Origin of the sequence: Variovorax atrisoli 110B (genome assembly GCF_000382045.1) — a bacterium.
GTDB classification, from domain to species: Bacteria; Pseudomonadota; Gammaproteobacteria; order Burkholderiales; family Burkholderiaceae_C; genus Variovorax; species Variovorax atrisoli.
In genome coordinates this window covers 54636-165627 of sequence record NZ_KB907462.1, presented here as the reverse complement: position 1 = coordinate 165627, position 110992 = coordinate 54636, and the positions used below count along the sequence as shown (strand labels likewise).

Annotated in this window: 113 protein-coding genes and 2 pseudogenes (2 of these 115 only partly in view); 55 read left to right on the top strand and 60 right to left on the bottom strand. The window is 68.1% G+C overall.

Going from position 1 to position 110992, the window contains the following annotated elements; genetic code table 11:
- The 3 genes from leuC to G369_RS0128460 form a co-directional block, all read right to left on the bottom strand.
- Positions 1–27, bottom strand: partial view of a 3-isopropylmalate dehydratase large subunit gene (leuC, locus tag G369_RS0128470; RefSeq protein WP_019657471.1) — the 5' portion only. It extends 1374 nt beyond the left edge of the window; only the first 27 of its 1401 coding nucleotides appear in the window; it begins with the start codon at positions 25–27; the stop codon falls past the left edge of the window.
- Positions 27–917 (bottom strand): isocitrate lyase/PEP mutase family protein, encoded by an 891-nt coding sequence (locus G369_RS36520; RefSeq protein WP_019657470.1) that lies wholly within the window; start codon positions 915–917, stop codon positions 27–29. Before G369_RS36520 ends, leuC begins: the two co-directional genes overlap by 1 nt.
- Positions 918–1767: 850 nt before the next feature.
- Positions 1768–2769 (bottom strand): LysR family transcriptional regulator, encoded by a 1002-nt coding sequence (locus G369_RS0128460; protein WP_019657469.1) that lies wholly within the window; start codon positions 2767–2769, stop codon positions 1768–1770.
- Positions 2770–2962: 193 nt separating this feature from the next.
- Here G369_RS0128460 and G369_RS0128455 point away from each other — a divergent pair, with 193 nt between their 5' ends.
- A complete protein-coding gene (locus tag G369_RS0128455) occupies positions 2963–3712 on the top strand; it encodes a glucose 1-dehydrogenase (RefSeq protein ID WP_019657468.1) in 750 nt (249 codons plus the stop codon).
- A 69-nt stretch (positions 3713–3781) separates the two neighbouring features.
- Here G369_RS0128455 and G369_RS0128450 read toward each other — a convergent pair whose 3' ends face one another.
- Both G369_RS0128450 and G369_RS36515 read right to left on the bottom strand, forming a co-directional pair.
- Positions 3782–4162 carry a hypothetical protein gene (locus G369_RS0128450; RefSeq protein WP_019657467.1) on the bottom strand — a complete coding sequence of 127 codons (381 nt, stop codon included), beginning with the start codon at positions 4160–4162 and terminating at the stop codon, positions 3782–3784.
- A gap of 203 nt (positions 4163–4365) precedes the next feature.
- Positions 4366–4653, bottom strand: a complete 288-nt coding sequence (locus G369_RS36515) for a hypothetical protein (RefSeq protein ID WP_019657466.1) — start codon at positions 4651–4653, stop codon at positions 4366–4368.
- 176 nt (positions 4654–4829) lie between these two features.
- Here G369_RS36515 and G369_RS0128440 point away from each other — a divergent pair, with 176 nt between their 5' ends.
- Positions 4830–5201 carry a response regulator gene (locus G369_RS0128440; protein WP_019657465.1) on the top strand — a complete coding sequence of 124 codons (372 nt, stop codon included), beginning with the start codon at positions 4830–4832 and terminating at the stop codon, positions 5199–5201.
- A 69-nt stretch (positions 5202–5270) separates the two neighbouring features.
- Here G369_RS0128440 and G369_RS0128435 read toward each other — a convergent pair whose 3' ends face one another.
- Genes G369_RS0128435 through G369_RS0128420 form a run of 4 tightly spaced genes read right to left on the bottom strand, consistent with a single transcriptional unit; the run spans position 5271 to position 10610 of the window.
- Entirely contained in the window at positions 5271–7046 is a 1776-nt protein-coding gene (locus G369_RS0128435) for a carboxylesterase/lipase family protein (RefSeq protein ID WP_026346712.1), read from the bottom strand.
- The gene (locus G369_RS0128430) at positions 7046–8023 is read right to left on the bottom strand and encodes a Bug family tripartite tricarboxylate transporter substrate binding protein (protein ID WP_020723330.1); all 978 of its coding nucleotides are present in this window, start codon (positions 8021–8023) and stop codon (positions 7046–7048) included. Before G369_RS0128430 ends, G369_RS0128435 begins: the two co-directional genes overlap by 1 nt.
- Before the next feature lie 37 nt (positions 8024–8060).
- Positions 8061–9347, bottom strand: coding sequence for a DUF1254 domain-containing protein (locus G369_RS0128425; protein WP_019657462.1), 1287 nt, complete (start codon positions 9345–9347; stop codon positions 8061–8063).
- Positions 9348–9383: 36 nt separating this feature from the next.
- Positions 9384–10610 carry a CaiB/BaiF CoA transferase family protein gene (locus G369_RS0128420; RefSeq protein WP_019657461.1) on the bottom strand — a complete coding sequence of 409 codons (1227 nt, stop codon included), beginning with the start codon at positions 10608–10610 and terminating at the stop codon, positions 9384–9386.
- A 91-nt stretch (positions 10611–10701) separates the two neighbouring features.
- On the opposite strand from G369_RS0128420, the gene G369_RS0128415 reads away from it, so the two are divergent.
- The 5 genes from G369_RS0128415 to G369_RS0128395 all read left to right on the top strand — a co-directional run bounded on the left by G369_RS0128415 (position 10702) and on the right by G369_RS0128395 (position 14472).
- Positions 10702–11664, top strand: a complete 963-nt coding sequence (locus G369_RS0128415) for a LysR family transcriptional regulator (RefSeq protein ID WP_019657460.1) — start codon at positions 10702–10704, stop codon at positions 11662–11664.
- A gap of 268 nt (positions 11665–11932) precedes the next feature.
- Positions 11933–12832, top strand: a complete 900-nt coding sequence (locus G369_RS36510) for an AraC family transcriptional regulator (protein ID WP_165924543.1) — start codon at positions 11933–11935, stop codon at positions 12830–12832.
- Positions 12829–13599, top strand: coding sequence for an AzlC family ABC transporter permease (locus G369_RS36505; RefSeq protein ID WP_020723329.1), 771 nt, complete (start codon positions 12829–12831; stop codon positions 13597–13599). Before G369_RS36510 ends, G369_RS36505 begins: the two co-directional genes overlap by 4 nt.
- Complete coding sequence (locus tag G369_RS0128400) at positions 13596–13919, top strand: AzlD family protein (protein ID WP_019657457.1); 324 nt, start codon at positions 13596–13598, stop codon at positions 13917–13919. The genes G369_RS36505 and G369_RS0128400 overlap by 4 nt, the downstream gene beginning before the upstream one ends.
- A 64-nt stretch (positions 13920–13983) precedes the next feature.
- Complete coding sequence (locus G369_RS0128395; protein ID WP_019657456.1) at positions 13984–14472, top strand: aminoacyl-tRNA deacylase; 489 nt, start codon at positions 13984–13986, stop codon at positions 14470–14472.
- 45 nt (positions 14473–14517) lie between these two features.
- Here G369_RS0128395 and G369_RS0128390 read toward each other — a convergent pair whose 3' ends face one another.
- From G369_RS0128390 to G369_RS0128375, 4 genes are all read right to left on the bottom strand, one after another.
- Positions 14518–15270, bottom strand: a complete 753-nt coding sequence (locus G369_RS0128390; RefSeq protein WP_026346711.1) for an IclR family transcriptional regulator — start codon at positions 15268–15270, stop codon at positions 14518–14520.
- 357 nt (positions 15271–15627) lie between these two features.
- A complete protein-coding gene (gene groL, locus G369_RS0128385) occupies positions 15628–17250 on the bottom strand; it encodes a chaperonin GroEL (protein WP_019657454.1) in 1623 nt (540 codons plus the stop codon).
- Between the two features lie 55 nt (positions 17251–17305).
- Entirely contained in the window at positions 17306–17626 is a 321-nt protein-coding gene (locus G369_RS0128380; RefSeq protein WP_019657453.1) for a co-chaperone GroES, read from the bottom strand.
- Between the two features lie 166 nt (positions 17627–17792).
- On the bottom strand, positions 17793–18449 hold the full coding sequence (locus G369_RS0128375) for a hypothetical protein (protein ID WP_019657452.1): 657 nt from the start codon (positions 18447–18449) through the stop codon (positions 17793–17795).
- Between the two features lie 201 nt (positions 18450–18650).
- On the opposite strand from G369_RS0128375, the gene G369_RS0128370 reads away from it, so the two are divergent.
- Both G369_RS0128370 and G369_RS0128365 read left to right on the top strand, forming a co-directional pair.
- The gene (locus tag G369_RS0128370; protein WP_019657451.1) at positions 18651–19730 is read left to right on the top strand and encodes a glycosyltransferase family 4 protein; all 1080 of its coding nucleotides are present in this window, start codon (positions 18651–18653) and stop codon (positions 19728–19730) included.
- 2 nt (positions 19731–19732) lie between these two features.
- A complete protein-coding gene (locus tag G369_RS0128365; RefSeq protein WP_440870405.1) occupies positions 19733–21880 on the top strand; it encodes an amylo-alpha-1,6-glucosidase in 2148 nt (715 codons plus the stop codon).
- A 430-nt stretch (positions 21881–22310) separates the two neighbouring features.
- Here G369_RS0128365 and G369_RS37260 read toward each other — a convergent pair.
- The 4 genes and pseudogenes from G369_RS37260 to galE all read right to left on the bottom strand — a co-directional run bounded on the left by G369_RS37260 (position 22311) and on the right by galE (position 25625).
- Positions 22311–22723: pseudogene (locus tag G369_RS37260) on the bottom strand (BLUF domain-containing protein).
- A gap of 74 nt (positions 22724–22797) precedes the next feature.
- Positions 22798–23659: pseudogene (locus G369_RS36495) on the bottom strand (ZIP family metal transporter).
- 117 nt (positions 23660–23776) lie between these two features.
- Positions 23777–24274 (bottom strand): YciE/YciF ferroxidase family protein, encoded by a 498-nt coding sequence (locus G369_RS0128345; RefSeq protein ID WP_019657448.1) that lies wholly within the window; start codon positions 24272–24274, stop codon positions 23777–23779.
- Between the two features lie 319 nt (positions 24275–24593).
- Positions 24594–25625 (bottom strand): UDP-glucose 4-epimerase GalE, encoded by a 1032-nt coding sequence (gene galE, locus G369_RS36490; protein WP_020723327.1) that lies wholly within the window; start codon positions 25623–25625, stop codon positions 24594–24596.
- Between galE and G369_RS36485 the strand changes: the two genes are divergently transcribed.
- Together G369_RS36485 and G369_RS0128330 are read left to right on the top strand one after the other, a co-directional pair.
- Positions 25624–29634 carry an FAD-dependent oxidoreductase gene (locus tag G369_RS36485; RefSeq protein ID WP_244164396.1) on the top strand — a complete coding sequence of 1337 codons (4011 nt, stop codon included), beginning with the start codon at positions 25624–25626 and terminating at the stop codon, positions 29632–29634. The genes galE and G369_RS36485 overlap by 2 nt on opposite strands.
- Positions 29635–29672: 38 nt before the next feature.
- Positions 29673–31409 carry an ABC transporter ATP-binding protein gene (locus tag G369_RS0128330; RefSeq protein WP_244164395.1) on the top strand — a complete coding sequence of 579 codons (1737 nt, stop codon included), beginning with the start codon at positions 29673–29675 and terminating at the stop codon, positions 31407–31409.
- Between the two features lie 13 nt (positions 31410–31422).
- Here G369_RS0128330 and G369_RS36480 read toward each other — a convergent pair whose 3' ends face one another.
- The 3 genes from G369_RS36480 to G369_RS38785 are packed head-to-tail and all read right to left on the bottom strand — an operon-like array spanning position 31423 to position 33758.
- The gene (locus G369_RS36480) at positions 31423–32004 is read right to left on the bottom strand and encodes a hypothetical protein (protein WP_019657444.1); all 582 of its coding nucleotides are present in this window, start codon (positions 32002–32004) and stop codon (positions 31423–31425) included.
- 54 nt (positions 32005–32058) lie between these two features.
- A complete protein-coding gene (locus tag G369_RS0128320) occupies positions 32059–33213 on the bottom strand; it encodes a zinc-dependent alcohol dehydrogenase (protein ID WP_019657443.1) in 1155 nt (384 codons plus the stop codon).
- Positions 33201–33758 (bottom strand): hypothetical protein, encoded by a 558-nt coding sequence (locus G369_RS38785; RefSeq protein WP_157773806.1) that lies wholly within the window; start codon positions 33756–33758, stop codon positions 33201–33203. The genes G369_RS0128320 and G369_RS38785 overlap by 13 nt, the downstream gene beginning before the upstream one ends.
- A 289-nt stretch (positions 33759–34047) precedes the next feature.
- On the opposite strand from G369_RS38785, the gene G369_RS0128315 reads away from it, so the two are divergent.
- Together G369_RS0128315 and G369_RS0128310 are read left to right on the top strand one after the other, a co-directional pair.
- Positions 34048–34992 (top strand): manganese catalase family protein, encoded by a 945-nt coding sequence (locus tag G369_RS0128315; RefSeq protein ID WP_019657442.1) that lies wholly within the window; start codon positions 34048–34050, stop codon positions 34990–34992.
- A 209-nt stretch (positions 34993–35201) separates the two neighbouring features.
- Positions 35202–35483, top strand: a complete 282-nt coding sequence (locus tag G369_RS0128310) for a hypothetical protein (protein ID WP_019657441.1) — start codon at positions 35202–35204, stop codon at positions 35481–35483.
- Between the two features lie 66 nt (positions 35484–35549).
- Here the strand turns inward: G369_RS0128310 and G369_RS0128305 are convergent, their stop codons facing one another.
- Complete coding sequence (locus G369_RS0128305) at positions 35550–35915, bottom strand: chorismate mutase family protein (RefSeq protein WP_020723324.1); 366 nt, start codon at positions 35913–35915, stop codon at positions 35550–35552.
- Between the two features lie 11 nt (positions 35916–35926).
- On the bottom strand, positions 35927–36937 hold the full coding sequence (locus tag G369_RS0128300; RefSeq protein ID WP_051127658.1) for a Bug family tripartite tricarboxylate transporter substrate binding protein: 1011 nt from the start codon (positions 36935–36937) through the stop codon (positions 35927–35929).
- A gap of 709 nt (positions 36938–37646) precedes the next feature.
- Here G369_RS0128300 and G369_RS0128295 point away from each other — a divergent pair.
- The 8 genes from G369_RS0128295 to G369_RS0128265 all read left to right on the top strand — a co-directional run bounded on the left by G369_RS0128295 (position 37647) and on the right by G369_RS0128265 (position 45221).
- Entirely contained in the window at positions 37647–38699 is a 1053-nt protein-coding gene (locus G369_RS0128295; RefSeq protein WP_244164392.1) for a ThuA domain-containing protein, read from the top strand.
- Positions 38700–38815: 116 nt separating this feature from the next.
- Positions 38816–41044 carry an outer membrane protein assembly factor BamB family protein gene (locus G369_RS0128290; protein ID WP_038116099.1) on the top strand — a complete coding sequence of 743 codons (2229 nt, stop codon included), beginning with the start codon at positions 38816–38818 and terminating at the stop codon, positions 41042–41044.
- A 39-nt stretch (positions 41045–41083) separates the two neighbouring features.
- Positions 41084–41158, top strand: a complete 75-nt coding sequence (pqqA, locus tag G369_RS39850; RefSeq protein ID WP_019657501.1) for a pyrroloquinoline quinone precursor peptide PqqA — start codon at positions 41084–41086, stop codon at positions 41156–41158.
- A 52-nt stretch (positions 41159–41210) separates the two neighbouring features.
- A complete protein-coding gene (gene pqqB, locus G369_RS0128285) occupies positions 41211–42131 on the top strand; it encodes a pyrroloquinoline quinone biosynthesis protein PqqB (protein WP_019657437.1) in 921 nt (306 codons plus the stop codon).
- A gap of 4 nt (positions 42132–42135) precedes the next feature.
- On the top strand, positions 42136–42885 hold the full coding sequence (gene pqqC / locus G369_RS0128280) for a pyrroloquinoline-quinone synthase PqqC (RefSeq protein WP_019657436.1): 750 nt from the start codon (positions 42136–42138) through the stop codon (positions 42883–42885).
- Positions 42882–43151 (top strand): pyrroloquinoline quinone biosynthesis peptide chaperone PqqD, encoded by a 270-nt coding sequence (gene pqqD / locus G369_RS0128275; RefSeq protein WP_019657435.1) that lies wholly within the window; start codon positions 42882–42884, stop codon positions 43149–43151. The genes pqqC and pqqD overlap by 4 nt, the downstream gene beginning before the upstream one ends.
- Positions 43129–44295, top strand: coding sequence for a pyrroloquinoline quinone biosynthesis protein PqqE (pqqE, locus tag G369_RS0128270; protein WP_019657434.1), 1167 nt, complete (start codon positions 43129–43131; stop codon positions 44293–44295). The genes pqqD and pqqE overlap by 23 nt, the downstream gene beginning before the upstream one ends.
- Positions 44292–45221 carry an alpha/beta fold hydrolase gene (locus G369_RS0128265; protein ID WP_019657433.1) on the top strand — a complete coding sequence of 310 codons (930 nt, stop codon included), beginning with the start codon at positions 44292–44294 and terminating at the stop codon, positions 45219–45221. Before pqqE ends, G369_RS0128265 begins: the two co-directional genes overlap by 4 nt.
- On the opposite strand, the gene G369_RS0128260 is transcribed toward G369_RS0128265, so the two are convergent.
- The 5 genes from G369_RS0128260 to G369_RS0128240 all read right to left on the bottom strand — a co-directional run bounded on the left by G369_RS0128260 (position 45202) and on the right by G369_RS0128240 (position 50045).
- Positions 45202–46638 (bottom strand): ELWxxDGT repeat protein, encoded by a 1437-nt coding sequence (locus G369_RS0128260; protein WP_026346708.1) that lies wholly within the window; start codon positions 46636–46638, stop codon positions 45202–45204. The two genes, G369_RS0128265 and G369_RS0128260, sit on opposite strands and share 20 nt — an antisense overlap.
- A 1-nt stretch (position 46639) precedes the next feature.
- Complete coding sequence (locus G369_RS0128255; protein ID WP_019657431.1) at positions 46640–47920, bottom strand: TRAP transporter large permease subunit; 1281 nt, start codon at positions 47918–47920, stop codon at positions 46640–46642.
- The gene (locus tag G369_RS0128250; RefSeq protein WP_019657430.1) at positions 47917–48498 is read right to left on the bottom strand and encodes a TRAP transporter small permease; all 582 of its coding nucleotides are present in this window, start codon (positions 48496–48498) and stop codon (positions 47917–47919) included. The genes G369_RS0128255 and G369_RS0128250 overlap by 4 nt, the downstream gene beginning before the upstream one ends.
- A gap of 72 nt (positions 48499–48570) precedes the next feature.
- Entirely contained in the window at positions 48571–49014 is a 444-nt protein-coding gene (locus G369_RS0128245; protein ID WP_026346707.1) for a type II 3-dehydroquinate dehydratase, read from the bottom strand.
- Positions 49015–49037: 23 nt separating this feature from the next.
- Complete coding sequence (locus tag G369_RS0128240) at positions 49038–50045, bottom strand: TRAP transporter substrate-binding protein (protein ID WP_019657428.1); 1008 nt, start codon at positions 50043–50045, stop codon at positions 49038–49040.
- A 162-nt stretch (positions 50046–50207) separates the two neighbouring features.
- On the opposite strand from G369_RS0128240, the gene G369_RS0128235 reads away from it, so the two are divergent.
- Positions 50208–50990: an IclR family transcriptional regulator gene (locus tag G369_RS0128235; RefSeq protein WP_019657427.1), complete on the top strand. Its 783-nt coding sequence runs from the start codon at positions 50208–50210 to the stop codon at positions 50988–50990.
- Between the two features lie 211 nt (positions 50991–51201).
- Positions 51202–51567, top strand: coding sequence for a DUF1016 N-terminal domain-containing protein (locus G369_RS36475; protein ID WP_019657426.1), 366 nt, complete (start codon positions 51202–51204; stop codon positions 51565–51567).
- Between the two features lie 13 nt (positions 51568–51580).
- On the opposite strand, the gene aroQ is transcribed toward G369_RS36475, so the two are convergent.
- The 6 genes from aroQ to G369_RS0128200 are packed head-to-tail and all read right to left on the bottom strand — an operon-like array spanning position 51581 to position 55916.
- Entirely contained in the window at positions 51581–52024 is a 444-nt protein-coding gene (gene aroQ, locus G369_RS0128225) for a type II 3-dehydroquinate dehydratase (protein WP_019657425.1), read from the bottom strand.
- A gap of 24 nt (positions 52025–52048) precedes the next feature.
- On the bottom strand, positions 52049–52870 hold the full coding sequence (gene aroE / locus G369_RS0128220) for a shikimate dehydrogenase (protein WP_019657424.1): 822 nt from the start codon (positions 52868–52870) through the stop codon (positions 52049–52051).
- A 13-nt stretch (positions 52871–52883) separates the two neighbouring features.
- On the bottom strand, positions 52884–54113 hold the full coding sequence (locus G369_RS0128215) for a CaiB/BaiF CoA transferase family protein (protein ID WP_019657423.1): 1230 nt from the start codon (positions 54111–54113) through the stop codon (positions 52884–52886).
- On the bottom strand, positions 54110–54571 hold the full coding sequence (locus G369_RS0128210) for a MaoC family dehydratase (protein WP_019657422.1): 462 nt from the start codon (positions 54569–54571) through the stop codon (positions 54110–54112). The genes G369_RS0128215 and G369_RS0128210 overlap by 4 nt, the downstream gene beginning before the upstream one ends.
- Before the next feature lie 26 nt (positions 54572–54597).
- Entirely contained in the window at positions 54598–54990 is a 393-nt protein-coding gene (locus G369_RS0128205; protein ID WP_019657421.1) for a VOC family protein, read from the bottom strand.
- Positions 54987–55916, bottom strand: coding sequence for a ketopantoate reductase family protein (locus G369_RS0128200; protein ID WP_019657420.1), 930 nt, complete (start codon positions 55914–55916; stop codon positions 54987–54989). The genes G369_RS0128205 and G369_RS0128200 overlap by 4 nt, the downstream gene beginning before the upstream one ends.
- Positions 55917–56018: 102 nt before the next feature.
- Between G369_RS0128200 and G369_RS0128195 the strand changes: the two genes are divergently transcribed.
- Positions 56019–56975 (top strand): LysR family transcriptional regulator, encoded by a 957-nt coding sequence (locus G369_RS0128195; protein WP_019657419.1) that lies wholly within the window; start codon positions 56019–56021, stop codon positions 56973–56975.
- Between the two features lie 71 nt (positions 56976–57046).
- On the opposite strand, the gene G369_RS0128190 is transcribed toward G369_RS0128195, so the two are convergent.
- From G369_RS0128190 to G369_RS0128170, 4 genes are read right to left on the bottom strand one after another with little or no spacing between them, the layout of a single operon-like run.
- Complete coding sequence (locus tag G369_RS0128190) at positions 57047–58219, bottom strand: acyltransferase family protein (RefSeq protein ID WP_019657418.1); 1173 nt, start codon at positions 58217–58219, stop codon at positions 57047–57049.
- Entirely contained in the window at positions 58216–59037 is an 822-nt protein-coding gene (gene blaOXA / locus G369_RS0128185; RefSeq protein ID WP_026346706.1) for a class D beta-lactamase, read from the bottom strand. Before blaOXA ends, G369_RS0128190 begins: the two co-directional genes overlap by 4 nt.
- Before the next feature lie 50 nt (positions 59038–59087).
- On the bottom strand, positions 59088–60857 hold the full coding sequence (locus G369_RS37255; protein ID WP_019657416.1) for a M56 family metallopeptidase: 1770 nt from the start codon (positions 60855–60857) through the stop codon (positions 59088–59090).
- On the bottom strand, positions 60854–61237 hold the full coding sequence (locus tag G369_RS0128170; protein ID WP_019657415.1) for a BlaI/MecI/CopY family transcriptional regulator: 384 nt from the start codon (positions 61235–61237) through the stop codon (positions 60854–60856). Before G369_RS0128170 ends, G369_RS37255 begins: the two co-directional genes overlap by 4 nt.
- 170 nt (positions 61238–61407) lie before the next feature.
- On the opposite strand from G369_RS0128170, the gene G369_RS0128165 reads away from it, so the two are divergent.
- A complete protein-coding gene (locus tag G369_RS0128165; protein WP_019657414.1) occupies positions 61408–61953 on the top strand; it encodes a PM0630 family protein in 546 nt (181 codons plus the stop codon).
- A gap of 42 nt (positions 61954–61995) precedes the next feature.
- Here the strand turns inward: G369_RS0128165 and G369_RS0128160 are convergent, their stop codons facing one another.
- The 3 genes from G369_RS0128160 to G369_RS0128150 form a co-directional block, all read right to left on the bottom strand.
- Positions 61996–62778 carry a citryl-CoA lyase gene (locus G369_RS0128160; RefSeq protein WP_020723321.1) on the bottom strand — a complete coding sequence of 261 codons (783 nt, stop codon included), beginning with the start codon at positions 62776–62778 and terminating at the stop codon, positions 61996–61998.
- An 11-nt stretch (positions 62779–62789) separates the two neighbouring features.
- Positions 62790–64343 (bottom strand): class I adenylate-forming enzyme family protein, encoded by a 1554-nt coding sequence (locus tag G369_RS0128155; protein ID WP_019657412.1) that lies wholly within the window; start codon positions 64341–64343, stop codon positions 62790–62792.
- Between the two features lie 61 nt (positions 64344–64404).
- Positions 64405–65394, bottom strand: coding sequence for a tripartite tricarboxylate transporter substrate binding protein (locus tag G369_RS0128150; protein WP_019657411.1), 990 nt, complete (start codon positions 65392–65394; stop codon positions 64405–64407).
- 188 nt (positions 65395–65582) lie between these two features.
- Here G369_RS0128150 and G369_RS0128145 point away from each other — a divergent pair, with 188 nt between their 5' ends.
- Positions 65583–66419, top strand: coding sequence for an IclR family transcriptional regulator (locus tag G369_RS0128145; protein ID WP_019657410.1), 837 nt, complete (start codon positions 65583–65585; stop codon positions 66417–66419).
- A 38-nt stretch (positions 66420–66457) separates the two neighbouring features.
- Here G369_RS0128145 and G369_RS0128140 read toward each other — a convergent pair whose 3' ends face one another.
- Entirely contained in the window at positions 66458–66670 is a 213-nt protein-coding gene (locus tag G369_RS0128140; RefSeq protein WP_019657409.1) for a hypothetical protein, read from the bottom strand.
- Positions 66671–67139: 469 nt separating this feature from the next.
- Between G369_RS0128140 and G369_RS38780 the strand changes: the two genes are divergently transcribed.
- Positions 67140–67640, top strand: a complete 501-nt coding sequence (locus G369_RS38780; RefSeq protein WP_026346705.1) for a TcpQ domain-containing protein — start codon at positions 67140–67142, stop codon at positions 67638–67640.
- A 409-nt stretch (positions 67641–68049) separates the two neighbouring features.
- On the opposite strand, the gene G369_RS0128130 is transcribed toward G369_RS38780, so the two are convergent.
- On the bottom strand, positions 68050–68844 hold the full coding sequence (locus G369_RS0128130; protein ID WP_019657407.1) for a phosphodiesterase: 795 nt from the start codon (positions 68842–68844) through the stop codon (positions 68050–68052).
- A 179-nt stretch (positions 68845–69023) separates the two neighbouring features.
- Positions 69024–70397, bottom strand: coding sequence for a replication initiation protein (locus G369_RS0128125; protein WP_019657406.1), 1374 nt, complete (start codon positions 70395–70397; stop codon positions 69024–69026).
- Between the two features lie 550 nt (positions 70398–70947).
- On the opposite strand from G369_RS0128125, the gene G369_RS0128120 reads away from it, so the two are divergent.
- From G369_RS0128120 to G369_RS0128095, 6 genes are all read left to right on the top strand, one after another.
- Positions 70948–72198 (top strand): AAA family ATPase, encoded by a 1251-nt coding sequence (locus tag G369_RS0128120; protein WP_026346703.1) that lies wholly within the window; start codon positions 70948–70950, stop codon positions 72196–72198.
- A gap of 336 nt (positions 72199–72534) precedes the next feature.
- Positions 72535–73620 (top strand): ParB/RepB/Spo0J family partition protein, encoded by a 1086-nt coding sequence (locus G369_RS0128115; protein WP_026346702.1) that lies wholly within the window; start codon positions 72535–72537, stop codon positions 73618–73620.
- 1439 nt (positions 73621–75059) lie between these two features.
- Complete coding sequence (locus G369_RS0128110; RefSeq protein WP_019657403.1) at positions 75060–75323, top strand: hypothetical protein; 264 nt, start codon at positions 75060–75062, stop codon at positions 75321–75323.
- Positions 75320–77179 (top strand): site-specific integrase, encoded by a 1860-nt coding sequence (locus G369_RS0128105; protein WP_019657402.1) that lies wholly within the window; start codon positions 75320–75322, stop codon positions 77177–77179. The genes G369_RS0128110 and G369_RS0128105 overlap by 4 nt, the downstream gene beginning before the upstream one ends.
- Before the next feature lie 259 nt (positions 77180–77438).
- Complete coding sequence (locus G369_RS38775) at positions 77439–77591, top strand: hypothetical protein (RefSeq protein WP_019657401.1); 153 nt, start codon at positions 77439–77441, stop codon at positions 77589–77591.
- A 263-nt stretch (positions 77592–77854) separates the two neighbouring features.
- Entirely contained in the window at positions 77855–78829 is a 975-nt protein-coding gene (locus G369_RS0128095) for a hypothetical protein (RefSeq protein WP_019657400.1), read from the top strand.
- Positions 78830–78873: 44 nt separating this feature from the next.
- Here G369_RS0128095 and G369_RS39740 read toward each other — a convergent pair whose 3' ends face one another.
- Positions 78874–79005, bottom strand: coding sequence for a hypothetical protein (locus G369_RS39740; protein WP_019657399.1), 132 nt, complete (start codon positions 79003–79005; stop codon positions 78874–78876).
- 56 nt (positions 79006–79061) lie between these two features.
- The gene (locus G369_RS0128085) at positions 79062–79505 is read right to left on the bottom strand and encodes a universal stress protein (protein WP_019657398.1); all 444 of its coding nucleotides are present in this window, start codon (positions 79503–79505) and stop codon (positions 79062–79064) included.
- Between the two features lie 103 nt (positions 79506–79608).
- On the opposite strand from G369_RS0128085, the gene G369_RS0128080 reads away from it, so the two are divergent.
- From G369_RS0128080 to G369_RS0128030, 11 genes are all read left to right on the top strand, one after another.
- Positions 79609–81954, top strand: coding sequence for a heavy metal translocating P-type ATPase (locus G369_RS0128080; protein ID WP_019657397.1), 2346 nt, complete (start codon positions 79609–79611; stop codon positions 81952–81954).
- The gene (gene ccoS, locus G369_RS0128075; protein WP_019657396.1) at positions 81954–82091 is read left to right on the top strand and encodes a cbb3-type cytochrome oxidase assembly protein CcoS; all 138 of its coding nucleotides are present in this window, start codon (positions 81954–81956) and stop codon (positions 82089–82091) included. Before G369_RS0128080 ends, ccoS begins: the two co-directional genes overlap by 1 nt.
- Before the next feature lie 65 nt (positions 82092–82156).
- Positions 82157–83596 carry a cytochrome-c oxidase, cbb3-type subunit I gene (gene ccoN / locus G369_RS0128070; RefSeq protein WP_019657395.1) on the top strand — a complete coding sequence of 480 codons (1440 nt, stop codon included), beginning with the start codon at positions 82157–82159 and terminating at the stop codon, positions 83594–83596.
- Between the two features lie 9 nt (positions 83597–83605).
- Positions 83606–84235, top strand: a complete 630-nt coding sequence (gene ccoO / locus G369_RS0128065; RefSeq protein ID WP_019657394.1) for a cytochrome-c oxidase, cbb3-type subunit II — start codon at positions 83606–83608, stop codon at positions 84233–84235.
- A 24-nt stretch (positions 84236–84259) separates the two neighbouring features.
- The gene (locus tag G369_RS0128060) at positions 84260–84400 is read left to right on the top strand and encodes a cbb3-type cytochrome oxidase subunit 3 (RefSeq protein ID WP_019657393.1); all 141 of its coding nucleotides are present in this window, start codon (positions 84260–84262) and stop codon (positions 84398–84400) included.
- Between the two features lie 13 nt (positions 84401–84413).
- Positions 84414–85331 carry a cytochrome-c oxidase, cbb3-type subunit III gene (gene ccoP, locus G369_RS0128055; protein ID WP_019657392.1) on the top strand — a complete coding sequence of 306 codons (918 nt, stop codon included), beginning with the start codon at positions 84414–84416 and terminating at the stop codon, positions 85329–85331.
- Positions 85332–85346: 15 nt separating this feature from the next.
- A complete protein-coding gene (ccoG, locus tag G369_RS0128050; RefSeq protein WP_019657391.1) occupies positions 85347–86768 on the top strand; it encodes a cytochrome c oxidase accessory protein CcoG in 1422 nt (473 codons plus the stop codon).
- Positions 86769–86802: 34 nt separating this feature from the next.
- Entirely contained in the window at positions 86803–87093 is a 291-nt protein-coding gene (locus tag G369_RS0128045; RefSeq protein WP_020723318.1) for a FixH family protein, read from the top strand.
- Positions 87090–87365 carry a hypothetical protein gene (locus G369_RS0128040; protein ID WP_019657389.1) on the top strand — a complete coding sequence of 92 codons (276 nt, stop codon included), beginning with the start codon at positions 87090–87092 and terminating at the stop codon, positions 87363–87365. Before G369_RS0128045 ends, G369_RS0128040 begins: the two co-directional genes overlap by 4 nt.
- Entirely contained in the window at positions 87362–88786 is a 1425-nt protein-coding gene (gene hemN / locus G369_RS0128035) for an oxygen-independent coproporphyrinogen III oxidase (protein ID WP_019657388.1), read from the top strand. Before G369_RS0128040 ends, hemN begins: the two co-directional genes overlap by 4 nt.
- 2 nt (positions 88787–88788) lie before the next feature.
- Complete coding sequence (locus tag G369_RS0128030; RefSeq protein WP_019657387.1) at positions 88789–89490, top strand: sulfite exporter TauE/SafE family protein; 702 nt, start codon at positions 88789–88791, stop codon at positions 89488–89490.
- Here the strand turns inward: G369_RS0128030 and G369_RS36460 are convergent.
- Together G369_RS36460 and G369_RS0128015 are read right to left on the bottom strand one after the other, a co-directional pair.
- A complete protein-coding gene (locus G369_RS36460) occupies positions 89459–89737 on the bottom strand; it encodes a hypothetical protein (RefSeq protein WP_157773805.1) in 279 nt (92 codons plus the stop codon). The two genes, G369_RS0128030 and G369_RS36460, sit on opposite strands and share 32 nt — an antisense overlap.
- A gap of 169 nt (positions 89738–89906) precedes the next feature.
- Entirely contained in the window at positions 89907–90110 is a 204-nt protein-coding gene (locus G369_RS0128015) for a YgaP family membrane protein (RefSeq protein WP_019657384.1), read from the bottom strand.
- Between the two features lie 184 nt (positions 90111–90294).
- Between G369_RS0128015 and G369_RS0128010 the strand changes: the two genes are divergently transcribed.
- Both G369_RS0128010 and G369_RS0128005 read left to right on the top strand, forming a co-directional pair.
- Positions 90295–91119, top strand: coding sequence for a universal stress protein (locus tag G369_RS0128010; RefSeq protein ID WP_019657383.1), 825 nt, complete (start codon positions 90295–90297; stop codon positions 91117–91119).
- A gap of 7 nt (positions 91120–91126) precedes the next feature.
- On the top strand, positions 91127–92479 hold the full coding sequence (locus G369_RS0128005; RefSeq protein WP_019657382.1) for an MBL fold metallo-hydrolase RNA specificity domain-containing protein: 1353 nt from the start codon (positions 91127–91129) through the stop codon (positions 92477–92479).
- 24 nt (positions 92480–92503) lie between these two features.
- Here the strand turns inward: G369_RS0128005 and G369_RS0128000 are convergent, their stop codons facing one another.
- From G369_RS0128000 to G369_RS0127985, 4 genes are all read right to left on the bottom strand, one after another.
- On the bottom strand, positions 92504–93493 hold the full coding sequence (locus tag G369_RS0128000; protein WP_026346698.1) for a zinc-dependent alcohol dehydrogenase family protein: 990 nt from the start codon (positions 93491–93493) through the stop codon (positions 92504–92506).
- A 99-nt stretch (positions 93494–93592) separates the two neighbouring features.
- Entirely contained in the window at positions 93593–94312 is a 720-nt protein-coding gene (gene phbB, locus G369_RS0127995) for an acetoacetyl-CoA reductase (RefSeq protein WP_019657380.1), read from the bottom strand.
- A 1-nt stretch (position 94313) separates the two neighbouring features.
- A complete protein-coding gene (locus tag G369_RS0127990) occupies positions 94314–94967 on the bottom strand; it encodes a BON domain-containing protein (protein ID WP_019657379.1) in 654 nt (217 codons plus the stop codon).
- Positions 94968–95102: 135 nt separating this feature from the next.
- Positions 95103–95606 carry a Rossmann-fold NAD(P)-binding domain-containing protein gene (locus tag G369_RS0127985; protein WP_019657378.1) on the bottom strand — a complete coding sequence of 168 codons (504 nt, stop codon included), beginning with the start codon at positions 95604–95606 and terminating at the stop codon, positions 95103–95105.
- A 234-nt stretch (positions 95607–95840) separates the two neighbouring features.
- Here G369_RS0127985 and G369_RS0127980 point away from each other — a divergent pair, with 234 nt between their 5' ends.
- A complete protein-coding gene (locus G369_RS0127980) occupies positions 95841–96611 on the top strand; it encodes a Crp/Fnr family transcriptional regulator (RefSeq protein ID WP_038116025.1) in 771 nt (256 codons plus the stop codon).
- Between the two features lie 45 nt (positions 96612–96656).
- On the opposite strand, the gene G369_RS0127975 is transcribed toward G369_RS0127980, so the two are convergent.
- The 3 genes from G369_RS0127975 to G369_RS0127965 form a co-directional block, all read right to left on the bottom strand.
- The gene (locus tag G369_RS0127975) at positions 96657–98774 is read right to left on the bottom strand and encodes a PAS domain S-box protein (RefSeq protein ID WP_019657376.1); all 2118 of its coding nucleotides are present in this window, start codon (positions 98772–98774) and stop codon (positions 96657–96659) included.
- The gene (locus G369_RS0127970; protein ID WP_019657375.1) at positions 98767–99495 is read right to left on the bottom strand and encodes a winged helix-turn-helix domain-containing protein; all 729 of its coding nucleotides are present in this window, start codon (positions 99493–99495) and stop codon (positions 98767–98769) included. The genes G369_RS0127975 and G369_RS0127970 overlap by 8 nt, the downstream gene beginning before the upstream one ends.
- A 131-nt stretch (positions 99496–99626) precedes the next feature.
- Positions 99627–102017 (bottom strand): phosphoketolase family protein, encoded by a 2391-nt coding sequence (locus tag G369_RS0127965; protein WP_020723317.1) that lies wholly within the window; start codon positions 102015–102017, stop codon positions 99627–99629.
- 188 nt (positions 102018–102205) lie between these two features.
- Here G369_RS0127965 and G369_RS0127960 point away from each other — a divergent pair, with 188 nt between their 5' ends.
- Both G369_RS0127960 and G369_RS0127955 read left to right on the top strand, forming a co-directional pair.
- Positions 102206–102592 carry a hypothetical protein gene (locus G369_RS0127960; RefSeq protein WP_019657373.1) on the top strand — a complete coding sequence of 129 codons (387 nt, stop codon included), beginning with the start codon at positions 102206–102208 and terminating at the stop codon, positions 102590–102592.
- On the top strand, positions 102589–103449 hold the full coding sequence (locus tag G369_RS0127955) for a universal stress protein (protein ID WP_019657372.1): 861 nt from the start codon (positions 102589–102591) through the stop codon (positions 103447–103449). The genes G369_RS0127960 and G369_RS0127955 overlap by 4 nt, the downstream gene beginning before the upstream one ends.
- A gap of 76 nt (positions 103450–103525) precedes the next feature.
- On the opposite strand, the gene G369_RS0127950 is transcribed toward G369_RS0127955, so the two are convergent.
- Genes G369_RS0127950 through G369_RS0127940 form a run of 3 tightly spaced genes read right to left on the bottom strand, consistent with a single transcriptional unit; the run spans position 103526 to position 104920 of the window.
- Positions 103526–103747: a BON domain-containing protein gene (locus tag G369_RS0127950; RefSeq protein WP_019657371.1), complete on the bottom strand. Its 222-nt coding sequence runs from the start codon at positions 103745–103747 to the stop codon at positions 103526–103528.
- A gap of 31 nt (positions 103748–103778) precedes the next feature.
- Positions 103779–104414 carry a hypothetical protein gene (locus tag G369_RS0127945; protein ID WP_020723316.1) on the bottom strand — a complete coding sequence of 212 codons (636 nt, stop codon included), beginning with the start codon at positions 104412–104414 and terminating at the stop codon, positions 103779–103781.
- Positions 104415–104458: 44 nt separating this feature from the next.
- The gene (locus tag G369_RS0127940) at positions 104459–104920 is read right to left on the bottom strand and encodes a universal stress protein (protein ID WP_019657369.1); all 462 of its coding nucleotides are present in this window, start codon (positions 104918–104920) and stop codon (positions 104459–104461) included.
- Positions 104921–105152: 232 nt separating this feature from the next.
- On the opposite strand from G369_RS0127940, the gene G369_RS36455 reads away from it, so the two are divergent.
- The 5 genes from G369_RS36455 to G369_RS0127915 all read left to right on the top strand — a co-directional run bounded on the left by G369_RS36455 (position 105153) and on the right by G369_RS0127915 (position 109374).
- Positions 105153–105629, top strand: a complete 477-nt coding sequence (locus G369_RS36455) for a universal stress protein (RefSeq protein WP_019657368.1) — start codon at positions 105153–105155, stop codon at positions 105627–105629.
- Positions 105610–106902 carry an efflux RND transporter periplasmic adaptor subunit gene (locus tag G369_RS0127930; RefSeq protein ID WP_019657367.1) on the top strand — a complete coding sequence of 431 codons (1293 nt, stop codon included), beginning with the start codon at positions 105610–105612 and terminating at the stop codon, positions 106900–106902. Before G369_RS36455 ends, G369_RS0127930 begins: the two co-directional genes overlap by 20 nt.
- Positions 106903–106914: 12 nt before the next feature.
- Complete coding sequence (locus tag G369_RS0127925) at positions 106915–108141, top strand: ABC transporter permease (RefSeq protein WP_019657366.1); 1227 nt, start codon at positions 106915–106917, stop codon at positions 108139–108141.
- Positions 108134–108817 carry an ABC transporter ATP-binding protein gene (locus G369_RS0127920; protein ID WP_019657365.1) on the top strand — a complete coding sequence of 228 codons (684 nt, stop codon included), beginning with the start codon at positions 108134–108136 and terminating at the stop codon, positions 108815–108817. The genes G369_RS0127925 and G369_RS0127920 overlap by 8 nt, the downstream gene beginning before the upstream one ends.
- A gap of 101 nt (positions 108818–108918) precedes the next feature.
- Positions 108919–109374, top strand: a complete 456-nt coding sequence (locus G369_RS0127915) for a universal stress protein (RefSeq protein WP_019657364.1) — start codon at positions 108919–108921, stop codon at positions 109372–109374.
- 2 nt (positions 109375–109376) lie between these two features.
- Here G369_RS0127915 and G369_RS0127910 read toward each other — a convergent pair whose 3' ends face one another.
- From G369_RS0127910 to G369_RS0127900, 3 genes are read right to left on the bottom strand one after another with little or no spacing between them, the layout of a single operon-like run.
- A complete protein-coding gene (locus G369_RS0127910) occupies positions 109377–109799 on the bottom strand; it encodes a YeeE/YedE family protein (RefSeq protein ID WP_019657363.1) in 423 nt (140 codons plus the stop codon).
- A gap of 10 nt (positions 109800–109809) precedes the next feature.
- Positions 109810–110244 (bottom strand): YeeE/YedE family protein, encoded by a 435-nt coding sequence (locus G369_RS0127905; RefSeq protein WP_020723315.1) that lies wholly within the window; start codon positions 110242–110244, stop codon positions 109810–109812.
- Positions 110244–110567, bottom strand: a complete 324-nt coding sequence (locus G369_RS0127900; protein ID WP_019657361.1) for an ArsR/SmtB family transcription factor — start codon at positions 110565–110567, stop codon at positions 110244–110246. The genes G369_RS0127905 and G369_RS0127900 overlap by 1 nt, the downstream gene beginning before the upstream one ends.
- Before the next feature lie 67 nt (positions 110568–110634).
- On the opposite strand from G369_RS0127900, the gene G369_RS0127895 reads away from it, so the two are divergent.
- Positions 110635–110992 carry the start of an MBL fold metallo-hydrolase gene (locus G369_RS0127895; RefSeq protein ID WP_019657360.1) on the top strand. 536 nt of this gene lie beyond the right edge of the window, so the window shows 358 of its 894 coding nt (coding positions 1–358); its start codon is at positions 110635–110637; its stop codon lies beyond the right edge, outside the window.

Genomic DNA, 110992 nt, shown 5'->3' with positions numbered 1-110992 from the left:
CTTGTCGAAAAGAGTCCGCCCGGCCATCACGCGGTGCCTCCGGCGCAGCCGAGCACGCCCACGGCAGGCGCGGAGGGATCGATCGCTCCCGCGCCGGCATTGAAGCGACGGCGCAAGGCATCCCAGTCGTCTGCACCAAAGCGCCGGAACGTTTCCGCGACGGCGGCGGCGACCGGCGGCACGACGCGCGTGGACTTGAGTGCAGCAAGTGCGGCGTCCCCGGCTTCGATGGCAGCGCTCAGCAGCAGGCCCGGCACGATCGCGAGCTTGTAGCCCATCGCTTCCGCAACCGACACGTCGAGCACCGGCGTGCGTCCGCCTCCGACGATGTTGAGAAGACATGCACCGCGCACCCGCCGCGGCACCAGTTCGACCTCCTCGTTCGTCTGCGGCGCCTCGACGAATGCGATGTCGGCACCGACGTCGATGGCCGCATTCGCACGGTCGATGGCCTCGTCCAGGCCCAGCATGGCGCGCGCATCGGTACGGGCGATGATCAGGAACTCGTTGGAGCGGCGCGCCTCGACGGCAGCGCGGATCTTCGAGACGAACTCGTCGCGCGTGACCACTTCCTTGCCTTCGAGGTGACCGCATCGCTTGGGCGACACCTGGTCCTCGATGTGGACCGCCGCGACGCCTCGCGACTCGTACTCGCGCACGGTGCGCGTGATGTTCAGTTCATTGCCGTAGCCCGTGTCGGCATCGGCGATCACCGGGACATCGACCGACCGCGCCATCACACCGGCGTTGTCGGCCATCTCCGTTTGCGTCAGCAGGCCGAAGTCCGGAAAGCCGCGGGCCATCGCCGTGCCTGCCCCAGTCATGTAGACCGCGGGAAACCCGGCCTGGGCAACCAGCCTGGCTCCGATGCCGTCATAGGCGCCGGGCGCCACGACCATGCCCGGCTGAGAGATCAAGTCTCTCAGCGATCGTCGATGCTCGAAAAGAGAATTTGTCATAATGTCATCATATTCTAATAACAACAGGACGTCGCCAACAAGAACCCTGCCCCGGGTGATTACCCTCGGTAATTTCGTCCGGCCAGCGTTCCAAGGGGCCTCAGCGAAGTGGAGGAGCCGTTCATGCCGCGATCGAGGTCGGACTGCGTGGCCGCGACCCGTCCCGCCGCGGGACTGATCGCCATCGTGGGCACCGCATGCCCGCCATACCTTGCAGGCGCTTCGTCAGTGCTCTTGTTCGAGCGTCCACAAGGAGTTCCGTGCGCAGATTGCTTCGGGCTGCCCGGGGACGACGCCCGCAGCCCCAGGAAGCGGGCGCGTCTGCCGACGTGGCGTCGCCTGATACAATGGCGGCTCGCTCACACCTGTTGAGCGTTGCCTGGCCAGGCAAGCCGAATCTCACGGCAGCGCGTCGAAGTCACTACGACGAGAAAAACAACAATGACTTCATGCAAAAGAATTTGCCGTAGCGTGGACCGCGTAAGAGTTCACGACCACATTCCCGAAGCCGCCCTCGAGGCGGCTTTTTCATGCGTGAGCCGCCGCCCCGAGCAGGAGTGCTGCAGCCATGACCCAGTCTTGCCCGCTTTCCTGAGACCGTCGGCTCGGGCGCGCCCTGCCCCGCGAATCGACCTAACGGGTGAATCGATCAGCTCAACAGGCTTGCATCCGTCGGCGCCTTGAGAAAGGTCACCGCGAACGCGGCCCGCTCGAAGCCTCCATCACTCGCCGTTGGCGCATGACAGTTCGAGAACCCGAGCGCGGCAGGCAGCACACAGGCGGTGAAAGCTCTGTATGCGCACTCGGATCACTGGACCGGACGCTGGCCAGCGCCCGTCACGTGCCGCGTGCGTGCCCCCGAGGAAGAGGCGGAGGACGAGGATGCCGTATCGGCAAGGGACCTTGCGCCCTTCAGCCGCGAAGGAAAAACCTCGACCACCCAATCGATGAAGACCCGCAGCCGATGGGTGACATGCCGGGTCTGCGGGTAGACGACATGGAAGGGATAGGGCGCCGGTCGCCAGGGTTTCAGGATCTCCACCAGCGAGCCGTCGCGCAGCGACGCATCGGCCGCATAGGTGAATGTCTGCACGATCCCCAGACCGGCCACGCAGGCGGCCAGGTGTGCGTTGCTTTCGTTGACGCCCATGCGATGCTCGACCTTGATCTCGATCTTCTCGCCGGCGCGCTCGAAGCGAAACGGCATGGCACGGCCCGTCTGGCTGGACACATAGCTCACCAGGCGGTGGCCGTTCTTGAGCTCTTCCGGGTAGGCGGGCGTGCCGAACTGCTTGAGATAGCTTCGCGTGGCGCAGGTGATGAGCTCTGCATTGCCCAGGTGCCGGGCCACGAGCGATGAACTGTCCAGCGGGCCGCCGCGGATCACGCAGTCGACGTTGTCGCCGATCAGGTCCACCGGGCGGTCGGACACGCCCAGGTCGATGCGGATGTCGGGATAGCGCGCCACGAAATCCGGCAGCAGCGGAATGAGCACGTCGCGCGCGGTGGAGCCGCCGACGTCGATGCGCAGATGGCCGCGCGGCCTGCCTCGGGCGAGATTGAACGAGGCATCGATGTCCTCGAGGTCGCGCAGGATGCGCGTGCACTTGGCGTGGTAGTCCTGGCCTTCGGGCGTCACCGTCACGCGGCGGGTCGTGCGCTGCAGCAGTGACACCCCGAGATGGGCCTCCAGCTCGCGCACCAGCTTGCTCACCGTGGCGATGGGCATGTCGAGTGAGTCGGCTGCGCGCGTGAACCCGCCGGCTTCCACCACGCGGGCGAAGGCGCGCATCGCCAGCAGTTGGTCCATGGGCACTCCTTGCTGCGGAACAAGCCCTCGATTATCCATGTACATGGATAGTCATTCCATTCCGCGCCCTTTTTCATTCAATGAGCGAAGCCTACATTTCCTCCATGCCCCAGCGAAGAGCCGCTGCAGAAGTGCAGCGGAACGTCGCGAGACATCGATTCCATCCTCATCCATTCACGAAACGGAGCACACCATGAACAAGCAACTCGAAGGCAAGATCGCCCTCGTCACCGGCGGCAGCAGCGGCATCGGCCTCGGTGCCGCGAAGGAACTCGCGGCGCAGGGCGCGCGCGTCTTCATCACCGGCCGTCGCCAGCAGGAACTGGACGCGGCGGTCGAACAGATCGGCTCCTCGGCCACGGCGCTGCGCGCCGACGCATCGGTGCTGTCGGACCTCGATGCCGTCTATGCCCACATCGCGAAGACAGCCGGGCGGCTGGACATCCTTTTCGCCAATGCCGGCGGCGGCGACATGATGCCGCTGGGCGCGATCACCAAAGAGCACTTCGACCGCATCTTCGGCACCAACGTGCGGGGCGTGCTGTTCACGGTGCAGAAGGCGCTGCCCTTGCTGAGCAACGGGGCCTCGGTGATCCTCACCTCTTCCACCACCTCCATCCAGGGCACGGCCAGCTTCAGCGTCTACAGCGCGAGCAAGGCGGCGGTGCGCAACTTTGCACGCTCCTGGGCCCTGGACCTCAAGGACCGCGGCATCCGCGTGAACGCCGTGAGTCCCGGCCCGGTCCGCACGCCCGGCCTGGGCGGCCTCGTGCCCGAGGAGGCGCGCCAGGGGCTCTTCGACCACCTGGCATCACAGGTGCCACTGGGCCGCCTGGGCGAGCCTGGCGAGATCGGCAAGGCCGTCACCTTCCTCGCTTCCGACGCCGCGAGCTTCGTCAACGGCATCGAGCTGTTCGTCGACGGCGGCATGGCGCAGGTCTGAGGCGGCCCTGGCACCCGGAGTGTCCCAGGGCGAACGCGTACGCGCCGTCGGCATTGGCGCGACGCCCGCCTAACTCGCGCTGAAGATGTCTGCGAACGCCTGGAAATCCCAGCGGCCGTCGTTGTGCGTGTAGACGGCCGTGAACTCGTTGTTCACGCCCCGGGACCAGAAGTGCAGCCCGAGGCGTCCTCGATAGAGGATGACCTGTGCCAGGTCGGCATCGATCTCGCCGAGTGCGTCGACCATCGCATCGATGTGCGGCAACACGGCCTCCAGCGTGGGCATGACCGCGCGCTCCAACTCTTCTCGATCAACGGCATACACCTGAACCGTGACCTCGTTCTCCGATCCGCGAAAGAGATCGGCGTTGAATTCCCGGCGCCCCTCGGAGTCGGGCTCGTCATCGGCTGGGTGGAAGCCCTGCTGGCGAAGTTCGGCGAGATAGTCCATCGGTGATCGCAGAGTTTGTACATGGAGTGATCCCCGAGGACGTTACCGCAGTTCTCCCGGGACCGAGTAGGTCGGCTGCGACGTGTCGAAAGATGAGAAGTGGGCGCGGTCGAGAAACGACGTGCATTCGTGCTTCATGCCGAGCTCAGGGCACATCTGGAGCCCGTGCCGCGCACCGCAGGGGCACAGCGGCTCGCGAGGCGCTACGCGGTGGAACGCCTGGACAGCTCTTCGCGCAATGTCTCGTTCACCTTCTGGAGGTCGGCCGCGGATTCACTGAGCTGCTTCTCGAGCTGCTCGGTCCGCTCGACGGCCCTGTCGACTTCCGGTGTCAGCGTTTCCTTGGGAATGTCGCTGTTGAGCACCGCGTGCACCACGGCCAGTTCTTCTGCAACTTCCTGAACGGCATCTGTCGCCTGCGTGTTTTCTTGCAGGGCCTTCTGGATTCGCGAAGGATCTTCCTGCGCAGGCTTGGAGGTCTGGGATGTCATGCGGCTCCTCGGCGTTCAACACTCCCTGATCCTATTCAAAAGAGGCCGAAGGTAAAGACGGGCAGGCCAAGTCGCGACGACGGCCTACACGCCATGTGAGACTTATAGGTACCAATTGCGGGCAGTCAGTCCTATTGATGCCCACAACCTCATCTGCGCTTCCCCGCGCCACCGTGATGCCGCTTTCCACCGTGCTCGTCGAGGACAGCATCACGATCAGGGAAAACCTGATCCCCGCCTTGGAAGAGCTCGCGGACGCCGAGGTCGTCGGCGTTGCCGAAACCGCGACCGAAGCCGTCGCGCTTCTGGAAGACCTGGGCGATGCCTGGCAGTTGGCGGTGGTCGACCTGTTCCTGCGGGAGGGATCCGGCCTGACGGTGCTGCGAGCAGGTCAGGACCGCCGTCCGCACCAGCGCATGGTGGTTCTCACGAACTACCCGACGCCTGAGATGCGACGCCGGTGCGCGGAGTTGCGCGCCGACGCATTGTTCGACAAGTCCAGGGAGCTGGATCTGTTCTTCGATTGGTGCAAAGGCATTGCGCCCTGAAAGACCGATCGCCGGCCGCCACGCAAATCCCGCCGGCCGAGCGCCAGTCGATCTCGAGGGTCCGCGTCTTCACGGCGTGCGCACGGAGATCACCTTCCGCATCGGCCCCGCATCGAAGACCAGCCGCGACGGCCACGCCGGCCAAACCACGCCCAGGGCCGGATCGTCCGGTCTGCCCTGGCGGGCGAAGGCGCCGAGGCTGCGCATCATCGCGTCCGAGAGCGCGAGCCGGCCCGGCGCGTTGGCACGCGTGAACGCGAAGCGTGCATACAGCGACGGGCCGAAATTGCCGAACACGAAGGGCAGATCGAAAGTGTGGGCGGCGCCGAAGATCCGGTCGAAGGGCGCTGGCAACTCGTCCCACTCGAACTCGTAGGCCCACACGGCCTCCTGCCGCGTGCGCAATGCATTGAGCATGTCGTCGCGGATGGCTGCGAACCAGAGACGATCGAGCTGCGCGGCGCGTGCGTCGAAGCCGGTGGCCGGGGTGTCCACCGGCAGGAAGGCCGCGGGAATCCATTGGGCCACCGTGGTCTGCGGTGGGGCCTCCGGGTCGTAGCGCCATGCAAGGGAGAACACCTGCGCGTCGCTCAGCAGCCGGCCGCTGCGGCCACCCAGGTCAGCGCTCAGCGCGAAGAGTTGGGGAAACAGCTTGGTTTCGTCGCGCGTGTGGCCGGCGAGCACGGGCACCCGCAGGTAACGGCGTTCGCGCACGGCGGCGATCGGGTCGGAGGCCAGCACCCAGCCGTCGGGGATCGGGTTGGAGGCGGCCATGCCGCGAGCGGTCAGGCGCGTGCGCACCACCTCGAGCAAAGCATCCGGCGCAAGCGTGCGCAGCCATTCCGCCGTGGATGCGGCGCCTTCGGCGGCAACAAGGCGACGCGCCTGTGCTTCGTCGGCCGCGCGACCAGCGGCGACCAGCGCATTGAGCACCAGGGCCTCGCCGCGCGCGGCCCACACGGGCGCGGGCAGCACGGCGGGGATGCCGCCACGCGGCAAGGTTGCCGCCGTCGACAGGCCGCCGCTCATCGCCACGACGCGATGAAACAGCGGCTGCGGGCGCGCCGCCACCATCGGGGAAGTCAACAGCGCATAGACATTCACCGCGCCGGCCGATTGCCCCATGAGCGTGACGCGGTTCGGGTCGCCGCCGAATGCCGCGACGTTGCCGGCCACGAATTCGAGCGCCTTGGCGATGTCCAGCAGCGCGAAGTTGCCCGAGTCTTCGTCGCGCCGGCCGGTCTTGAGGGCTGCAGCATCGAGGAAGCCGAAGATGCCCAGGCGGTAGTTGACCGAGATCACGACGGCGTCCTCGTGGCGCGCGAGTTCCGCGCCGTCGTACACCGGGTCGGCCGTGTAGCCGGTGATGTTGCTGCCGCCGTGCACGAACACGATCACCGGCCGCGGCGCGGTGGCGCGCGACGCGGGCGTCCAGATGTTGAGATACAGGCAGTCCTCCGAGCCGACCGTGCGGCCCAGGGCAGTGCCGACGGTTTCGTCGTAGCGGTTGTTCAAGCCCGGGCCGTAGAGCCGCTGCGTCTGCACGCAGGCCGGCGCGAAGGCGGTCGCGCGCCTTGCGGCGGTCCAGGGCTGCGGATCCTGCGGCGCACGCCAGCGCAAAGCACCGACCGGCGGCTGCGCATAAGGCACGCCCTTCCAGCTCCAGGTGCCGTTCGCGGCCGCGTCGTCGAGCCCGATGACCGGCCCGTAGCTCGTCAGCCGACGCAGTCCGCCGCCGTCTCCCGGCGCAATGGCCGCGCATCCGCAAAGCAGCCCCGACGCCAGCAGGACGATCAGGCCGGCAAGCCTGGCCGGCCCGCCGGCGATGCGAAACAGCGTGCGCATCATTCGGCCGTGATGTGGGCGGCTTCGATGATCTGCGCCCACTTGCGCGTCTCGCCAGCCATGAAGGCGGTGAATTCCGCAGGGCTGCTGCCACGCAACTGCAGGCCCACGGCCTCGGCCTTGCGCCGCACGTCGGCATCGGCCAGGGCGGCCCGGAGATCCGCGCTCAGGCGACCGATCACGTCGGCCGGCGTGCCCGCGGGCGCGAGCAGGCCATACCAGCCATAACCCACCACGTTCGCCAGGCCTTGTTCGCGCAAGGTCGGCGCGTCGGGGTAAAGCTGCGTGCGTTCCTCGTTGGCCACACCCAGCACGCGCAGCTTGCCGGCCTGGATGTGGGGCACGGCGGTGGAGATGGCCGTCAGCGTGCCGTCGATGCGGCCGGCCAGCAGTTCGGTGTAGGCGGGCGCATCACCGCGGTACTGCACCACGATGCCCTTCACGCCGGCCGCGCGCAGCAGCAGCTCGGCGGTGAGATGCGGCGCCGAGCCGGCGCCGGGGGAGCCGAAGGTCGCGCCCTTGGGGTTTTCCTTGGCGTAGCGGATGAATTCGGCCAGCGTCTTGTACGGCGCCTGCGCGTTGACGACGAGGAACAGCGGCGCGATGGCGGTACTGCCGATCGCGGCGAAGCTCTTGTGCACGTCGTAGGGCAGGTCCTTGTAGAGCGCCTCGCCGATGGCGATCGGCGCGGCCGCGTGCAGCAGCGTGTAGCCGTCGGGCGCTGCCTTGGCCACGTAGTCGTTGGCAATGCGCGTGCCCGCGCCGGCCTTGTTCTCGACCACGATACCCTGGCCCAGGCGGCGCGAGAGGTAGTCGCCGAGCACGCGCGTGAGGATGTCGTTCGACCCGCCGGCGCCGTATGGCGAGACCATGCGGATCGGCCGCTGCGGCCAGGGCTGCGCGAGCGAAGGCACGCTCCAGGGAAGTGCGAGCCCGGCGGCAGCCGAGGCGAGCACGTGTCGGCGTTGGATGGCCATGGTGGTTGTCTCCGTCGTTGTTGTGGGTGGCAGGGACTCAGAGCGCGCGGATCGGGGGGTAGTCGAACCGCAGCGCGAGATGATCGGCTCCGGGCTGGTACAGCCGCAGCACGACATAGAACGGCTCGCCGGCCGGCGCCGGCAGCCAGTTCACGCCGGGGCCCGGATCGTCGGCCTGCAGCCGGATGGCCAGGCCGCCGTCCGGCTCGTGGCGCAGGCCCGGCGTGCGGTCGCCGATAGAGTAGCGGTCGATGGGGTTGGCCACGAACAGGCAGTCGCTGCGCCGGTACATCGTGAGCGACCAGAACGCATCCACCTGCGGGCCGCGCCCTGGCGCGAAGCGCAGTTCGTAGCGGCGCCCGCCATGCAGCACGTGGCCGTCGGCGCCCACCTCGGCCGTGGGGTACATGGCTTCTTCCACGCCGAGCGCACCGATGAAGTTGCGGGCGATGCGTGCGCGCGTGAGGTGGTCGTCACCCCAGTGCGTACGCACCATCACCGGGATGGCCCAGCCGCCGCCCAGGTCGTGTGGCTGGCCCGCATGGCGCAGTCGCTCGTACACCGCGGGCAGGGCCGCCTCCAACATCGCGGTCGGTGGCGGCCAGTCGAGCGATTCGCCCGCCGGCGGCGGATTGCGGCGCAGCGCCTCGTCCACCACCGCGCGGAAACGCGATGGCTCCGGAACGCGCGTGTCCAGGCCGTCGATCCAGGTGTCGACGCGCATCGCCGCGTCGCTGCCGTCCGGACGCACGATGCGCAAGGCGGCCTGGCTCGCGCGCACGCGCTGCGCGTCGGCACCGTCGTCCTCCACCAGGAGGCGGCCGATCAGCCAGACGTCGCTGCCGCCCGCCGCGACCTTGTGCGTGATGCCTTGCGGCACCTCGCCATGCCAGCCCGGCGCATGCACCAGCGTGCGCTGCGGCCGGTTGCCGGTGGTGCGACGCCCGACGTATGCGAAGGGGTTGGTCCAGGCGTCGAGCAGGCCCAGCGTCCAGTAGCGCTCACCCATCTCGGGCGACTCGACGACCACCGGGCCATCGGACAGGTCGAGCCAGGCGTTGCTGTAGACCGTGTCGTTGTTGGGGCTCACGACCTCCTTGTCCTGGGGTCCGAGACGGCGGTGCGTATGGGTGAACTGGTTGACCCAGCGCATGCGCGAGTCCCGCTCGGGCGCCGCAAAGCCCAGGACAGGATGCCGGCGCGCGGTGGTGGCCGCCCGCATGCGCATCATCTCGTAGAGCGGCAAGGTCTGGATCACTGCGGCTTCGGTCGCGGTTTGCGCGTCGGCGGCCGAGTCGATGGCCGCATCGGTATGCATGGTCATGGATTTCTCAAACGGTCGAAGGGAGCGCAGCCGCGCTCAGGCCACGGCGCCGATGCCGTGCAGCCGCGCGATCTCGTCGGCGTCGAAGCCCAGCGCCCCGAGCACGCGGTCGGTGTCCGCGCCACAGGCAGGTGCCGCGGACGGCGTCGGCCGCGGTGCGTGGCCGAGCGTGTAGGGCAGCGCGAGCGAGGCATAGCGGCTGCCGTCGGGCGCCACGGCGTCGACCAGCATGCCGCTGGCCTGCACGTCGGCGCTGTCGAGCACCTGGCGGTAGCTGCGCACGGCGCCGACCACGATCTGGTTGCGGCTGAGCAGCGCCACGCACTCCTCGCTGGTGAAGGAAGACAGGCACTCGCGCAGCACGCCGCGCAGCGCCTCGCGGTGCTGCACGCGCAATGCGTTGGTACGAAAGCGCGGATCGCTTGCCAGCGCCTCGCGGCCCATCACGCGGCAAAAGCGTGCCCAGTGCTCATCCGCGTACGCCGACAGCACGATGTGACCGTCGCGCGTCGGCACGACCTCGGCCGCGGGTGCGTTGTGCGGCTGCCCGTCGCCGATGCGGGTGGGCTCGGGCGCGCCACCGAGGTAGTCGCACCAGGTGGTGGCCTGCAGGTGCATCGCCACTTCGAGCAGCGAGGTGCGCACGGTCTCGCCGCGGCCGGTGCGTGCACGCGCATACAGGGCCGCCAGCACGGCCTGCGCACCCAGGTGGGCCGCCGCCGCATCGATGACGGGAACGCCCACCTTCTGCGGCAGGCGGTCGGGCTCGCCGGTCAGCGACATCAACCCGCTCTCGGCCTGCGCCGCGATGTCGTAGCCGGGCCGCAGGGCCGAAGGCCCCTGAGTGCCGAAGCCAGAGATCGACAGGAAGACGATCTGCGGAAAGCGCGCGCGCACCGTGTCCGGTCCGAGCCCCAGTGTCTCGATGGCGCCCGGGCGCAGGTTCTGGATGACGACGTCGCTGGCCTCGATGAGACGCCAGGCGACGGCCAGGCCGGCCTCGCTCTTGAGGTCCAGCGCTATCGAGCGCTTGCCCCGGCTGTAGGCGCGGATCATCGACTCGCCATAGCGGCCGATGTGCCTGGCCTGGTCGCCTGCGAGCGGCTCGACCTTGATCACTTCGGCGCCGAGCTCGGCCAGCACCATGGCCGCACCCGGACCGGCGATGTACTGCCCCAGGTCGAGGACGCGCACACCTTCGAGCGGAGCCGCGGGGCGGTGGACCTCCGTGCTCGTGCCTGTCTCTTTGTTCGTGGAATTCATCGTGCGGACCTTATCGGCCTGGGCGATTCTTGAAAATTCGATAATCGTGAGGGAGTGATCACGAATCGAAATCGCCAACCGGAGACCTCCCATGGACAGCAAGACCGACCATCTGGTGCGCAAGCTGCGGTTGCGCCACCTGGAACTGCTCGTCGCGCTGTCGGAAACGGCCACGATGCGCGGCGCCTCCGCGCGGCTTCACCTGAGCCAGCCGGCGATCAGCAAGATGCTCGGCGAGATCGAGTCCTGCTTCGGTGCGAGGCTGTTCGAGCGCAGCCACCAGGGCATCCATGCCAACGCCCTTGGGGCCGGCGCAGTCTTCCACGCCCGCGCGGTGCTCAACCAGCTCGAGCGCGCCACCGAAGACGTGGAGGCCATGCAGAGCGGCGCGTTGGCCATGCTGCGCATCGGCGCGCCCTCGGTCACGGCGACCGTGCCCGCCGCCGTGGCGGCCCTGCGCCGGCAGATGCCCGGGGTGTCGGTGCAGCTGCGCGAGGGCCGCGTGCAGGAACTCATCCAGCGGCTGCTCGAAGGCGAACTCGATGGCGTCTTCGGCGCCGTGACGCCCGAGCTGCTGGCCGGAGACACCGCGCGCCTGCTGGAGCCGGTGGTGATGCTCAAGGACGAGCTCTGCGTGCTGACTGCGAACGCCAACAAGCTCCATCGCCGCGGACGGCTGCGGTGGGCGGACCTGCAGGCGGCGGCATGGATGGTGCCGCCGAAGGAAACGCTCGTCCGGCAGGCCTTCATGACCGCCTTTCTCGACGACGGCGTGACGCCGCCCGTGCCGGTCATCGAGGCCATCTCCTCGGTGACCATCGGCACGCTGCTGCGCCACGATCCCACCCTGGTGTGCGTGGTGCGCCGGGAGCACGCGAGCGATGAACTCGCACGCGGCGGGGTGCGCCGCCTCAACGTGACGCCGAAGATGCCACTGCCCTCCTTCGGTCTTTTCTTCCGCCGGGACGGCCTTCAGAGAAGCGCCGCGATGCTCGCGTTCGTCGAGGCGGTGCGGCAGGCCAGCGCGCGCCGGGCAGCCTCGGACGAACGCTGAGGCTGGGCGGGCGACCCGGCAGCGAGAAGCCTCGCCGGAGCATCGGCGATCGCCGCGAGCGGCGAGATCGATGGCGGCTGGCGGGGGACTTCCAAGAGTTCTTCTCCGTGAGGGGCCATCCGATTGGGCGCGCTTCCTTCTTCGCCACTGCGCTGCCGCGCGAGAACCGGCGGGCGAGCGTTGCGAGTCTCGACTATCGGGCCCTATGCCGGATAGGCGTGTCAATTTTCTTCAAGACAGGCGTTTACTGCACTGCAAGAATGGCTTCATGCGAGAAGACGCACATCCTGAAGAAAAAGCGGCGACGGGAGCCGCCAGCCGCGGAGTGCGCGAAGCGGCCGGGGATGAGGCGCGCTTCTTCACGTCCGGGTGCATGAGCGGCGAGGAACGAGTGGACTGCCTGACCGCGACCTTCAGAAAGCATCGGTATGCCCTGCATGCACACGAGACCTTCGTGATCGGGGCCATCACCTCGGGCTGCGGCACCCTGTGGCTCCGGGGCACGCGACACCGCGCCGGCCCGGGGGACCTGACACTGCTGAACCCCGAGGATGTGCACGACGGGGTGCCTCACGACGCCGGGGGCTACAGCTATCGGGTGACCTACCCTTCGGTGCCGCTCGTGCGACGCCTCGCGGCCGAGATCACGGGCCACGATGTCCAGCCGCATTTCCGAAGCCGCGTGACCCGGGATCCTGGCGCTGCCGTCCGCCTGGTGGCAGCGCACCTGGCCCTGGAGAACTCCGGCTGGTCGATGGGCACGGAAGAAGCGCTGCTGCTGGCCTACGCCTGCTGCCTCGAGCGGCATGCCGAGCGCTTCCGCCCCGAGACCCTGCGAGGGCGGGAGCAACGGCGGGTGTCCAGGATCAAGTCGATGCTGGACGACCAGGCCATGTCGAACGACGTGGCCCTGGCCGACCTCGCCGGCGAAGTCGGCGTGAGCCGGTTCCACCTGATCCGCATCTTTCGCAACGAAGCAGGGACCACGCCGCATGCCTACCTGGTCGGCCGCCGCATCGAGGCGGCGAAGCGCCGGCTTCGCCGGGGAGAAGCGCCGATCGCCGTGGCGTCGGCCACGGGCTTCGCCGACCAGGCCCACCTGACGCGGGTCTTCAAGGCAAGGGTGGGCGTGACTCCCGGCGCCTACCGTGACGGGGTGTCGAAATGAGGCCGAGCGAGGGCCCCGCCTCTTCCGCTGCAACACCCGATCGCCGAGCCTCCACGCTCGTCGCGTTCGCCGAGGGCGCACGGGACATCCTGCCTGCGGTGACGGTGGCGATTCCGATCGGCCTGCTGCTCGGCGCGCTATGCAGGTCCAAGGGCATCCAGGCCGCGGAGGCCGGATGGATGTCCCTGCTCGTGAATGCGGGGGCATCGCAGTTCGCGGCCGTCCAGCTATGGGGCAGCGACGGACCGAGGCTCGGGCCGATCCTGCTGTCCACCCTGTTGATCAATGTGCGCCACGCGCTGATGAGCCTGACCCTTGTTCCGAAGTTCGCAAGGGCCGGCATGACCCGCCTGCGCATGTGCGTGGCGCTGGCCTTCCTTACCGACCCGACATGGGGATTCGCCGAGCAGCGCGCGCGTGCGGGCCGGCTCATCACCTGGTCTTATTGGATGGGCCTGGCGCTCGTCTTCACTGCCGCGTGGACCGGTGCGACGATGGCCGGCGCGTGGCTGGGCGCCTATCTTGGCGATCCCCGGCAGATCGGCGCCGACTTCGCGCTGGCGGCCTTGTTCATCGGCATGACGGCCAGGTTCTGGACAGGCTGGCGGCGCACGGGTTTCGCGATCGCCGCCAGTGGCCTGTCGTCGGCGGTCGTGTTCCACACGCTGGGCGCGCCGTGGCACGTGATGGCCGGCGCCGCGGCCGGCATCGCGGTGGCCTACTTCGCGGCGCCGCCGCAGGCCGCACAGGAGCCGCAGTCCACATGACAGTCCACGCGACCACCCTCGAAGCGATCGTGGCGATGGCCTTCGTCACCTATCTCACCTGGGTTGCCGGCATGCTGCTGGTGAGCGGGGATCGAACCGCCCTTCGCGGCCGCGCGCAAGCAGCAATGGACGCCATACCGCCCGTCATGTTCGTGACGATCATCGCGCCAACCCTGCTGGTCACCGGGTGGCCGGAAACGCTCGCGGGCCTGCTTGCGGCCGCAGCCTCGATGCGCCTTCCGCTCCTGGGAACGATCATCGTGGGCGTCGTGGCGGTGGCCCTGCTGCGTCTTGGCTTCGGCATGGCAGCTGTCCCATGAGTATGCGAATGCACGGCAACGGCACCAGCCCGCCGCGGCGCCACAGTTCCTCCAACCCCATGCGATGAGCCCCACCATACGCGCCTTCCTGACGTCGTGCGATGCGATCTTCGAAGTGCACAGCCACGCCCCCGTGGTGAGCTTCAGCGACGCACGGCACCTGCTTCCCTTCGACCCCGATGCCATGGTCAAGAGCCTGGCCTTTCGCCTGCCGGGAGATCGCTACGCGATCGCCGCCATGCAGGCGCCCGAGCGCGCGGACTACAAGAAGATCGCCGATGCCCTGGGCGTGCGGAGGGCGGACCTGCAGATGGCCACCGACACGGAGCTGGCACAGTTCCTCGCGATGGTCCCGGGCGGCGTCGCGCCCTTGCCAATCAATGAGGCGCAGGTGGTGATCGACTCCGGAGTGACCGCAATGGAAACCATCTATTGCGGCACGGGGCGAAATGATTCGACGCTTCAGATCCGTAGCGCCGAACTCCTGCGGGTCAGCCGCGGTGTGCTGTGCGACCTCGTCAAGCGAGGACCGCTCACGCCTTCCGGAAACTGATCAGCGCGCATGGTCCATGCTCAGCGGGCCCGAGATCGACGCGGGCTAGGCGAGCCGGCTCCCGATGCGCGACGCCCCCTCGGTGACCAGTTGGACGATCTTGTCGAGATCGACGATGGCCAGGCGCGAGGTGTCGAAGACCAGCGAGATCGCAGCCCATGCGCCGCCATCGGCCTTGAGTATCGGCGCGGCCACCGCCGCGAGCTGGGGCTCGAGTTCGCCGATGGAAACGTAGTGGCCTGCCTTGCGGATCGCCGCATAGCCTTTGCGGAATTCGCTCCAGTCGGCGGGCAGGCCGCTGCGAACGATCTCGTCGTGGCGCGCGTCGAAGACCTTGCGCAGTTGGGCCGGCGTGAAATTCGCCAGCAGCACCTTCGGTGCGGCACCCTGGAACAGCGGACGGGGCCGTCCGCGTCCATAGGCCAGCGTTGCCGGAGCGCCGCCCATCTCGCGGTGGGTATCGAGCGCCTGCATCCCGAAAAGGCCTGAGAGCACGCAGTCGAAGCCGGTGGCCGCGACCAGCTCGCGCATCACGGGAATGCCCTCGCGCAGCACCGGGTCCGCCTTGCGGATGTAGTGGTCGAGCAGGATGATGCGCGGCCCCAGCGCGTAGTGGGAGTCCTCCACGCGCTGCAGCAGGCCGGCTTCGAGCAGCATGCGCACGTAGCGATAGCCCGTGGGCAGCGATACGCCGAGCGCCACCGCGATGTCGTCCGCCGTGCGCGTCAGGTGCGTGTCGTCGAAGAGATCGAGAACACCCAGCATGCGTCCCAGGCTGGACATGGATTTTTCCGGCACGTGATTTCCTCCAGAATGCCATGCCGCGGCGGGGGAGGTACTGCAGGATGCGACCCGGGCCGTGTCCCCATGCGCGCGGCTGCGACGATAAATCGGTCTGGCCCGAGTATCACCGCCTGCGCGGGGTCGGCGCCGGGCCGGTGCCATGGCGAAATTGCAGCGCTGCAAGCATGCCGCGGATGTAGCCAAGCGCCCGGAATAACTTGGCATGTGACGCAGGCGACCTTCCTGCCCTTAAAGAAAAGAGCCCGGTCGATCGCTCGCCGGGCTCCACGACAGCCTCGCCGTCACCTGCGGGATGGACTCGGGGCCCCGGTCGGCCCCCGAGGCATGCTCGCCGCAAGGCGGGTGCCGAACTCAGAAGTCCATGCCGCCTGCGGGAACGGCAGGCGCCTTCTGGGGTGCGGGCATCTGCGCGACCGTCGCATCGGTGGTGAGGATCAGGCCCGCGATGGACGCCGCGTTCTGCAGCGCTGTGCGCGTGACCTTGGTCGGGTCGATCACGCCGAGCTCGACCAGGTCGCCGTACTGGCCGGTGGCCGCGTCGTACCCGTGGTTGCCCTTGCCCTTGAGCACCTCGGCCACGACTACCGAAGGCTCGACGCCGGCATTCGAAGCGATGGCGCGCAGCGGCGCTTCGAGCGCGCGCAGCGCGATGCGGATGCCCGCATCCTGGTCGGCGTTCGCTCCGTGGAGCTCGGACAACCCCGCGCGGGCACGCAGCAGGGCGACGCCCCCGCCGGGCACGATGCCCTCGGCCACCGCCGCGCGCGTGGCGTGCAGCGCATCGTCCACGCGGTCCTTCTTCTCCTTCATCTCGACCTCGGTTGCAGCACCCACGCGGATCACGGCCACACCGCCAGCGAGCTTGGCGACGCGCTCCTGCAGCTTCTCGCGGTCATAGTCGCTGGTGGCCTGCTCAATCTGGGCCTGGATCGACTTCACGCGCGCGTCGATGCGCTTCTGGTCGCCTCCGCCGTCGATGATGATCGTGGTTTCCTTGTGCACCTCGATGCGCTTGGCATGGCCGAGATCTTCGAGCGTGGCCTTGTCGAGCTGCTTGCCCGTTTCCTCCGAGATCACCGTGGCGCCGGTGAGCACCGCGATGTCCTCGAGCATGGCCTTGCGGCGATCGCCGAAGCCCGGGGCCTTCACGGCAGCGACCTTGAGCACGCCGCGCATCGAGTTGACCACGAGCGTGGCCAACGCCTCGCCTTCCACCTCCTCGGCCACGACCAGCAGCGGGCGGCCGGCCTTCGCGGCGGCCTCGAGCACAGGCAGCAGCTCGCGGATGTTCGAGATCTTCTTGTCATGGAGCAGCACGAGCGGGTCTTCGAGCTGCGCCACCTGCTTCTCGGGATCGTTGATGAAGTAGGGACTCAGGTAGCCGCGATCGAACTGCATGCCCTCGACGACGTCGAGTTCGTTGTCCAGCGACTTGCCGTCCTCGACCGTGATCACGCCCTCCTTGCCCACCTTCTCCATCGCGTCCGCGATGATCTTGCCGATCGCCTCGTCGGAGTTCGCGGAAAGTGCGGCCACCTGTGCGATCTCCCTGCCCGTGGAGATGGGCTTCGAGAGCTTCTGGAGTTCGTCCAGTACGGCGGCGGTGGCCTTGTCGATGCCGCGCTTGAGGTCCATCGGGTTCATGCCCGAGGCGACATGCTTCATGCCCTCCTGCACGATGGCCTGGGCGAGCACGGTCGCGGTGGTCGTGCCGTCGCCGGCCACGTCGGCGGTCTTGGAGGCGACCTGCTTGACGATCTGCGCGCCCATGTTCTCGAACTTGTCGGCAAGCTCGATTTCCTTGGCGACCGACACGCCGTCCTTGGTGATGACCGGCGCGCCGAAGCTGCGCTCCAGCAGCACGTTGCGACCCTTCGGCCCCAGGGTGACCTTCACTGCATTGGCAAGGATGTTCACGCCCGCAACGATGCGCTGGCGGGCGTCGTCATGAAACTGGACATCTTTCGCAGTCATTTTGAGATTGCTCCTTTTCACTCACACACGTTGGATGAAACCGGACGGCCGGGCGTCAGGCGACGCGCCTGAGATTGCCGCGCTCGCTGCCTTCGATCACGGCGAGCACGTCGTCCTCGCGCAGCACGAGCAGTTCCTCGTCGTCGACCTTGACCGTCTGGCCCGCGTACTTGCCGAACAGCACATGGTCACCGGCCTTCAGGTGCAAGGGCCGCAAGGTGCCGTCCGCGAGCAGCCTGCCCTGGCCCACCGAGAGCACCTCGCCTTGCTCCGGCTTCTCGGCGGCCGAGTCCGGAATCACGATGCCCGAAGCCGTCTTGCGCTGCTGTTCGATTCGCTTGACGATCACCCGGTCGTAAAGAGGATGAAGTTTCATGTTCGATCTCCTAAGCGATAACAGGTCATCAAAAAGAGAACCTCGCCGCCGGTCGGCGGCGCGATCGGTTCATTCCCCGGCGCACAAGCGCCGGCGCGCGAGAGCTATGGGCGGCCCGCCGGGCGTTCAAGAGCCGCAGGCGCCGATTTTTTTGTGACGAATTTTTTCAGCCTCGCCCGAGCATGAGACGGCTCGAATGCCCGAGCCTGTACACGGTCCGCGCGCCACCTGCGCGGCCTGCTGCGCCGCCGGCCGCGCGCGGCAGCACCGGGCAGGGCAGCGTGCGCCCACCCGAACTGTCGAGAGTTTCGTCGGCCTCCTCCCGCACCATCGACCAGATGCCGTACTTGCGAGGCCTGAACAGCCAGCGGACATAGCCCCGGCGGCCGGCTTCGCGCAGCATCTCGCGGCGGTCGGGTGCATCCGCAATCGTGTGCTCCTGCGCCTGTTCCTCGTCCTCGATGAAGCCGAACGCGCACATGGCGTCGCGAACCTCCGTAGCCGGAACACCCAGCCGCCACCACCCGGGCCGCTCGACCCGCTCGAGTTCCCAGGCGCCGAACTGCCAGGCGGCCTCCAGCAATGCATGCTCAAGCCCACCGGGACCCTCGCCCGAAAGATCCAGCTGCGCGACCGACTGGGCCACCGACCGCAAGGGAAGGACGACGCCGGGCAGCTTCAGCGGCGTCTGCCGCAAGAAACCGTGCCAGTGCATCGAAAGCAGGGCCGCGTCGCTGCGGCGAGCGACGCGGGTGGCCGTGACCGCATACAGCGGCAGGCGCATGGCGGCCGCCTGGGCCGCGATGGTCTCGAAGATGTTCATTCGCACCTCACCATGACTATGACGAAACGCATGAGGAAACAGGCGCATTTTGAGCCCGCGTGGCGCCAGAGGTTCAACGACGCGCTGCCCTCTTGAAATGCGCGCCGGCACCTCCAGTTGGCCGCTCGGAAGCTGCACCGGCTTCCAAATCTTCGCCTCATCCTTGTTTATTCATTCCCTTCCGAGGAGATTGTCTTGACGATGAAGATCGCGCAGATCGCACCCCTCTATGAAGCCGTGCCGCCGCGGCTCTACGGCGGCACCGAGCGGGTGGTCGCCCACCTCACCAACGCACTGGTCGACCTCGGTCACGAGGTCACGCTGTTCGCCTCGGCCGACACGTCCACGCGAGCGCGGCTCGTGCCCATGCGCGCGCAGGCCCTGCGCCTAGACCCGGCGCCGCTGAAGTCGGACCTCGCAAGCCATCTGAACATGCTTGCCGAACTGAAGCGCCGCGCCGACGAGTTCGACGTGCTGCACTTCCACACCGACCTCCTGCACTTCCCCTTCTTCGAGGACATCGCGCCACGCACCCTCACAACGCTGCATGGTCGACTGGACATCGCCGACCTGCCCATGGCCTACAAGCGCTGGCACCGCTATCCGCTGGTGTCTATCTCCCGTCATCAGCGAAAGCCTCTGCCCTTCGCGAACTGGGTAGCCACCATCCCACACGGCTTGGAGCAGTCGATCTATACGTTTGATGCAGGTCCGGGCCGGTATCTGGCATTTCTCGGGCGCATCTCGCCCGAGAAGCGGCCCGACAGGGCCATTGCGATCGCAAAGAGGGCCGGGCTGCCGTTGAAGATTGCGGCCAAGGTGGACGCGGCCGACGCGAACTACTTCGAGCAGGTGATCCGCCCGATGCTGGACGACCCGCTCATCGAGTTCGTGGGCGAGATCGGCGATGCCGAGAAGTCCGCATTCCTTGGCGGCGCCTCGGCACTCCTGTTCCCCATCGACTGGCCCGAGCCCTTCGGCCTCGTGATGATCGAAGCCATGGCCTGCGGCACGCCGGTGATCGGATGGCGCTGCGGCTCGGTGCCGGAAGTAATCGAGGATGGCGTCAGCGGGCGGATCGTAGAGAGCCTGCCGCAGGCCGTCGAAGCCGTGCACGCCATCGATCGGCTCGATCGGCGCCGCGTGCGGCAGGCATTCGACAACCGCTTTTCGGCGCGTGCGATGGCCAGTGCCTATGTCGAGCAGTACAGGCGGCTGACCGGCCGCGACAATGCAGACACGGTCATGCCGCCGCAATCGTTGTATCGCGAGTTCGCATGAGCATGAGCAATGACGAACCAGCCACCGCGCAGGCCGAGACAGCGCCAGAGCGGGCGGTCCAGCACGCCTTCGTGCTCAAGGAGGCGGACACCTATGTCGTGATGGACGCGCGTGGCGACATCGGCGGCGGCGTCGACGGCATGTTCCACCACGACACCCGCATGCTGTCGAGCTTCGTGCTGCGGCTGGACGGGGTCCTGCCATCGCTGCTGTCCAGCGGCGTGGGCAGCGACAACGTCCACTTCACCGCGAACCTCACGAACCGCCCGCTGCCCGTGCTCGGGTCGAGCTCGACCCCGCAAGGCGTGATCCATCTCGAGCGCACGCGCTTCCTGTGGGGTGCGCGGCTGTTTGAGCGCCTGCGACTGGTCAACTACAGCGACCAGCCGGCCCATGTGCCGCTGACGCTGGATTTCGCGGCCGACTTCCGCGACATGTTCGAAGTACGCGGGCAGGTGCGCGCGCAGCGCGGCGAGTTCGGCCCTCCCGAAGTCGGCACCCAGCGCGCGGTGCTGCGCTACCGCGGCCTCGACGACCTGCTTCGCTGCGCATGCATCGACTTCTCCGAAGCGCCGCGACGCCTGAGCGCGCAGCAGGCCGCATTCGACGTCGCGCTTGCGGCGCGCGGCAGCTGGACCCTGTTCGTGGAGGTCGGCACCGAGCCAGCTTCCGCGGGACCCGAGCGCTTCCGAGAGGCCGGCGTGCTCGCACGCTGGCGGATGCGCGCGCGGCGGCGACGAGGGGCCGGGCTGCAGGCCTCAGGGCGGCTGTTCCAAGGCTGGCTCGACCGGTCCCGGGCGGACCTGGCCCTGCTCACGACCGACATGCCCACGGGACCCTACCCCTACGCGGGCATCCCGTGGTTCTCAACGCCCTTCGGCCGCGACGCCATCGTCACTGCATTCCAGACGCTGTGGCTGGACCCCGCCCTGGCGCTCGGTGTGCTGAGGTTCCTCGCAGCGCGGCAGGCGCACCGGACCTCCAGCTTCCACGACGCCGAGCCCGGGAAAATCATGCACGAGAGCCGCAGGGGCGAGATGGCAGCGGTCGAGGAGCTGCCCTTCGGCCACTACTACGGCGGCGTCGACACCACGCCGCTGTTCGTCGCGCTGGCGGGTGCCTACGTGGAGCGCACCGGCGACACCGCAGCGATCGACCACATCTGGACGGCGCTCGTGGCGGCCTGCGAATGGATGGAGCGCAGCATGGCACGCCATCCTTCGGGCCTGCTGGCCTACCAGCGTGGGGAGAGTAGCGGACTGGCCAACCAGGGATGGAAAGACAGCCACGACTCGATCTTCCATGCCGACGGCCGGACGCCGGAAGGACCCATCGCGCTGGTCGAGGTACAGGGCTATGCCTGCGCCGCCTTCCGTGCGATGGCGAGCATGGCGCGGCTGCGCGCCGACGCAAGGGCCGACCACTGGCAGCGCCGGTCGGTGCAGGTCGCGCAGGCGATTGAGCAGCAGTTCTGGCTGCCCGAGCGGCAGTTCTACGCACTGGCGGTCGATGGGAGCAACAGACCCTGCGCGGTGCGCGCGTCGAACGCGGGCCATCTCCTGTTCACGCAGGTGCCTTCCTCGGGACGGGCGAAGGCGGTCGCACAGCAACTGCTGGCGTCGGAGTTCGATTCGGGCTGGGGCATGCGCACCCTGCCGCTGGAGGCGGCGCGCTTCAATCCCATGTCCTACCACAACGGATCGGTGTGGCCGCACGACCTTGCCCTGTGCGCCGCAGGCATGTCGCTGTATGGAGAGCGCGACGGCGTGGTGCGCCTCCTCGACAACCTGTTCGAAGCGGCCACGCATTTCGGCATGCGGCTGCCGGAGCTGTTCTGCGGATTCGAGCGGCAGCCCGGCCAGGGGCCCGTGGCCTACCCCGTAGCCTGCCTGCCCCAGGCATGGGCGGCGGGCTCGGTGTTCCTGTTGCTGCAAGCCTGCCTGGGCTTGCAGGTGGACGGCGTCCGCCGCGAGGTCAGCATCGTCCACCCTCGCCTTCCCACCGACATCGATCAGCTGCATCTGCTCGGGCTGCAGGTGGGCGAAGGCAACGTGGACCTGCACTTCCAGCGCGCACAGGACAACCGGGTCGTCGCGGTCGCTCGCCACCTGCCGGGCAGACCTGCCGTGCGGGTGAATCTGCAGCTCTAGCCTTAGCGTCCCTACGGGCAGTCGCGCTGCAGCGCACCCAACTCCTGCCGAAGGCGATCGCTCGGCGACGCCAGTCCCGGGCGAGGCGGGCATCGAAGCGCAAGCGCATCGGGCACACGGGTTGCCGTGCCCGCGACATGCGCGATGAAGATCCGAGAGAAGAGAGCCGGCGCTTGCGCTTGCAGGCGGAACTTGCTCAGACGCACGCCCTGCTGGCCAGGGCCGGACTTGTCGAGGTGCTCAGGCGGTGCCGCTTGGCGGCCGAGCGCCAGAACAGACCGGCGTCGTGGTGCAGCGAGCAGCGGCAGGTTTGGCAGCGAAGCACGGCGTGAGGGCTTCGTCCAGAAGGACGGATCCTTCTCTTCAAGTCCCCGCCGGAGGACGGGACAAGGCCCGCCTCCGCACGAGAGTCCGCGCCAGGGCCCTGCCGCTACAAAGTCAGCCAGTTGGGCGTCTGCGCCAGTGCCCTGAACAGGGCTGCTGCGCAGGCCGGGTCGATCTCGTGCAGCGACTGGCCTTTTGCGAGACCGTGGCGCTCCATGGCGGCCTTGATGCGTTCGTCCGATGACAGCAGCGCCATCGCCCAGTCGGAGAACACGCGCGCTGCGATGAAGGTGCGGTCGAGGACGGTCACATCCTGGTGGCGCGGATCGACCTCGATCCTCTTGTACAGCGCCTCCACCGCAGCGTCCTGGCCTTCCAGGTACTGCAGCCATCCAGGACACACAGCGCGCCGGTGATGCCGACGCGCTCATTGCGCGTGCGCGACACCTGCAGGATATCGTTCAGCTCGGCTCTTCGAAAGCCGCGCGCCTTGCTGACGTAAACGAGTCGGGCGAGCATGGGCGCATGTTAGCGCTTGCCTCCCACGCGCGACCCCGAGCGCGCCCCCGGGCGCGTCCCGAGACAGCCTCGCCTCAATCCAGTGCCGTGTCTAGCAGCATCATCGTGACGAAGCCCAGCATCAGACCGCATGTCGCGAGGGTCTCGTGTCCCTGGCGGTGCGACTCCGGAATGATTTCGTGGCTGATGACGAAAAGCATGGCGCCCGCCGCCATGGCCAGTCCCCACGGGAGCACGGCTGGCGACACGCCCACGATCGCAGCGCCTGCCACCGCCGCCACCGGCTCGACCAGGCCCGACAGGATACCCACGCCGGCCGCCTGCCATCGACCATGGCCCACGCCGCGCAGCGCCAACGCGACGACCAGGCCCTCGGGCACGTCCTGGATCGAGATGCCGGTGGTCAGCGCCGTGGCACCGACCGGATCGGAGCCCGCGAACGCCACGCCGATCGCCAGGCCTTCCGGCAGGTTGTGCAGGATGATCGCGAAGACGAACAGCCAGATGCGCTTGAGCGCCTTCGACTCTCGGCCTTCCGGCCCCTTCACGAAATGCTCGTGCGGCACCGCGCGATCCAGTGCCAGGACAAGCAGCGCGCCCGCGATCAGCCCCGCGCCCACGACGGCTCCCGCGCTCCACGATGAATGACCCTGGCTTCTGGCGGCGGCCAAGGCCGGAACGATCAGCGAGAAAGAACTCGCTGCCAGCATCACGCCTGCACCGAAGCCCAGCATGGCGTCATAGGTGCGCTGCGAGAAGCGATAGGACAACAGCACGGGCAAGGTGCCCAGCCGTGGCCAGCGCAGCGACGGCGCCGCCCGAGAGTGCCGATCGGATCGGCCCCTGCTCCGGCAGCGTCACCAGCGCGTCGAGGACCACCAGGAGGCCGCCCAGCAGGACGATCGAAGCGCCGAGGCACCGGCGCCACCGCCGCATCGATACGGTCCTGAAGAAGACAGTGGAGTTCAAGCTGGTTCCAGAAACGATGGGATTCGGCATCGCCAAGGTGAGCGGGCAAGCAGCGAGTGCGCAAGCGGCGCCTCGCTGTCCTGCTCAAGTGGCCGCGGCGGCCTGCTCGATCGCGCTGGCTTCGGCCATTGCGCCGAGTCGCTTGTCGGTCGCCTGCTCCTCGCCCAAGGTCGCCTGCAGCAGCGGAAGGGCAGCCGCATGGCCCAGCTTCTTGGCCATCAGGATCAGCGAGGTGTAGCTGGCAATTTCGTAGTGTTCCGCTTTCTGAGCGGCGCCGATCAGCGCTGCATCTAGCACCGGTCCTTGTTCGACCTGGTCGACCATCGACATGGTTTCCTCGACAAGGCCTTCCATGCCCTCGCACTTGATGCGCTTGAGCTTGAGGCCCAGTGTCTCCGCGATTTCCTCGATGCGCTCGACTTGCGCACGCGTTTCCTCAAGGTGCTGTTCGAAGGCCTGTGCCAGGTCGGGATTCGTGGCGGCCCGCGCAAGTTTGGGAAGCGAACGGGTCATCTGCTTTTCGGCGCTGTAGGTGTCCGAGAGGTCGTGTATGAAGAGATCGGCAGGTGTCTTGATCGGCATGCAGAAGTTCCTTGGGTAGAAAGAAAATGAGTAAGAGGAATGGGGCGAAACCGGAGATTGGTGGCCTTCCCGGCGCTGGCGCGTAGGTCCGTATCCGACGCTGATGTCGTTCCGGCGTCCGTGCGACGTCGGATGCCTGCGCAGTCGTGGTACTCCGGCGTGACCACGCGACATCGCGCCCGGAGTGCCGCTGCGCTGCCGCCCCCGCCTTGAAAGGAGGCGGTCAGGCTGTGCGATGAAGAGATGGGGTGGACTAGGGGACGGCCGCGAGAAGGGCCGGTCACCTTTGCCGCAGCTTTTACTGCGGTCAGGCGTGCCCTCACGCCACGCGCGGTGCATCCGGACGAGCGGCGCTGCATTGCCAGCGCCAGGCGTCGTCGCAAATCTCTCGAACGGATCGCCGCGCGGACCAGCCCATCGAACGGCCGGCAAGCTGCACGTCCGCCCAGTAGGCAGCCACGTCGCCGTCGCGGCGAGGACCGGCGCGGTGGCGCAGTTGGGCGCCGCAGGCTCGACCAAAGGCCTCCACGAGTTCGAGCACCGATGTACCACGACCGGCGCCGAGGTTGAATGTCGATGCGCCGCGGGCACGCTCCAGATAGCGGATGGCCGCGAGGTGACCTTCCGCCACATCCATCACATGGACGTAATCGCGAACGCAGGTGCCGTCGGGTGTGGGGTAGTCGCTGCCATAGACGGTCAGGCACGCCGCGGGATCGCTTGCGATGCGGCAAAGGATGGGCATCAGGTTGTTGGGTGTGCCCGCCGGTTGCTCGCCCAGCAGACCGCTCGGGTGCGCTCCCGCCGGATTGAAGTAGCGCAGCGACGCGATGCGCCAGCGGGCGTCCGACTGCGCCAGGTCTGCGAGCAGGCGCTCGACCATCAGCTTGGAATGCCCGTACGGACTGCACGGCCGCAGCGCGGCCGCCTCCCCCACCGGCGATCGATCGGGCTGTCCATAGACGGTGGCGGACGACGAGAAGATCAGACGATGGACACCCGCGCGCTCCATGGCCGAGGCGAGCGCAAGCGAGCCCTGGACGTTGCACTCGTAGTAGTCGATCGGATGCGCAACCGAATCATTGACCGACTTCAAGCCCGCGAAATGAACAACGGCATGCACCGGCGCGCTGCGAAAGATCGCATCGAGAAGGTCGCGGTCGCGCACGTCACCGCGCCAGAACGCAACGGCCGGCCTGCCCGCAATGCGGCACACGCGATCGAGCACGCTCGCCTGGGCATTGCAAAGGTTGTCGACCACGATGGGCCGGAAACCGGCCTGGACCAGCGCCACGCAGGTATGGCTGCCGATGAAGCCGGCACCACCGGTCACGAGGATGTTCAGGGACATGGGCACTCCGTGCAACTCTGGTCTTGCGCATGGCAAGCGAAGTGCCCGGGGCCGGCAGCCGGTTTTGCGCCGGACCCGGCCCGGGGGGATTCCGGCAGTCGCTGCGGGCAGGCATGCCGGTTGCCGTGACTGGTGTGTCGCCACGAACGAACCGCAACCCTGTTCGCGCCGCAGACAGAAGGAACCCGTGAGCCCGCCCCAAGCCCTGCCCCAGAAGCCGCCGCCCGGAAAGCCGCCCCTTCGCTCCTTCTGGATGGGCGGCTATGAAGGCGCGGATCATCGGAACAGCAGTGGGCAGCAGGTGGACATCCATGCGGCCAACGCCCATCTGAGCCGCATCGATGATGACTATGCGCTGCTCCCACCGCTGGGCATCCGCACCGTGCGTGAAAGCATCGGCTGGCGTGCCTTCGAGGCGCTCGGCGCGCGTGAAGGCGAGCGTCGCGTGCTCGCGGCTGCGCAGGCCGCGCGCCGTGCAGGACTGCAGGTGATCTGGACGCTGCATCACTACGGCGTGCCCGACGATGTCGACCTGTTCGGCAGCGACCTGCCGGAGCGCTTCGCCGACTTTTGCGAGCGGGTGGCGAAGATCCTGCCGCGCTGGGACGACGACCCACCCTGGTTCCAGCCCATCAATGAGATTTCGTTCCTGAGCTGGGCGGCCACGTCCACCGTGCTGATCCATCCTCATAGGCCGAGCTCGCCGGCGCAGGGCTACGCGCTCAAGCGGAACCTGGTGCGCGCGGCCTTGCGCGGCTGCGATGCACTCTGGTCCGTTCGCTCGGATGCACGCATCGTGCACACCGATCCAGTCGTCCATGTGGTGGCAGCGGCACCGCGCGACGATTGGGTGGCCCAGGCCGAGGCATTGCGCGAGTCCCAGTTCGAGGCCTGGGACATGCTCTGCGGTCGCCTCGAGCCCACGTTGGGCGGATCACCGCGCTACCTTGACGTGCTCGGCCTGAACTACTACCACAGCAATCAATGGTCGCATCCTGACGACGAACGGCTGCACTGGCATCTGCGCGACCCCCGGCGCCGCGATCCGGCAACTCTTTTTGCCGAGGTCTGGAAGCGGTATGGGCGGCCGCTGATCGTGGCCGAGACCGGCCACGTGGGCGACGGCCGCGCACGCTGGATCGACGAAATTGCCTTGGCGGCGCGGCGCGCACGCGAAGCCGGCGTGCCGTTGGAAGGTCTTTGCCTCTATCCCCTGCTCGATCGTCCGGACTGGGAAGACGCGCAACGCTGGCATCGCAGCGGTCTCTGGGACGTCGACCCTCGCACCCTTGAACGCCGCCTTCATATCCCCGCCGCGCAGCGGCTGCGTCACTGGCAGCGCGAACTGCCGGTACCCGCCGACGCATCTCCTCCCGTCCCCTTGCCTGCAGGAACCCTCATGACCTCTTTGATCGTCTTCTCCCATCTGCGCTGGGATTTCGTCTACCAACGCCCGCAGCACCTGCTGTCGCGCCTCGCGGCGCACTATCCTGTCGTGTTCGTGGAAGAGCCCGTCCCGGGAGCGGGGCATGCCGCGCTCGAGGTGCTCTCGCCCTGCGAAGGCGTGACGGTGCTTCGCGCACACCTGCCGGGCGCCGCGCATGGATTTCACGACGAGCACATTCCCGCATTGCGCACGCTGCTGTCCCTGCACCTGCAGGAAACCGGCCGGACCGACTACTGGCTGTGGTTCTACACGCCCATGGCCATGCCGCTGGCGGTCGACCTGGAACCCGTGGGTGTGGTCTACGACTGCATGGACGAACTCTCCGCCTTCGCCAACGCACCGCGCCAGCTGCTGCAGCGCGAAAGCGCGCTGTTCCACATCGCCGACCTCGTATTCACGGGCGGCCATGCCCTCTACGAGGCCAAGCGCGAGAGGCACCCCGAGGTGCACTGCTTTCCAAGCAGCGTCGATGCCGCGCATTTCGCGACCGCCGCCTCGCCGGCCGGGAACCAGGTCGCGCATGACGCGCAGCGCCACATCGGCAGGCCCCGGCTCGGCTATTTCGGCGTGATCGACGAGCGCATCGACCTCGGGCTCGTCGACGCACTGGCGGCGGCACGACCGGAATGGCAGATCGTCATGGTCGGTCCGGTGGCGAAGATCGAACAGGCCAGCCTGCCGCGAAGGGCCAACATCCATTGGCTCGGCCAGCGCAGCTACGACGACCTGCCCAGCTTGGTCGCTGGGTGGGACGTCTGTTTCATGCCTTTCGCCCTCAACGAGGCCACGCGCTTCATCAGTCCTACCAAGACACTCGAATACATGGCTGCGGGCCGACCCATCGTCAGCACGCCGGTGCGCGACGTCGCGCGCTCCTATGGGGAGATCGTCGCGATCGCGGAGGGGTCCGAAGCCTTCATCGGCGCCTGCGAGGCGGCGCTCGCCCTCGACGCGAGTGCACGCACGCGCCAGGACGAAGCGCGCCGCGCGATCCTTGCCGCCACCTCCTGGGATCGCACTGCGCAGGCGATGGGAGCGCTGATGGAAGCGACGTCCGCAAAAAGTCCGAGGACGCGCGAAGACCTGAACGAGCAGCAACCTCCCCCGCGCATCGACGATGCCTATCCGACTGTGATCCTCGGGGCAGGGCCGACGGGCTTGGCCGCCGCGCTGCACGCAGGCGCTCAGAGCCTGCTGGTGGAGCAGAACGCCACCGTGGGAGGCTGGTGCCGTTCCATCGAGCAGTCGGGCTTCACCTTCGACCACGCCGGTCACATCATGTTCTCGAGCGATCCCGACGTGCTCGCGCTCTACGACCGGTTGCTGGGCGGCAACCTGCACTGGCAGAACCGCGAGGCGTGGATCCACAGCCACGGGGTGTACACGCGCTATCCATTCCAGTCGGCCCTGTATGGCCTGCCCGCGCCGGTGCTCAAGGAGTGCCTGATCGGCGCGATCGAGGCGCGCTTTGGCAGCCTGGGCAAGCCGGCCGTCAAGCTATCGCCCACAGGGCCTTCGCGTGCGGTGGCGCCGCCCGCGACAGCGTCCGACGCCGTCGACGCGGAGCCGGTGCATGAAGCCGTTGCGTCACGCGTACCCCACAATTTCGAGGAGTTCATCTATCGGGTGTGGGGTGACGGCGTCGCTAAGCACTTCGCGATCCCCTACAACCGCAAGCTGTGGGCTGTGCCACTCACTGAGATGGAGACCTCGTGGCTGGGAGGCCGCGTGCCGCTTCCTGACCTGGAAGAAATGATCGAAGGCGCGCTCGCACCCGTGGACAAGCCGATCGGCCCGAACGCGAGGTTCGGCTATCCCTTGCGCGGCGGATTCCAGGCCCTGATGGACGCCTTCCTGCCGCTGCTCGAAGGAGACATCGCCCTGGGCACGCGCGTGGTGGCAGTCTCGCCCTCGCGTCGCACCGTGAGCTTCGATGACGGTCGCACCGTCGCGTTCAACACCCTCATCAGCACCCTGCCGCTGCCGCGGCTCGTGGAAGCGCTCGGGGAGGAAGCCCCGGCCTACGTGCGCGAGGCCGCGAAGCAGCTCAGGCATGTCTCGGTGCGCTGCGTCAACCTCGGGGTGGCGCGCGAGAACATTACCGACAAGCACTGGATCTACTACCCCGGGGACACTGTATTCCACCGCGTCTTCGTGCAAGGCAATGCGAGCCCGCATTGCAATCCGCCCGGCGGCTTCGGACTCACATGCGAGATCACCTATTCAGGCAACAAGCCGCTGCCGGACGAGGGAAACGCACTGGTCCGGCGCTGCTTCGACGATTGCGTGAAGGTCGGATTGCTGCGCGCCGACGATCAGCTGGTGTGCGCCAACGAGGTCGACATGCCTTGCGCCTATGTGGTGTACGACCACGCACGCGCCGGCCATGTGCAGGCTATCCGGGCCTGGCTCGCGCAGGCGGGCATCCTCCTGGCCGGACGCTACAGCGAGTGGGCCTACTACAACTCCGACCACGCCTTCGTGGCGGGCCGCAAGGCGGCCGAGCAGGCGCAGCGCATGAACGCGGACCCCGCTGCGCCCGGCGAGGCGGTGGCAGCCTGAGCGCGTCGAAGGCCCCCGCGCGTCCCGGCGCGTTGCCGGTGCGGCCACTCGCCTTCCTCTGGCACTACGTGCGGCGACGCCCGGCGGCCTTCGGCGGCCTGCTCCTGCTGATCGTTTCGGCAGCCGCCTGCTCGGTCGGTGTGCAGTACGGCATGAAGCTGATCGTGGACACCATGGCGGGCAACGACCGCGCGTCGCGAGAGATCTGGCGCTGGCTTGGGCTGTTCATCGTGCTCATCGCCACCGAGAGCGTGCTGTGGCGACTGAGCGGCTGGCTCGGTTGCGTGACCGTCGTGAACACCGGTGTGGACGTGCGGCTCGATCTCTTTCGCCACCTGTGCGGGCATTCGCTCGACTACTTCTCGCGCCACCTTGCGGGATCGCTGGGCAACCGGATCACCGCGACCGCCGGCGCGACCGGCGCCATCTTCGGCACCGGCATCTGGAAGATCCTGCCGCCATGCGTGGACTTCGTGGGGGCGGTGGTCGTGCTGTGCACTGTGGATGGCCGCATGGCCGCCACACTGATCGCCTTCGTGGCGCTGATCGCCGCCTTCATGTACGGCTTCGGGCGGAGAGCCCGCCCGCTGCAGCAGGAGTTTGCCGAACGTGCATCCACAGTCGGCGGCGAGCTGGTCGACGTGGTGGGCAACATCTTCACGGTCATGGCGTTCTCCGCGCGCGAGCGCGAATACTGGCGCCTGGCCGCTGCCTTCGGCCAGGAGGCCCGGGCGCAACGGCGCAGCTGGCTCTACCTAGAGAAGGCGCGGGCCTTCCACGATCTGTGCCTCTGGCTCATGGCCGGCAGCATGCTCATATGGGCCGTGGAGGCGTGGCGCGCGGGGCAAGGCGCCGCGGGCGACGTGGTGCTCATCAGCGCCATGACCTTCCGCATCCTGCACGGCTCGCGCGACCTGGCCCTCTCGCTCGTCGATGTCTCCCAGCATTTCGGCGTGATCGCGGAGATGCTGCGCGTGGTCGCACGCCCCCACGATGTAGCCGATCGCGCGCAGGCGAAGGCCTTCGTGCCTGGCGCAGGCGAGATCGCGTTCCGCGGCGTGCGATTCGCCTACGACGACGGCAGCGCCGTCTTCGACAGGCTCGACTTGTTGGTGCCGCCCGGCCAGCGGCTCGGTGTCGTGGGGCCGTCGGGCGCAGGCAAGTCCACGCTCGTGCGCCTGATCGCCCGGGTCATGGATCCCCAGGCGGGCTGCATCACGTTGGACGGAACGGACATCTCGCAGGTGAAGCAGGACAGCCTGCGCGACGCCATCGGCGTCGTGCCGCAGGACATCACGCTGCTGCATCGCAGCGTCATGGAAAACCTCCGCTACGGACGTCCGAGCGCGACCGACGAGGAAGTGTTCGGCGCGGCGCGCGACGCGCTGTGCGACAGCTTCATCCGCGCATTGCCGCAGGGCTACGACACGATCGTGGGAGAGCGCGGGGCACGACTCTCGGGCGGCCAGCGGCAGCGCATCAGCATCGCGCGGGCCATGCTCAAGAACGCGCCGGTGCTGCTCCTGGACGAGGCCACATCAGCACTCGACAGCCGCTCGGAAGCCATGATCCAGGCCGCACTTTCGCGGCTCATGCACGGGCGCACAGTGGTGGCGGTGGCACATCGGCTGTCAACCGTGGCCGGATTCGATCGCATCATCGTCCTGGTCGACGGCAAGATCGTCGAGGACGGGACGCCCGAGGCGCTGATCGCAATAAAGGGCGTCTACGCCAGCCTGTGGCGCCTGCAGGCCGAAGGCGAGGAGACGCCCTGACCCGGCGCGGCGCTCAGCGGCTGCGGCGCCGCCGGATCACAGCCAGCACGATGACCGCCAGCACCGCCGTCCCCAAGGCCGCCTTGCGCGCGGCGCCGGCCGGGTTGTGGCGCAATTCGGCGCGCCCGCCCATCTCGGCATACAGGTTCGGTACCCGGCCGCGCGAGAGGTCCTCGAGGAGGCCTTCGCCCATGTGGACCCGATCCGCCAGTAGCAACAGCAGCCAGTGCCGCACGTCGTTCTCGGAATGCCGGAACGCGAGCCGGCGCAGCCCTCCGCTGAGACCCGAAGGGGGAAGGGTGGTCCCGAAGACCGGGGTCAGGCCCGGGCGCTCCGTGGAGTGGAGGACCTCCACCGTGGCCCTCTGCTGCCGCGGCGCTTCGGGCGGATGCGGCAGCCGTGGCGGCGTGCGCTCCATCGGGTAGGCTGGGCGGTTCGCAGGGTCCAGGTCCGCGCCCCAACCGACGATGTGCGCGTACCGCGACCGGTCGACAGTTTTCGGGCCGGCCCTGTCGCCGGCAGTGCCGCGGGCACTGTCGACGCCGTCGTCAGATGCTGAGTGGGAATGGCCGTGCTGCGACGGCTGGGTATCCATTGACATGTTGTTGTCCTTTGGGGTGCACCGAGGCGCGCTGCTGTGGAGCCGCAATCAACGGCCAGCACCGGGCGGCACCAGCACGGTCTTGATGCAGCCATCCAGCTTGCTTGAGAAGATGTGGTATGCGTCGGCCACATCCTCGAGGTCGATGCGGTGGGTGATGACCTTCCGGGGCTCGATCCGGCCCGCCTGGATGTGTTCGATGAGCCTCGGCAGGTGACGCTTCACGCTGGCCTGATTCATACGCAGCGTGAGCCCCTTGTTGACGGCATTGCCGATCGGTACGGCGTTGAAGGTGGGGCCGTACACGCCCACGATCGACACCGTGCCGCCCTTTCGCACGGAGTTGATGCACCAGTGGAGGACCGTCGCCGCGCCGCCCTGCAGCTTGAGCTTCCCGCCGAGGAGCGTCTGGGCGAAGCTGCCGGCCGCCTCGCAGCCGACGCAGTCGATGCATACGTCGGCGCCCAGGCCGTCGGTCATCTTCTTGATGCGCACGGCCATGTCGCCGACCTCTCGGAAGTCGATCACCTCGCACTGCGCGTACTCGCGCACGAACTGCAGCCGGTAGTCGACATGGTCCACGACGATCACACGGCCGGCCCCCAGCAACCACACGGACTTGGCCGCGAAGATGCCCACCGGCCCTGCACCGAAGATCACGATGGTGTCGCCCTCCTCGATATCGCCCATTTCCGCGGCCTGGTATCCGGTGGGAAACGCATCGGTCAGCAGAACGGCGTCATCCAGATCCAGGTCGGACGGGATCACCGTGGGTCCGACGTCGGCCATCGGCACGCGCACGTATTCCGCCTGGCCGCCGTCGTAACCACCGGTGGTGTGCGAGTATCCGTAGATGCCGCCCACGGCCGTGGCCTCGGGGTTGGTGGCATGGCAGTTCGAGTACAGCTCCTTGCGGCAAAAGTAGCAGCTGCCGCAGAAGATGTTGAATGGCACGAGAACGTGATCGCCCACGCGCAGGTGATGCACATCGGCGCCCACAGCTTCGACGACCCCCGTGAACTCGTGGCCGAAGGTCGTACCGACACGGGTGTCGGGCACCAGGCCATGGTAGAGATGCAGGTCCGAGCCGCAGATGCAGGCCCGCGTCACACGCACGATGGCGTCGCCAGGGTGTTCGATCTCGGGCTGCGCCTTGTGCGCGGCGCGCACCCGGTAGGGACCTCGGTAGTTCATTGCCAGCATGCGGAGTACTCCACGTTGGGAAAGTCGAAGAAAGGGGCGGCCGCCAGGGGCGAACCCTTCGTCTTGGGTGAGCTCTGTATTTGCTGCAGGCGTCGCATGCGCTGCGACTCGTTGGGACGAGCATCGGCAACCCGTCCGCCGACCTCGACGGCAGGGATCGCCTGGACGCGTGGGAATGGGACCACATGAGTCCGACGCCGGATCGCGGCGAGCGACTCTCCAAACCGGCCGCTCGACACGACGACGCGCTCACCGGGAGCCATGGCCTGCACCGCCGTCCCCGGAGTTGCCGCTTCTGCTGCCCGAGCGGCCCTGCGCACTGCTGCCGTCGTCGCAATCCCCAGGCGCCACAGGCTCGCCGGCCTGGGTGTACTGGCTGGCATTGGTGCCGATGTCTGGCGAGCCCGATAGCCTTGCCGCTTGTTGGCTTCGCGGCCGAGGCGACTGGCTTCAGTGGGGCTGTCCTGACCCACGGCGCGGTTCCGCTCGATGTTCACCGGGGACATCTCCGGCGCCTTGCCGCTGGCAGGCTTGCGTGCGCTCATCGCTGCACCTGCAACGCGGTCGAGTCGCGGGACATGGTCATTGGAAGACCGGAGTCGTCATCGGCATTTCCGGCATGGCTGCGGATGTGCATGGACGGGCCTTTCGGAAGAAGAGAGGTCATGCCTCGAGCCCACTGCAATCGAGGTGCCCACACGCCGGATGAGCGCGCTCGCAGGTCGAGCGCCCGGATCGCGGCACGCCGATTGCCGGCTTCGAGATGCGGCTGCACGCCATTCGCACGCAGCCTCGGCCACCCCGATCGAACCATCCATCCTGAAGGAGTCTTGAATGTTCTCTCACAACAAGCGACTGCAATACACCGTGCGCGTGAGCGAGACCAACCCCGGCCTCGCGAATCTGATGCTCGAACAGTTCGGCGGTCCCCAAGGCGAACTCGCCGCAGCCTGTCGCTACTTCACCCAAGCCCTCGGGGAAGACGATCCGGGGCGCAAGGACATGCTGTTCGACATCTCCACCGAGGAGCTCAGCCACCTCGAGATCATCGGCACGATCGTCGGCATGCTCAACAAGGGAGCCAAGGGCCGGCTGGCAGAAGGCGTCGAGGAAGAGGGCGAGCTCTATCGCAGCATCACCGGCGCAGGCAACGACAGCCATCTGACGCAGGTGCTCTACGGAGGCGGTCCGGCCCTCGTGAACTCCGCGGGCGTCCCGTGGACGGCCGCCTACATCGACAGCATCGGCGAGCCCACCGCCGACCTGCGCTCCAACATCGCGGCCGAGGCGCGGGCCAAGATCGTCTACGAACGCCTCATCAATCTCACCGACGATCCCGGCGTGAAGGAGGCCCTCGGGTTTCTGATGACGCGCGAGATCGCTCACCAGAAGTCCTTCGAGAAGGCGCTCTATGCGATCACGCCCAACTTCCCGCCGGGCAAGCTGTCGGGTGATCCACGCTTCACCAGTGTCTACTTCCGCATGTCCAAGGGCGAGCCGGAACTGCGCGGCCCCTGGAACCAGGGCGAGAAATGGGATTTCATTCCCATGACCCAGGATTCCGCGCCTGTAGGCGGCGGAGATGGCTTGGCGACGGTCGAGCTCTCGGACGAGGAGGCGCCGGTGCTTCAGCAGATGGCGGCGCGCACGCAATCGATGCGCGACGGCGACCCGCTGACCGGCGCCGAGCTCGGCTCGGGCGAGGTTCCGGCCGACGGCGCAGCCGATGCGCTGCTGGACGCAGCCGTGGGACCGACAAAGCCGACGAGAGGCTCGTAGTAGGACGCGACAGCGCGTATGGCTTGAATGACGAGCTTTCGCTGGCGGGTCGACGGCGCAAGCGTCTGCCACGCCACCCGCTTGACCCGGCAGTACCAGGAATTCCGCATGCTTTACCGATATCCAGCAAAACTTGCACGGCGACAGCTCCCGCCACATCGCGTGACCCGGCCGCCGAGGCGCTGGCACTGCGCCCTCGGCTTCACATCATGAGAACCGGCATTGAAAAGCCCAAGCCCGCGGACCCCGAACGGCTGCCTTTCATCTATCGTGGCTGGCACTTCGAGTTCAGCGCAAGGCCGGTGGGCGGCGGCTGCTTCGAGCCCGTGGTGGTCTGCCTGGGCCATGGCCCACGCCCGGTCGAGACGCGCCTGCCCAATGACACGGACGAGATCGCCTACGCCACCCGCGCCGAGGCAATGCGCCACGCCCAGCAGCAGGCCATGCGCTGGGTGCACGACCGCACGGGTGGTGGACAGGGGCAGTTCTGATACCTGCTTGCGATCGTTTGCCGCGCGCAGACTTGCGTCTCGAAATTTTTGAGGCAATGCCGGCAATCATGCAGGCGCGACAGGCGTACCGATGATCTCGTCCTCCAGCCTGCAGGTCTCGGTGATGACGAGTTCGTAAAGTGTGCGCAGGAACTCGGGATTCATGCCGTGCTCCGCGGCGAAGGTGGCCGCGCGCTCCTGCACCACGCCGATGCGGTGGGGCTGCATCATCGGGATGGCGTGGTCGCGCTTGTGCAGGCCGATGCGGCAGCAGCAGTCCAGCCGCTGCCTGAGGGTTTCAAGCAGGCTGCGGTCCAGGCCATCGAGCTCGGCGCGCAATGACTGCAGGATCGTGTCCGCATGATCTGGACCCTGAGCAGTGTGCGAGGCCTCGCCAGGTGCGCCGTCGGCGCGGTGGTTTTCTGACGTCATCGCTGTGCCTTTCATTCGAGCCTGATGCCTCGGCTCGCGATGATCTGGGTCAGGGCTGCTGTGTCGGCCTTCACCCTCTTGATCAGCGCATCGCCCGATATGCCCACGGCCTCGTAGCCGTGCTGGAAGAGCTTCTGACGGACCTCGGGCGAGCGAATGATCTCCGCGAGCGCCTCGTTCAGGCGACGCACGATCGGCGCAGGCAGGCTGGCAGGGGCCGCAGCGGCCGTCCAGATCTCCAGTTCGAAGTCGCGCAATCCCGCCTCCTGCAGGCTCGGATAGTCCGGAACAAGTGACGATCGGCGCGCCGAAGTCACCCCGATCGCACGCAGCTTGCCGGCCTTGACCTGAGGCTCGGCAAGACCCGGCGGCAGCAATGCGAGCTGCAGCTCGCCACTGGCCAAGCCTGTCACGACCTGAGGGTTGCCTTGGTAAGGCACGTGCACCGCACCGATACCGGTGCGCGCCTTGAGGAGTTCCATGCCGAGATGGCCGATCGTCCCGATGCCAGGCGTGCCGTAGCTCCACTTGCTGCCGGCAGCACGCGCCGCATCCAGAAAGCCCCGCGCGCCTGTCGTCGCGACCTGCGGCGCCGCGGTGAGCACCAGCGGCGCAGTACAGATGATGCTCAGCGGCACCAGGTCCTTCTGCGGGTCGTAGGAGATCGACGGATTCAGCACCTTGGCGATGGTCATGTTGCCGTTGATGAGGATGCCGACCGTGTGCGCGTCGGTGGATTTCGCGACGATATCTGCGGCGATATTGCCGCTGGCGCCGGGCCGGTTCTCCACGATCACCGGCTGACCCAGCAGCTTGGCAAGCGGCTCGGCGAGCACCCGCGCTACGAAGTCGGGCGAAGAACCGCCGCCGAAACCCACGACCAGGCGCACCGGTCGCGTGGGCCAGTGCACCGCCTCCGGCGTCATGGGAGAGCCGGCCGAAGAACGTGCGTCCGCGCGTGCGGCACCGGAAGACTGTGCGTAGACCGCGCCGGCGCACGCGAGCGCGCCAGCCAGGCACATCAGGCGCGTCACAGATGATCGAAACGAGGTAAGGAACATGGTGATGAAGGTTGAAAACGGAGCGCCGAGTCTTTCGCCGCTGGCCCGCCGGTTCAACTGCTGCATGGTGCGCAACAGCGGCCCTCCCGCCGGGCTACATGCCGATCGCTCGTCACGACGAGCGATCACCTCCATCGCCCATCGACCTTGTCTGTGATGCAAGTTCGCTGCCAGGCGCTTGCGGTGAAGCGGACTGCGGCCACTGCGTTCTGCAACCGGAACATCCCAACCAGTCGCATCCGAGCCAGCAAAAGGAAGGGATTTCTATTATGGAAATACTTTCCAATCCTGCTTATGATCTTTCTCCATCGGGCCTGAACGCCCCCGTCCGCCTGTTCTGGAGTCGATCCGTGCCACTGTTCCATCCACCGTCCGCACACGATCTCCGGCGCGTGCCCAACGCGCCGTCCTGAGCTCGCTCGCGCGTTCCGTCTTCATCGCTTCCTGAGTCAGCACCTCCCGCGGGTCGGGAGGGTGGACTGCTGCTGCCCGCTCGCATGCAGGAGCCAAGAGCAGCGTCCTTTCCTGTTTCCATGGGCCGGCGCTTCCGTTCTCCGTCGTCTGCTCCCGCCGGCCAGCAAGGGGCAGTCGACACATTCCGGCAGAGCGCGCTCGCGCGATCTTGGCCTCAGATCACAAAAAGGAGACTTCGTTGAAATCAGCCCCTTCATTGACTCTCGGTCTCGCGTCGAGCGCGATCCTTGCATTGACCCTGGCCGCCTGCGGTGGTGGCGACGGCGGCGGTGGGGGCTTTGTCCCCGTTCCTGTCGCGGCCGCACCTGCGCCCTCGAGCACGCCGACCGAGCCGGAGCCCGCCGGCCAGACGCCCTCGAACCCCACCGATCCTGTCGCCGAAGCGCCCGACGACAGCTTCGACACGTACTACAACGTCTGCAGGGGCACCGACCCGAAGTGCTACAACGACTGGGGCGCCTTCGCCTCCACGCCCGATCGCGTGCTGATCTATTCGCGCACGGCCGGCCCGCGCCACGCCAACCTCGGCACGCCGATGGGCACGGGTCTCAACCCGACGATGAATCCCGACAACGTGATGCAGGCGGGACTCGTGCGTATGCTCAAGGACGCGGGCATCACGGCCGACTGGACCGAGGACGTGTCGGTGCTCGGCAGCCGCATCAACAACTACAAGGCCGTGATCTTCGCGAGCTCGAACCGCGACACGCTGTGGAACGGCGCGGTGACCACGAGCCAGGACGCCGCGCGCACCGCGCTGCGCAACTACATGCGCCGCGGCGGTGGCTTCGTGGGGCTGCACAACGCCTTCGGCGCCGAATACAACTGGCCCTACTACGAAGGCCTGCTGGGCAACGCCAACTTCTACAACCACGGGCCGAACCGCTCGGGCGACGTGGAGATCGTCGCCGACGATCCTTCCACGGCCGACCTGCCCAAGCGCTTCACGTTCCAGGACGAGTGGTACAACCTCGCGCCCTTCCCGACGAAGGTGAAGTTCATCGCGAAGGTCGACACCTCCACGCTCAAGCCGCTGACCTCCGCGCCGCACCCGGGCCATGCGGACTTCCATCCCGTGGCCTGGTGCCAGTACTACGACGGCGGCCGCGCATGGCTGACGACGCTCGGCCACAACGACCATTCGTTCACCGCGAATTCCACCGGACCCGGCGCGGACGTGTTCCAGAAGCTGGTGGTCCAGGGCGTGAAGTCGGCCATGGGCCTGACCCCGTTCTGCACCACGCCGTAGTCGGCGGCCCCGTCCCTTTCGAACGACAGCGAGCCCCGCGTGCATGACATGCACGTGGTGGTTCGGCGCCTCCTTCGTATCGCAGACAACCAAAACCTGGAGTGGAGACCTTCATCATGCGACTCAAATCGATGGCAGCGATGCTGCTGACCTGCGGCGTGATCACCTCGCCCCTGCTGCTCGCGGGCTGCGGCGGCAGCGACTCCGGCGGCAGCTTGCCCTGGATCTCGCCGCCGCCTGCACCGGCGCCCGCCCCGAGCCCTTCCGCGCCTCCGCCCGGACCGCCCGCATCGGGCCCCGGCCCCGCGGCCGCGGATCTTGCGGACTGCTGCACCGCGGGCGACAGCGACTTCCCGAAGGTCGGCGGCAACCTCGGCAACCAGAACTACTCGCGGCTCGCGAAGATCGACAAGGCACGCGTGGGCCAGCTCGGTGGCGCATGGGTCAACCGCATCGAAGGTGGAACGAACACCGGCAACAACCAGAGCACCACGGTGGTGGTCGATGGCGTGCTCTACATCGAGTCTGCGGTCGGCAACCTGATCGCCGTGGACGGCAAGACGGGCGTGACGAAATGGAAATGGACCACGCCCTATGGCGCCATCACGCGCCGCGGCGTGGCGGTGGCGAAGGACCTCGGACTGGTCTACACCGTGGCGACGGGCAACCGGCTCATCGCCCTCGACAAGGACACGGGCAAGGTCGTCTGGATCAAGCAGTACCCGAGCAGCACCACCGACCCCGACTACCAGGGCTCGGTGCAGAAGGTGGCGCTGGTCTATCACGACAAGCGCCTGTACGTGGGCACCAACGACGGCAACCGGGGCGCTGCCTTCTCGGCCGACGCGACCACGGGCAAGGTGCTGACCACTTTCTGGGGCGTGCCGCGCGCAGGCGAGCGGGGCTACGACACATGGGGCGGCGCACCCGAATCGGACCGCACCGGCGCCACGCCCTGGGTCCACCCTGCGGTGGACCCCGAGCTGGGCCTGGTGTACTGGACCTTCGGCAACGTGCGCGGCGGTTCCTCGCAGAACGGGTCCACGCGGCCGGGGCTCAACCTGTTCGCCAACTCGATCGTCGCGCTCGACCTCAAGTCCGGCGAATACAAGTGGCACTTCCAGTCGGTGCACCACGACATCTGGGACATGGACAACGTGATGTCGCCGGTGCTCGCCAACGTGAAGATCTCCGGCGAGGACCGCAAGGTCGTGATCTACGGCAGCAAGACCGGCATGTACTACATCCTCGATCGCAAGGACGGCAGCGCGCCGCTGGGCATCGACGAGATGCCGGTCAAGCAGGACGCACGCCAGGCCAGCTGGCCGACCCAGCCCATCCCGCGCCAGGGCGCATGGACGGAGACCTGCATCGTGGACCAGCCGCTGGGTACCGCGCTCCCGGGCGATCCCAACCGCGCCGTGCCCAACTACCTCAAGGGCTGCCTGTTCGATGCGCACTGGGACATTCCGCTGCTGTCGATCCCGGGCCACGGCGGGGGCGCCAACTGGAACCACCAGTCCTTCAGTCCCCGCACCGGCCTGGTCTACACCGGCATGGGCTATGTGTCCGCCGCGCACTCGCTGTCCGAGGCCAGCAACGGGCTGCGTCCGCCGGGCACCTACATGACCGGCGCCGTGGTGGCGGTGGACCCCTCCACCAACCTCGTGAAGTGGAAGAAGCCCATGCCCTACTCGCTCGCGCACGGTAACGGCATCCTGAGCACGGCCTCCGACCTGCTGTTCATCGGCCAGCCCGACGGCAACCTGCTCGCGCTCGACGCGGGCGACGGCAGCGAGCTGTGGCGCTTCCAGACCGGCGCCGCGATCAGCGCGAGCCCCGTGGCCTACGAGATCGACGGCGAGCAATACATCGCGGTGTTCGCCGGCGGCACGAGCATTCCCTACGGCAACTCGGCACCGCGCGGGGACTACCTGTGGGCCTTCAAGGTGGGCGGCACCGTGGCCCCCGCGCCGACGCCGCAGCCGCCCGAGGTGCGCCGGCCGGTGTCAGGCGATCCGGTGGAAGGAGCCGCCTTGCCGACGCCCAACACCGTGTTCCTCGCGCGCGTGCAGACCGCGACGAACGAGCCCGGCACTGCCGAGTCCACGGCCGTCAACGCGATGACGCCGACCTTCATGCGCGTGCCGGTGAACACCACGGTGACTTTCACCAATCCGGCGACCAACGCCAACACGCACTGCGCCACGCAGTTCTTCGAAGGCAGGTTCGACTTCAGGCTCGCGCCGGGCCAATCCGCGACCCACACCTTTGACACGCGCGGCGAATACTTCTACAACGACTGCCACAGCCCGCGCCCGACGGGCAAGGTTGTCGTGTACTGATTCCGTCCTCAATCCCCCAACCAGTGAAGGAGCAATACGATGAAATGGTGCAAGCCTGAGTTCGAAGAGCTGCGTTTCGGCTTCGAGATCACGATGTACATCTCCACCCGCTGAGCGCGGGTCACCCAGGCACCGGCTCCGCGCCGGTGCCTTTTCTTTTTTCCCCATGAAGATTCTGGTTCTCGGTTCGGGAGCGGGTGGAGGCTTTCCTCAATGGAACTGCAACTGCCGCCTGTGTGCAGGCCAGCGTGCCGGGCGCATCCGGGCCAGCCCCCGCACTCAGAGCTCCATCGCGGTGTCGGCCGATGGAGAGCGCTGGCTCCTGTTGAACGCGTCGCCCGACCTGGGGGCCCAGCTGCGCGCGTCGCCGGCCCTTTGGCCGCGCCACGGGTTGCGCCACTCGCCGATCGAGGCGGTGGTGCTGATGGATTCACAGATCGACCATGTCACGGGCCTGCTGAGCCTGCGCGAAGGCAGCACGCTGCAGCTGTACTGCACGCCCGAGACGCACGAGGACCTCACCAGCAGCCTGCCGCTGCTGAAGGCCCTCCAGAACTATTGCGGGGTGAGCTGGCATGCCATGCCCCTTGCCCCGCACGGCGAAGCGTGGCACGAGGTGGCCGGCCTTCGCATGCGGGCACTGCCCGTGCCCGGCAAGGCACCGCCCTATTCGCCCCGACGGCAGGCCGCAGCCGCCGGCCACAACGCCGCGGTGCAGATCGAAGACCCCGCCAGCGGGCGGAGGCTGCTCTATGCGCCAGGGATGGCACAGGTGGGCGATGCCGAGCGCAGGTACCTGGACGACTGCGACTGCGTGCTCATCGACGGCACCTTCTGGACCGAGGACGAAATGGTCGTAGCGGGCCTGGGCCGCAAGCTCGCCGCCGACATGGGCCACCTGCCGCAATGCGACGGCCCCCGAGGAGCCGGCATGCTCCGGGCGCTCGATGGCTGCGCGGCACGGCGCAAGGTTCTCATCCACATCAACAACAGCAACCCCATCCTCGATGAAGACGGTCCGCAGCGTGCCGAGCTCGCGCGGCGCGGCATCGAAGTGGCGTTCGACGGCATGGAGCTGGAGGTCTGACCGGATGATGCAGATGCAAGAGCAGGAACAACAGGCCCCGTGGCCGCCCGATGTCTTCGAATCGCACCTGCGGGCCATGGAGTCGCGCTATCACAGCCGGCACCCTTTCAACCGACGGCTCAACGCGGGCGAGCTGCAGCCTTTCCAGGTGCGCGGCTGGGTCGCGAACCGCTTCTACTACCAGTGCCGCATTCCGATCAAGGATGCGGCCATCCTCTCCAACTGCGACGACCGCGCGACCCGCCGCCGCTGGATCGTGCGCATGCTCGACCACGACGGCCACGGCGATCACGAAGGGACCAACGCCGGGGGCATCGAGATATGGACCCGGCTCGGCCTGGCGACCGGCCTGCGGCGCGAAACGCTGGACTCCCATGCGCTCGTGGTCCCCGGCGTGCGCTTCGCGGTGGATGCGTATGTCAATTTCGCACGCCACGCGCCGTGGCAGGAGGCCGTGATCTCATCGCTGACCGAGATGTTCGCGCCACGCATCCATCAGGACCGCCTGGCCGGCTGGCCCTCGCACTACCCGTGGATCGACGCTTCCGGGCTTGATTACTTCCGCAGCCGCATCCCTCTGGCCGACCGCGACGTGGAGCACGGCCTCGAGGTGGCGAAGCAATGGTGCACCACGCGCGAGCGGCAGGAACGCGCGCTGCAGATCCTCGGGTTCAAGCTCGACATCCTCTGGGCGATGCTGGACGCGATCGAGAAAGCGTATCCCGACAACCTTCCCAAGGAGCAGCAGCCATGACCGCATGGACCGACAGCGCGCAGCCCGCGCTTTCCACGATGTACCGGCTGCAATGGGAGGAGACGCAGCAGTGTCATGTGCTGCTGTTCCCCGAAGGCATGGTCAGGCTGAACATGCCGGCCGCGGAGATCCTCAGGCGCTGCGACGGCCGGACGGCGGTCGCCGATCTCGTGGCCGACCTGGAGCGCACCTTCGGCGAAGCCGACCTGCACGCCGACGTGCTCGAATTCCTGGAGCAGGCCCGTGGACGCCACTGGATCCGGTGAGCGCCAGCACGCGGGCGCAAGGCCACCGCTGTGGCTGCTGGCCGAGCTGACCTACCGCTGCCCGCTGCATTGCGCCTTCTGCTCGAACCCGGTCGACTACACGCGTTATCGCGAGGAGCTCGGCACGGCCGATTGGATCCGCGTGTTCCGCGAGGCGCGTGCCATGGGTGCCGTGCAGCTCGGCTTCTCGGGCGGCGAACCCCTGCTGCGGGAAGACCTGAGCGAGCTGGTCGCGGCGGCGCACGAGCTGGGCTTCTACACCAACCTGATCACCTCCGGCGTGGGCCTCACGCCGCAGCGTGCCGCCTCGCTGCGCCAGGCCGGCCTGGACCACATCCAGCTCTCGTTTCAGGATTCCAGCCGCGAGCTCAACGATTTCCTGAGTTCCACGCGCACCTTCGATCTCAAGCAACGCGTGGCGCGCACGATCAAGGAACTCGGCTATCCGATGGTGCTGAACTGCGTCATGCACCGCTACAACCTGCCGCATGTCGATCGCATCGTCCGGATGGCCGAGGCCATGGAGGCCGACTTCCTCGAGCTGGCCAACGTGCAGTACTACGGCTGGGCGTGGCGCAACCGCGAGATGCTCATGCCCTCTCGCGCCGCGCTCGCGCAGGCCGAGGCCGTGGTCGATGCGCACCGGCCACGCCTGGAGGGCCGCATGCGCATTCTCTGGGTGGTGCCCGACTATGCCGAGGGCAAGCCCAAGCCCTGCATGGCGGGATGGGGCAGCGTCTTCCTCGTGGTGGCGCCCGACGGCGTGGCATTGCCGTGCCACAGCGCCCGGATGCTGCCGGGCCTCGACTTTCCGAACGTGCGCGAGCATCCGGTGCGCGACATCTGGCAGGACAGCGCCGCATTCCAGGCCTACCGCGGCACCGGCTGGATGAGCCCCACCTGCGGCAGCTGCGAGCACCGCGAGCAGGACCATGGCGGCTGTCGCTGCCAGGCCTTCCTGCTGACCGGCGATGCGGCCGCCACGGACCCGGTGTGCCCGCGCAGCCCGCAACATCATGAGGTCGAAGCGATGGTCGATGCCGCGACCGATCTTCGCAGCGACGCCGCGCCGATCCGCTTCGTGCCCGGTGCGAGGCATGCCGGCCAGCTCGTCTTTCGCAGCGACGAGAACGCGCCCGGATGACGAAGGTCCATGGCCTGCAGCTCGGCGGCGGGCACCGGATGCACGTCGAGGAGCATGGCAATCCACGCGGGCGTCCGTTGCTGCTGCTGCACGGCGGCCCAGGCTCGGGGTGTTCGCCCGCGCTGCGCAGCGGCATCGATCCGGATCGTTTCCGCATCATCTGCCCCGACCAGCGCGGCGCCGGCCGCAGCACGCCTGCCGGCGCCATCACGTCGAACACGCTGGCCGACCTGCTCGCTGACCTGCGGCTTCTCCGCGCGCATCTGGGCATCGCGCAGTGGTTGGTGGCGGGTGGCTCCTGGGGTGCGACGCTCGCGCTGGTGCACGCCGTGGACCAGCCGCAGGCCGTCTCCGGCCTCGTGCTGCGCAATCCCTTTCTCGCGCGCGACTGCGACATCCGCGAATTCTTCGACGGTGCCGCGCACCAAGGCGGCCCGGGCTGGCACGCGCTGTGGGAGCAGGCTCGGCAACGGCACTGCCCGATGCCGCTTCTGCTCGCCGAGATCTTCGCCGGCGGCACGCCGCAACAGCAGTGCGAGACGGCGAAGTACTGGTTCGCGTGGGAACAGAGCCTCGCGGGCTCGAATGCCCCGGTCCCCGAAGACGACGCCGATTGGCTGCGAGGGCTGGTGTCGCGCTACCGCGTGATGAGCCACTACCTGCGTCACGGCTGCTGGCTCGTCGATCCCACACTGCTGCAACGCTGCGCGGCCGCGCCAGCTGCCGTGCCGGTCCACATCGTTCAGGGTGCCCAGGATGCCCTGTGCCCGCCCGACGGGGCTCAGGCACTGGCGCAGGCGCTCGGCGATCGGGCAAACCTGGAACTGGTGCCGGGCGCGGGGCACGACCCCGCCCATCCGGCGCTTGCTGCCGCCTGGCAGCGGGCGTTGGATGCCTGTGCCGGCTTCAGCGCAGGCGTTCCCTGAGCGGATCGCCGATCAGCGTTGCGGCACGTGCGCCCGGCCTCGCCGACCACAGGCGCTCGTTGCCCAGTCCGTCGCCTGCCACGAACAACACGGCGCCGCCCAGCTCGACGAAGCCCAGCGGCATCGCATGACGCGGCCCTGGGGCCACATCGGCAGCCAGGCGCGTGCCTGCCGTGCTCCCGTCGGTGATCCAGGGCTCCACGCCGTGCACGCCGTTGTTCGCCGAGAACCACAGACGTTGTCCCGCCACCGCGAAGCGAGCGGGCGAGCCGCTGCCCGGGCCGGGGCCCAGGTCCTTGAGCAGCCGCGTACCGGCGGCGCTGCCGTCGCTGGTCCACAGCTCCACGCCCGATTCGCCGTCGGTGGCCGCGAAGTAGAGCCGGCCTCGGAACGCGACGAGAGGCCCGGGCACCGAACTCGCCGCGCCGGCGCGCACATCCCTCACGAGGACCGTGCCCTTGGCGGTGCCGTCGCTCTTCCAGAGCTCGATGCCATGCGCGCCGTCCTCGGCGGCGAAGTACAGCGTGCGCCCGACGGCAGTGAGATGCGCCGGCCGCGAGGAGGCCTCGCCGGGCCGGATGTCCTTCACCATCGCCGTGCCCGCCTCGGTGCCATCGCTCTTCCAGAGCTCGATGCCGTGACGACCGTCGCTCGCGGTGAACCAGACCTCGTCGCCCAGCGCCGTGAGGTTGGCGATGCCGGCATCCTCGGCGCCCGGCCGGATGTCCTTCACCAGCCGCGTGCTCTCCGGCGTGCCCTCGGTGACCCACAGCTCATGGCCTTGGGCGCGGCTCGTCGCGGTGAAGAACAGTCTGCGACCGGCCGCTGTGAGCTGGCGCACCACCGTGCCGGGTCCGGCGTCGACCGAGGACACGCGCCGGGTGCTCTGCGCGTCACCCTGGGTCTTCCAGAGCTGGAAGCCATGGCTGCCGTCGTTGGCGACGAAGTAGAGCGCGTCGCGCCACACGGTCAGCTCGGATGGCAACGCATCGGCCCTGCCCGGGTTCAGGTCGGCCACGCGCTGCGTGCCCTTGGCGGTGCCGTCGCTGCGCCAGAGCTCGAGGCCGCTGTCGCCGTCGGTGGCCGTGAAGTACACATGCGGACCGAAACGGGTCTGCCAGGTCGGGAACGCGCCGCGGAAGCCGGGGTGGATGTCCTTCACCAGGAAGGTGCCGGCCGTGGTGCCGTCGGTGCTCCAGAGCTCCTGGCCCGTGTCCACGTGAAAGGCCGTGAAGAGCATGCGCGAACCCAGCCGCGCGAGGCCGGTCGGAGAAACGAAGGCGCGCGCCTGCTTCTGCTCGGGCAGCACCTCGCGCGTCGGGTCCTGCGCCTGCGCGACGCACGGCAGCAGCAGCGAGAACGCGACGCACAGCGCAAAGACAGGGCGTGCCAGGTGGATGGACGACTGCATCCGCATGTCAGCCCCCGAACCAGCGCGCCGGCACCGTCACCAGCGGCGGGAAGAGCACCATCAGGAACATGACGGCGAACTCGGCCGCCATGAACGGCAGCACGCCGCGCGTGACGTCGTCCATGCGCATTCGCCCGACACCCGCGACCACGTTCAGGACCACGCCCACGGGCGGCGTGATCAGGCCGATCGAGTTGTTGATGATGAACATCACGCCGAAGTAGACCGGATCGATGCCCGCCGCCTTCACCACCGGCATCAGCACCGGCGTGAGGATGAGGATGGTGGGCGTCATGTCCATCGCCGTGCCCACGGCCATCACCAGCACCATGATCGCGATCATCAGCAGGATCTTGTTGCCCATGAACGGCTCGAGCAGCGCCACCACTTTCGAAGGCAGGTCGGCCACCGTGATCAGCCACGCGCTGACCATCGCCGCCGCGATCAGGAACATCACGACCGCGCTGGTCTTCGCGGCGCTCACGAACACCTTGTAGAGGTCGGCGAAGCTCAGCTCGCGGTAGATGACGGTCGCCACGAACAGCGCGTAGACCGCGGCCACCACGGCCGCCTCGGTGGGCGTGAACACGCCCATGCGCAAGCCCACGAGGATGATCACCGGCAGCATCAGCGCCCAGCCGGCCGAGCGTGCGGCCGTCACGATCTCGCGCGCCGACTTGCGCGGCGGCGGATCGATCTTCTCGTGGCGCACCAGCCAGGCCCAGGTGACCCAGAGCGCCCCGCCGATGAGCAGGCCCGGCACGATCGCCGCGAGGAAGAGCTTGGAGATCGAGACATTGGCCGCCACGCCGAAGATCACCAGGCCGATGCTCGGCGGGATCACCGGCCCGATGATGCCGGTAGCCGCGATCAGGCCGCCGGAGCGCGCCTTCTCGTGTCCGGCCGAGACCATCATCGGCAGCAGCAGCGCAGTGAGCGCGGCCGCGTCAGCCACTGCCGAGCCCGACAGCGCCGACAGCAGGCAGCCGGCCATGATCGTCACGTAGCCCAGGCCGCCGCGCACATGGCCCACCAGCGCGAGGGCGAGATCGACGATGCGGCGCGAGAGGCCGCCCACGTTCATGATCTCGCCGGCGAGCATGAAGAAGGGCACCGCCAGCAGCGGAAAGCTGTCGGCGCCGCCGATCAGGTTCTGCGCCAGGATCTGCGCATCGAACAGGTCGAGCTGCCACATCAGCGCCACGCCGCTGACCAGCAGTGCAAAGGAGATGGGCATGCCGATCGCCATCGCGATCAGCAGCGAGCCGAGAAAGACGGCGATGGTCATTTGCCGCGCTCCTTCTGCGAGACATGCACCGCTGCGGGAGAGCCTTCCGCGAGCACCTGTGCGAGCACGGTCGCCTCCTCGGACTCCTGGATCGCGACGAGCTCGTCATCGGCAACGCGGCCGGTGAGAAGGCGCACCAGCTCGAAGACCAGGAGCAGCGCCGCCAGCACGGAGAACACCAGGCCAGAGGCGTAGACCACGGCCATCGAAGCGCCCGTGACGGGGGCCTCCACGTCCCAGTTGATCTTCGTCTGGGCCAGGCAGCCTTCGAACAACAGCCACAGCACGTAGAGCATCGTCAGCTGGCTCAGTCCGAGGCACAGCCTGCGGCCCAGCGGCGGCAACTTGGCGACCACCATGTCCACACCGAGGTGTGCACGTTCGCGCAGCGCGACCAGCGCGCCGAGGAAGGTGATCCAGATGAAGAGCCAGCGCGAGACCTCCTCGGACACGGTGATGCCCGAGTTGAGGCCATAGCGGAGCACCACGTTGCCGAACACCAGCAGCACCATCACCGCGAGGCAGGCCGCGATGAGCGCCTCCACGGCCCGGCAGGCACGGTCGATCCATCGATTCATGTTGTTTCTTCTTGTCGAAGGAAACCCGCCCGCGGCGGGCGGGCGGGTCGGGGGTGGGTGGATGGGTGTGGCCTACTGCTTCGCGTCGCGGACGATCTCGACCAGCGCGCGCAGCGCGGCCAGGTAGGACTGGGGTCCGAGCCCCTGCACCGTGCCGCGCACGGCCGGCGAGATGATCGAGTGCGCACGCCACGTCTCGCGGGCCGCGATGTTCGACATGTGGACCTCCACCACCGGGAACGGCATGGCCTTGATCGCGTCGTGCAGCGGCACGCCGTGCTGGGTCAGCCCGGCAGGGTTGACCAGTGCGCCCTGCGCGTCGTCGATGTGCTCGTGCAGGAAATCGACCAGCGCGCCTTCGTGGTTCGACTGGATCGTCTCCACCGTGATGTCGAGTTCGCGCGCGAGCTTGTCGATGCGCGCGTTGATCTCGGCCAGCGTCGTGCTGCCGTAGATGTGAGGCTCGCGACGACCGAAGAGGTTGAGGTTGGGGCCGTGAAGGACGAGGAATTTCATGATGTTCGACCGGTTCCCTTCGCTCACTGCTTCGCGCCCCGGATGCGCGCGAGCTCGTCGTTGTAGAGCTTGACCGTCGCAGGCTCGTACTGAGTCGCGAACTTGTCGATCACCGGCTGCGTGATCTCGCGCATGCGCACCTGCTCCTTCGGGCTCACTTCGTTGAACTGCGACCCCTTGGCCTGAAGCTCGCCGACCGCCTTCTGCGCCGCGGCGCGGCTGACCTGCCGCTGGTAGCTGCGCGCCTCGTCGGCCGCCTCGCGCATCCACTTCTGTTCAGCGGGGGTGAGCTGGTCCCAGAACTTCTTGCTCACGAGCACGATGTTGGCCGCATACACGTGGTTGGTGGCGCTCACGAACTTCTGCACTTCGTAGAACTTGTTCGACAGGATCACGGCGAACGGGTTCTCCTGGCCGTCGACCGCCTTCGATTCGAGCGCGCCATAGAGCTCGGCGAAGGGCATCGGCACGGGGTTGGCCTTGAACGCCTTGAAGGTGTCCAGGAACACCGGGTTCGGGATCACGCGGATCTTCAGCCCCTGGAGGTCTTCGGCCTTGGTGATGGGGTGCTTGCTGTTGGTCACGTTGCGGAAACCCAGGTCCCAGTAGCCGAGCGCCACCAGTCCCTTCTCGGGCAACTTGGCGATCAGCGCCTGGCCGAGCGGGCCGTCGAGCAGCTGGTCGGCCTGCTCGAAGTTCGCGACGGCGAAGGGAAAGTCGATCAGGCCGAACTCCTTGACGATCCCCGCGAGCGAGGTCGTCGCCGGTGCCGACATCTGCTGCACGCCGCCCTGCAACGCCGACTGCTGCTGCATCTCGTTGCCCAGCTGATTGGCCGGGAATTCCTGCACCTTCATCTTGCCCCCGCTCTTGGCCGCGAGCAGTTCGGCGAAGCGCTTCACGCCAAGGCTCACCGGGTGGTCGGTGTTGTTGAGGTGGCCGAAGCGGATGGTGCGCTCCTGCTGGGCCCACGAGGGCGCGGCAAGGCCGATGCAGAAACCAGCGATGGCGAGGGTGCGAAGAAGTTTCACGAGGTTGACTCCAGGAAGGAAACAGAGAGGCGGTGCGTGGACCGTGGTGCCCGAATACTAGAAATTTCCGGAAAACATTTCCACTATGGAAATCCCTTCCCTGCTTCTGCTAGAGTTCACTCCGTCGCGAAGGACGCCGCGACGTGCAACCGGGAGATTCATATGAGCGAAGTGCTGGGGCGCAGCTTCAAGGTGCTGGAATATCTGGCGAACCATCCGGAAGGCGTGGCGCTGTCCACGCTCGCGGCCGACCTGCAGATTCCGCTGAGCGCCTCGCATCGCCTGCTGACCGAGCTGATCCGATACGCCTACGTGCGGCAGGAGGCGCGCGACGGCCACTATGTCCTGACCATCAAGCTCGTCTCCATCGGCCTGTCCTTCCTCAGCAACTCGGGCGTCGTGGACGTGGCGCAGCCCTTGCTCGACCAGCTCGCCAAGGCATCGGGCGAACTCGTGCGGCTCGCGGTGGTGGACGGCGACGACCTCACCTTCGTCGCCAAGGCGCAGGGGGCGACGCACGGCCTGCGCTACGACCCCGACATGGGCCTGTCGGTGGCGCTGTCGTGCAGCGCCGCGGGGCACGCGTGGCTCTCTACCCTGGCCGATGACGATGCGATGGCACTTGTCGCAAAGAAGGGCCTGGGCAAGCCCGAGGATTTCGGCCCCAAGGCACCCACCACCCTCAAGGCCGTGATGACCTACGTGAAGGCCGCGCGCCAGCGCGGCTTCAGCATGATCAACGAAGTGTTCGCTCCCGGCATGACGGCCATGGCGGCACCCGTCTGGGGCAACGCAGGTCAGGCCATCGGCGTGATCACCATCGCGGGTCCGGCCGTACGGCTCACGCCGCAGCGCATGGAGGAGCTCGGTTCCACGTTGATGCAGGCTGCCGCCGATGTCGCGCGCGCCAGCGGTGGATCGGCGCTCTTCAGGAAGCGGGCGTAGCCCCCTTCTCTTTCTCGATCTCCATGGTCTGCGCCTGCCATCGGGCAGGCGCCGGCCTTAGAGCACCGGGGCACCGAAGCCACGAAACCCCTGCGCAGCGCGGCAAGCAACGCCCATCCCGCATGTGCGTCATGCCCTTGCCTGAGATGCAAGCCCATCACTGAACGCGCGCAGCACCTCCCACAGGCACTCAAGGCACTATATTTGCCCGGTGCCTGCCTCCACCGCTTCCACCCCGTTCGACTACGCCCGTTTCGTCGAGGATCTCAAACATCGCATCGACGGTGCGCGGCTGTCCGCCGCACGCGCGGTCAACCGCGAGCTGGTGGGGCTGTACTGGGACATCGGACAGGCCATCCGCGAGCAGCAGGCACGTCGCGGCTGGGGCGACGCGGTGGTCGACTGGCTGGCGCGGGATCTCCGGGCATCATTCCCCGGGACCGCCGGGTTTTCGGCAGCGAGCCTGTGGCGCATGCGCCAGTTCCACGAGACCTACACCGAGCCGGAATTTCTCGCACAACTTGTGCGAGAAAAGGGCCGCGATGCACCGCGCCCACGCGGTTCGAGCGCCCGATAGCCGCGCTGCCGCGCTAGCTCACGCCGCGCACCGCCGACACGGCAGCACGCAGTGCAAGCAGGTAGCTGTCCAGCCCGAAGCCGCAGATCTGGCCCTTCACGATGTCGGCGAACACGGAGTGGTGCCGAAACTCCTCGCGCGCATGGATATTGGACATGTGCAGCTCGACCACCGGTACCGTGAGGATCGCCAGCGCGTCCCGTATGCCGTAGCTGTAGTGCGTCCATGCGCCCGCGTTGATCAGGACCGCGTCGACGCCGTCGGCGAAGCCCTGGTGGATGCGCTCGCACATGGCGCTTTCGCTGTTGGTCTGGAAGCTCTCGACCTCCGCGCCCAGCTCCCTGCCGAGCGCCTGCAGCTTCGCGTCGATCTCGGCGAGCGTCGTGGTGCCGTATTGCTTCGGATCGCGCTTGCCGAACATGTTGTGGTTGATGCCGTGGAGCATGAGGATCTTCATGGATCTTTCCTTTCTGCCGCGGCCTCAGGCCAGCGGGATGGTCATTCGCTCGATGACCGGACGGGTGTCGGGGCGCACGCCGCGCCACCACAGGAAGGCTTCCGCCGCCTGCTCGACCAGCATGCCCACGCCGTCGGCGAGCTTGGGCACGCCTGCGTTCTGGGCCAGCCGCAGGAAGGGCGTCAGGCCCTTGCCGTAGGCCAGTTCGTAGGCGAGCCTGGCGTTCTGGAAGGTCTCCGCGGGCACCGGTGGCAACTCGGCCTTGAGGCTGGCCGAGGTGCCGTTGATGACGATGTCGAATCGCTCCCCGGCCAGGTCTGCATAGGCGCAGGCATGCACGGGGCCATGCGCTGCGAACTGCGCAGCGAGGTCGACCGCCTTCGGCAAGGTCCGGTTCGCGAGCACCAGTTTGGCCGGCTGCTGCGCGAGAAAGGGCAGCAGGGCTCCGCGCACCGCACCACCCGAACCGAGCACCAGCATGCGCGCGCCCTTGAGAGCGAAACCCAGGTTGCTCTGGATGTCCCTGGTCAAGCCCACGCCGTCGAAATTGTCGGCAAGGATGCGGTCGCCTTCGAACTTGAGTGCATTGGTGGCGCCGGCCAGCTCGGCACGCTCCAGGCGCTCGGTCGCCAGGGCCAGTGCCTGCAGCTTGAACGGCGCGGTCACGTTCAGGCCCAGCCCGCCCGCCTTGCGAAACGCGTGCACGTCGTCCGCGAAGCGCTCGAGCGAGCCTTCGATGGCGCCGTATTCGATGTCCTGGCCGGTCGCCTGCGCAAAGCTGCCGTGGATGAACGGCGACTTGGTGTGGCCGATGGGATTGCCGATGACGGCGTAGCGGTCGGTCATGCTGCCCTCCTGCTCATGCGCTGTAGAGGACGCCGTCGGCCTGCATCTCGGCGATCTGGGCGGCGTCGTAGCCCAGGCTCGCGGCGATCTCGGCGTTGTGCTCGCCGAGTTCCGGTGCCACCTGCGTGATCGAGGTGTCGCCTCCGGACATGCGGAAGGGCAGGTTGGGCAGGCGGATCTTGCCCAGCACCGGGTGCTCCTGCTCCACCACCATGCCGCGCGCCTGGATCTGCGGATCGGCCAGCACCTCGTCGATGCGCTGAACCTTGGCACAGGGCACGTCGATGCCGTCGAGCATCTTCAGGATCTCGGCCACGGGGCGCTGCGCCACCCAAGGACGAACCACTTCGAGGATCTCCAGGCGGCTCGCGTTGCGTCCGGCCGCATCGTGCAGGCGCGTGTCGCTCCCGAAGCCGGCGGGTCCGCCGTTCTGCTCGACGAGAGCAGCGAAGCGCTTCCATGCATCGTCGACCTGCGCCGCAATCACGAGGTCGCCGTCCTGCGCGCGAAACACGCCGTACAGCGTCGAATTGGGCATGTCGTGGCCGGTCTGCACCGGTACCTCCTTGCCGCCCGACAGGGTGTAGCACTGCACCGCGTATTCGTGCATCGACACCAGCGTGTCGTACAGCGCCATGTCGATGTGCTGTCCGCGGCCCGACTTCACGCGGCCCAGCAGCGCGGCGTTGATCGCCGCCACCGCGTGGATGCCGGTGTACATGTCGCCCAGCGAGATGCGCAGCAGCGGCGGCGCCTCGCCGGGATTGCCGACCATCTGCATGATGCCGCTCTTGGCTTCCGCAATGAGACCGAAGCCGGCGCGGTGCGAGTCCGGCCCGGTATGGCCGTATGCGGAGATCGAGCAGTAGACGAGGCCGGGGTTGGTCTCGGCCAGTTCCGCGTAGCCCAGGCCCAGCTTCTCCAGCGCGCCGGGGCGGTAGTTCTCGACGAAGACGTCGGCGCTGTCGACCAGCTTCTTCATCAGCGCGCGGCCGCGCGGGTCCTTGGTGTTGACCGACAGGCCTTTCTTGCCCATGTTCTGCTGCAGGAAGTAGCCGCTGTGGTCGCCGACGAACCAGGCATGCTGCCGGCCGGCATCGCCGGAGCCGGGGCGCTCCACCTTGATGACTTCGGCGCCCAGCGCGGCCAGGCACCGACCCACGTAGGGACCGGCAAGGAAGTGGCTGTAGTCGATGACGCGCATTCCCGCCAGGGGCAATGCCTGCTGTGCCGCCGCGTTCATGCCGGCCTCCTGGGCACCATCACGCGATGCTCACCCTTCTGCACGACTTCGTCGCGCTGGTTGATCAGTTCCGACGGCAGCACCAGGATGCCCCAGCCGGGCTTGCTCTTCGATTCGCGCTTGGACTCGACGCGGAATCTCACCCGCACCGTGTCGCCGAGCTTGATGGGCGCGACGAAGCTCCACTCCCAGCCCAGCGACATGCCGGGCATGAAGCGCATGTCGCTCTTCGTCTTCAGGCCGTCGGCGATCGAGAGGCCGAACAGTCCGTGGGCCACGCGGGTGCCGAAAGGCGTGGTGCGGGCGTAGGCCTCGTCGGTGTGCACGGGCGTGTGGTCGCCCGTGAGATCGGCGTAGGCCATCACGCGGGCTTCCGTCACTTCGTACGGCGGGCTGATGCATTCCTCGCCGACGACGGCGTCGTCCCAGTACTTGTCTTCGATGGTGAGTGTGTTCATTGCGTAGGTCTCCGGTTCGATCAGGTTCAGGCGCGAGGATCGATCGCCAGCGCCTTGGCCACGGCACCGGGGCTGGCCTGGATGAATTCGACGGCCAGGCCATCGGGCAGGCGCAGCCAGTTGCGGCCTTGCGGCATCTCGGTGACGCCGAAGGCCTTTGCAGCCGCCAGTGCGGCCTCGAGGTCCTCGCACATCACGCCCAGGTGGCCCAGCCGCCCTTCGGGACCTTCGTAGTCGGGCTTGGCCATGAACTGCATGCCGCCGAGCGTCCAGTACTGGATCGGCTCCTCCACGGTGCCCTGCACTTCCCGCATGGTCATGCCGCACACGTCGTGGAAGAACTTGATGTGCCAATGGATGTCGCGCACCCAGATGGCGACGTGCTCGACGTAGGCTTTCGGTATGGCACGGGTGTTCATTTCGCCTCCATGCGGCGTTCGATGCCCTTGATCGCGGCGACCAGCGTCTGGTTGACGGGCGTCGGTATGTCGTATTTCCGGCCGATGCGCACGACCGCGCCGTTGATGAAGTCGATCTCGGTGATCGAGCCCTTCTCCAGGCTCTGCAGCATCGAGGTCTTGAATTCGTAGGGCAGACCCTCGGCAGCCATCACCCAGGCGTCGCGCGGCGCCTTGATCGACAGCTTCACGCCGCCGGCCTCGGCAACCGTCATCGCTTCGGCCACCGCGGCGATGGCCGTGGCTTCGATCTCCGGCACCGCGTAGAGGCTTCCGTAGACCTGGCCGGTGATGCCGCTGAGCGCACCGGTCGCGACGTTGATCAGGAGCTTGTCCCACATCGCGCCGAGGATGTTGCCGCTGACCTCGCACGGCAGCTCGGCGCGCTCGAACTCGGCGGCGATCGCCCTGGCGCGTTCGCTGATGCGACCGTCGATCTCGCCGATCACCGTGCGCTTGCCCTGCGTGCCGGCAATGACATGACCCGCAGCGAGCATCACGCCGCCGACGTAGGTCTTGCCGGCCAGCACATGCCCGGCGCCCACCACCTCCGAGAGGATTTCTTCATGGCCCATGCCGTTCTGCAGCGACATCACGGCCGTGTCGGGCCCCACGATGTTTCGTGCCCCTTCGATGGCTGCTCGCGTGTGGAAGGACTTGACCAGCACGATGAGGAGGTCCGGGGCCTCCAGCTTCGCGGCGTCGAGCGCGGCGCGTACCCTGACGACGCGCTCCGAATCGCCGACCTTCATGCGCAGGCCGTCGCGGTTGATCGCGTCGACGTGGGCCTGGTAGGGGTCGATCAGTGTGACGTCGGACCCCGCGGCGGCAAGGGTCCCGCCGATGGCGCAACCCAGGGCGCCGGCGCCGAGAAAATAGATCTTCATGTGAGTCTCCGTTCGGAATGACCCGACGATAGGCTCCGGCACCCATGTTGCCCATAGCATGCCCGCCATGATCTACATTTCATATTGAAATGGAGGTGCGGCTTGGACCATGACGACGACATCGAAGGCGACGCGTCCCTTCTCAGCATCAGGCTGCTGCGCCTGTTCGACCTGCTCTACAGCACGAACAGCGTGACGCGGGCGGGCGAGGCCATGGGCCAGAGCCAGCCGACCGTGAGCAACTGGCTCGGACGCCTGCGCCGGCAATTGGGCGACGATCTTTTCGTGCGCACCCCCACGGGCATGCAGCCCACACCACGCGCGCAGGAGCTGATCGTGCCGGTGCGGGAAGCCCTGGCCGCACTGCGACGCGTGGCCGCGCCTGCAGAGCCCTTCGACCCGTCGATCGCGACACGGCGCTTTCGCATCTGCATGACGGACGCCAGCCACATCACCCTGCTGCCGCGCCTGCTGGCGCACGTGCGGGCAGTCGCGCCCGGCGTTCGCCTGGAGGCCGCGCGCATCGACGAGCAAACCTCCCAGGCGCTGCAATCGGGCGAGGCAGACCTCGCGATCGGCCTGGTGCCCCAGCTGGAATCGGGCTTCTACCAGCAGGTCCTCTATCCACAGGACTGGGTGTGCCTGGTGAACGCGCGCCATCCGCGCATCGGCGCCAAGGGATTGGGCCTGCGCGAGTACAAGGCCGAGGCCCATGTCGGCATCGTCGGGGGCACCGGTGTGCTGCTGCTGGAGGCGGCACTGCAGCGGCAGAAGGTCGAGCGGCGTGTCTTGCTCGAACTGCCGGGGTTTCTCGGGCTTGCGGCCGTCGTGTCCACGACCGACCTGATCGCTACCGTGCCGCGCCACATCGGCGAGACCCTCGCGAACTCGAATCCCGGCGTCCTGAAGGTCCACGATTGCCCGGTGCCGGTACCGCCCTTCACCGTCAAGCAGCACTGGCATGCGCGCTATCACCAGGACCCGGCCAGCCGCTGGCTGCGCGCGTCTTGCGAAGCGCTGTTTGCTTCGAAGAGGGTCAAGGGCAGGTCGAGCAGCTAGCTGAGGCGCACGCCGCTCCCGCGCCCGAGCTGCAACCATCACCCCCAGTGGCAGCGGGCCTGCGAGCCCTGTCAGTTCTTCAAACTGCTCGCTGGATCTCCGGTGCCCCTCATGGGGTTCGAGGCTGCGATGCGGCGGCGAATCCGCGAGTTGAGGGGCTCACTGTAGAAACGAGCGATGCCTTCGCCCACTCCCAGCGTCAGGATCAGGAAGGCGCTGAGCAGGAACATCTTCTCGTCGCCATCGGCCAGCCGGGGCGGGAACATGGTCCGCAAGCCTCCCAGCAAGACGAGGTGGAACAGGTAAAGCTCATAGCTGCGCCGCCCAAGCCATTCGAATGCACGCCCCAATCCCATGCGAGTGCTGGTCTCTCCACCTGATCGATCGCTTGTACCGAGCAGCAGGATGGCGGTGCCGAAGGACATCGCAGTAACGCCCAGGACATTGCTCTGCGAGATGGGCCAGTAGAGGTAGAGGAAGACCATGGAGGCTGCCGTGCCGATCTGAAGCAATCCTCTTGCACGCGCAGTGAGCGTCACACGTTCGGCGAGCAAGGCCATGCAGCAGCCGACAGCGATGCCGTCAAACGATGCGAAGTAGGCGTAGAGGAATCCGGCTTCATCGCCCTGGTGCATCAGGCGGTAGACCGGCGCGAACGCGATCAGCGTCGTCCAGAACAACAGCAGGCGGCGTTCCTGGCGCATCGCCACGCAAAGAATCGGAAAGCAGAGGTAGAACACTTCCTCGACCGACAGGGACCAAAGCACGCCCAGCGCATAGTTGACCCACCCGTAACGATCCAGCAGGACGTTCATCCAGAAGGTCAGGGAGGCCAGGTTGACGAGCCAGAGGGAGATCGGCGCTCCCGAGGCCGGGCGGTTCTGGAAGATCGCGATGCCCGCCCAAGCCAGGAGGTTGACGACCACCAGCAGAAGCAGGAGACACGGCACGATTCGAGCCACGCGCATGCCGTAGAACTCCAGCGGCCTGATCTTTTCGAGGGCACCCCACCGCCTCTTGGCATTCGACGTGATCAGGAAGCCGGAGATGACGAAGAACATCGTCACGCCGTAGTTTCCGTTGCGAACCAGCGCTCGCACCGCCTCCCAGCCCATGGCACGTGCAAGGAGCGTGTCCTCGAGCCGATAGGCGATGTTGAAGTGGTGCAGCAGAACGAGCAGGATCGCAATGCCCCGCAGCACGTCGATCCGCGCGCTGCGTCGATCGTCGCCGACGGCGGTCACTTCGCCGTGGGACCGAGAAGTGCAGGCAGCGTCGGCAGGAGCGAATCACGTACACGCAAGCCGGTGGGCGGCGATGCCTTCTTCTCGTCCTGGTCCAACCGTGCGAACACGAAGGATTTTTTTCCCTTGGTGATCCAGCCCACGTACCAGCCGTATCCATGCGCCTCGTCGCTGGAACCATCGGGCATCTTGGGGTAGGCCGTGCCGGTTTTTCCGTGCGCAGTCCATCCGTCCGGCAGTTCGATGGCCTCGATGGTCCGGCGCGTCATCTCGGACGCGCCGCGCGATACGGGCAACTGGTCGTGGATCAGCTTTCTCACGAAGCCGATCTGCTCCAGAGGCGAGATTTTCAGGGAGGACGAGACCCAGGACCGCTCCAGTCCATTGCCTTTCCCTGGGTCGCCCGATACGTCGGCGTTGCCGTACGCGAACTCCTCGGCATAGCGTGCAAATCGCTCCTTGCCCAGTGCATACGTCACCCTCTGCGAGAACCAGAACACCGAGTACTTCAGCCAGCGCTGGGGATCCGTCGGCTGCTTCCAGCTCTCGTTCCATGCGGGATAGCCTTCGCGAAAGGGCAGCACGGGCGCATGCTCGTTCTTCAGGAATCCGGAATCGAAGCCCATCAGGGCAAGCGCGATCTTGAAGGTGGACGCAGGCGTGACCCTTTCATCACACTGCCCCTGCTTGACGACGAACTCACCGGTGTCGGCATCCGCGATCACGGTACATAGCGTCCGGGCATGCGCCACGGGAGCCGCAAGCAGCGCGGCAATACAGAGGGGAACGGTGGGAGCAAGGCGACGCAGTGTCTTCATTCGATGTCGAGTTCGCAAAGGGATTGGATGATGGCGACGTGAACCGGCCGTCAGGCACGATGCCCTGCGGCAATGCCCTGGAGCGCGTTTCGGATGTTGGTGGTGTCTTCGGCCAGTGCTGCCGTCCCGCTGGAGTTGAGCAGCACCATCGTGAAGCTGCGTCCCGAAGAGCGCAGGCGCATGACCAGGCAGCGCCCTGCCGCATCGATGAATCCCGTCTTCGACAACTGGATGTCCCAGCCTCGCTGGCCGACGAGGGGATTGGTGTTGCGGTATTCGATCTTCCTGCCGTCGATGTCGATGGTGTCGGCGGCGATCGTGGTTCCCTGCGCGATGGCCGGATAGCGCGAGGCTGCAAGGGCCACCACAGCCATGTCGGCCGCAGTGGAAGTGTTGCGCGCGGAAAGTCCCGTGGGCTCGCTCAAACTGGTATGCGCCAGACCCAGTGCGGATATCTTGGCTCGCAGCGCGGCCTCGAACGCGGCCATGCCTCCGGGATACCGCCTGGCGAGCGCATAGGTCGCACGATTGTCCGAGGACATGAGCGCAAGCCGCACGACCTCCCTGAAGGGCAGGTTCGTTCCCACGGGAATCCCCACGCGCTCGCGATCCGCCCCGCCGGCATCGATCGCGTCGATGCTGACCATGGCTTCCATGTCGGGCCTCGCGTCGAGTACCACCATGGCGGTGACCAGCTTGGTCAGCGAGGCGACGGGCGCGACTTCTGAAGCGTTCTTCTGCAACAGCACGCGTCCCGAACTGTCGTCGATCAACAAGGCGTGATTCGATCGGATCGAGCCACCAAGTGCCTTGATCGCGTCATCGGGGGCGTGCGCAACCGCATCGTGGACGGGTTCCGCCCGGAGCGTGACGAGCGCAACGCCTGCCGCCAGCACCGCGAAGGTGGCGGCAGGAACAACGGCCCTCCAATGCGGCGAGCGATGACCTGGACGCACCAGTTGCCGGATGCGGTCCGAAAGCTCGCCTCTGCCGGCAAATTGCCCGAGGAACGGCGTCGGCGCAGAGCCGGGATCGAGATGGCTCAATTGCTCCAGCGCCAACGCGAGCCGGCGAGGTTCACCGAGATAGCTGGCTGCGAGTTCATCCGCGATCTTCTCCCGCTCGATGCGGATCTCGCGGGACAACCACCACACGACCGGGTGGTAGAACACCAGGGCTTCCACGGCAACCTGCAGCAGGTTGAACAGGTAATCGAAGCGCCTGATATGGGCAACCTCATGCGCCAGCAAGGCCTCGAGCAAAGGGGCCGGCATCTGCGTCAGCAATGCGGCGGGCAGCAGGATGACCGGGCGCCACCAGCCCGCGGTGAGCGGCCGTTCGAGCCGGGGCACGATGCACAGGGAGATGTGGCGGCGAATGCCCCAGTGCGCGGCCATGCGCAACACGTGCGTCTGCCATTTCGCATCTTCCCGGCCACGATGGCAGGCGGCTGCGCGAGCGACCCAGAGCAGCCCGGAGGCGAGGCGTATCGACATGGCGACAACGCCAAGCAGCCAGGCCGCCACCAGCCAGGGCATGAAGCCGCTCGGGAAAGCGGCCGGCCATCCATCCCAGTTCCTGACGCCCCATGCGTCAGGGGCTGCCGCGCCGGTGCCGAGGTACCGGTACGCGTCGAGGGCGGGTATGGCGACGCAAAGCATCAACGCTCCAAGAAGCAGCGCATAGCGGGTTTGCGGTCTGCCGTGGCGCAGCGATCTCAGCAGGACGGCGGTTGCCATGCCGAGCAGAGCGCCCTTCCACACGAAATGCAGCAGCGCGTGACCCAGGGCGTCGACGACGCCGAGGGGCAGATCGCTCACTGGTCCTCTCCGTGCAGGATCTGCCGTATCTCGGCACGCTCCTCCTGCGTCACGTGTCCTCGCAATGCGGCCAGAACCAGCGCCTTCCCTGAGCCGGCGAAGGCCTTGTTGATCAGCTCCTTGAGCAGATTGGTCTGAAGCGCGTTCTTCTTCTGGGCCGCCGCATAGACATGGGACCGCTCGCTCTCGTCGCGCCGCAGCAGCCCCTTGGCATGCATGAGCTGAAGTTGCCTCAACACGGTGGCGTAGGTTGCTTCGGGCCGGTCGGCCTGCACGGCCAGATGAACCTGCTTCACCGTCGCGGGGCCGAGTTCCCAGAGGACGCGAAGCAGGTTGAGTTCGGCCGGCGTGGGCTTGATCGGGCGATTTGACTTGGGCATGGAATCCGCCAACGGGGCGGGTCGATGTTTATCTAGAACAAATATTCTAGAACATCTTTTCTAGATCGATCCCTTCGCCTGAAGCCCTCGATCGATCGGCCTTCGAAGCATGCCGGCACGCGCGTCCGATGGCTTAATCTCTCGCCCGTCGCCGACCGAGTTCATATCCCATGAAACGCATTCGCCACCTTCTCGTTCTACTCGCCGCAGCCGCTTGCACCCACGCGGGCGCTCAGACGACGGGCGCCGCATCGCGCAGCGCCGTCGCCGAATCCAACGCCGCCGTGTTCAAGGCTTGCGCCGAGGCTGCGGCATCGAACGCCGCGTGTCCGCTCGACGCGACCTTCGGCCTCGTCCGGCTCGCGCCGAACAACGAAGTGCTGGACTTCAGGGTCTCGAACACCGTCCCCCTGGCGGTCGGCCAGGGCTACGGATGGGCCCTGAAGCTCAACCGCAAGAACGGCAAGGTGCGCGTGCTCGAACGCATGACGTTGCCGGAAGCCCCGAAGACATGGGGCACCGGCGGCCAGGCTCACGGCATGTCGGCGGACCGAAAGACGCTTTCGCTGGACGCGACCCTGACCGTCTACGACGGCACCATCTCGAAGGCCTGGGACGTGGTCAAGGGCGACCCTCCCGGCCGCTACCTGATCAGCGTCTACGTCGAGGGCTCCGCCCCCGTGCAGTTCGAATTCGAGGTCGTCGCTCCACGGTGACCACCGCCCCGCAGGCTCGGCCGCGCGCCGACGTCGGCGCCTTTATCGCGGCGCCTCGGCTGCAGCCACGAACGGGATCGCGTGCTCGACCGTGTCCCAGATGAAGCGGCCGGACGGGCTTTGCTGCTCCTCGACGATGTGCGCCACCAGGCCCGCCGCGCGCGAGATGACCGCGAAACCGCGCATCACGGCGGTGGGCACGCCGATCTCGCCGAGCAGGGCCGCCACGGCGCCCGTGGCATTGATCGTGATGGGGCGCCCCGCCACCGCGTCCACCGCCGCCGACAGGCGCTCGAGCGCGCGCACCTTGTCTCCGGGCAGTTCGGGCTCGGCACGTGCCATGTCGAGCAGCTTGTAGGCGCGCGGATCGACCGGCTTGTGCAGGTGATGGCCGAAGCCGGGCACCGCCGCCTTGAGCGCCTTGTGCTCGCGCGCGATCTCCAGCGCTTCGGCGTCCGCATCGGCGGCTGCGCCGATGCGATCGAGCAGGCCCGAGCAGTTCTCCATCGTGCCGACGAAGGAACTGCCCACCGCGAGCAGCCCCGCAGAGACGGCGCCCTGCAGGTTCTCGGGCGCGCTCATGTAGACCAGGCGCGTGGCGATGGCGCTGGGCGTGAGGCCGTGCTCCATCAGCACGATCAACACGGCGTCGGTGATGCGCAGGTCCACGCCGCGCGGCGTGCGGTTCAGGATCTGCTTGAGCAGCGCCTCGGTGAAGGTCTTCTTGCCGAGCAGGTCCTCGACGAGGTCGTCGTCCCGGTAGTGGAGGCTGGTGAGCGTATGGGTGCAGAGGCCCGTCACGGGCGTGGCTGGAGCGTCGGGCATGGCGTGGTCTTTCATTGGACGGTGGCGGTTGAAGAGGAAGAAGAGGTGGCCGAGGTGGCGGCCCCGCCGGCCACTGCGCGTTCGCGCACGGCCGCCTTGAGCACCTTGCCCACGGGCGAGCGAGGCAGGCTCTCGTAGAAGTGGACCTGCTTGGGCGTCTGCACGGGCCCCAGGCGTTCGCGCACGAAGGCGATCAGCTCGGCGGCCGAGACCTGCGCGCCGGGGCGCAGCTGCACGGCGGCCTGCACCGCCTCGCCCCACTTGTCGTCGGGGATGCCGAACACCGCGCACTCGTGCACGGCGGGGTGCTGGCCGAGCGCGTTCTCCACGTCCACCGGATAGACGTTGAAGCCGCCGGTGATGACGAGGTCCTTGAGCCGGTCCTTGAGGTACAGATAGCCGCGATCGTCGATCAGGCCGCGGTCGCCGGTGTGCAGCCAGTCGCCCACGAGCGTCTCGGCGGTCTTGTCGGGCAGGCGCCAGTAGCCGCTCATCACCAGGTCGCCGCGCGCCACCACCTCGCCGACCTCGCCTGCAGGCAGCAGCCGGCCATCGGGCGCCATGATGGCCACGTCGCTGTACCACGTGGCGCGGCCCACGGCCGCCCAGTTGCGCTCGTCCTCGAAGTCCTCGGGCCGCATCACGGTCAGGATCTGCGGCGCCTCGGTCTGGCCGTAGGTGGTGCCGAGCACCGAACCGAAGAAGTCGCGCACCTGGCGAATCTTCTCGGGCGGCATCGGCGCTCCGCCGTAGATCAGCCGGCGCAGCTGAGGGAAGTCGGCGCGCGATGCGCCCGGCAGCGCCATCAGCATGTAGACCAGGGTGGGCGGCATGAAGCACACCGTGCCCCCGCGCTCGCGGAAGGCCGTGCGCACCGCCTGCGCGCCGCCTTCCGCCAGCAGCACGTGACAGCCGCCCTGCGCCAGGATGGGCAGGAGATAGGTCGAGGTGCCGTGCGTGATGGGCGCGGCCACGATGTAGCGGTCGTTCGCGTCGAAGCCCCAGGCATGGATCTGGTTGACGATCGTGGCCATCCAGGCGCGGTACGGCTGGATCACCCCCTTGGGCGCGCCGGTGGTGCCCCCGGTGAACTTGATGGCCTGCGCAGCCTCGGGCGGCAGATGGAACGACGGCCGTGCGGCACCGGCATGGCGCGCCGTCAGCGACGCGACGGTGGGTTCGCCGGCCGCTGCTTCGCCGCAATGGATGCGCGCGCCCGGCGCGCCTTCGAGCAGGCCGGCGCAGCCTGGCTCGACGACGAGGATCGAAGGCTCGGTCGCGTCGACGATGCGGCGCAGCTCGGGGCGGGTGCTCTTCGGATTGAGCGGCACCCACACCTTGCCGCAGGCCAGCACGGCCAGCAGTGCCGCGATGTGCCCGGCGCTGTTGTTCGCGCAGATGCCCACGCGGCTTTGCGGTTCGGGGTCGAGGGCATTCAGTGCGGCGGCGAGCGCGGCCACCTGCGCGGCGAGCGCGTCGTAGCGGATCGGGCCCTCGGGGGCATCGATGGCGATGCGCTCGGGCCAGCGCTGGGCAGCACGCCAGAAGAAGTCGATCGGAAACATGCGGTGGAGGCTCCTTGTCGGCGTTGTCGGGGTTGAGCTTGGGGGTTGCCTTGGCTGCGATCTATTCGGCCTTGGCGCCCGAGGCCTTGACCACCTCCCGCCAGCGCTTGATCTCCGCCGCGGCGAGGGCGCGCATCTGCTCGGGCGTGCCGGCTTCGGGCGTGGCGCCCAGGTCCCTCAGGCGCTGGCGCACCTCGGGTGCGGCCATCACCTTGTCCAGCGCGGCGTTCAGGCGCTCGATCACCGGATGCGGCGTACCCGCCGGTGCGGCCAGCCCGAACCACGACTGCACGTCGAAGCCCGGGTAGCCCGACTCCGCCACCGTGGGGACGTCGGGCAAGAGCGGCGAACGCTGCGCGCTCGTGATGGCGATCGCGCGCAGGCGTCCGCCCTGCACGTGGGGTAGTGCCGAGGGCATGTTGTCGAACATCGACTGCACCTGCCCGCCCAGCAGGTCGGTGATCGCGGGTGCGCTCCCCCTGTAGGGCACGTGCAGCATCTTCAGGCCCGCCTTCATCTTGAACATCTCGCCGGACAGGTGGATGGACGAACCGCTGCCCGAGGAGGCGAAGGTGATGCCGTCGGGCTGCTCCTTCGCGAAGCGCAGGTAGTCGGCCACGCTCCTGATGGGCAGCTTGGGGTTGACCACCAGGATGTTGGGAATCTTCGCGATCAGGCCGACCGGCTCGAAGTCCTTCACCGGGTCGTAGCCGAGCCGCGCATAGAGCGAAGCGTTGATCGTGTTGGCGATGGTGTAGACGTAGAGCGTGTAGCCGTCCGCCGGGGCGCGCGCCACGGCCTCTGCGCCCACGTTGCTGTTGGCGCCCGTGCGGTTGTCCACGAGCACGGGCTGTCCGAGCTGCTCGCCGAGCCGCACCGCGACCAGGCGCGCGACCACGTCCGTGGCGCCTCCCGCGGCATAGCCGACCACGAGCTTGATCGGCTTGGACGGCCAGGCCGCGGGCTCGGCCCGTGCGGGAAGGGCCGCGCTGCAAAGCAGCGCGGTGGCAAGTGCCAGCAGCCGCCGGCGGGATGCGGTGGGGGGAATCATGTCGTGTTGTCTCCTTCGAGGTCTCGACGTCGGCGATGGCCCCTGCCAACAGCCCTGCATTTCGCAGGCGGCCGATGCGTCAGCGGGGAATTCTTCGGCAGGCCCGACCAGCGCACCAATCGAAACGTCCGGCAGGCGGACGTTTTGGGCACACTCGGAGGTCCCGCTCCCGCCCCGAGATCCACCGCATGCCGACCCGCCGCCCCTCCACCAACCTCGATCCCGAGCCCGCTTCGACGACCCCGGCGCGCGGCCGATCCGGCAGCGAGCAAGCGGAGGACGGCGGCGGCCGGACGCTTCGTCGCGGCCTGCAACTGCTGGACGCCGTGCTCGCGGCCGACCGCGAGGGACTCCGCGTGGTGGACCTGTGCCGCATCGCGCAGCTGGAGCGCGCGACGGTCCACCGATTGATCGCCACGCTGGTGGAGAGCGGCTACGTGGCGCAGCGCGGGCGCTTCCGCTACGTGGCGGGGCAGCGGCTGGCCGCCCTGGCGCTGAACGATGCGGCGCCGAACCTGGCGGCGCGCCTGCGCCCCGTGCTGGAACGGGTGAGCACGGCATGCGGAGACGCGGCCTTCGCCATCGTGCGCGAGGGCGCCGCCTCGCGATGCATCGCGAGGCACGTCGGAACGCACCCGATACAGATCCTCGTGATCCAGGTCGGAACCCGCCAGCCACTCGGCGTGGGCGCGGCGGGGCTGGCCCTGCTGTCGGCACTGCCCGACGATCAGGTGAAGGCCGCCATCGCAGCCAACGCGACGAGCCTGCCGCGCTACGGCGGGATGACGCCCGAGCGGATGGCGCTGCTGGTGCAGGCCACGCGCGAACGGGGCTGGTCGGTCATCGGCAACCATGCCACCGACGGCGTTCTCGCAGTGGGCATGGCGGTGCACAACGCCGACGGCGAACCCTCGGCCGCCATCAGCGTGGCCTCGACCCTGGAGCGCATGCCGCGCGAGCGCCAGCAGCTGATCGCGCGGCTGATGCGAGACGCGCTTGCCGCGTTGCTACCGGCAGGGGTGTGAGCGCCGAGCCGGCGCGAAACGAACCTGATGCCTCGCCCTCACTGCGGCCGAAGCCGAGAGAGCTCCGCCCGCCCCAACGGCGTGATGCGCAGGATCACCGCGCCGCGCCCCTCGCCCTTGCCGGGCTCGGGAAGGTTGGCCTCGATCAACTGGGCGGCCACCAGCACGGCGGCCCGCTGTATGTCGGCCTCTTCGTGGATGGCCAGGGGAAAGGAAGCCTCCTCGATGCGCCGCAGAAAGTCCATCGGCATTGCAACTCCTCAACAGTTCACTCCGAGGCGGAACATAGGGATCGGCCCCGCCAGTTCAAGAAACGCAAGGGCCCCACGGCATGCGGCCTCCGGACAGGTCAGCTGCCACGGACACCGCGTCCCCGACCGGGGTTTCATGTTGAGTACAAAAGGATTAAACTCCACCCCGGACAGCCATTCTCTCCCTCCTCCCTCCACCGGCTGTCCATTTGGCCCGCTTCGGCGGGTTTTCTTTTTGGAGGAGGCAGGTCAGCGCATGGTGGGTCAAGCCCCAAGCGCTTTGCTGTCGGGGATGGCTGTTTCGGCAGGGTCACGAGGCGCCCACGGATGCCCATCGGCAGCGCGGTTCGACCGGTCCGAAGCAGATCACGACCTCGCGAGCCGGATACCATCAGAAATGGTGGCCGGCTGCGACATGGTGGCTGTGCGCGGTGGCCCCGGAATCGAACTGTCAGAACACCGTCAATCTGTGAATTCGCCGCTCGGAAGAGCCCTGCTCCATCCATCGACCTGGGCAGCCCTCGGCGCGAGCCTCTTCACCACCCTCGCCGGTGCCACCGCGGGAGTGCAGGTGGAGAAGATCGGGCGGGACATGCCCGCGGCCGTTGCCCTGCCTGCGCCGGAAGCTGTGCTTCCTGCGCAGGCCGCGACCGACACCTCGGCAGCGGATGCCGCCGCGTTGATCGACCGGCGAGTCCGCGCAGTGCGTGCCCACTGGCCGATCGAGGACGAGTCGTTGCGGCTCGTGATCCTGCGTTGGGGCAACGCGGTGGGCGTCAGCGTGCAGTGGGACAGCACTCGCGACTACACGATCACGCCGGAGGTCCGTTCCGCGAGCTTCAGCGGGTCCTTCAAGGAGGCGCTGTTCCAGCTCGCGCAGAAGTACCAGATGCTCGATGCGCCCCTGCTGCTCGAGTTTTCGCAGGACGGCACCATCCTTCACGTGCGCGACCAGGAAAGCACCCGCTAGTAGCTTGCCGGCGTCACAGGCGATTCGCCCCTTAGCCTGCTGCAGCGTTTCTGTCGGCACCAGCGGATCAGCGAGCCAAGGAACCAGCAGCTGCTCCAGCCGTGCAGAGACGAGATGAGGCCGCGGGGAAGCGCGAGACGATGTCTTCCCGCAGGAAAGTTGTCCCATGGCTCTGTGGGAAACTTTGTGGATAACACAGGGACAACATCGGCGTTGCCAGCAATCATGCGGGTCGCCGCCAGAGTGCCTGTATTCGAGGCAATCGCCTCTTGACTTTTTGCCGTGACACGCTCGCTCCTGCTGCTGTCGCTTGGATATGTGCGCCCAGCGCGGTCTTCGGTCAATTGCAGGCGAATGATCGAACGACAGCTCCTCCCGCGCAGGAGCGCTCCCTCGTCGCTCGCCGTGCTCAGGCGAATCCGTAGGGACCCGCGAAAGCGCCGATGTGGCTCACGTGGCTGACCATGCCGTGGGCCTCGTCCCACAGGTGCAGCATGCAGCCGCGCGGTCCGATGTGCGACTGCGGCGGCGCGTCGGCGGCAAGCTGCAGATCGATCTCGGTGGTGGTGCTCGGGCAGGAACAGACAACGGTGCCAGCCCATCGGCGCAGCATCGTGCGATGCACGTGGCCGCACAGCACGAGTTCGACGTTGGGTGCACGGCGAACCACCGCCTCCAGTTGCTTTGTCTCCATGCAGCGGTAGATGTCCATGTAGGGGATCCCGCTGATGAAGGGCGGGTGATGAAGCATGAGCACGGTGGGCTTGGCGGTGTCCTGCGCGAGCGTGTGCGCCAGCCACTCGACCGCCTGCGCGTCGACGTGTCCGTGGTGCTTTCCGACGGGGCACGAGTCGAGCCCGATGAAGCGCACCGGATGGTCGTCCACGCACCAGTGCAGAGCGCCTTCGGCCGGCAGATAGGGCTGGTCCCGAAAGGCGATGCGGAAGTTCTCGCGGTGATCGTGGTTGCCGGGGATCACGAGGAAGGGAATGCGCGATGCCGAGAGCAGCTCGCGGACCATCGCGTATTCCTCGGGCCGTCCCTCGTCCACGAGATCGCCGGTGATCAGCAGCAGGTCGGGCACGCGGTCGAGCGTGTGCAAATGTGCAAGTGCTTCCGCAAACATCTGGTTAGAAGCTGCGACGCCTTGGTAGAGCACGCCTTCAGGCCGGATGTGCGGATCGGACAACTGTGCGATGAGCATGTGCTTCCTAGGGAGAACAGACCGCCATGGTGCAGCCGGGCGTGGAACGGGGCCATACGCCCGACGGCGCAACGGTGAAAGTGTCCGGAGCACAGGTGAGGCAGGTGCTTCGACGTCGAGGCTTGTGGGGGAGACCTTCGATCGCTCAGTGAGCGCCCGCTCGCGCCCGCCGGCACCGCTCACATGCCGGCGACGCCCTGCGCCAGAGCGAAGTCGAGCAGCACGCGGTCGGAAGGCTCCTCCGGCCAGGTGACCTGGGCGAGCCAACGATGGAAGGTCGTTCCCGCGATGCGGCTGGCCGGTCCGTCGCGCCGCCAGGCCCGCGCAATGGGCGTGGCGATCTGCGCGAGCCGTTCGGTCTCGAAGCGAGAGCGCATTTCCGCCTGCATCGCCTCGGGCATCTCCTTGTAGAGCGCCTTGGCCTTTTGCATCCGGTCGTTCTCCCACAGTTCACGGATGCGATGCATGCGGTCCTCGCCGCTCGCAGCGGGCGCGGCGCGTCCTTGCGCGAGGGCGGGCGCGGACGCGGGTTCGGAGACTTCGATCGCGCCTTTCACGCCTGCGTATCCCTTCTTGAGCGCATCCTTGAAGTACGCCGCCGGCGACTTGAGCGCCGGCAGCGACTGGCTGCGAAGACGCTGCTCTACATGCTCGAGCGTGCCGCGCAATTGCGCTTCGTCGGTGGTGGCGTACAGGTCCTGGGCTTCGTCCTGCTTGATGCCGAGCGCGATGAGCTTGCCGACCAGTTCGAGGTCGAAGACGTTGCGGCTGGGATCGTCAGCGGCGCCGAGCCGCTGCTGCACCTTGGGCAGGACGCGGAACTGGATCTCCTCGATGCGGCGCCCGCGCTTGTGCTCGATCAGTTCGAGACTGAAGTCCTCGCACAGGGCGTCGATCTCCGCGAGCGCCTTGCTGATCACGTCGCGCTTGAGAAAACGGTAGTCGACCTCGGTGATGTCGCTGCGCCCCGTGAGAACCGCGGCCCACCACAGGACGTCCTCGCGCATCGACAGACGGCTCGGCGAGGTGAGATAGCGCGCGCCGATCTCGTAGAGCACGGCCGCGGGATAGCTGCGCATCTGGCCGCTGATCTCCAGCAGCACGCGCGTGTACTGGTGCGGTTTCACCAGGCGTTCGCGGATCTCTTCCGGGTAGCGCCAGGTGATCGTGCACGGTCGCCCCCTGCCCTGCTCCTCGATCGTCACGGTGCCGAGCAGTTGTGACGACACCCAGCGTTTCAGGCCTGCGCCGCTGGTCGACCATTCGATGGTGGTCGCCTGCATGTCGCGCAGGTGAGACTTCAGCAGTTCGGTGTTGTTCGAGTTGAAGCGGGCGTCGCCGATGAGCTCGCTGAGCGCGAGCTTGTAGACGGGTTCGTCCACCCCCTGGCGCTGCGAGTGGTACAGCAGTGCGTTGTAGATGCGGCGGGACAGCAGGGTCAGCCGGCCGCGCTTGGGGCGGATGGCGATGGCCTCGTTGGCCTTCGCCACGCTCTGTTCGTCAGGGGCCTGCGCTGGTTTGGGCGGCTGTCGCGTAACTTCGCCGTCTTCCATTGGGGCCTCGTTCGGGGATATGCGGATTCACATCATGCCGCTGTTTTGTGAATCGGTCAATTTACAAAGCTACGAAAGCTCTCTTGAGACTTTGAAAGAGAACACTTGAGGAGGTTGAAGAATTGAGGGAGCTGTTTCTTCAGTCCTGACAAGGGTTTGGAAGCGTTTCTGTAAGTACGGTTGGGATTTGACGTGAGAAGTTTTGGGATTGAATGTGAGCTCGATTGGGGTTTGGGGATGTTTGGCGTGTGGATGGTTGGGATTTAGCGTGAGTGGACTGGGGGTGGTTGCACCCACGCTGGGGGTTGCCGGAGCCTGAAGCCCGTGAATTGACGGGGTCGGGGCTTCTCATCGCCCCCGAATGGCTGTCTCGAGCTCGATTCCGTTCACCTGAGAGGCGGCGGCGGGAGGACAATCCCAATCGATCTCACCTCGGTCCCCAAACGTTCTCACAATCGGAGTACGGCTCGGGGTGCCTGTATCGGCAGTTCTTGTTCATTCGACAGAATCCCATAGAATGGCTAAATTCTGTCGAATAAGGCTGTTCTTCATGGCATTGCCCGTCCCCGCCGGGGTTGGAAACCAGGTTTCCACACCCTCCCCCTCTTCCACCGTCGCTGCATCTCCCGAGCGCGCGCGCATCGATATGCCGCGCATCGCGGCGTTGGCTGTCCGCGCAGGCTCCATGGTCGAGCAGATCCGTGGGCGCCTGCTGGCACCCGAGGCGCGCAAGGTTGCGCCGGTGTATTCCACTGCCCAGTTGGCGGCCCTGTGCGGCGTCGACAAGGCACATGTGGCCTACCGCATCACCAAGGAGGATCTGCCCAGTGGCCGGCTGACGCCCGCTGGCGGCAAGCGCAACTTCGAGCTCAGCGAGCTCCGCGCCTGGACCCGCACGTACCGCGCGGACAAGATGCGACCCGCGGGCAAGAAGGCATTCACGATTGCGGTGGGTAACTTCAAGGGCGGCGTCGCCAAGACGACGACCGCCATGGTGCTGGCACAGGGCCTGAGCCTGCGCGGTCACCGGGTGCTGGCGATCGACACCGATCCGCAGGGCTCGCTCACGACCCTGCACGGTCTGCTGCCAGAGGCTGAGATCAGCGAGGACATGACCATTGCCCCGCTGTGCGACGGCAGCCAGTCCGACATCCGTTATGCCATCCGCTCGACCTATTGGGACGGGCTGGACCTGGTGGCTGCGGCCCCGTTCCTTTTCTCGGCCGAATTCGCGCTGCCCGCGCGGCAGATGCAGGAACCGGGTGCGCGGTTCTGGGACGTGCTCAACGCGGGCCTGGAGAGCGTGCGCGATCTCTACGACGTGATCATCATCGACACGCCTCCTTCCCTGTCTTATGTGACCATCAATGCGCTGTGGGCTGCCAACGGGATCGTGGTGCCGGTGCCGCCGTCCGGACTGGACTTCGCTTCCTCGGCGCAATTCTGGTCGCTGCTGGCAGACCTGGGCGCGAACCTCGATGCGCAAGGCGGCGACATGGCCGGCAAGGCCTTCGATTTCCTGCACGTGCTGCTCAGCCGCGTCGATCCGAGCGATCCCGCCACGCCGGCGGTGCGGCAGTGGATCCAGGCGACGTACGGCGAGTACACGCTGCCCGTCGAAATCCCGAAGACCAGCGTGACGAGCAACAAGGCGGCGGAGTTTGCGACCGTCTATGACGTTCAGAAATACGAAGGCGCTGCCAAGACCTACAAGCGCGCGTCGGACGCCTATGACGCGTTCGTCGATCTGGTCGAGCAGTCCGTGGTGAGCAGCTGGGCAGACAAGGCACAGGTGCAATGAGGCAGGCCACCCATCGATTCACGAAGCTGCGGGCCCAGCGTGGAAACCAGGTTTCCAGCTTCGCATGTCTTGCCCGTCGGGTAGCGATCCAGACCGAAACCCGTGGACTGGTCAGGCGGCGGCATCTCGGCGGCGCGACAAATATCCACCAATGCCCGCCGACAGCGATGCGCATGTGGAAACCAGGTTTCCACGGGCAGGCATCAGTCCTGACCGGCCAGCTGGAACCCAACCTTCCAGTCCATTCAGTGCCGGCGGCTCGCCCGCCCGCACGCAGCCAGGGGCGCGCGGTGCGCGGTACCTGGAAACCAGGTTTCCACCGCCAAGGAGATTCCAATGGCTAGTACCCGCAAACGCCTCGAAGCCCTGACCGCGGGATTGTCGATTCCCGAACCAGCGCCTGCATCGGCGGCGCCCGCGGCCCCGGTTGCGGTGGCGCCGGTCTTTCCAGGTGCGGCAGCATCTGCACCCATGGAAACCAGGTTTCCACCGGCCCAGACTGGAACGATGGCGCCACGCACGGGGCCGGGCCAGATGCTGGCATTCCGCGGCCAGATGCAGGCAGTGGAAGGGGAACTTGCAGCCTTGCGCGAGCGCCTCCAGCAGCATGACGGATCGACGCCGACGCGCAAACTCGACCCCAAGACCATCCGTGCGTCGCGATGGGCGAACCGCCATCCGGCCTCGTTCGAGACCGCGGCGTTCGCCGCGCTGAAGGCCGACATCGAACAGGCGGGCGGTAACGTGCAGCCGATCCTGGTGCGCGCCCTGCCGGATGAGCCTGGCCAGTACGAGCTGGTGTTCGGTCATCGGCGCCATCGCGCATGCCTGGATCTCGGCATTCCTGTACTGGCGGCGATCTGGGTCGACGAGCTTGGTGACATCGAGCTGTTCACGGCCATGGACCGTGAGAACCGCGAGCGCACGGACCTGTCGGCGTACGAGCAGGGCGTGATGTACCAGCGCGCGCTCGACGAGCAGCTGTTCCCGACCCAGCGCCAGCTTGCTGAAAAAGTGGGGCGCAGCCACACCTGGGTGCGCAAGGCGCTGATGGTGGCTCAGCTGCCGTCAGCCGTGCTCGAGTGCTTCCGCAGCCCGTTGGAAGTGCAGCACCGCCATGCGGAGCAACTCAATGCTGCCCTCGACAAGGATCGCCGCAGCGTCCTGAAGCGCGCCGAGAAGGTCCGGGGCCTGAAGCTCGCACCCGCTGCGGTGGTGGCACGCCTGCTCGGCATGGAGGCGGCGGCGAAACCGGAAAAGCTCGCGATCCAGAGCGATGGCAAGACGGTGGGTTCATGCCAGCGCGCCGTCGACGGGACCGTGACGCTGACATTGCTGCCTGGTGCCATGTCTGAAGTGGCATCGGATGCATTGGTCCGATCCGTGGCGGAAACCCTGCAGCGGGTTCGCCTGCTGGGCTGACCGGGGCGCCATTGCGCCTCATGTGAGCACCGTTGGGAAACGAAGCGGGGCCTGAATGTCAGAAGGAGAGGGAAGGGCGCCGCCCTCTCTTCATCTGAATCGCTCGGCTGCGAGGGCGGGCAAGGCCGGCACAGCCATTGGCCGCATCGATAACGCTCCCAGCAAATCGAATGCGCCTATTCGCGCAACCAGGGGGGCTCCATCCTCATCCACGGCATATCGGGCGGAACATGGGGGCTTTGGCTCCTGTGTGCAGAGGGGATGCGAGCAGACGACTCGTGGCACCCCTCCATCTAATCTTGAGGCGATGCTTGCCGGCTGTGCCGCCAATGCCAAAGATGCGCTGGCCAGTCGAGCCGTCAACGCGCTTCCGCTGCCACGAATGCCTCAGCAGCCAGGTGCCAATGAACCTCGATCAAGGCGATCGCAATATCTCCGAGTTCATCCCATCCGCGCTGCGCCGACAACATCGATCGACGGACTCCGAGACATGAAAGCACTGGTTCTGGAAAAGCACACGAACTCAAGCTGCGAGCTCAACATGCCGCTTCAGGTGGGGCCGCGTGACGTGAAGATCTGCATGCACCGTGGATAGAGCACGGCTTCCCGGTTCGGAACATAAATCACGGCCGACCAGCTCCCGGACCGATAGCGCAAAACCTCCGAAGCTGGCTCGCCCGGTGGCGTCGTTCTGTATGTTTGCGCCCACTTCTCAGCAAATTCCTAAATCCCAAATAACCACACATTTCAAATCGGCGAGGTGGGGAGTTAATGCTGCGCCGTCGCTTGGCCTGGGCACTGCGTCGTTCTCGCATTGCGCCTGCAACACGTGCCGTGGAAAGATCGAGATCTAAGGCACGTGGCAGGGGGATTGTTCTTGAGGCGAAGAGGGCCCCGAAGACCGGCTCGCTCACCTGAGCTGCATTTTGTGTCGTCGGACTCGCCCAGTAAGCAACCCCGCATCTTTACGACCCCTCCAACTTCGTACGGCAAAACCTCCGCCAAGTAGCGGCGTGGCCTTGAACCCAAATACGCTGCTACGGCAACCACTTGCAGCACAAAGTGAACCTCGATGCTCAGTAGATGGCACATTCGTCCGCACGTCGGCGTGTCCATCACGGACAAGCCCCGTGAAAATATCCAAGCGAATCAACAAGTTAGCCCCCTCTCCGGTAGTGACCTGTCGAGATTGTCAGCAAGAACAACACAAATTATCATTGATGATTATGTGAGTCGCCATCGCTTCGCCTATCCGCCTACAAAGCCAAGAAGGGGAGCGAGCGATGATCCGGAGCGTCCGCGGTTCAGCGCGGCAGGTAGCATTCAGGAAAAGGTCATGCAAAGGAGGTCGCAGTGAGCACGAGGATCTGGAGAGGGGCCCCCGTTGGGCATGCATGCTGCGCGGTTGCCGCCGGAAGCTGTGCAGAGGAGCTGGCACGATGAGCTCTCATCCCGTTCCGACCCGAGAGGAACTCGCCAGCCTGGAAGACGACGAACTCGAGCGCCTGGCCATCGAGTGGCGCGCCCGCGCCTCGCGCGGTGCCCGGCAAGCCTACGGCGTGGCCCATGCGCTGGAGGTCGAGTGGCGCCAGCGCATCCGCGTGAGCCGCGCCCAGGAATTGCCGCCGCCCGTGGTCGAGCCACGCCGCTGGTGGAAGTTCTGGCAGACCCGGCCAGCATCCGAGGCGTCCTCCTCCCTGTGAAGCCGACCTCCCCGCGCAAGCTTCACCGCGGCCACTTCGCCTTCATGCGCGCGCTCGCGCAGGGCGTCGACGAGCGTGCCAGTTGGGACCGCTACCTTCGGCTGGAAGGCGAGCATGTCGACCTGCGGACGGTGCGCCGCACCATCGCCTGGATCCGCGACGCCTTCGCCGCGGCCGCGCGCCGCGAGCACAAGCCGGGCACGGCGCGCCTGATCCTGCTCGATCCCGAACGCTTCACCGCGACGCCGGCGTTGCCGAGCCTGGCCGAATTCGCACAAGCCGAAGGCCTGGAAGATTTCTCCGAGGCCGAGCAGATCGAGGCTTATGAGGCGGCGTTCGGGCAAGGCGGCGGCTCGGCCGGAGGCCGGCATGGGGGGGGCTCGCGCCGGGCGCGCGTCATCGAGCGCCAACTGGAGGCGCTGCACTGGCTGGAGCGCTTGGTCGCGCAGGACCCGCGCCCCGGCGACAGCGTGGCCGCCTGGCTGCACCCCGCGCTGGCGGAGCGGCTGGAACGCTCGGGGCTGGCGACGCTGGCCCAGTTGGTCGCGCACATCAACGACAGCGGCGCCCGCTGGTGGGTCGAGGTGCAGGGCGTGGGGCAGGGCAAGGCGGCACGCATCCTCGACTGGCTGCATGCCAACGAGCAGGTGCTGGGTCTGCGAGTGAACGCTCACGCTGCTGCACCCCGAGCCCAATTGAACCCATCCACCCTGGCGTCGGTGGTTCCGTCCGCGACCGCGCTGGTGCCCTACGAGAAATTCGTGCTGCCCGCGAACCTGAATGGCCGGGAGGGCGCCTGCCGGGCCCCACGTGAGCTCTGCAATCTGGTGGCAGCAGACGACCACGAAGCCATCGGCGCATGGCTCGCTTCGAAGGGGAATGGCGAGCCCCGGGCGCCCATGACCTCCACCCAGCGCTCCTACCGCAAGGAAGCGGAGCGGCTGCTGCTGTGGTCGGTCCTGGAACACGGCAAAGCCCTGTCCTCCCTCACCGGCGAGGACGCGCAGGCCTACCAGGCCTTTCTCGCGCAGCCGCCCGCCCGATGGTGCGGCGCGCGTCATCACCAGCGCTGGTCGCCGATGTGGCGACCGCTCGAAGGCGCGCTGACGCCGGCGGCGATGCGGCAGTCGCTGATCATCCTGCGAAGCCTGTTCGCCTTCCTGGTGGAGCAGGGCTACGTGACGGGCAACCCTTTCTCGCAGTCGGTGCTGCCGCCGGATGCGCAAGGCCGCCTCGGGGCGAACCGCATGCTGAGCTTCGCGCAGTGGGACCACGTCGACGGACAACTGCGCAGCCACGTGGACACCGAGCCCGGCCGCCGCCTGCGCAGGGGCATGCGCTGGCTCTACGCGACCGGGCTGCGCCTGTCCGAGATCAGCGAAGCGCGCTGTGGAGACCTGCGTCCCGGGCAGCCGGCCCCGGACGGCTGCCCCTGGCTGCTGTCCGTGACCGGCAAGCGCGGCGAGCGCCGCGAGGTTCCGGTGCCACCGGAACTGATCGACGAGCTCGGCGAGGAGCTGGCGCGCCATGGCTTCGACCGCCAGGTCGATGCGCCCGCCAATCGGAGCGTCCCGTTGCTGGCGCGCTTCGGCACGGGGGCCGAGCGCCCGACTGGGTGGTCGGCGTCGGGCCTGTACCAGGCCATCAAGGCTTTCCTTGCCCGCGCCGCGCAGGAACTCGACGCCGCCGACGCCGCGCAACTGAGAAAGGCCAGCACGCACTGGCTGCGGCACTCGCACGGGGCACACGCCTTGCGCGGAAGGGAAGGGCGTGCGCCGATGCCCCTGGCGGCGGTGCAGAACAACATGGGCCACGCGTCGCGGTCCACCACCTCGATGTACCTGCCACGGTCCTGAGCAGGGCAGGTCTCCAGGATCGTCGGGCCTCATCCCGCCTCCAGACTGCCGGGTCTCGAAGGGCTGCGCGCCGAGCTATCGGCAGCGGAAGACAACGCACACCAGCTTTGTCCGACAGCCCCGACCAGCCCGCGGAACGCAGACTCCACTGCCCAACAACCGGAGGAAAGAAGTGAGAAGTCGCAATCGTCGAGACACCCAGCAGCCACAGCCGCAGCCACCGCGGGGGGAGTTCTGGCTCCTGCTCACGATCACGGTGATGATCGTCACCATCGCCCTGCTGCATCTGGCCGTGGAACGAGAGCGCGCCGGAGGAGCTTTCCAATTCGATCTTCAGCTGCTGTCCGCAACGCCGGCGACACCGGCGCAGGGCCCTGAAGCCACGCTGCGTCTGCCCCAAGACATCCGCTGAATCCTCTGAGACCGCACAGGTCCGGCAGTCGAGCGCGCTGCCGACAGTCTCGCCTGCATCAGCCCGGCGCAGCGCTCTATTTCTTCACTCCGCCAACGAAAACGCCAGCACGCTGGCGGCAGCGGGTTGGCGCCTGCAGCAAGACCCGCACGAGCCGACCTCGCACGGCATCGTCACCTACCCGACGACACGCAAGACGCTGACCGATGGGGTGAAACGGCCGCAGAAAAGTCCAGGCTTCACTACAACGACAAGGAACAGCCATGGCCCAGTACGACGTGCATCCACCGGTCGGCGTCATCGAAGAATCCTCCAGTCTCAGCGGCGTTTCATGGGGAGCGATCTTTGCCGGTGCGGCAGGCGCTGCGGCGCTGTCCCTCGTGCTCGTTCTGCTCGGGGTGGGCCTGGGCCTGTCGTCGATCAGCCCCTGGGCCAGCCAGGGCCCCAGCCCCGCGGCGATCGGCATGGCCACCATCCTGTGGCTCGCCTTCACGCAGATTGCAGCCTCCGGCCTAGGGGGCTATCTGGCAGGGCGGCTTCGAACCAAGTGGGCGGGCGTGCACACCGACGAGGTCTACTTCCGGGACACGGCGCACGGATTCCTCGCGTGGGCCGTGGCCACTCTGCTGACGGCCTCGCTGCTGGCGTCTGCCGTCGGCTCGGTCGTCGGCGCGGGCACCCAGGCCGGTGCCACGGTGCTCGGTGGTGCCGCGGCCACCGCGTCTTCGGCCGCCAGCGTTCCCGGCCCCCAAGGTTCATCGGATGCCAACGCGGGTGCGATGAGTTCGATGAACTACTTCGTCGATTCGCTGTTCCGCCGCGAGCCTCTGCCAGCGACCGCCACCCCCGGTGCGCCGTCAGGCGACGCCACCGTGGTCCCTGAGAACCAGGCGACATCGCCAGCCGGCAATTCAATGGCCGCTCATGCGGAAGCCAGCCGCATCCTGCTCAACGGCATCCGCACCGGCGCCCTGCCGTCCGAGGACACGCGATATCTGGGACAGCTGGTCGCGCAACGCACAGGCCTCAGCCAGCAGGACGCGGAAAAGCGCGTGACCGACACCTATGCGAAGGCGCAGGCCGCGCTGAAGGATGCGCAGGCGAAGGCCAAGGAGGCCGTCGAGACCGCGCGCAAGAGCTCGGCCTATGCCTCGCTGTGGCTGGTGGTCTCGCTGCTGATCGGCGCCTTCGTCGCGAGCTTCGCCGCAACCTATGGCGGCCGCCGCCGCGACCTCTGACCGACAGCGTTCTCGCATCAATCCCGAAGGAAATTCCCATGCGCTCACTTCTGCTGTACTTCCTGGGTGTACCGATCCCGATCATCATCCTCATCGCCCTGTTCTTCCGCTAGGGCAGGCGCCCGCGCCCGCGCCCGGTTTTCCGGGCCGATGTGCGCCGGGATGAAGCTGGCCATTTCGCCGATGCAGGGCAAGCGTGCCGCCGCGCCCGAAGAAGACGGGCGGCGCCGCTTCAGCGCAGCACCAGCACCGGCAGCGTCGAGCGCACCAGCACCTGCTGCGTCTCGCTGCCCAGCAGCAGGCGCTTGAGGCCCTTGCGCCCATGCGAGGCCATCACGATCAGGTCGCTGCGGTGCTTCTTCGCCGCCGCGATGATCGACTCGGCGACCAGGTCCGAGCTGACCTGTGCCGTCTTGATCCGCACGCCGCGTTCCCGTGCGCGGTCGCGCACCTTGTCGAGCATGGCCTGCGCCTTCTCGGCCCACTGCTTCTCGATGCGGCCGACGTCTTCGGCGGAGAAGGTCATCGAGCCTTCGAAATAGCTCTTCGGATAACGGGGAACGACGGTCATCGCGACCAGGTCGGCGTCGTTCTGCACCGCCAGCGAGATGGCGCTGTCGACGGCCTTCTTCGAAAGAGCGGTGCCATCGGTGGCGACGAGGATGCGCTTGAACATTGAGGATCTCCACACAGTGTGCGCCCGAGCTTAGGCGGGCGACGGTCCTTGCGGCTTGATGCATATCAAGCGCCTCGTGGCGCCTGCCTCTTAGGCTCGCCCGATGAATGCCACGCTCGCCCCGGATCGCGCCGTGATCCCTGCCATTCCAGTTGCTCCAGCTCTGCCAGCTCCGGTCGGTGAAGACGCCTGGCAGATGCTGGACGATCCCGCCGAGTGGGCCGCGTTCGGGCGCGAGCTGAATGACACCGATGGCGGCTGCTGGGAGTCGCAGGTCATGGTCGAGGGCATGACCTGCGCGGCCTGTGCCTTCACCGTCGAGGACGCGCTGCGCCGGGTTCCCGGCGTGCGCGAGGCGCAGGTCAACGCGGCCAGCCGGCGTGCGCGCGTCGTCTGGTCGCCCGCGCAGACGCGGCCCTCGCGCTGGTTCGAGGCGAGCACGAAGGCCGGCTACCGGCTGCTGCCGGGCTGCGACCGCTCCGCGAGGGAGCTGCGTCGGCGCGAATCGCGGCTGGCCCTGTGGCGGTGGCTGGTCTCCGGCCTCTGCATGATGCAGGTGATGATGTACGCCTACCCTGCGTACGTCGCGCGGCCCGGCGACATGGGCGCCGATTCGGCGCAACTGCTGCGCTGGGCCTCCTGGGTGCTGACGCTGCCGGTGGTGCTCTTCTCCTGCGGTCCCTTCTTCCGCAGCGCCTGGCGCGACCTGCGCATGGGCCGAATCGGAATGGACCTGCCCGTGGCCTTCGGCGTGCTCGCCACCTTCGCGGTCAGCAGCGCCGCCACCTTCGATGCCGGCGGCCCATTCGGCCACGAGGTCTATTTCGACTCGCTGACGATGTTCGTCTTCTTCCTGCTCACCGGCCGATGGCTGGAGGCGCGGCTGCGCGAGCGCACGGCCGGCGCCCTCGATGCTCTGATGAACCGGCTGCCCGACGCCATCGACCGACTCGCCGCCGACGGCAGCTGGAAGCGCGTGGCCGTGCGCCGGCTCGCCGTGGGGGACGTGGTACGGGTGCGCCCTGGCGAAGCCTTTCCGGCCGACGGCGTGCTGGTCGAAGGCGACACCAGCGCCGACGAGGCCCTGCTGACCGGCGAATCGCGGCCGGTGCCCCGCGCATGCGGCGACCGCGTGCTCGCGGGCAGCCACAACCTGTCGGCACCGGTGCGAGTGCGCATCGAATCGGTGGGCCAGGGCACGCGCTTCGCGCAGATCGTCAGGCTGATGGAGAGCGCCGCCTCGCGCAAGCCGCGCCTCGCGCTACTGGCGGACCGCGTGGCGCGTCCGTTCCTCGTCGCGGTGCTGGCATCGGCGGCCATCGCAGCCGCGTTCTGGTGGCCGACGGACCCGGGCAGGGCGCTGATGGTGGCGGTCGCGGTGCTCATCGTGACCTGCCCGTGCGCGCTCTCGCTCGCGACGCCGGCCGCCATGCTCGCCAGTGCGGGCGCGCTGGCGCGCGGCGGCGTGATGACCTCGAACCTGCAGGCGCTGGAAGCGCTGGCATCGGTCGACACGGTGGTGTTCGACAAGACCGGCACGCTGACGGGCGATGTCCCCCGGCTGGAGCGCATCTACTGCCGACAGGGCCTGCGGCCCGGCGACGCGCTCGAAATGGCGGCAGCACTCGCCGGCCAGTCGCTGCACCCCGTGTCGCAGGCGCTGGTGAATGCCTGGAACGCGCAGTTCCGCTCGCCACCCGATTGGATCGCGCAGCAAATCGTCGAGGCGGCGGGCCACGGTATCGAGGGCCGGCTGCGCCGCACGCGCGCAGCAGCCGGCACGGACCGGCGCGTGCGCCTGGGCTCGGCGGTCTTCTGCGAGGTGACCGCGCTGGAGGTCGAGGCCGCGCAGGTCCACCTGGCCGACGAGAAGGGCTGGCTCGCGAGCTTCGTGCTGGCCGAGGAGCTTCGCGCCGATGCCTCCGAGGCCGTGGCGACGCTGCGCGCGCAAGGGGTCACGGTGCGGCTGCTCTCGGGCGACAGGGACGCGGCCGCGAGGGAGATCGCCGCGCGCTGCGGCATCGACTTCGCGCAGGGCGGCTGCACGCCGGAAGACAAGCTCGACGTGCTGTGGCGCCTGCAGGCCGAAGGGCGGCGGATCGCGATGGTGGGCGACGGCCTCAACGATGGCCCGTCGCTGGCGCGTGCGAATGCCTCGTTCGCCTTCGGCCGCTCGGTGCCGCTGTCGCGCGCGCACGCCGACTTCGTGGTGCTCGGCGACAGGCTCGCCAGCATCCCGCAGGCGATCGCGCAGGCACGCAGGACCTTGCGCGTGGTGCGGCAGAACCTCGTGTGGGCCGCGGGCTACAACGCGCTGTGCGTGCCGCTGGCCGTCGCCGGCTGGCTGCCGGCCTGGCTCGCGGGCCTCGGCATGGCCGCGAGCTCGCTCGTCGTCGTTCTCAACGCGGCGCGGCTCTCGCGCGCTGGCGCTGGAGAAGGCGTGCGCTGATGGACATCCTCTTTCTTCTCGTGCCGCTGTCCGTGATGCTGGTCCTCGCGATCCTCGGCGGACTGTGGTGGGCCATCGAGCGCGGCCAGTTCGAAGACGTCGACATGGAAGGCGAACGCATCCTGCACGGCGATTGATATGCATCAAGCCCTCGGGCCGGTTACCCACGGAAACTGCCCGCAACTCAATCAAGGGCACGACGATGCAGGAACCCAGACCCCCCGCCGCGGAATACGACGACACGGTCGTGCGGCAGTTCGCGCTCATGTCCGTGGTGTGGGGCGTGGTCGGCATGCTGGTGGGCGTGGTCATCGCCTCCCAGCTGACGTGGCCCGAGCTCAACCTCGGCGTTCCATGGCTCAGCTACGGACGCCTGCGGCCGCTGCACACCAACGCGGTCATCTTCGCGTTCGGCGGCTGCGCGCTGATGGCGACCAGCTTCCACGTGGTCCAGCGCACCTGCCAGGTCCGGCTCTTCGCGCCCCGGCTCGCGTCCTTCGTGTTCTGGGGCTGGCAGGCGGTGATCGTGGCGGCCGCCGTCAGCCTGCCGATGGGCTACACGCGCGGCAAGGAATACGCAGAGCTCGAATGGCCGATCGCCCTGCTGATCGCGGTGGTCTGGGTGGCCTACGCCATCGTGTTCTTCGGCACCATCGGCACGCGCAAGGTGCGCCACATCTACGTGGCCAACTGGTTCTTCGGCGCCTTCATCATCGCGGTCGCGCTGCTGCACATCGTCAATGGCGCGGCGGTTCCCGCGGGATGGATGAAGAGCTACTCCGCCTATGCCGGCGTGCAGGACGCGATGGTGCAGTGGTGGTACGGCCACAACGCAGTGGGCTTCTTCCTCACGGCCGGCTTCCTGGGGATGATGTACTACTACATCCCCAAGCAGGCGGGACGGCCGGTGTATTCGTACCGGCTGTCGATCGTGCACTTCTGGGCGCTGATCTTCACCTACATGTGGGCGGGCCCGCACCACCTGCACTACACCGCGCTGCCCGACTGGACGCAGTCGCTGGGCATGGTGTTCTCGCTGATCCTGCTCGCGCCGAGCTGGGGCGGGATGATCAACGGCGTGATGACGCTCTCGGGCGCCTGGCACAAGCTGCGCACCGACCCGATCCTGCGCTTCCTGATCGTGGCGCTGTCGTTCTACGGCATGTCGACCTTCGAGGGGCCGATGATGTCCATCAAGACCGTCAACGCCCTGAGCCACTACACCGACTGGACCATCGGCCACGTGCACTCCGGCGCGCTCGGCTGGGTGGGCTTCATCACCATGGGCTCGCTCTACTACCTGATTCCGCGCATGTACGGCCGCACCGCCATGTACAGCGTGCGGGCCATCGAGGTGCACTTCTGGATCGCCACCATCGGCATCGTGCTGTACATCGCCGCGATGTGGATCGCCGGCGTGATGCAGGGTCTCATGTGGCGCTCGATCAACCCCGACGGCACGCTCACCTACACCTTCGTGGAGAGCGTGAAGGCCACCTTCCCGTTCTACCTGGTGCGCGTGATCGGCGGCGTTCTATACCTCAGCGGGATGTTGCTGATGGCGTGGAACGTCTGGATGACCGTCATCTCCGGGCGCGCGGTGCGCGCCGAGATCCCGCCGCCTGCCATGGCCCATGCCTGAGGACGCACGATGAATTCCAAGACTTCCAGCTCGGGCGGCTTCACGCACGAGAAGATCGAGACCAACAACCTGCTGATGATCGTGCTGATCCTCGTGGTGGTGGCCGTCGGCGGCCTCGTCGAGATCGTGCCGCTGTTCTTCCAGAAGTCGACCACCGAGGCGGTGCAGGGCGTCAAGCCGCTCACGCCGCTGCAGCTGGCCGGCCGTGACATCTACCTGCGCGAAGGTTGCTACAACTGCCACTCGCAGATGATCCGGCCCTTCCGCTCGGAGACGCTGCGCTATGGCCACTACTCGGTGGCCGGCGAGTTCGTCTACGACCATCCGTTCCAGTGGGGCAGCAAGCGCACCGGCCCCGACCTGCAGCGCGTGGGCGGCAAGTACAGCGACGAGTGGCACCGCATCCACCTGAACAACCCGCGCGACGTCGTGCCCGAGTCCAACATGCCAGCCTACAGCTGGCTGGAGAAGACGCCAGTCGATGCCGAATCACTGCCCGCCCACATGCGCGCGCTGCGCCGCGTCGGCGTGCCCTATACCGATGCCGAGATCGCCGGGGCCGCGGAAGACGTCCGGGGCAGGACGGAGATGGAGGCCACGGTGGCCTACCTGCAGTCGCTGGGCCTGGCGCTCAAGTAGGCAAGCGGCAAAGGACGCAAAACCATGATCGACCTCACCACCTTGCGCGTCGCCGCCACCGTCGTGTGCTTCGCGCTGTTCATCGGCATCGTGATCTGGGCGTATTCGCGCCGCAACGCGCCCGGCTTCCAGGAAGCGGCACGCCTGCCCTTCGAGCAGGACTGAAGGGATAAGCACGATGAGCGATTTCATCCACCGTTTCTGGTCCGACTACGTGGCCGCGGTCTCGCTGCTGGGCATCCTCGGCTGCGTGATCCTGCTGTGGCTCACGGCCCGCAAGCGCGTCGCCGCCAGCGCCGACAACACGACCGGCCACGTCTGGGACGAAGACCTGCGCGAGGCCAACAACCCGCTGCCGATGTGGTGGGTCGGCCTGTTCGTGCTGACCATCGTTTTCGGGCTCGGCTACCTCGCGCTCTTTCCGGGGCTGGGGAGCTTCCGCGGTAAGTCCGACTGGACTTCGCGCGGCGCGTACGAGGCGGAAGTCGCCAGGGCCACGCAGGAGCTCGCACCCGTCTATGCGAAGTACGCGTCGATGCCTGTCGAGGAAATCTCGCGCGACCCGCAGGCCCATGCCATCGGCGAGCGGCTCTTCATGGGCAACTGCGCCCAGTGCCATGGCTCCGATGCGCGCGGCAGCAAGGGCTTTCCAAACCTGACGGACAAGGACTGGCTCTACGGCGGCACGCCCGACAAGATCATCGAGACCATCACCAGGGGACGGGTGGGCGTGATGCCGCCCATGGCCGCCGCCGTCGGTACGCCCGACGACGTGAAGAACGTCGCCAACTACGTGCTGAGCCTGTCGGGCGAGCCGCACGACTCGGTGCGCGCCGGCCTCGGCAAGGCGAAGTTCACGGCATGCGCCGCATGCCACGGCATCGGCGGCGTGGGCAACCAGGCCCTGGGCGCACCCAATCTCAGCGACAGGATCTGGCTGCACGGCTACGGCGAGGCCGCCATCATCCAGATGATCAACTCGGGCAAGCACAACGAGATGCCCGCGCAGGAAGGCCGCCTCACCGAGGCACAGATCCGGATGGTCGCGTCCTACGTCTGGGGGCTCTCCAACAATGCGCCTGCAGCCACGCCCTGAAGCCGGCGGACCGCCATGACCCGCAGGATCATTCCCATCGCGAACGCCAACCCGGGAGGCGGCGAGGAGGTCGGCCTGTACGAGGCCTCGAAGAAGATCTATCCCCGCACCGTGCGCGGCGTGTTCGCGCGCTGGCGCTGGGCGCTGGTCTTTCTCACGCAGCTCGTGTTCTACGGCATGCCGTGGGTGGAATGGGGCGGGCGGCAGATGGTGCTGTTCGACCTCGCGGCGCGGCGCTTCTACATCTTCGGGCTGGTGCTGTACCCGCAGGACCTGATCTACCTCTCGGGCCTGCTGGTCATCAGCGCGCTCTCGCTCTTTCTCTTCACCGCCGTGGCGGGGCGGCTGTGGTGCGGCTACGCCTGCCCGCAGACCGTCTACACCGAGATCTTCATGTGGGTGGAGCAGCGCATCGAAGGCAACCGCGCCGCGCGCATGCGGCTGGACGCCGAGCCGATGTCGCTCGAGAAGCTGGTGAAGAAGTGGTTCAAGCACATCGTCTGGATCGGCATCGCGATGTGGACCGGCTTCACCTTCGTGGGCTACTTCACCCCGATCCGCGAGCTCGGCATGGCCTTCCTGCAGGCACAGATGGGCTCGTGGGAGGTCTTCTGGGTGTTCTTCTACGGTTTCGCGACCTACGGCAACGCCGGGTTCATGCGCGAGCAGGTCTGCAAGTACATGTGCCCCTATGCGCGCTTCCAGAGCGCGATGTTCGATCGCGACACGCTCATCGTGACCTACGACCCCCGGCGCGGCGAGCCGCGCGCGCCGCGCCGCAAGGGTCCCGATCCGCGGTCGATGGCGCTCGGCGACTGCATCGACTGCGGCCTGTGCGTGCAGGTGTGCCCCACCGGCATCGACATCCGCCAGGGCCTGCAGTACGAATGCATCGGCTGCGGCCTGTGCGCGGACGCCTGCGACACGGTCATGCGGAAGATGGCCTATGCGCCGGGGCTGATCCGCTACGACACGCAGAACGGCATGGAGGCCGGGTGGTCGCGCCGGCAGCTGCTGCGGCGCGTGCTGCGCCCGCGGGTGCTGGTCTACGCCGCGATCCTGCTGCTGCTGGTGACCGGCCTGCTGGCCAGCCTGGTGGTGCGCTCGCCGCTGAAGGTCGACGTGGTGCGCGACCGGGCCGCGCTGGCGCGCATCGCCGAGGGCGGAAGGCTCGAGAACGTCTACCGGCTGCAGATCATGAACGCCACCGAGCAGCCGCAGCGCTACCGCATCGCCGCCAGCGGGCTCGAAGGGCTCAGCGTGTCGCCGGACGAGCCGGTGGCCGTCGATGCAGCCCAGTCGCGCTGGGTCGCGGTGCGGCTTCAGGTGCCCTACGGCAGCGTGCCCGCCGGATCGCACACGGTGCACTTCGGCATCCGCGAGGAAGGCAGCGGCGCGCAGGTTTCCGAGAAAGCGGCCTTCCTGGTGCCGCGCTGAAAGGTCTGGAATGAATGCAGCAACCGGTTCGACGATGAACGCGCTGGCCGCCGAAGCGCTCGAGGCGCACAAGCCCTGGTGGCGCCATCCGCTGCTGTGGATGGTGATCGGCGGCCCGGTGGCCGTGATGATCGCGAGCTTCGTGACCTTCTGGCTGGCCTGGCGAAGCCCCGATGCGCTGGTGTCCGAGGACTACTACCGCGAGGGCATCGAGATCAACAAGACGCTGGCCGGCAAGCGCCACCTCCCCGCACTGACCGGCCGCAACCATGCGATGACGCCCGCGGAAGATGTGCCCTCCGCGGGTCCGAGGGCGGCGCCATGAACGCGATGCGGCTGGTCGCCGCCATCCTCTGGCCTTCCTTTCTGGTGGCCTGCGGCATGGAGGTGCTGGTCTTCGCGCTGGTCGATCCAATCAACACCTTCTGCGGCGCCGATGCGCTGCACATGACGCGGCAGGGCATCTACACGGGTGCCTTCTTCGTCTTCTGGCTGATGGCCGCGGCCTCGAGCGCCTGCACGGTGCTGCTGACCGCACCGCCTGCACCCGTGCAGCCCGTCCAGCCCGACGCTCCCATGCGCACACCCACCCCATGACTTCCATTGCCCTCGCTCCCGATACCGGAATCGAAACCGGAACCGTGCCGGCCCCGCTGCCGATCGACCTGCTGCGACAGTTCGACGTGCCCGGCCCGCGCTACACCTCCTATCCCACCGCGGACTGCTTCGTCGAGTCCTTTGGCGAGAACGACTACGTGCGTGCGCTGGCACAGCGCCGCGCGGCCGGCCCCGAGGCGCCGCCGCTGTCGCTGTACGTCCACATCCCCTTCTGCGAGTCGCTGTGCTACTACTGCGCCTGCAACAAGATCGTGACGCGCCACCGCGAATGGGGCCGCCAGTACCTCGCGTACCTCGCGCGCGAAGTCGAGCTGCAGGTCGCGCAGCTCGGCCGCAGCGCCACCGTGTCCCATCTGCACCTGGGCGGCGGATCGCCGACCTTCCTCGACGATGCGGAGCTCGGCGAGCTCATGGCGCTGCTGCACCGGGCCTTCGCCTTCGTGCCCGGCGGCGAGCGCTCCATCGAGATCGATCCGCGCACGGTGGACGCGCAACGGCTTTCCAACCTCGCGGCGCTCGGCTTCAACCGCCTGAGCTTCGGCGTGCAGGACTTCGACCCGGCCGTGCAGGAGGCGGTGCACCGCATCCAGCCCGCATCGCAGGTCTTCGCGCTGATGGACGAGGCCCGCTCGCTGGGCTTCGAGTCGATCAACGTGGACCTGATCTACGGCCTGCCGCGGCAGAACGACGCCTCCTTCGAGCGCACGCTCGCGCAGGTCTGCGAGCTGCGGCCCGACCGCATCGCGCTCTATGCCTACGCGCACCTGCCCGAGCGCTTCAAGCCGCAGCGGCGCATCCATGCCGAGGAACTGCCGGACGCCGCCGCGCGCGTGCGCATGCTCGCGAACGCCATCGCGAGACTCACGGGCGCCGGCTACGTCTACATCGGCATGGACCATTTCGCGCTGCCCGACGATCCGCTCGCCGTCGCGAAGAAGCAAGGGCGGCTGCACCGCGACTTCCAGGGCTACGGCACGCGGCCCGAAGGCGACCTGATCGCGCTCGGCGTATCGGGCATCGGCCGCGTGGGCGCCACCTACAGCCAGAACGCCAAGAGCCTGGACGACTACCGCGCCTTGCTCGACCAGGGGCGCCTGCCGGTGGTGCGGGGCCTTGCGCTGTCGCGCGACGACCTGCTGCGGCGCGAGGTGATCATGGCGCTGATGTGCCGGGGGCGGCTCGACTTCGATGCCATCGGCGAAGCCTTCGCGGTCGACTTCCGGCGCTACTTCGCCACCGAGTTCGCGGCGCTCGGCCCGCTGGTCGCCGACGGCCTGGTGCGCCTGAGCGACCACGGCCTCGCGGTCACCGAGGAGGGCTGGTTCCTCGTGCGCGCGGTCGCGATGGTGTTCGACCGACACTGCCGCGCCAACCGCACGCGCTTCTCGCGCGTGGTCTGAGCATGCAGGCCGCGCTCGCCGGTGCCGCGCTGCTCATGGGCCTTGCCGGCGGGCCGCACTGCGTGGCGATGTGCGGTGCCGCCTCGTCGGCGGTGATAAGGATCGTGCCGCTCGCCCCCGTGGGTCGGGGCGCGGTGCCGGCACTCGGCGCGCCCGGTGCCTTCCATCTGGGCCGCGTCGCAAGCTACGCGGCTGCGGGCGCCATCGCGGCCGCCAGCGTCGACGGCCTCGCGCTGGCCGGCGCCCAGGTCGCCGCATTGCGGCCGCTGTGGGTGCTGCTGCACGTCTTCGTGTTCGCCTGGGGCGCGATGCTGGCCGTCACGGGGCGGCAGCCGCTGTGGGCACGGCGCATCGGCCGCTCGCTCGAAGCGCGTCTTCGTCCGCATGCCGCAGCCACGGGGATGGGCGTGTTCGCGACCGGGCTGCTGTGGGTGGCGCTGCCGTGCGGGCTGCTCTATTCGGCGCTGATGCTGGCGGGCCTGGGCAGCGGGCCGTGGGAAGGCGCCATGCTGATGGCGTTGTTCGCGGTGGGAAGCGGGCTTTCGCTCGCGGTCGGTCCGTGGCTGTGGCAGCGCCTGCGCCTGGCCGGCGTTGCGGCGGGCCAGGCCTGGGGCGCACGGCTGGCGGGCGTGCTGCTGGCCGGCGCCGCCGCGCACGCCGTGGGCTCGGACCTCATCCGCCAGATCGATGCCTGGTGCCGATGAAACGCGTGGCCTCGCCCGGTGGCGCATCGGCGGCGAGGGTCTCCCACCCGCGAGGGGTGATGCGGGTCACCGTGGCCGCATCCTGGTGCGTGCAGCCGCCCGTGCCATGGCCCGGCTGCGAGACGGCGCAAGGAATGCGGGCCTCGACCAGGCCGGCGGCCTGGAGCACGCGCAGCCTGTCGATCATCGCGGGATCCGCTTCGCTGCAAGGCAGTTGCGAGGCGGCCAGCCTGCGCAGCAGGTTCATGCACATCGCAGCCTCCGTACGAAGCTCAGTCCAGCGTGAGCCACTTGATGAGGAGCTGGAACGCGAACCACAGCACTGCGCCACCCAGCGCGGCACACAGCACGATGAGCAGCAGCAGATGGACGGACATGCGGCCCTGCGTCGTTCGACGGATTCGCATCCGCCAGTCTCAGCGGCCGTCGCGCGGGCAGGTGCTGACGCCGAACAGCGTGTAGGCAGGGCAGTTGCCCACCACGCCCGTCAGCAGCGGCACCACGCCGATGTAGCCCCAGAACCCGATGGTTCCCCGCACCGCCAGGGCGATCATCAGAAGGCCTGCGCCAATGCGCAGTGCGCGGTCGAGGACTCCGACATTCTTCGTCAGGAAAGGCATGCGACATCTCCTTTGCACGATGGGAGCAAATCTTGCGCGCCGCGACCGTGGCGGGGGTTGAGGTGGATCAAGCCGCGGTGCGGGCTGCTGCGGTCCTGCGGCCGATTGACGCAGCGCAAGCCCGTGCGCGGCCCGCAGGCCTAAGGTCGCTTCCATCGCAAACCGCCTGTCCAGGAGAGCCTCCATGCAGACCCCCAAATCCATCCTGCTCCATCTCGACGGCTCGGCCCGCACGGTGGAGCGCATCAAGCTGGCCCGTGAGCTCGCCGAGACCTTCGAGGCCGAGGTCACGGCGCAGCCGTGCACCCTGTCCGCGCTCATGCGCTATCCGTACGCCATCGAAGCGGCCGCCGAGGCGGTCGCGATCATGCAGGAGATCGACAAGGACGCGCGCGACAAGATGCACGCCACCTTCATGCAGCACGGCGCGGGCTCGCCGCGCCTGCACTGGACCGAGCCCGAGAGCGACGGCCCGTGGGGCTTCGCCCGGCGCGCCCTGTACGCCGACCTGCTGGTCCTGGGGCAGCGCGACCGCTACGACCCGATGGACGGCGAGCTCCCCGGCGACTTCCTGCCCAGCCTGCTGGTGCAAAGCGGCCGGCCGGCGCTGGTGCTGCCCTACGCGGGGCCGGTCGGCCCGATCGGCAGCAAGGTGCTGGTGGCCTGGAAGGAGACGCGCGAGGCCGCGCGCGCCGTGAGCGCCGCACTGCCATGGCTGCGCAAGGCGGGCCGGGTGGATGCCGTGGCCTACGGCGAGGGCGCGAACGAATCGCTGCAGAGCCTGCGGGCCTACCTTCGGATGCAGGGCGTGGGCGAGGTCCGCCTGCATCCCGGTGGCGACAAGGAGGACGACGTCGGCAACCGGCTGCTCTCGCTGGCAGCCGACCTGAGCGCCGACCTGCTGGTGATGGGCTGCTATGGCCACAGCAGGGCGCGCGAGTGGGTGCTGGGCGGTGCCACGCTGTCCATGCTGCAGTGGATGACGCTGCCGGTGCTGATGTCCCACTGAGGCTTTCATGCGCATCGACTTCCTCGGTGGCACGGGCACCGTCACCGGCTCGAAGTACCTGCTGAGCCATGGCGGCCGGCGGCTGCTGGTCGATTGCGGGCTCTTCCAGGGGCTCAAGCAGCTGCGCCTGCGCAACTGGGACGTGCTGCCGGTCGATCCCGCGAGCATCGATGCCGTACTGCTCACGCACGCCCACATCGACCACAGCGGCTTCGTGCCGCGGCTGGTCCGGCTCGGCTTCAAGGGGACCGTGTACTGCACCAAGGCCACACTGGAACTGTGCGAACTGCTGCTGCCTGATTCGGGCCGTCTGCAGGAGGAGGATGCCGACTATGCCAACCGGCACGGCCACTCGAAGCACAAGCCCGCGCTGCCGCTGTACACCGAGCAGGAGGCGCGCGCGGCGCTCGGGCGCTTCGAGGCCGTGGACTTCGGCCAGGAGTGTTCCCCGTGGCCCGGCTGGTCCTGGCAGCTGGCCAGGGGCGGCCACATCCTCGGCGCGGGAAGCCTGCGCGTCGGCTGGGGCGGCGCGAGCATCCTCTTCTCAGGCGATCTGGGGCGCAGCCAGGACCTGCTGATGCGCCCGCCCGAAGTAGCCCGCCCCGCGGAGTACGTGGTGGTGGAATCCACCTACGGCGACCGCAGGCATCCTGCGGCCGACACGCTCACCGAGCTCGCAGGCGTGATCAACCGCACCGCCGCGCGCGGCGGCATCGTGCTGATCCCGGCCTTCGCCGTCGGACGGGCACAGACGCTGCTGCACTGCATCCACCTGCTCAAGGACGCGCACCGCATCCCGGACATGCCGGTGTACCTGAACAGCCCGATGGCGACCGACGCCACGCGCATCTACAGGAAGCACTGCGACGAGCATCGGCTGAGCGCGCAGCAGTGCGCGACGATGCTGGGGAAGACCATCGTCGTCAACACGGTCGAGGAATCGATACGGCTGAACACCCTGGCCTTTCCGTCGATCATCGTCTCCGCCAGCGGCATGGCCACCGGCGGGCGGGTGCTCCACCACCTGAAGGCCTACGCGCCCGACGCCCGCAACACCATCCTGTTCGCGGGTTTCCAGGCGGCAGGCACGCGCGGCGCCGCCATGCTGGCGGGCGCCGAGGCGGTCAAGATCCACGGCGCCTACGTGCCGGTGCGCGCGGAGGTCGCGAACCTGGAAACGCTGTCGGCCCATGCCGACCGGGAGGAGTTGCTCGCGTGGCTCGACGCCCAGCAGGCGCCGCGGCGCGTGTTCGTCACCCATGGAGAACCGGTGGCCGCGGACGCGCTGCGGCTGGCCATCGAGGAGCGCCACGGCTGGCCGTGCACCGTGCCCGAATACCGCGAATCGCTGGAACTCTGAGCCGAGGATCACGGCGGCGGCGCATCAGGGCACCAGCACCGCGGCGCCCTCGATGCGGCCGGCGCGCAGATCGGCCAGCGCTTCGTTGGCCTGCGCGAGCGGATAGGTTCTGACGTGGACCTGCAGCGGATGCGTCTGCACGAAGTCGAGGAATTCCCGCGCATCCGCGCGCGTGAGGTTGGCCACCGAGACCACGCTGCGTTCCTCCCACAGCAGTCGGTACGGGAAGGCGGGAATGTCGCTCATGTGGATGCCCCCGCACACCACCCGGCCACCCTTGTGCACGACGCGCAGCGCCGCGGGCACCAGCTCGCCGGCGGGCGCGAAGATGATGGCGGCATCCAGGAGCTCGGGCGGGCGCTCGTTCGAGCCGCCGGCCCAGGCGGCCCCCAGGCTGCGCGCGAAGGCCTGTGTCGCCGTGTCCCCGGCTCGGGTGAACGCGCAGACCTCGCGCCCCTGCGCAACCGCCGCCTGCGTCACCAGGTGCGCTGCGGCACCGAATCCGAAGATGCCCAGCCGCTGTGCGCCGTCGCCCGCGGCCTTGAGGCTGCGCCAGCCGATCAGGCCCGCGCACAGCAGCGGGGCGATGCGCGCGGCGTCGGTTTCGGGCATGGCAAGCGGCAGGCAGAACGCCGCCTCGGCGATCACATGGCTCGCGAAGCCGCCGTCGCGGTGATAGCCCGTGAAGCGTGGCGTGTCGCAAAGGTTCTCGCGGCCGTCCGCGCAGAAGGCGCAGCAGCCGCAGCTGTGGCCCAGCCATGGCACGCCCACGCGGTCGCCGATGCGATGGCCCTGCACGCCCGCACCCATGGCCTCCACGATGCCGACGATCTCGTGCCCCGGCACGATGGGCAGCACCGGCAGCGGCAGCTCGCCATCGACCACGTGCAGGTCGGTGCGGCAGACTGCGCATGCCAGCACGCGCAGGCGCAGCTCGCCCGGGCCGGGCTGCGGGATGTTGCGCCGCTCGAGCTGCAGCGGCAGCAGCGCCGCGTTCAGCACCATGGCCCGCATGGTCGGCGCGACTGCACAGGCCGGCTCGATGTCGCGCGTCTCGGAGGTGTTGCGCATGGAGGGCTCGCGCTCGTGATGGGCGAAGTTCCGGGCCGCCGCCTAGGCCATGTACTTGCCGCCGTTGATCGACAGGGTGATGCCGTTGATGAACGCGCACTCGTCGGCGACGAGAAACACGACGCCGCGCGCGATCTCGGCGGGCGTGGCGAGGCGGCCGGCCGGAATGTCCGACAGGATCCTCGCCATCACCTCGGGTGCGACCGCCCCCACCATGGGGGTGTCGGTGTAGCCCGGCGCGACCACGTTCGCGGTGATGTTGCGCGAGGCGCCTTCCAGCGCGAGCGACTTGGTGAGGCCGACGAGCCCGGCCTTCGTGGCCGCGTAGTTCACCTGGCCCGCCTGCCCGGACAGTCCGTTGACCGAGCCCATGTTCACGATCCGGCCGAAGCGGCGTTCGCGCATGCCGCCGATGACGGCGTGGCACATGTTGAAGCAACCGCCGAGATTGACCTCCAGCACCTCGCGCCACTGCTCGAGGTTCATCCTGTGCAGCATCGTGTCGCGCGTGATGCCGGCGTTGTTGACCAGCACGTCGATGGGACCGAGCTCGGCCTCGACGCGCGCGACGCCGGCCTGGCAGGCCGCGTGGTCCGCCACGTTCCATGCGAAGGCCGGGATGCCGGTGCGCGCGGCGAAGGCCTGCGCGGCCTGCGTGCGGTTGGCGAAGTTCACCGCCACGCGGTAGCCCGCCGCCTGCAGGGCCTCGGCCGTGGCCGCCCCGATGCCCGAGGTCCCGCCGGTGACGAGCGCGACGCGCATCTCAGGCGTCCACGAGCAGGTCGTTCACCACGACCGTGACGCCCGGCGTGGACCAGGCAGCGCCTTGCACGGCGTCGCGTTCCGACCACGAATGGACGGTGCCGCGCAGCGTGACGTGGGAGCCGTCCACCGCAATGGAAAGCTTGCGGGCCTCGCGGTCGGCCTGGCGCGAGAGCGCGTCGTGGATCTTCTTCTCGACGTCGGCGGGGCTCACCCTGGGCTTGACCTTCACGAGGTTCGACACGCCGGTCACGCCCATCAGGTCGCGCACGGCCACTTCGGCGGCGCTGCGCTGGTAGTCCCACTCGACCTCGCCGGTCAGGCTGAGCCAGCCCTTCTCGACCATCGGGTGGATCTTTCCGTCGGGCACGAGCGCGTTCCATTCGAGCGCGCGTTCGGCCGCCAGCGCGATGTCCGCGTCCGTGCGCTGGTTGTCGAAGGGCAGCTTCACCGTCAGTTCGACCGCCAGCGCCTTCACGCCGTAGACGCGCTGCACGGCGCGCTCGACCGCGTATTTCTCGGCATAGCTGGAGAGATGGCCGGTGAGCGTGACCACGCCGTCCTTGACGATCACGCCGATGTCGGAGGATTTGACCTCGGGAGCCCAGTTCAGCTCGGCCTGGATGTCGTTGCGCAATTGGGTATCGGTCTTCATGGTGGGATTCCTTGCGTTGGATGGATGGAGCCGGTCGTCCTGGCGCAGCCCTGGCGGCCGTGGAATCCACTGTAGGAAGGGCGCGGGAAAGGCGTCTTGCGCTGGATCAAGCGCGGGCGCACCAGGCCGTGCACCTCATCCGATCGCTTCGAGCAGCATCGCCTGGAGGATGAAGCGGCGGTTGTCGGCCGGCACGGTCGCGTCCGAGAGCAGTTCCGCGAGCTGGCTGGCCGGGTGGGTCTTCATCGCGGCACCCTCGAAGACCGGAATGCCGGCGTGCTGCCCGATGCACCGCACGAGCGCGGGGTCGAGCCCCTGGCATTCGATGGCGTCGTAGAGGCGCCCGAGCATGCGGGCCGTGTGCTGCACCTCCTGCGGCGTGCTCGCCGCCGACAGGCTCGAGCGCATCACCGCCACGTGGGCGCCGAGCTCCTCGGCGGCGCGGCGGAAGAAGGCCAGCGATTCGGCGGGCTGCGCCTCGTAGACCAGCCCCAGGTTCTTGCCGCGTAGCAGCGGGCGCGTGGTGCCGTCGACGCAGGCCTGCTGAAGGATGCGCGCGCGGGCCAGCAGGCTCGCCGCGTTGAGCGGGGAGAGCTTGAGGTCGGCCTCGGGACTGCGGACGGTATGGGTAGGCGGCATAGGGCGTGTCAATGTGCGACCTGCCGAGGGTAGGGGGGCGGGTGGTCCCCTGTTTGATGCAGCGCAAGCCATGGCACGCCAGCGTGTGAACTGCAGCACGCCGCGGGCCCTTGATACACGCCGGACACATTGCATTCACCGAGCGTTACGCAGCGATTCCGACCGTTGTCATTGCGTTGCCGAGGGCTTCCTAGCATTCCTCCATCGACACGCAAGAACCACCAAGGAACGAAGATGCTCGACACCGCCACCGCCTCGAAGATTGCTCCTTCTTCCCCATGTCCGGGGATGCCCGCTGCCGCCGGCCACGATTGCGGGAACCGCAGCACCGCCGAGACGCTCCGGCTGCTCGGCGAGCAGCTCAGGCCGCAGCGCCGCGTGGTCCACATGGGCGACACGATCTACCAGGCCGGCGAGCGCTTCGGCAATCTCTACATCCTCAACTCGGGCTTCTTCAAGATCGTGAACCTGTCGGCCGACGGGCGCGAGCAGGTGGTGGGCCTGAAGTTCCGCGGCGACTGGCTCGGCTTCGACGGCATCGCCGGCGGGCGCTATTCGTGCGACGCGGTGTCCATGGATACCGGAGAGGTCTGGGTGGTTTCGTACGAAGCGCTGCTGGCAGCCTGCATCACCCGTCCCGAGCTGCTGCAGGTACTGCACGCCGCGATGAGCCGAGAAATCTCGCACGACCGGGATTCGCTGATGTCCGTGTGCACCCTTCCGGCCGATGCCCGGGTCGCTGATTTCCTGCGCTACTGGGCCGAGTCGCTCGCGGAGCGCGGCATGCGCGCCGACGAGATCACGCTGCGCATGACGCGCGCCGAGATCGGCAACTACCTGGGCATGACCCTCGAGAGCGTCAGCCGCGCGCTGTCGCGCCTGGCGCGCGACAACGTCATCGGGTTCGCGACCAAGGGGCGCCGCGATGTACAGATTCCCGATGTGGGCGCCCTCTCCGCATTCGTGCAGCGCTGCCTGGCGCCTGCGCCCGCGATGCTGCAGTAGCCGCAGTAGCCGCAGTAGCCGCAGTAGCGCAGGCTGCGGCGGCGCTCAGTCCCGGCCGGCCAGGACCCTCGCCATGGCCTGCGCCAGTTCCGATCGCGTGTAGGGCTTGCGAAGCAGTTCCCAGCTCTGCGGCACCTCGCGGTCGGCATCGAGCAGTTCCGACGAGAAACCCGACATCAGCAGCACCGCGACCCCCGGGAGGCGCTGCTGCACCTCGGCGGCCAGCCGCGTGCCGCGCATGCCGGCGCCTAGCGCGATGTCGCTGAGCAGCAGGTCGAAGTCGCCGGCGCCCGCATCCAGTGCAGCCAGCGCCTGTTCGGCGGTGGGGGCCGCGATGACGATCTCGCAGCCCAGCGTGTGCAGGAAGTTCTCCACCACCTTGCGGACTTCCGCGTCGTCCTCGACCAGCATCACCCGCAGGCCGGGCGCGAGCGCGTCGCCACCATGCTCTTCCATCGCGGCGGGCGCGCAGGTCTCCTGCTGCTGCGGGAGGTAGAGCGTCACCGTGGTGCCCCGACCGATCTCGCTGTCGATCGCGACGGCGCCGCGCGACTGGTTGACGAAGCCGTACACCGTGCTCAGCCCCAGCCCCGTGCCGCGACCCGCCTCCTTGGTGGTGAAGAAGGGCTCGAAGGCCCGTTCCTTGACTTCGTCGGACATGCCGCTGCCGCTGTCCGCGATGGAGATCGCGACGAAGTGCGCGGCGGTGCCCGCCTGCGGTTCGTTGCGCTCGTTGCGAAGGACCGTCGGCAGCGCGCCGCAGATGGCAGTGCGGAAATGGAGCGTGCCGCCGTCGGGCATGGCGTCGCGCGCGTTGATCGCGATGTTGAGCAGTGCGGATTCCAGCTGGCCCGGGTCGGCCACTACCAGCGGTCGGCCGGGCGCCGTGGCGATCTCGATGCGGATGCGCTGGTCCAGCGTACGGCGCAGCATGTCGGCCAGCGAATGCAGCAGCGCGTGCGTGTCCACCGCCACCGGCTGCAGCACCTGCCGGCGCGAGAACGCCAGCAGCTTGCCCGTGAGCTCCGCACCGCGCCGCGAAGCGCGGGTGGCGGCGCCCAGCAGTTGCTGGGCGTAGCCGTCGTGCGCGAGGGCGGGCAGCTCCTCGAGGACCTGGAGGTTGCCCTGGATCACGGTGAGCAGGTTGTTGAAGTCGTGCGCGATGCCGCCGGTGAGCTGGCCGACGCTCTCCAGCCGCTGGGCATGGTTGAGCGCCTCCTCCGTCTGCATGCGCTGCAGGCTGGTCGCGAGCAGGCTCGACAGCGATTCGAGGAAGCGCACCTCCTCGTCGCCGAAGCGCTTGGACTCCCTGGAGCGCACCGAGAGCATCCCGGTGACGCGGCCCCGGTCGGACAGCGGCACCGCAAGTGCGCTCACCAGCCCGGCATCGAGGTAGGCCCCCGGCACGCGGAACCGCGTCTCCTTGCGGTAGTCCTGCACCACCACCGGCCGGTTCTGCGAGAGAACGAAGCCCGGCGGCGTGTCCGGACGGTTCGCCAGGCGCGCGCCGATCTCCTCGCCGGCGACCAGCCCGACCCCGCTGGCCACGCGGAACTCGGAGCGGCCCGCGTCGAGCAGCCACACCATCGCGACCTCCACCTCCAGGGCCTTGGCGATGATCTCCGGCACGTGCTCGAGCACCGCCTGCAGGTCGCGCGTGTCGACTGCGAGGCGGCCCAGCTGGGCCAGGTGCTCGCTGTAGCGCGCGCGTTGCAGCGCCTGCTTCACGCGCGGGTAGGCGCCGATGTCGCGGATGGCCGCGACGACGAATGGCAGGCCATGGTTCTGCAGCGGGCTCAGCGCGATCTCCACCATCACCTCGCTGCCGTCCTTGCGCTTGGCCACGAGCTCCATGTGCGTGCCCATGGGACGCGGGCGCGGGGCCCGGCCGTAGGCCTCGCGGTAGGAGGCGTGGCGCGGGCGGATGCTGTCGGGCACCAGCGCGTCGACGTTGAGGCCGAGGAGCTCGTCCGGTGCATAGCCCAGCAGCGCGGCCGCCGAGGGGTTGGCGAGCACGATGCCGCCGGACTGGTCCACCACGAGCAGCGAGTCGGGATAGGCGGAGAAGAGCGAGCGGAAGACGCTGCCTTCGTCGATGCCGGACGGCAGGATCTGGCCGCTGCCGGCGGAGGGTTGGCGCGCCTCGCCGGCCGTGTCAGCCATGGGAGACCGGCGGGACCAGGATGTAGCCCGCCCCCCGCACCGACTTGATGAGCTGCGGATCCTCGGCGTCGGCCTCGATCTTCTTGCGCAGCCGGCCCACCTGCACGTCGATCGTGCGGTCGAAGGGCGCGGCCTCGCGCCCGCGCGTCTGTTCGAGCAGGAAGTCGCGCGACAGCACGCGGCCCGGATGGCGCGCAAAGGCCTGCAGCAGGTCGAACTCGCCGCCGGTCAAGGTCACCGGCTCGCCGCGCGGATTCGTCAGGCTGCGCGCGGCGGTGTCGAGCTGCCAGCCGGCGAAGCACAGTTTGTCGGGGGAGGCGGACGCTGCAGCCGGTGCAGTGGGCATGGCCGGCGCGAGCCGCCGCAGCACCGCCTTCACGCGGGCCGCCAGCTCGCGCAGGTCGAAGGGCTTGGTCACGTAGTCGTCCGCGCCCACCTCGAGGCCCACGACCTTGTCCACCGCATCGCCGCGGCCCGTCACGATCACGAGGCCGCAATGCCAGCTCTCGCGCATGCGCCGCGCGATGGAGAAGCCGTCCTCGCCGGGCAGGCCCAGGTCGAGCAGCACGAGATCTGCGGGGTCGGACTCCATCAGCGCCATGAGGGCGCGGCCCTCATGCACCTGGGTGACGCGGAAGCCGTGGCCCTGGAGATAGTTGGCCAGCAACTGCGTGATGTCGATTTCGTCGTCCAGAACAACGATGTGGGGCGTGGTTTTCATGCGCTGGCAACAAGATGGGGCGCGGACTGCATGGGTGGTCCGGCCTGCGCTGAGCGTAGCACGCAGGCAGCGCCAAAGCACCTGCACCAGGGTACCCCCCGCGGTAGCCCGGTGCCGCGCCGCCAGCGCCGTCAACCCTCGCCGCGCGGGGGCTGGCCGCGCCAGCGCCAGTCCTCGACCTCCGGCATGTCCTTGCCGTGGCGTGTGATGTAGGCCCTGTGCGCCAGCAGCCGGTCGCGCAGGTGCTGCTGCACGTGGCCGGCGCTGTCGCACAGGCCCGGTACGCGGGCGATCGCGTCGGCTGCGAGGTGGAAGCGGTCCAGCCGGTTGAGCACCGTCATGTCGAAGGGCGTGGTGGTGGTGCCTTCCTCGCAGTAGCCGTGCACGTGGAAGCCGGGATGGTTGCGCCGCTTGTAGATCAGCCGGTGGATCAGCGCCGGGTACCCGTGGAACGCGAAGATCACCGGCCGGCCGGTGGTGAAGATCGCATCGAAATCCGCATCGGGCAGCCCGTGCGGGTGCGCGTCCGGCGACTGCAGCGCCATCAGGTCGACCACGTTGACCACGCGCACCTTCAGCGACGGCAGCTTCCCGCGCAGCAGGTCGACGGCCGCCAGCGTCTCCAGCGTGGGCACGTCGCCGGCGCAGGCCATCACCACGTCGGGAGCGCCGCCTTCGTCGTTGCTCGCCCATTCCCAGATGCCCAGGCCCGCGGCGCAGTGGCGGGCCGCCGACTCGATGTCCAGCCACTGGGGCGCGGGCTGCTTGCCGGCCACGATGACGTTGACGTAGTCGCGGCTGCGCAGGCAATGGTCGACCACCGACAGCAGCGTGTTGGCGTCGGGCGGCAGGTACAAGCGCACGACTTCCGCCTTCTTGCTTGCGACATGGTCGAGGAAGCCCGGGTCCTGGTGGCTGAAGCCGTTGTGGTCCTGGCGCCAGACGTGGCTCGTGAGCAGGTAGTTCAGCGAGGCGATCGGCCGGCGCCAGCCGATGCCGCGCGTCACCTTGAGCCACTTGGCGTGCTGGTTGAACATCGAGTCGACGATGTGGATGAAGGCCTCGTAGCACGAAAAGAAGCCGTGCCGCCCGGTCAGCAGGTAGCCCTCCAGCCAACCCTGGCAAAGGTGTTCGCTCAGTACCTCCATCACGCGGCCGTCGGGCGAGAGGTTCTCGTCGCCCGGCCACACCTGCGCGGTCGTGGTCCGCCCGGTCACCTCGAACAGGGCCGAGAGCCGGTTCGAGGCGGTCTCGTCCGGTCCCATCACGCGGAAGTTGCACGCCTGCTCGTTGGCGCGCATGACCTCGCGCAGGAAGGTGCCCGCGACGCGCGTGGCTTCGGCGTCGCAGCCTCCCGGCGCCGCCACGGGAACCGCGTGCGCGCGAAAGGGCGGCAGCGCCAGGTCCTTCAGCAGCAGCCCGCCATTGGCGTGCGGATTGGCACTCATGCGGCGATCGCCCCGGGGTGCGATCGAGGCGATCTCGGGGCGCAGGGCGCCGTCGGCGTCGAACAGCTCCTGCGGGCGATAGCTCAGCAGCCACCGCTCCAGCAGTTCGATGTGCTGCGGCTTGGCCGAGAAGTCGGCGAGCGGAACCTGGTGCGCACGGAACGTGCCCTCGATCTGCACGCCGTCGACGTGGCGCGGGCCGGTCCAGCCCTTGGGGGAGCGCAGCACGATCATCGGCCACCGTGGGCGCACGTGGAAGCCGTTCGTGCGGGCATTGGCCTGGATGGCGCGGATGCCGTCCAGCGCAGTGTCCAGCGCCGCCGCCATCTGCCTGTGCATGTCGGCGGGCTCGTCGCCCACCACGAAGTACGGTTCGTGGCCGTAGCCGCGCAGCAGCTGCGTGAGCTCCTCCTCGCCGATGCGCGCCAGCACGGTCGGGCCGGCGATCTTGTAGCCGTTGAGGTGCAGCACCGGCAGCACCGCGCCGTCGCGCTCGGGGTTCAGGAACTTGTTGGAGTGCCAGCTCGCCGCCAGCGCGCCGGTCTCGGCTTCGCCGTCGCCCACCACGCAGCAGGCGAGCAGAGACGGGTTGTCGAACACGGCGCCGTACGCGTGCAGCAGCGAATAGCCAAGCTCGCCGCCCTCGTGGATGGAGCCCGGCGTCTCGGGCGCCGCGTGGCTTGGAATGCCGCCGGGAAACGAGAACTGCGTGAACAGCCGCTGCAGGCCTGCGGCGTCCCGTCCGACCTCCGGATAGACCTCGCTGTAGCTGCCTTCGAGCCATGTGTTGGCGACCACGCCCGGGCCGCCGTGGCCGGGGCCCGCGATGAAGATCGCGTCGAGGTCCCGGGCGTTGATGGCGCGGTTCATGTGGGCATAGACGAAATTGAGGCCCGGCGTCGTGCCCCAATGGCCCAGCAGGCGCGGCTTGATGTGGCGCAGCGCGAGCGGCTCGCGCAGCAGCGGGTTGTCCATCAGGTAGATCTGGCCCACCGACAGGTAGTTGGCGGCGCGCCACCAGGCGTCGAGCAGCGTGAAGTCGTCCGGGACCGCCGTTTCGCGGGGAGAAGGCATGTCGATTTCCTGCGGAATGGATCGACGCTCCAGTATGGGCACATGGGTGCGCATCGGGTTGATGTCCGTCAAACCGGTAACAACCGATACAGCAGCCGCGGATTTGTGTTGTCTTGATCCCGCGCAAACCGGGCAGGGCGTCGCCGCGTCAGCATCCGGGCGAAGCCCTTCGGGCTGGAGGACACGCGATGAGCACCGACTTCACCTTTCCGCTGGCGCTGTGCAAGGCCCAGTACGGCATCTGTCTGCACGCGATATCGATGTTCGAGACGATCGGCTCGCGGCTGCTGCAGGACTGCATCGCGCTGACCCGCGCCGAGACCGATGCGGTCATCCGCGCCGAGGACTGGTACGCGCTGGCCATGGCGCCGATGCAGGTATTCGGCCATTCGGAATCGGGCGAAGCCGCGCACGTGCCGCGGCCCGCCGAACCCGCGCCGGTACAGGCACCGCCCTCGCGAAAGGCCGTGGTGAACCAGGCACTGCACACCCTGCACGACGCTCTGGCCACGACGCCTGCCGCGCGCCGCGCCGCGGCAGGCCGCAGCGCACCTGCGGCAAGGCGGCACGCATGACGCTGTCGACCATCTCCGTGCACCTGGACCACACCGAGTGCTGCGAGGCACGCACGCGCCTGGCGGTGCAGCTTGCGAGGCTGCACGGGAGCCATCTCATGGGCATCGTGCCCACTTGGACAACAGCCGGCGCCGGCGCCGGCACGCCCGTCCGTGGCGGAGGTCGGCTGGACGAAGCGATCGTCGAGGCCTCCCTGTACTTGCGCCGACGTGCCGAAACCGTCGCCCATGTGTTCCGCAGCCGGACTAGGCCGGCGACGTTCTCGTGCGACGCAAGGCTGGTGGACGGCGATCCGGTGAGTGCCGTGGTCCACCATGGACGGGCCAGCGACCTGATCGTCGTCGGCCAGGCCGACATGTCAGCGGCGGTGAGCGACGCCGCGCGCCGACTGCCCGAGCAGGTCATGCTGGATGCAGGGCGGCCCGTGCTCATCGTTCCGTGCGCAGGACGCCGCCGTTCTTCGGGTTTCGACAGGATCCTGGTGGCCTGGGACGGAGGCCGCGAGGCATCGATGGCGATGCGCGGGGCCATGCCGCTGCTGCGCCGCGCCGCGCACGTCACGGTGCTGACCCTGCGACGCGGGGACTCGGCCGAGGCCCCGGCGCATGCGCCGGATGCGCCGCACCCGGCGGCACTGAGCGGCTGGCTGCTGCGCCACGGTGTGCAGGCCAGCGCCGAAAGCCTCGCGACACCGCTGCGCATCGGCGACGCACTGCTGGACCGCGCCGAGGTGCTCGGCACCGACCTGCTCGTGATGGGAGGCTATGGCCACGCCCGCATGCAGGAGCAGTGGCTGGGCGGTGTGACCCGCGACGTGCTGACGCGAACCGGCATCCCCCTGCTGATGGCGCATTGAAAACCTGACCAGGGCGCGCGCCGCTGCCGCGTCGCGGTCGGGCGGGCTCGCGCTCACAGCCGGAGGGTTGCGCTGCCTACCGCGGCGGCAGCACGACGAGCCTGTTCAGCAGCGTCGTCAGTCCCTCGGTGCGGCGTGCCGCCCGCTCGACGGCGGCGCGGTGCGCCTCGTCGGCCACCTGGCCGCGAAGGGTCACGACGCCGTCCTTGACGCACACGTCGACGTCGCAGCCGTTGACGGCCGGATCCCAGTTGAGCTGGGCGAAGACGTCGTGCCTGAGTTGGATGTCGCGATTCATGGGTCTTCCTCTGCGGCGACCGGCGCCGGCGTCACTTTCCTTCGGTGCCCGCGGCAGGGGGCTTGCGCTTCAGGGCCTCGACGGTGCGCGCAGAGGCGTCGGCGGCGGCCCTGGCGGCCGAGCGCATCGCTTCCTCCGCCTTGTCGAGCGCTTCGCGTGTGGCTTGCGCCGCCTTCTCGGCCTCTTCCTTGCCGGCCTGCGCGGACCGGCTCACCGATTCCTCCGCCCGGGCAAGGGCCTCCTTCGACGCCAGCGCTGCCTTGCGGCTTTCTTCCTGGGCGGCCTGCGCGGCGTCCCTGCCTTCGTCGATGGCCTTGGCGGCCGACAGGGCGGTCTTTTCCTCCAGGCGTGTCGCTGCCTGGGCCGCCTTGCGCGCAGCCTGGCGGATGCCCTCGGCCAAAGCCCTCGATACCTTGCCGGTGGTGGCCTTGCCCATGTCGGCGGCGGCCTTGGCGGCATCCGCTGCCTTGCGGGCCGCCTTTTCCGCATCGCGTGCGGCCCGGCCTGCCGCTGCGCGCGTCGCCTTGCCCGCCTCTTGCGCCGCTCGTTGCGTTGCGCTCTCGGGCGGGCTGAGCTGGCCGGGTGCGGCGTAGTCGGCAGCGAATGCGCAGGCGCCGGCGGCGAGGGTCGCGCACGCCATCAGGTTGCGAAGTGTGTGGGAGTTCATGCGTCTTCCGTTGGTTCAAGGGTGGTGTGGGGCGGCCTGTGCATTCAGCCCGGCGTCGCCGCGGCGCGCACCAGCAGCACCGGCACCGGGCTGCTTCGCGCCACGCGGTCGGCGTCGCTGCCGAGTGCCAGCCGGCTGAAGCCGCGGCGGCCGTGGGTTCCCATGACGATCAGGTCGCAGGCCGCCTTGGCGGCCTCTTCGGTCACGACCTCGGCGATGCGGCCCTGCGTGATCTCGCGCAGCACGGTCTCGGCCTCCACGCCGGCAGCGGTCGCCCTGGCCTGGGCACGCCCGAGGACGGATTCGCCGTATTCGCGCGCCTTCTGCAGGCCCGCCTCGAAACTGGAGACGCTCGACATCTCGATCAGCATGGGAAAGTCGTCGATCACGTGGAGCAGGCGCAGCCTGCTCCCGAGTTCGGCTGCCAGGCGGATGGCTTCCTGCAGGCCGCAGTCGGCCGTGGGGCTGCCATCCACCGGAACCAGCACGTGCTTGTAGACGGACATGGGTTTCTCCTCGGGTCCTCGGGGCCGCCTGCAACAGGCACCTGCCGCCGGCCCCGGCGCGACGGGCAGCCAGATTCTTCCGTCGCGCGCCGGGCCCGGGCTTGCGCCACATCAACATCGCCATGGCGCTGCCGGCGGCTTGATGTGCGTCAAGCCGCCCGGCGTCGGCGCACGGAGACTGCAGCCGAGCCGACCCCACCCGAGCCACACCGCCGCACGACCGGAAGCTGCCATGCCCGCCCGTATCCTCGTCCCGCTGGACAGCAGCACCGCTTCGCTGCGCGGACTGGACGAAGCCATCCGTCTCGCGGTGCGCGATGGCTGCGCATTGCGGCTCGTGCACGTCGTGGACACCGCGAGATGCGTCGGCCGCCGCAAGCCCGCGGGCGCAGACCTGATCCCGTGGATGGAGCAGGCCGGCATGCAGGTGCTGCAACTGGGCCGCGCACGTGCCGAGGCCGCCGGTATCGCCGCGCAGACCCTGCTCTTCACGGCGGGGGCGGACCGTATCGCGGACCTCGTCGTCGAGCAGGCCGGGGCCTGGAAGGCGGGAATCATCGTGATCGGCACGAACGGGCGGCGCCGTGGTCTCGGAAACGCCGTGCGGGCCGCCACAACGATCCCGGTGCGGCTCGTGGTGCATGCGGCACGGCCGATGAAGGAGTCCGGCAGCGTGCCGGCGCAAGACGATGCCGCAGCCGTCGCCTGAATCGCCACGCCGCGCATGGACTGCTCGGCTGTGGACGGCCGTCAGGCCCCGCATCGCGATCGCCCTCGTCGCGCTGGGCGTGATCGCGGCCGTTGCGTGGCTGGCGCCTCGGTTCCTGCTCGGGCCGCGCGTGGAGGCGACGTTGGTGGTGCGGCGAGACTTCGTGCAGTCGGTGGTCGCGAGCGGGCATGTGGAGGCGCCGCATCGCGTGAACATCGGCGTACAGGTCACGGGTGTCGTGAGGGCCGTGCCTGTGGCGGAGGGCCAGCATGTGCGCGCGGGGCAGGTGCTGATCGAGCTCGACAGCGCGGAGTGGTCGGCCGCGCTCGCGCAGGCCGAGGCAGCCGTGTCCCAGGCGAGGGCGCGGCTGCGGCAGTTGCGCGAGGTGCAGGCGCCTGTGGCGGCGCAGACCGTGCGGCAGGCCGAGGTCAACCTGGAAAACGCGCGCGCTCAGCTGCGCCGCAACACGGACCTGTTCCGCCAGGGCTTCGTGGGACAGGCCGCGCTGGACGAGCTGCGCAAGGCGGCGGATCTCGCCGAATCGCAGCTGCGTGCGAGCCGCAGCCAGCTCCAAAGCGCGCGCGAGGGCGGCAGCGACCACGCGATGGCCGAGACCGCGCTGGCGCAGGCGGTGGCGGGCGCGGCCGTGGCCCGCTCCCGCCTGGTCTACGCCACGGTCGCCGCACCGGTGGAGGGAACGCTGATCGACCGCGCGGTGGAACCCGGCGACGTGGTGCAGCCGGGCAAGGCGCTGATGGTGCTGTCGCCGGCCGGCAAGACGCAGCTGGTGGTGCAGATCGACGAGAAGAACCTCCAGATGCTCGCGCCGGGCCAGAAGGCCATTGCCTCGGCCGACGCCTACGCGGGCCAGCGAATGCTCGCCGAACTGGTCTACATCAATCCAGGCGTGGACGTGCAGCGCGGCTCGGTCGAGGTGAAGCTCGACGTCCCGCAGCCGCCGGCCTACCTGCGCCAGGACATGACCGTGTCGGTCGACATCCAGGTCGCGCAGCGGCAGCAGGCGGTGCTGGTTCCGTCCGATGCGCTGCGCGACGCGGACCTCGCCTCGGCGTGGGTGCTGAAGGTCGATGGCCGTCACGCGCGGCGCCAGCCGGTGCGGCTGGGGCTTCGTGGCGGCGGCTTCGCCGAGGTGCTCGACGGGCTGAGCCCTGGCGACCTGGTGCTGTCGGCGAAGGCGCAGGGCATCGCGAGCGGCTCACGCCTGCGCGCGGTCGCCGTGCAGCCGCCGGACGCGCGCGCGTCCTCGCCGTGAAGCGCTGAAGCCATGAAGAGCCGCTGGCTGCCCTTCGAATGGATCGTGGCGCTCCGCTTCCTGCGCGAAGGGCGGATGCAGACGCTGTTCATCGTGGCCGGCATCGCGATCGGCGTGGCCGTGATCGTGTTCATGTCGGCGCTGCTAAACGGGCTGCAGTCCAACTTCGTGCGCCGCGTGCTCACGGCGCAGTCGCAGATCCAGCTGCTGCCGCCGAAGGAGGTGGCGCGTCGGCTCGGCGCGGGCAGCGCGCTCGAAGATGCGGTGGTGCAGGCACCGCTGCAAAGGCTCAAGTCGATCGACCAGTGGCAGTCGGTCGCGGCGCAGGTTCGCGCGATGCCGGACGTGGAGGTGGTCGCGCCCACTGCGAGCGGTTCCGCGCTCGCGATCCGCGGCGAGGCGAGCCGCGCGGTCTCGGTCAACGGCATCGATCCGGCGCTCTACTTCCTGATCGTGGCGTTGCCCGAGAAGATCGTGCGCGGCAGCACGCGCCTCACGCCGGGCGACATCCTGATCGGCACCGACCTCGCGAGCGACCTGGGCGTGGGCGTCGGCGACAAGCTGCGGGTGTCGTCGGCCAGCGGCGGCGACCAGACGCTCATGGTGACCGGCCTGTTCGACCTGGGCAGCAAGCCCGCCAACCAGCGCACCACCTTCGTTGCGCTGCGCACGGCGCAGAGCCTGCTGGGCCTCGTGGGCGGCGTCTCCAGCCTCGAGGTGAAGGTCAAGGACATCTACGCCGCCGATGTCATCGCACAGCGCATCACCGCGGCCACCGGCGTGGAGGCCGACAGCTGGATCGCCACCAACGCGCAGTTCTTCACTGCGGTGCAGGCGCAGAAGACCTCCAACACCACCATCCGCTTCTTCGTGGGGCTGTCGGTGGCCTTCGGCATCGCCAGCGTGCTGGTGGTGTCGGTCGTGCAGAAGTCGCGGGAGATCGGCATCCTGCGCGCGATGGGCATCTCCCGCGGCCAGGTGCTGCGGGTGTTCCTGCTGCAAGGCGGGCTGCTGGGGCTGCTCGGTTCGCTGGGTGGCGCCGGCATGGGGCTGGTGGCGCTGTTGCTGTGGCAGCGCTACGCACTCAACCCCGACGGCACGCCGCTCTTTCCGCTGGCCATCGAGCCGGGCCTGTTCGTGGCGTCGCTGCTGCTGGCCACGCTGACAGGGCTGGCGGCGGCGTTCGCGCCGGCGCTGCGCGCGGCGCGGCTCGACCCCGTGGTGGCGATCCGTGGCTGAGCCGGTCGTCAGCCTGCGCGACGTGCGCAAGGCCTTCAACCTGGGGCTGCCGAACGAGACGCAGGTGCTCCACGGCATCGATCTCACGCTGGCGCGCGGCGAGTTCTGCGCGGTCATGGGCCCCTCGGGTTCGGGCAAGAGCACGCTGCTGAACATCGTCGGGCTGCTCGACCGGCCGACCAGCGGGTCGCTGTGCATCGGCGGCCGGGAGACCCGTCTGCTCGACGAGCGCGCGCTCACGCGGCTGCGCGGACACAGCATCGGCTTCATCTTCCAGTACCACAACCTGCTCGCCGGCTTCACCGCGCTGGAGAACGTGGCGATCCCGATGCTCGGCGATGCCGGCTTCTTCAGGGACGACATGGCGCAGCGCGCGTCCGCGCTGCTTGAGAGCGTGGGCCTGGCGAAATGGCGCGACAGCATGGTCACCCAGCTCAGCGGCGGCCAACAGCAGCGAGTGGCCGTGGCGCGCTCCCTGGCGATGGATCCGCCGCTGTTGCTCGCGGACGAGCCCACGGGCAACCTCGACACGAAGTCGGCGGATGCCGTCTTCGAGCTGCTGCGCAAGGCCAACCGCGAGCGCGGCATGGCGGTTCTCTTCGTCACGCACAACCCCGAGCTGGCCGGGCGCTGCGACCGCATCATCCAGGTGGTGGACGGCAAGATCCGCGGTTGATGCATGTCAATCCGAAGGCCGCGGCGATGCCCAGAATGGACGGGTGAAGAGCGTGCAGGCACTGGGGCAGCTGACGCAGCCCCGTCCGGCAAGGAGCCACCGTGTACCGACGAATACTCGTTCCCATAGACGGCAGCCCGGCATCGGCCCAGGGCATCGAGGAGGCGATCCGCCTTGCCCGGCCGATGAGAAGCCGGGTGCGGCTGCTCCACGCCATCGACGACCTCTCGGTTTCACGGGCCGGCTTCGCCCATGACCGATCGCCCGAGCTGCGCGCCGAAGCCGCGCGCATGCTTGCGCGCAGCGCCGAGCGCGTGCGTTCCGCCGGCGTCGAGGTCGACACCGTGCTCTACAACGAAGCGGACGGCACCGTGGCCAGCCTCGTCGCGGACGAGGCACGGGGATGGCACGCCGACCTGATCATTGCCGGCACGCGAGGCCGGCGAGGCCTCGGGCAGCTGCTGCTGGGAAGCAGCACCGAGCGGATCGTGCGCGGCACCGGCGTTCCCGTGCTGCTGGTGCATGCGGACGCAGGCGAGCAGACAGCCGCAGGGTAGTGTCAGGCCCGTGGCGCGCGGTGCTCGATGAGTTCGAAGAGGCCCATGCCCGCGAGCATCGCGAGCACGAAGACGAAGGCCTTGGATTCGCCCATGCCCAGGGCGACGAGGCCCGGACCGGGGCAGAAGCCGGCGATGCCCCAGCCCACCCCGAAGACCAGGCTGCCCAGGACCAGGCGACGGTCGATCTCGCGCGCGGACGGCAGGCGCATCGCCGCGCCCAGCAGCGACACGCTGCGCCGCCTGGCGGCGAGGAATGCGATCGATGCGATGCCGATCGCGCCCGCCATCACGAAGGCCAGGGATGGATCCCACCGTCCGGCCAGGTCCAGGAAGCCGAGCACCTTGGCCGGATCGGCCATGCCCGAAACGATGAGGCCGAGCCCAAAGACCAGGCCTGCGAGCAACGAGACGAAAAGGGTCATGGCGTTCTCCTCAGATGCCGAGCAAGTGGCGCACCACGAACACCGTGGCGAAGCCCGCGCCCATGAACGCGCCCGTGGCCACCAGCGAGCGCGGCGACAGACGGGAGAGGCCGCAGACCCCGTGGCCGCTGGTGCAGCCGGAGCCGTAGCGCGTGCCCAGTCCGACGAGCAGGCCGGCCAGCACCAGCGTGCCGTAGCCGGCGTCGATCTGCGGGTGGGGCAGCGACGTGAAGAGCAGGTAGACCGATGGCGCGCCCACGAGCCCGAGCACGAAGGCGGCACGCCAGCCGATGTCGCCCTTCGAGGGCCTGAGCAGGCCTCCCAGCACGCCGCTGATGCCTGCGATGCGCCCGTTGAGCAGCACGAACATCGCCGCGGCGATGCCGATGAGTGCGCCGCCTGCCAGCGAGGCGAGGGGCGTGAAGTGGTTCCAGTCGATGGACATCATTTCTCCGGGGGGCAGTAGAGGCGATAGAGCACGCGCAGGATCTCCATGAGCGCAGGATCGGCCACGCTGTAGAAGATGTTCTTGCCTTCGCGGCGGGTGTCGACCACGCCTTCGTTGCGCAGCACGCCCAGCTGCTGCGACAGCGTGGGCTGGTGGATGCCGAGCGTTTCCTCGAGGTCGCTCACGCACATCTCGCCCTGCGAGAGCTGGCACAGCAGCAGCAGTCGGTCTTCGTTGGCCAGCAGCTTGAGCGCCGCGACTGCCTTGCCGGCGGCGCCGCGCAGCACTTCGGGATCGATGGCGAGGATGGATTTCTTCACGGGACGGGTTGACGTTTTCGATTTGAATATTATATTTAAATATATATTGTTTGTCTCGGGAACCGCCATGACCGCACGCACAACCATCCAGGGTTTTTTCGATCCCGCCACAGGCACCGTGTCCTACGTCGTGTGGGAACACGCGGGAAGGCATGCCGCGGTCATCGATCCGGTGCTCGACTACGACTTCAGGTCGGGCCACACGGGGACTGCCTCGGCCGACAGGCTGCTGGCCTACCTGCGCGAGCACGCGCTGCAGCTCGAGTGGATCCTGGAAACGCACGCGCACGCCGACCACCTTTCCGGCGCGCGCCATGTCCAGCAGCATGCAGGCGGAAAGATCGCCATCGGCGAGAACATCCGCCTCGTCCAGGCGACCTTCGGCAAGCTCTTCAACTTCGAGCGCGCCTTCCTGCCCGACGGCA

Bases quoted from the DNA above. Each gene is read 5' to 3' on its own strand.
- G369_RS0128040 (WP_019657389.1), top strand. From the start codon at position 87,090: ATGAACGCGATGCGGCTGGTCGCCGCCATCCTCTGGCCTTCCTTTCTG.
- G369_RS0128110 (WP_019657403.1), top strand. From the start codon at position 75,060: ATGAGCTCTCATCCCGTTCCGACCCGAGAGGAACTCGCCAGCCTGGAA.
- pqqB (WP_019657437.1), top strand. From the start codon at position 41,211: ATGAAGATTCTGGTTCTCGGTTCGGGAGCGGGTGGAGGCTTTCCTCAA.
- G369_RS0127975 (WP_019657376.1), bottom strand. From the start codon at position 98,774: ATGGCTGACACGGCCGGCGAGGCGCGCCAACCCTCCGCCGGCAGCGGC.
- G369_RS0127990 (WP_019657379.1), bottom strand. From the start codon at position 94,967: ATGAAGACCGATACCCAATTGCGCAACGACATCCAGGCCGAGCTGAAC.
- G369_RS0127930 (WP_019657367.1), top strand. From the start codon at position 105,610: ATGCCGCAGCCGTCGCCTGAATCGCCACGCCGCGCATGGACTGCTCGG.
- G369_RS38775 (WP_019657401.1), top strand. From the start codon at position 77,439: ATGATCGTCACCATCGCCCTGCTGCATCTGGCCGTGGAACGAGAGCGC.
- G369_RS36455 (WP_019657368.1), top strand. From the start codon at position 105,153: ATGCCCGCCCGTATCCTCGTCCCGCTGGACAGCAGCACCGCTTCGCTG.
- G369_RS0127950 (WP_019657371.1), bottom strand. From the start codon at position 103,747: ATGAATCGCGACATCCAACTCAGGCACGACGTCTTCGCCCAGCTCAAC.
- G369_RS0128150 (WP_019657411.1), bottom strand. From the start codon at position 65,394: ATGATTCCCCCCACCGCATCCCGCCGGCGGCTGCTGGCACTTGCCACC.
- G369_RS0128260 (WP_026346708.1), bottom strand. From the start codon at position 46,638: ATGCGGATGCAGTCGTCCATCCACCTGGCACGCCCTGTCTTTGCGCTG.
- G369_RS0128200 (WP_019657420.1), bottom strand. From the start codon at position 55,916: ATGAAGATCTATTTTCTCGGCGCCGGCGCCCTGGGTTGCGCCATCGGC.
- G369_RS0128005 (WP_019657382.1), top strand. From the start codon at position 91,127: ATGCGCATCGACTTCCTCGGTGGCACGGGCACCGTCACCGGCTCGAAG.
- G369_RS0128085 (WP_019657398.1), bottom strand. From the start codon at position 79,505: ATGTTCAAGCGCATCCTCGTCGCCACCGATGGCACCGCTCTTTCGAAG.
- G369_RS0127905 (WP_020723315.1), bottom strand. From the start codon at position 110,244: ATGTCCATCGACTGGAACCACTTCACGCCCCTCGCCTCGCTGGCAGGC.
- G369_RS0128045 (WP_020723318.1), top strand. From the start codon at position 86,803: ATGAACGCGCTGGCCGCCGAAGCGCTCGAGGCGCACAAGCCCTGGTGG.
- G369_RS0127925 (WP_019657366.1), top strand. From the start codon at position 106,915: ATGAAGAGCCGCTGGCTGCCCTTCGAATGGATCGTGGCGCTCCGCTTC.
- G369_RS0128345 (WP_019657448.1), bottom strand. From the start codon at position 24,274: ATGCCGATCAAGACACCTGCCGATCTCTTCATACACGACCTCTCGGAC.
- ccoS (WP_019657396.1), top strand. From the start codon at position 81,954: ATGGACATCCTCTTTCTTCTCGTGCCGCTGTCCGTGATGCTGGTCCTC.
- G369_RS0128060 (WP_019657393.1), top strand. From the start codon at position 84,260: ATGATCGACCTCACCACCTTGCGCGTCGCCGCCACCGTCGTGTGCTTC.
- G369_RS0128030 (WP_019657387.1), top strand. From the start codon at position 88,789: ATGCAGGCCGCGCTCGCCGGTGCCGCGCTGCTCATGGGCCTTGCCGGC.
- G369_RS0128080 (WP_019657397.1), top strand. From the start codon at position 79,609: ATGAATGCCACGCTCGCCCCGGATCGCGCCGTGATCCCTGCCATTCCA.
- G369_RS0127985 (WP_019657378.1), bottom strand. From the start codon at position 95,606: ATGCCGCCTACCCATACCGTCCGCAGTCCCGAGGCCGACCTCAAGCTC.
- G369_RS0128375 (WP_019657452.1), bottom strand. From the start codon at position 18,449: ATGAACATCTTCGAGACCATCGCGGCCCAGGCGGCCGCCATGCGCCTG.
- G369_RS0128395 (WP_019657456.1), top strand. From the start codon at position 13,984: ATGAGCCCCACCATACGCGCCTTCCTGACGTCGTGCGATGCGATCTTC.
- G369_RS0128235 (WP_019657427.1), top strand. From the start codon at position 50,208: ATGAGCGAAGTGCTGGGGCGCAGCTTCAAGGTGCTGGAATATCTGGCG.
- G369_RS0128120 (WP_026346703.1), top strand. From the start codon at position 70,948: ATGGCATTGCCCGTCCCCGCCGGGGTTGGAAACCAGGTTTCCACACCC.
- G369_RS0128250 (WP_019657430.1), bottom strand. From the start codon at position 48,498: ATGAATCGATGGATCGACCGTGCCTGCCGGGCCGTGGAGGCGCTCATC.
- G369_RS0128365 (WP_440870405.1), top strand. From the start codon at position 19,733: ATGAGCAATGACGAACCAGCCACCGCGCAGGCCGAGACAGCGCCAGAG.
- G369_RS0128300 (WP_051127658.1), bottom strand. From the start codon at position 36,937: ATGTGCCTGGCTGGCGCGCTCGCGTGCGCCGGCGCGGTCTACGCACAG.
- G369_RS0127910 (WP_019657363.1), bottom strand. From the start codon at position 109,799: ATGACCCTTTTCGTCTCGTTGCTCGCAGGCCTGGTCTTTGGGCTCGGC.
- G369_RS0128145 (WP_019657410.1), top strand. From the start codon at position 65,583: ATGCCGACCCGCCGCCCCTCCACCAACCTCGATCCCGAGCCCGCTTCG.
- G369_RS0128460 (WP_019657469.1), bottom strand. From the start codon at position 2,769: ATGGACCAACTGCTGGCGATGCGCGCCTTCGCCCGCGTGGTGGAAGCC.
- G369_RS36480 (WP_019657444.1), bottom strand. From the start codon at position 32,004: ATGGATACCCAGCCGTCGCAGCACGGCCATTCCCACTCAGCATCTGAC.
- G369_RS36485 (WP_244164396.1), top strand. From the start codon at position 25,624: ATGGGCACTCCGTGCAACTCTGGTCTTGCGCATGGCAAGCGAAGTGCC.
- G369_RS0128370 (WP_019657451.1), top strand. From the start codon at position 18,651: ATGAAGATCGCGCAGATCGCACCCCTCTATGAAGCCGTGCCGCCGCGG.
- aroQ (WP_019657425.1), bottom strand. From the start codon at position 52,024: ATGAAGATCCTCATGCTCCACGGCATCAACCACAACATGTTCGGCAAG.
- G369_RS0128310 (WP_019657441.1), top strand. From the start codon at position 35,202: ATGAGAACCGGCATTGAAAAGCCCAAGCCCGCGGACCCCGAACGGCTG.
- G369_RS0128290 (WP_038116099.1), top strand. From the start codon at position 38,816: ATGCGACTCAAATCGATGGCAGCGATGCTGCTGACCTGCGGCGTGATC.
- blaOXA (WP_026346706.1), bottom strand. From the start codon at position 59,037: ATGAAGACACTGCGTCGCCTTGCTCCCACCGTTCCCCTCTGTATTGCC.
- G369_RS0128000 (WP_026346698.1), bottom strand. From the start codon at position 93,493: ATGCGGGCCATGGTGCTGAACGCGGCGCTGCTGCCGCTGCAGCTCGAG.
- G369_RS0128160 (WP_020723321.1), bottom strand. From the start codon at position 62,778: ATGCCCGACGCTCCAGCCACGCCCGTGACGGGCCTCTGCACCCATACG.
- G369_RS0128455 (WP_019657468.1), top strand. From the start codon at position 2,963: ATGAACAAGCAACTCGAAGGCAAGATCGCCCTCGTCACCGGCGGCAGC.
- aroE (WP_019657424.1), bottom strand. From the start codon at position 52,870: ATGACCGACCGCTACGCCGTCATCGGCAATCCCATCGGCCACACCAAG.
- phbB (WP_019657380.1), bottom strand. From the start codon at position 94,312: ATGCGCGTCGCGCTCGTCACCGGCGGGACCTCGGGCATCGGGGCGGCC.
- G369_RS0127955 (WP_019657372.1), top strand. From the start codon at position 102,589: ATGACGCTGTCGACCATCTCCGTGCACCTGGACCACACCGAGTGCTGC.
- G369_RS36510 (WP_165924543.1), top strand. From the start codon at position 11,933: ATGCGAGAAGACGCACATCCTGAAGAAAAAGCGGCGACGGGAGCCGCC.
- G369_RS0128415 (WP_019657460.1), top strand. From the start codon at position 10,702: ATGGACAGCAAGACCGACCATCTGGTGCGCAAGCTGCGGTTGCGCCAC.
- G369_RS0128440 (WP_019657465.1), top strand. From the start codon at position 4,830: ATGCCGCTTTCCACCGTGCTCGTCGAGGACAGCATCACGATCAGGGAA.
- ccoP (WP_019657392.1), top strand. From the start codon at position 84,414: ATGAGCGATTTCATCCACCGTTTCTGGTCCGACTACGTGGCCGCGGTC.
- G369_RS0128420 (WP_019657461.1), bottom strand. From the start codon at position 10,610: ATGAATTCCACGAACAAAGAGACAGGCACGAGCACGGAGGTCCACCGC.
- pqqC (WP_019657436.1), top strand. From the start codon at position 42,136: ATGATGCAGATGCAAGAGCAGGAACAACAGGCCCCGTGGCCGCCCGAT.
- G369_RS0128245 (WP_026346707.1), bottom strand. From the start codon at position 49,014: ATGAAATTCCTCGTCCTTCACGGCCCCAACCTCAACCTCTTCGGTCGT.
- G369_RS0128205 (WP_019657421.1), bottom strand. From the start codon at position 54,990: ATGAACACCCGTGCCATACCGAAAGCCTACGTCGAGCACGTCGCCATC.
- G369_RS0128305 (WP_020723324.1), bottom strand. From the start codon at position 35,915: ATGACGTCAGAAAACCACCGCGCCGACGGCGCACCTGGCGAGGCCTCG.
- G369_RS0128015 (WP_019657384.1), bottom strand. From the start codon at position 90,110: ATGCCTTTCCTGACGAAGAATGTCGGAGTCCTCGACCGCGCACTGCGC.
- galE (WP_020723327.1), bottom strand. From the start codon at position 25,625: ATGTCCCTGAACATCCTCGTGACCGGTGGTGCCGGCTTCATCGGCAGC.
- G369_RS0128380 (WP_019657453.1), bottom strand. From the start codon at position 17,626: ATGAAACTTCATCCTCTTTACGACCGGGTGATCGTCAAGCGAATCGAA.
- G369_RS36515 (WP_019657466.1), bottom strand. From the start codon at position 4,653: ATGACATCCCAGACCTCCAAGCCTGCGCAGGAAGATCCTTCGCGAATC.
- G369_RS38785 (WP_157773806.1), bottom strand. From the start codon at position 33,758: ATGAGCGCACGCAAGCCTGCCAGCGGCAAGGCGCCGGAGATGTCCCCG.
- groL (WP_019657454.1), bottom strand. From the start codon at position 17,250: ATGACTGCGAAAGATGTCCAGTTTCATGACGACGCCCGCCAGCGCATC.
- G369_RS0127940 (WP_019657369.1), bottom strand. From the start codon at position 104,920: ATGTCCGTCTACAAGCACGTGCTGGTTCCGGTGGATGGCAGCCCCACG.
- G369_RS36505 (WP_020723329.1), top strand. From the start codon at position 12,829: ATGAGGCCGAGCGAGGGCCCCGCCTCTTCCGCTGCAACACCCGATCGC.
- G369_RS36460 (WP_157773805.1), bottom strand. From the start codon at position 89,737: ATGAACCTGCTGCGCAGGCTGGCCGCCTCGCAACTGCCTTGCAGCGAA.
- G369_RS0128320 (WP_019657443.1), bottom strand. From the start codon at position 33,213: ATGCTGGCAATGAACTACCGAGGTCCCTACCGGGTGCGCGCCGCGCAC.
- G369_RS39740 (WP_019657399.1), bottom strand. From the start codon at position 79,005: ATGGCCAGCTTCATCCCGGCGCACATCGGCCCGGAAAACCGGGCGCGG.
- ccoO (WP_019657394.1), top strand. From the start codon at position 83,606: ATGAATTCCAAGACTTCCAGCTCGGGCGGCTTCACGCACGAGAAGATC.
- G369_RS0128125 (WP_019657406.1), bottom strand. From the start codon at position 70,397: ATGGAAGACGGCGAAGTTACGCGACAGCCGCCCAAACCAGCGCAGGCC.
- hemN (WP_019657388.1), top strand. From the start codon at position 87,362: ATGACTTCCATTGCCCTCGCTCCCGATACCGGAATCGAAACCGGAACC.
- G369_RS0128095 (WP_019657400.1), top strand. From the start codon at position 77,855: ATGGCCCAGTACGACGTGCATCCACCGGTCGGCGTCATCGAAGAATCC.
- G369_RS0128210 (WP_019657422.1), bottom strand. From the start codon at position 54,571: ATGAACACACTCACCATCGAAGACAAGTACTGGGACGACGCCGTCGTC.
- G369_RS0128165 (WP_019657414.1), top strand. From the start codon at position 61,408: ATGAAACGCATTCGCCACCTTCTCGTTCTACTCGCCGCAGCCGCTTGC.
- G369_RS0128140 (WP_019657409.1), bottom strand. From the start codon at position 66,670: ATGCCGATGGACTTTCTGCGGCGCATCGAGGAGGCTTCCTTTCCCCTG.
- G369_RS0127970 (WP_019657375.1), bottom strand. From the start codon at position 99,495: ATGAAAACCACGCCCCACATCGTTGTTCTGGACGACGAAATCGACATC.
- G369_RS0128400 (WP_019657457.1), top strand. From the start codon at position 13,596: ATGACAGTCCACGCGACCACCCTCGAAGCGATCGTGGCGATGGCCTTC.
- G369_RS0128425 (WP_019657462.1), bottom strand. From the start codon at position 9,347: ATGACCATGCATACCGATGCGGCCATCGACTCGGCCGCCGACGCGCAA.
- G369_RS0128255 (WP_019657431.1), bottom strand. From the start codon at position 47,920: ATGACCATCGCCGTCTTTCTCGGCTCGCTGCTGATCGCGATGGCGATC.
- G369_RS0128435 (WP_026346712.1), bottom strand. From the start codon at position 7,046: ATGCGCACGCTGTTTCGCATCGCCGGCGGGCCGGCCAGGCTTGCCGGC.
- G369_RS0128450 (WP_019657467.1), bottom strand. From the start codon at position 4,162: ATGGACTATCTCGCCGAACTTCGCCAGCAGGGCTTCCACCCAGCCGAT.
- G369_RS0128430 (WP_020723330.1), bottom strand. From the start codon at position 8,023: ATGGCCATCCAACGCCGACACGTGCTCGCCTCGGCTGCCGCCGGGCTC.
- G369_RS0128130 (WP_019657407.1), bottom strand. From the start codon at position 68,844: ATGCTCATCGCACAGTTGTCCGATCCGCACATCCGGCCTGAAGGCGTG.
- G369_RS0127945 (WP_020723316.1), bottom strand. From the start codon at position 104,414: ATGAACTCCCACACACTTCGCAACCTGATGGCGTGCGCGACCCTCGCC.
- G369_RS0128170 (WP_019657415.1), bottom strand. From the start codon at position 61,237: ATGCCCAAGTCAAATCGCCCGATCAAGCCCACGCCGGCCGAACTCAAC.
- G369_RS0127965 (WP_020723317.1), bottom strand. From the start codon at position 102,017: ATGCCTTCTCCCCGCGAAACGGCGGTCCCGGACGACTTCACGCTGCTC.
- G369_RS0128115 (WP_026346702.1), top strand. From the start codon at position 72,535: ATGGCTAGTACCCGCAAACGCCTCGAAGCCCTGACCGCGGGATTGTCG.
- G369_RS0127980 (WP_038116025.1), top strand. From the start codon at position 95,841: ATGCTCGACACCGCCACCGCCTCGAAGATTGCTCCTTCTTCCCCATGT.
- G369_RS0128215 (WP_019657423.1), bottom strand. From the start codon at position 54,113: ATGAACGCGGCGGCACAGCAGGCATTGCCCCTGGCGGGAATGCGCGTC.
- ccoN (WP_019657395.1), top strand. From the start codon at position 82,157: ATGCAGGAACCCAGACCCCCCGCCGCGGAATACGACGACACGGTCGTG.
- ccoG (WP_019657391.1), top strand. From the start codon at position 85,347: ATGACCCGCAGGATCATTCCCATCGCGAACGCCAACCCGGGAGGCGGC.
- G369_RS0128265 (WP_019657433.1), top strand. From the start codon at position 44,292: ATGACGAAGGTCCATGGCCTGCAGCTCGGCGGCGGGCACCGGATGCAC.
- pqqD (WP_019657435.1), top strand. From the start codon at position 42,882: ATGACCGCATGGACCGACAGCGCGCAGCCCGCGCTTTCCACGATGTAC.
- G369_RS0127960 (WP_019657373.1), top strand. From the start codon at position 102,206: ATGAGCACCGACTTCACCTTTCCGCTGGCGCTGTGCAAGGCCCAGTAC.
- G369_RS0128155 (WP_019657412.1), bottom strand. From the start codon at position 64,343: ATGTTTCCGATCGACTTCTTCTGGCGTGCTGCCCAGCGCTGGCCCGAG.
- G369_RS0128010 (WP_019657383.1), top strand. From the start codon at position 90,295: ATGCAGACCCCCAAATCCATCCTGCTCCATCTCGACGGCTCGGCCCGC.
- G369_RS0128315 (WP_019657442.1), top strand. From the start codon at position 34,048: ATGTTCTCTCACAACAAGCGACTGCAATACACCGTGCGCGTGAGCGAG.